This is a genomic window from Streptomyces sp. NPDC004732, assembly GCF_040609235.1.
Lineage (GTDB): Bacteria > Actinomycetota > Actinomycetes > Streptomycetales > Streptomycetaceae > Streptomyces.
In genome coordinates, this window is record NZ_JBEXJR010000007.1 from 341,478 (window position 1) to 456,820 (window position 115,343).

Sequence of the window (115,343 nt, forward strand, 5' to 3'; positions counted from 1 at the left end):
GCCGCGATCCCGAGGCCCACGACGAGCGCGAGCAGGGCGACGAAGACGAGCAGGGCTCTGGGTGCGCCTCTCGGCGCTCTCCTCGGAGCCGCGGAACTCGCGGAACTCATGGAACTCATGGCGCTCCCTGGGCTGGCTTGGCTGATGGCCGGCTGCCGGTCGCCGGGTGTGCGGTGAGTTGCGTGTGTGCCGTGCGGAGGAAGCGCCGATTAGAAAGCGCTTTCACAGCGCGGGACTTAGGGTAGGTTCCGGTTCCGTAAAGGGTCAATGGGTCGGAAGAACCGGAAGAACCGCAAGGATCGGGCGAGCCGAAAGGATCAGGCGAGCCGAAAGGACCGGGCGGGCCGAAAGGGGCGGATGAGCCGCATGACGTCCCGCGCGCGGGGGAAGCTGCCCGGCAGACCGCCGACCGTACCCACCAGGGAGCCCGCGCGATGCCCGACCGATCCGATGACACCGCCGCCACCGCCTCCGCCCCCGCGTACACCGCGGGAGTGCTCAACGCGGCGGACGGCGTGCCCGTCGCCACGTACACCTGGCTGCCCGCCGACGGCAGGCCCCGCGCGTACGTGCAGATCGCGCACGGAGCCGCCGAACACGCCCTGCGCTACGACCGCTTCGCCCGCCACCTGACCGGGCAGGGCTACGGAGTGGTCGCCTCCGACCACCGCGGCCACGGCGCCACCGCCCAGGCAACCGGTGGCTACGGAGTGACGTCCGGTACGGCAGGCCCCGAGGACGCCGACAGTTGGCGGGCGATCGTCGACGACCTCAAGGCCATCGGCGACCAGGTGCGCACGCTGCACCCCGGCGCCCCGTTCTTCCTCCTGGGGCACAGCCTCGGCTCGATGCTCGCGCGGGACTACGCCCAGGAGTACGCCGACGGACTCGCCGGAGTGATCCTCTCCGGTACGTTCCGCTCGTTGCCCGGCGCCGAGATCGAGGGGTCGATCGCCCGGCTGGAACGCGAGGTGGCCGAACGCGGACGAGCCGCCCTCTCCTCGTACGTCCCCGACCTCTTCGCCTCGTTCAACGATCCGTACGAGCACCGCACCGGCTTCGAATGGCTCTCGCGGGACGAGTCCGAGGTCGACGCCTACGCCGCCGACGAACGCTGCGGCTTCGCCTTCTCGGCGGGCCTCTCCCTGGACTGGGTGCGCGCCGTACGGAAGGTCAACGACCCGCGCAACATCGCCCGCACCCCCGCCGACCTGCCGATCCACATCGCCGTCGGCGAGCAGGACCCCTGCAACCAGCGCATGACCCTCGTCAACGAGCTCCTGGAGGACTTCCGGTACGCGGGCGCCGAGGACCTCACCTGGAAGGGCTACCCGGGCGCCCGCCACGAGATCCTCAACGAGACCAACCGCGACGAGGTCCAGGAGGACCTGACGGCGTGGCTGGACAAGCGGGTGCTGTAACGGGTGCTGTCAGTGGCGTTGTAAGTGGCGTTGTCAGTGCCGTTGGCTACGGTTCGTGACATGTCGAAGTCCAGATCCCGTGCCCGTGTCACCTCGGACGACGTGCGCCGCATCGCGCTCGCCCTGCCGGAGACGGTGGAGAAGATCGCGTGGAGCATGCCCACGTTCCGGGTCGCCGGGAAGATGTTCGTGACGGTTCCGGACGACGAGACGTCGTTCGCCGTGCGCTGTCCGAAGGTCGAGCGCGACGAGCTGGTCCTCGCGGAGCCGGACAAGTTCTGGGTCGCCGCCCATGAGGCGGGCTCGGCCTGGGTGCGGGTGCGGCTCGCCGCCCTGGACGCCGCCGAGCTCACGGACATCTTGGCCGACTCCTGGCGCCAGGCGGCGCCGCCCCGACTCCTGGAGGAGCACCCTGAGTTGGGAGTGGCGCCCGCGGATCACTGACCGCTGTCATTGCTGCCCATATTTATAGAGAGCGCTGTCTGCGCTCCGTGGCATGATCCCACCGTTGCCATAGGGGAGGGGTGGGGGAGCGTGCCGACGGGTTCGGGGGCACAAGGGAAACCGGGAACACCGGGAACACCGGGAACATCAGGGGGTCTGGGGGCACCAGGGACACTCGACGAGGCTGCCCGACCCATCTGGTCGCGCGACTTCGGACTGTTCTTCGCGGCCCGTACGGTGGCCAAGCTCGGCGACACGATGCTGCCGGTCGCTCTCGCCGCCGGACTGCTGAAGCAGGGGCACGGCGCCGGAGCGGTCGGGCTCGCGATGGCGGCCACGACCGTCTGCTTCGCGGGCCTGGTGATCTTCGGCGGAGTCTTCGCCGACCGCTTCAGCACGCGCCTGCTCATGATCGGCGCCGACCTGGTCCGGCTCGGCACCCAATCGCTCGCGGCGGTGTTCTTCTTCACCGGCAACGTCGTCCTCTGGCAGATCTGCGCGATCGGCGCGGTCAACGGCGCGGCGGCCGCACTCTTCCAGCCGGGCGTCGCCAGCACGGTCCCGCGCCTCGCCGACGACGTACAGAAGGCGAACGGTGCGATCCGCGTGGCCGAGTCGACCGCGTCCCTCGCGGGTCCGGCCGCCGCCGGTGTCCTGGTCGGCCTCGCCTCGCCCGGCGCCGTCTTCGCCGCGCACGCGGCCACGTACGGACTCAGCGCCCTGTGCCTCCTCCTGCTCCGGCTGCCGCCCGCCCGCCCGGGCTCGCAGCCGCACAGCAACGGCTTCCGGGCGGACCTCGTGCAGGGCTGGCGGGAGTTCAGGTCCCGCACCTGGCTGTGGAGCGTCATCGCCGTCTTCAGCGTGCTGATGATCACGACCACGGGGCCGACCGTGCCGCTGGTGGCGACCCTCGTCGTCCAGGAGCACGGCTCGGGCGCGTACGGCCTGGTGAACTCCGCCCTGGGGGCGGGCACCGTCCTCGGCGGTCTCCTGGCCCTGCGGCTGCGCCCCCGCCGCATGCTCCGGGCCGGGGCGGTGGCCCTGGTCGCCTACGCCGCCTTCCCCACGGCCGTCGGCGCCCAGCTGAGTGTCCCGCTGATGTCGGCGGGCGCGGCGGTCGCGGGTGCGGGCGTCTCCTTCTGGGGAGTGATGTGGGCGACGAGCGTCCAGACCCAGGTCCCGCCGGACGTCCTCAACCGGATCCACGCCTATGACGTCGCAGGCTCCCTCGCCATGCTGCCGGTGGGCCAGGCCCTGGCGGGTCCCGCGGCGGCCGCCTTCGGCGCGGAGGCGGTGCTGCTCACGGGCGGCGTCATGACGGTGACGGTCTGTGCCGCCCTGTTCGCCATACCGGCGATCAGCGGCCTGGTCAGGGCGGACGCCCCCGCCCTGTCCGGCCCGACGCTCTCGGCGGGGCGCGCGAGGGCGGGGTACGGCGGCGGCCGGTGAGCACGGCAGCGGCCGGTGATCTGGGTCACGCGAGCCACCCCCGCCGCCCCGGCGCCGGGCCCGGGAGCCGGGGCCGGGCGGCTTGTTCCGATCCGTGCCCGGCGCCCGACCGGGAAAGGCGTGAGCGATCACGGGTCGGAGTGCGGTATTGTTTCGGTGCGCGTTCAGCCAGGGGAAACCCCAGGTCAGACGGGCATCGGGACGTGGCGCAGCTTGGTAGCGCACTTGACTGGGGGTCAAGGGGTCGCAGGTTCAAATCCTGTCGTCCCGACTCGTAAGAGTCGCAGATCAGGGCCGGTTTCGGAGTCATCCGAAACCGGCCCTTGATCGTTTTTGGGGACCAGTTGGGGACCAGCGAGGGACAAGGGCCCTTGACCTGGGTCAGCGGGTTTGGATGATCGGGCTCGGCAGCGAGCGGGGTGCGCGCAGCACGCTGAGGTGCGCGGAGAGCGCTGCCCCGGCGGCCGTGATCTTGTGTACGTCGGGGTGCAGGTAGCGCTGAGTGGTGGTCAGGGATCCGTGGCCGGCGATGCGTCGCAGGACGTGGACCGGCACGCCTGCGTCGGCGAACCAGGTTAGGCCGGTGTGTCGCAGGTCGTGGCGGCGCAGGTGCTGGGCCGGTGAACAGGATGCGCTGGGCGACCAGGGGGCGGATCTCCTCGATGATGGGGACCTTGCGGGCTCGTTTGCCCTTGGTGCCCTTGTCGGTGAGCCTGCCCCCGGGAGCCTTGACGCTGCTATCACGGTCGTTCTGATGGGGCGTCAAGTGTGCTGTCGCGTCATTGCCTAATGAATGCTGGGCAGTTCCCAAACGCCGTGCACTGATAGGCCGAGCAGCACGCGGTGCTGCTCATCGGTGATCACGACACTGGCTCTGCAGCCGGAGGCCGGAGCACCAGTACGGCCAGATCCTCGGCGTCGAATCGCTGGGGCGTGGTCCCTCCGGCTGAGGGCAGAGCGAGTTCGTCTTCGGCGGGGGTGATGTCGCGGCGGTGGGCGGGCACGGTGTCCGAGTGCGGCGTGATGGTGCAGATGGCGCCGTCGGGGCGCAGATAGTCGCGCAGACGGTGGAGGATCCGGGGGGGGGGCAGGAAGGCGTGGCTGAGGCGGATGGTGTCACCTGCGCCGCCCTCTGCGTCCTTCCGCCCCCTGGCTCACCGGTGTCTTCTGCGTCCACGGACCGGTAAAGGATCATCCGTGGCCAGTCCCGCACTCGGTCGAGCTCAGTGAAGCGCAGCACTTCCTGACAGGCCGGGGGCCCAGCCGCCCTGCTCCTCCATGACGGTGTCCGGGCTGCCCGCACGGGAGGCTGCGGGCCAACGCCGGCTGATCGAGCGACCCCGCTTCCCAGCTCGGGCCCGACCGGGAAGGAAGGAAGCATGTCCTGGACGTTGCCGGATTCCACGCTCGCGGCCGCCGTGCCCACTTCCGTCCTGCCCCGGTCCAGCGCAGCCTCGCCCCGGCGTCTGCCGGTCCCGGTTGAGCATCGGGCATCTGCCTGAGGACCTGCCGGGCGGCGACACGCTCCGGGCGGCCCTTGAACTGAGTCCAGAACTCGTCGGTGTGTACGCGCAGACTCGTCTGTCGGCAGGCTTCCCACAGCCGCTCGTACTCCTACGCCTGCTCGTCGGCCCACCCCTGCGTGGCCGGGCGCGACGACTGGTAGCCATGCAGGGCGCCGCCGTGCGCCGGGGCCGGCGCTTCCCACCCCTCGTGCTCTCCCAGGAGGAGGCGGCTCAGCTGATGATGCAGCGGACCATCGGAGCCCTGACTGCTCTCACCGCCGTTGCTAGGCGGCACAGCGACACCAGTCGAACGCACGTCGCCGAGACGCAGGTCATCCCGCCGACGGCAAGCCCGGGTCCGACCTCAGCAGCGGCACTCGCAGGCCGCGGGCGGCAAGTACGGCTTCAGCGCTGCTGCCTCGGGGGAGAACTGGCCTTGGTCGACGGCGGGTTGGGGTGAGGTATGGCGCGTGGGGATGCGGCGAGGGACGGTACTCTGACCGAGGAGGATCGGGAGAACTTCGGCGGCATGTCGATCGAGGACGCCGACGATGAGGGCTCGGAGAACGGCAGCGAGCCGGCAGCCCCACGATCCCCGCGTGCACGACAGCTCGGTCGGTGGGCCGCGCCTGTGGCCCGCCGACAAGCCCTGGCCCCCACGTTGCGGGGCCGCACGTATGGGACGGGGCAACGCGGAAGAGTGCGGTGACGTCGAACGGCCGCGGTGGGGTCGTGAGGCTCACGTCGGCTCGCGTGGGCGTGCCCTGGGTGTGATCAGTTACCGAGGTTGTGCAACCCGGTGTTGGTATAGGTGTTGGTGACATAGACGTTAGGGAACAGTTCCTCGGTCGTCCCGTTCGCGCGTTGGATCGTCGCTCTCATCGTGACACCCGTCGGGACGGTGCTCTTCGCGTCCTTGTAGACGGGCGTCACCTCGTAGAAGATCGCGTCGTTCGGACCGAACAAGGCGATATCGCCCTTGACCAGGTTCTCCGCATCGGTCTCATACGTCCGCATGCTGGGCGTGCCGGTGTTCATACCGCTCTGCCAGCAGGGGACGAGATTGAGCCGGGTGAGTTTGCTCGTGCCCTTTCCGCCGAGGACGCTGGGGATGAGATGGCACCGGGACTGGTCGTAGGGGAGGCTGTTCGCCGCCTTGTACGCCTCCGCGTCCTTCATGCCGGTCACGGGATTGCTGGTGCCGGTTCCCTTACCGCGCTTGCGCGCTATGCATCCGGTCGCCTTGGCCGCCCGCTCTCCGGGCCCGGCCGTCGAGTCGGTCTGGTTGACGAGCGGAACGTCGTCGGTCTCGTTCCTGAACCAGCCGTCGCCGTTGGGCAGCCAACCGGCCTGCGGCGAGTTGGCCAGGCAGGGGGCCTGCCCCGTTGTGTCCGGCGTCGAGATCGGCAGCTCGAACTTGTCGGCGTCGATCACCCGCTGGTCCTTGAAGCCGTCGGCGAGCTGAGTGTCCGCGAACTGCTTTTCGGCGGGCGTGACATGGGCCTGCACGCAGGGCGCGGCGCGGTCGTGCTCATGGCCGTTGTTCAGGATGTAGGTGTCCCATTCTCCGTTGCCCAGGTTGGGGATCACCTCGGCGCACTGGGCGCCGGCGGCACCGCCTTCCTTCGCCTCGCCGAACGGGAAGTCGCCGCAGCTGTCGGCGTCGACGAGTTCCGTCTGCGCCGTGAAGCCGCCGCACGTGGCCGCGGTGCGGGCGGCCACGCCGCTCGTCGACCTGGTCATCGGGCTGCCCTGCTTGCCCCAGGCGCCGTTGAGGTTCTTCTGAGCCCAGCCGTAGGCGGCTACGGCACCTCCTGGGTCCGACGCCGTGGCGCTCATCGGCACCACGGCCATGATCGAGGGAACTGCGCACCCGGTTGTGGAGTCGCCTCCGACCGCGTCATCACAGCGAATCTTGCGGGGGTTGTCCCACGAGGCGTTCGGATCGACGGGCGTGGCGCCTGAGCTGGTTACGTACATCTTGTACGAGGTGGTGAATTGCACGTGCGTGTTCGGTACGGGGTTCGAGGAGTAGGTGACGGTGCCGTTGAGGGACTGGCCCGGGGTTACGTTGCCGCCGTACCAGGGTGCGGTCTTCGTCGTCGTGCAGCCGGTCGTACAGGAGGCGCGTAACTTGGCGTTGAGGGCGGTGACGGCGCCGCTCGCGCTGGTCATCGTCGCGGTGATCTGCTCGCTCCAGTCCGTGCCCGTCGCGGGAAGGGTCGCCGTGGTGGAGACGGTCAGGGTGCCGCGTCCGAGCTCTTTACCGGTGCTGTCACGCAGGGTGTAGAGAACGTTCACTCCGCTGAGGCAGTACGCGAAGCGTTCGTAGCTGTAGGTGCCGGGGCCAGCGACTGCGCAGCTTCCGGCGTTCGCGGCCGAGGCGGGGTTACGCTCCGGTGTCGCTGTGCGCCTGGCCGGGGCAGGGCTCATGCGCACACATGCCGCGGCGGCGCCCGCCCGGCGTTCCTTGGAGCCTGGCCGCGTGGGCTCGCAGTGCTCGGCGAGGTCCGCCGGGAAGCTACTGGCTTCGGTGCGGAGTGCGGCGGTCGGCTGCTCCGTCGCGTGGATCCAGCCCTCACGTCCCTGCTCTCCCGTCGACCTCTGCTGTGCCCAACTGGTACCGGACGTGGTAAGCCCCAACACCACCACGGTCAGCAGGGTCACGATGGCTGAGCTGGTACGTATTCGTGCGGATCGCGCAGGTCTTGTGGCGCGCATGGTTGTCCCACCTCTCTTTGGCACGGTGCTGCCGCGCGGGCGCCGACCGCCCGGGAGGTCGGCGCCCGCGCACGGCCCGGACCGGTCAAGTCGGCTCTGGGGCCGTCCGGTTCGCCCTCAGCGGATCGTGCTACCGAAGGCTTTGCCGCCTGCCGGGATTCCGTTGCTGCCGGGCTGATAGGTGGCCACCGGCAGGTCGGGGCCGGTCGAGGAGTGCGCGGTGGAGTTCTGCCATGGCACCGCGTGGACGGCGCCCGGGCCGGTGGGCATGCCGACGTAGACGCGGGTGGGGCTGACGCCGATGGCCTGGCCCACACGCTGGCCGGCTCCGGGAGCACCGGGGATGAGGTTCGTACCCGGGAGCAGGACGTCGTTGTGGAGCCCGGGGGCGCCGTACAGCGTGACGACGTGCACTGCGCCCGCGCCCGCCGCACTCCCCTGGGACTCGCCGGGCGCTCCGGCCACGAGTTGGAGGGATTCCCAGGTCGGCTCGGTGAGCGGGGAGAGGTTGATGGCCTGGAGGGTCTCGCCGAAGCGGTCGCCCGCCTCGATGCGGTCGGCGATGCCCGCCGAGTCCTGGGTGAACGTCCGTCGTTCGCTCCAGGTGCCGGTGGCCGGGATGTTGAACGTCGCCACTCCCCCGGCGTTGTTGGCCACGGCGCCGTTGTCGGCGGTGAGGGATTCGCCGGGAACACCGGCGGCGAGTACGGACTGGCCGCCGGGGCCGTTCTCCACCAGGGCCACGGCGGCTCCGAACGCGTCGCCGGCCTCGGATCCGCCGGAGACGGTGTCGAGATTCTGGTTGATGTTGGCACGCTCGACCGGTCGGGCACCGGCCTGGGCGGGGTGTGCGAAGACCCAGGCCGCGCCACCGTCCGCTACGGCGTCGATGTCCTCACCGGGCGCGCCGATCGCGATGTGGTCGGCGTCCCCGGCCACCGAAGCACCCACCTTGTCACCCGGCTCGGGGCCGCCCGACATACCGGCCCCCTGCGCGATCGACACGCAGGTGGCGCCCCGCAGGTAGAACACGGTCCCGGCGTTCGCCTGGCCGCCCACCGTGTCTCCGGCCGACCCGATGACGAGGTAGGGGGAGCCGTCGCGGGTGTGCCCCGCGGCCAAGGAGGAGCCGAGCAGGTCACCTTTCTGCTTGACCGCGTCCCTCATCACGCCGTCGCCCTGAACGTAGGTGTCGCTGACGCGGCCCTTGCCCAGACCCGCGGCGGAGCCGTAGACGACGGCGACCGTGCCGACATCGGTGACGGTGGCGGTGGTGTCCTCATACGGGGCCCCCACCACCAGGTCGGTGAAGCCGTCCCTGTTGTAGTCCACGGTGGCCAACGTGTGGCCGAACCGGTCACCGGGCTCGGCGCCCGCGGGGATGTAGGAGGCGCTCTGGTCGACCTGGGCGGTGCCCCGCCCACCGCCGTAGACGACGTGCACGGCGCCCGCCTCGGCGTACCCGGCGACCGTGGCCTTGGGGTCACCGATAGCGGTGTCCTCGAAGCCGTCGCCGTTGAAGTCCGCCACCGGCACCCGGCGCTGGGCGACATCGACGGCGTCCTTGACCCATTCCGCGAGGCCATCGGTGCGGGCGCCGACGGCGGCGGTGGAGGTCTGGGCGGCATCACTGCCGAAACAACCGCCCTGGTCGGAGCCGGTGGCCACGGCCACGATCTGGGCCGCGCCCTGCACCGGGCGAAACAGCGGGGCCCCCGCGTCACCGGCGCACACAGCGCTGCCGTCGCCGTTCAGCCCCACGTCCAGGCCCTCGGAGCCGGTGACGGTGAAGGTGCCGTGGTGGGCCTTGACCGGGGCCCATTCGTCCGCGGTGCGGCCGTAGCCGGTCAGGGTCAGCTTCTCGTCGACGGCCGCGGGTGCGGTGGCCAGGGTTGCGGGCTGTATGTCGGTCACCGGTGCGGAGAGCCGGGCCAGGACCACGTCCCGGTCTTCGCGCGGGAGCAGTTGTACGACGGTGCGCTCGGCTCCGAGGGCGGTGGTCAGGTCGGTGCGGCCGATGACGGCCTTGGTGGACTGCCGCGGCGCCCCGGCTGGGACGCCGGTCGGCGCGGCGGGGTCGTCGGCGAAGCAGGACGCCGCGGTGAGCAGCCACTGCGGGTGGACGAGGGCGGCGGTGCAGGCCCTGGCGCCGTTGCCGATGTCGAGACGGGCGGTGAAGCCGCGGGTGGCGTCGGTCTCGGCGGGGCCGGTGACGGCCTGCGCCGTCACCATGGGCGACAGCAGGACGGCGGCGGCCAGCAGTGCCGCGCCCGTGCGCATGGCCGTACGCGTGGTCGTTCGCTCTCTGTTCATCTGTTGGTCCGGATCTCGAGGAGGGCGAATTCGCGTGACTGCGGATCGGCGGACTCGCCCACCGGGGTCCAGCTCTCCTTCGGGACGTCGATCTCCTGCCGGGTGTCGTCCGCGGCGGTGAGGACCACGTCGGCGTCGTGGGTGACGGCGCCCTTGACGGCGTACACCGAGGGGATCTCCACGGCGAGGTAACCGGTGGTGCCGGTGGTGCGGAAGCAGAGTTGGCCCTTGCCACGCGCCCAGACGGCCAGCAGGCCGGTGCCGGAGTCGCAGTCGGTCAGGACGATGTGTCCGTCGCCGCGCTTGAGGAGGATGCCCTTCTCCTGCTGGATCTTGTCGGCTCCCGGGTAGGCGAAAGTCTCGACGACATGACCGGGCCGGGTGTCCGCCACCGCGGCGGCGGGCGGTTCGTCGGTGTGGGATACGACGGTGAGCAGTGCTGCCGTGCAGGCGGCCGCGGCCGCGCCGGTGGCGATGATCCGCCGGAGCAACTTCATGGGAATCGGTGTCCTTCGCAGGTGTGGGCGCGCGACGACATGGCGCGGTGGCACGCGGGGCGGGGAGGTGTCCGGCCGCCGGGGCGGCGGGTTGGGCGCGGTGGCCGCGGGGCCGGGCGCGCGAGAGGATTCGACAGCCCGGCGCGCGCCGGGCAGGTGATCAGGCCGCCAGCACCCACTCGTCCTTGAAGAGCTTGCCGACCTTGCTGAGGCCGCGGGTGGCGGTGGAGGCGGCGAACCAGCCCGCGGCCCGGGCGAACCTGCCGCTGGTGAAGCCGTTTTCCATGCCGATGAGCCCCACGCGGGCGCCACCGGAGATCATGCCCACTCCGCTGCCGACACCGGCCACGACCCCGGCGACGGGAGCGGAGGGGGGAAAGGCGACCGCGGTCCCCATGGCCCCCGCGGTGACCACGGCAGCGCCGGTCTCGACCCAGCCGAGCCCCTTGATCCAGGCGTCACGGTCCTCCCACCAGTGCTCCTTGTCCGGCACCCGGTCGTTGTCGGGGGAGTCCGCGGGGTTGACCCCGTTCTGCCGGTCCCGCTTGGCCTTCTCCTGCGCTGCCAGCGCCTGCCTGCGCTGCTCGTCCGCACGGGCCTGGGTCCCGATGCGGTGCGCGTCCCGTGCCGCCTGGTCGGCTTCCTCGGCGCTCTTGCCCGCGTCGATCTCCGCCTGCCGGGCCCGCTGGGCGGAGGCGCGGGCCTGGCTGGCGGAGTTCGCGGCGTTCTCGGCAGCCGCGAGGGCGCGGTTGGCGGCGTAGTTGGCATTGCGCGCGGCGGCCCGCGCCACCGTGGCGGCGGATTTGGCCTTCTCCGCCGACGCCTTGGCATCGGCCGCGGCCCGGTCCGCGATATCCGCGTTGTTACGGGCCTCCACCGCGGAGTCGGCGGCGCTCTTGGCGGCGGCCTGTGCGGCGGCGGCCCACCGGGCCGCTTCCTCGGCGGCCTTGCGTGCCTCGGCCGCGACTTTGGACGCCAGCGCCGCGTCCTGCTGGGCCTCGTGCGCGATCCGTGCGGCGGCGGCGATCAAGCCCTTCATGGCGGAGACATGGGCGTGGGTGTCCAGGTCGAGCTGGACCGCGAGGTGCCGTACCTTCTCCAGGAACTGCCGCCGCATCCAGGCGGGCCCTTCCAACGCGACCTCCGCCAGTGCCCGCATGTACCGGTCGGCTTCGTGCAGCAGAGCGGTGATCGCGGCCCGGTCGTCCTCCTCGATCGCCGCGGGCAGCTTCTCGGTGAGGAATTCGTGCAGCGCTTCCGGAGTGCCCTTCTCCAGCGCCTCCTCGGCCGCCTTCTTCACCGCCGGACCCGGGTGCTCACCGATGATTTTCAAGATGGCCCGGCGGTTGTCCTCCTCCGAGGCCTTGATCCGCCCGGAGGTGTTGAAGTCGCCTACGGCCGTACTGGTGTTGCTGCCCAGGGCCTGCACGGCGGCCTCGGCGACGGCAGGGCCGCTGACCTGCGCGATGTACAGGGCGGTCTCGCGGTCGTCCTGTTGCTGCGCGAGAGCACGATCGAGATCCACCCAGGCGAGCACGTCGTCGTCGCTGCCGGCGAGCGCGTACTGGGCGGCCTCCCGGGTCCACGTCCCGCTCGCCCGCAGCAGTCCGACGGCGGCCTTGCGGCCCAGACCCGCGGCCAGCGGCAGGTCGTCGGCGTTCAGCGCCCGGCCGGCCTGCGCGAGAAGGTCCAGGATGTCCTGGTTGATCTGCTGGACCTGGTTGAGTCTGCCCGCGTGGGCGGTCAGCGCCTCCTTCTCGGCGCGGGCGAGCTCTCGGGCCCGCTCGATCCCTTGCTGCCGCTCCATGTCCAGCTGTGCGTCCTCGGCTTCGCGGGCCTTCGCCTCGACCGCGGTGGCGTCCTGTACCGCCTGGGTGGCGGTGTCCGCCGCCTTGATCGCCTCGGCCGCGTGGGCGGTGGACTTGTTCGCGAAATCCCGCGCCTGGCCGGCGTATTTCACCGCCTCCTCGGCGGCCGCCGCGGCCTTCTCCGCGTGACCCGCCGCCGAGTTCGCCGCGGCCCGCGCGCTCTGCGCCGCGCGGGCCGCGGCATCGGAGTGCGCGTCGGCGGCGGCTGCTGCAGCGGTTGCCTGCCGGGCCGCCTCCGCGGCGATGGCGGCCTGCCGGCGGGCCTCCTCGGCCTGGGCCCGCGCCTCTCCGGCGGCGGCACCTGCCTGGTTGGCGGCGGCGTCCGAGGCAGTGGCGGCGGCCGAGGCGCCCCGGGCGGCCGCCGCGGCCCGGCCACCGGCGGCCTTGGCCCGAGCGACCTCGGCCAGGATGCGGTCGAGACCCGCCACCATCTCACGGGCTTTGGCGGCGGCGTTCCGTGCGGCCACGGCCGCGTTCTTGGCCACCCCCGCCATGTCGGCGTTCTTCGAGGCGTCGATCGCGGCCTTGTAGGCGCGGGAGGCCGCGGCCGCCGCCTTGGCGGCCGCGTTCTGCGCGGCGGTGGCGGCCTGCGAGGCGAGCCGCGAGGCGCGGGTCGCCACCTGGGAGGCCTGGATCGCGGTACGCGCGCAGTCCGCCGCGCTCCGGGCGGAGGTGATGGCCCGCCGGGCGGCCGCCGCCGACTTGCGCACGTCCTGCTGCGCGGCCCGGGCCTCGGCCAGGGCCTTCTGCGCGGCCTCCTTGGCCTTGTCCGAGGCTGCGACGGCCTGCTCAGAGGCCTCGACGGCCAGATCGGTCTGCGTCTGCGCCCTGCGGCCCGCCCGTGCCACGACCGCGGCCAGCTCTTCGACCCTGGTCGCTTCCTGGTCCCGGGCCTGCGCGATGTGCTGCCCGACTTCGAGGAACCACTCCACGTCCTCGTCGCTGCCGCTGAGGGCGCGCGAGGCGTACTTCTGCGCCTCGGGCCCCGCGTTGGTGAGGCTGCGCGAGACCGCCACCCGCGAGTCCTCGGCCCGGGCCGTGTACTGCCCCTCGACCAAGAACGCGTGCAGGACCTCAGGGGCGCCGTCGTCGAGCGCCGCGGTCGCAGCCCGGGTCAGCGCCTGGCCCCCCTCGCTCATGACCGTGGTGGCGGCCACCCGGTAGTCCTCCAGGACGGCCGGTTTGAAGCCGTTCGTCACGAAGTCTGCGATCGCGCTGTCGCCTTGGTTGAGCGCCGCCACGGCTTCCCGCTGCAGGCCCCTGCCCGCCCCGGCCAGGAAGGTCATGACCGCGACCCGGTTGTCCTCCGCCTCCACCCCGGGAAGGGTCTCCGACAAGAACAGAGCGACGTCGGAGTCGGTGCCGGCGAGCGCGTATCCGGCGGCCGCCTTCGTGGCCTTCCCGCCGGACATCCACGCTTGTACCGCGCGTGCCCGCTGGGTGGCGGGCAGGTCGGCGCGCGTCGCGCCCGTGCGGGAGGCGGCGGCCCGGGCAGGAACCGTCGGCAAGGCCGCACCGGTGACCCCCGCGAATAACGCGGCCACAACCCGCCGCCGGCTCCAGAATGTCGCTTCCATGCATCCCCCGCTGCTTCAGGCAGTACGGCGTGCCGTACGACGGCTGTGCAGGCATTCCGCACATGAACCAGAAACTAGGTACCGGGGCGGGGGACCGCCATACCGCCGAAGTTGTAACTTCCTCTCAACCCACCGCAGTACAACCAAGCCCTCAGCAACCACAGACGTATACGACCGCGCTGTTGCCCACGAAGTGGGTGTGCCAATTGCGAAGTGGTGTGCCAATTGGGCGACTGATCCCGGTTGTTGCGGTGGCAGTGGCTGGTGGGGGTGAGCCAGTCTTCGCAGGCGATCCGGCTGATCAACGTGCGTCTCCTGCGGGCGGCCGCGATGCGGGGCACGGCGTCAGGGGCGACCGCGTAGGTGAGGCCGGTGACTTGGAGGGCGATCTGCTCGTAATCGCCGGGTGCGAGGTCTGGGTCGGTCCACGCGAGGACGGCGTTGACGAGTGCCTCGTGCGGGGCGCGGTTCGAGGAGAACTCGGTCTCGATCAGGCCGTGCAGGTCGTGGAGCACGACGTAGGCATAGGTCATCGGGCGCCCGCCGATTCGTCGTCCTGGTCGTGGTCGGCGGTGTCGGCGGCCGAGGCCCGGACAACGAGTAAGCGGGCATGGCTGCGGTCGGCGCAGGTCAGGAGCGCCGGGGTGTCGCCGGACCGGCACGGCTCGCTCAGCGTGTTGGTTCACTGGCTCAACTCTGCAATCGGCAGGGTCGTAGGGGTCGCGCTCTTCGGGCGTCCTTGGGATGCTGTCGTGGCACAGTTGCCGGTTGCTCGTTGTCGGCGGATGGGCAGCCGCGCCCCTGCCGGAGGAGGACACGGTGGGCCGTACCAGCGACCAAAATCCGACACCAAGTCACGAGGGCGACGTCGCCTCCGGGAAGCCGGACGATGGCGCTTCGGTTGCCGTGACTTCCGCCCGAAGCGCGGATAAGCACCGTGACGTCGCACGCATCTTCCGGGACATCGACACCTTCGCCCCGGACGCGTTCGTCGCCCACCTCACCGAGGATGTGGTGTTCCGCTTCGCCAACAGCCCCGAACTGGTTGGCCGCCACGAGGTACGGCAGGGCGTCGCCGCCTCCGCTTCTGCTCGGTGACCTGCCAGAACCGGGCTCGTGCGGCGGCCTTCCGGAGCCGCAGGGCGGCTGCTGCGGACTGAGCGGCGGGCGTGGAGCTCAACAGCTCACCTTCGGTCCTGCGGGACCTCCTGCGGGGCCTGTGACGGGACCTCCGATGGCACCTCCCGCGGCACCTCCGGCGGGACGAGCCCCTGCTCCCGCGCCATCTCACGCGCCACCCGGGGCGCCGTCCACAGCGTCGGCAGCATGATGAAGCCCACCGGCACCGCTGTGACCACGATGAACGACTGGAGTGCGGTGATGCCTCCGTCGCCGACCAGGATCAGCACCGCGGCCGCCGCGCCCATCAGCAGGGCCCAGAACGCCCGTACCGCACGCGTCGGTTCACCGGCCCTCGTGCCCGCGGAGGCGATGCTGTACGACATCGAGTCGGTGGTCGTCACCACGAACGTGATCGTCAGCAGCAGCAGCGCGACCGCGACCACCGCACCCATCGGGAGCCGCTGCGCCATGGAGATGACGGCGGCGTCCATGCCGACCGATTTCAGCGGGCCCGAGATCGCGCCGGGGTCGCGCTGCTCCAGGAAGATGCCGGTGCCGCCGAACACCGTGAACCAGAACATGGTGGCCAGCGGAGGGACGATCGCGGTGGAGACCACGAGGTCGCGCAGGGTGCGGCCCCGGGAGATGCGGGCCACGAAGATGGACATCAGCGGCCCGTAGCCGAGGAACCAGCCGAAGAAGAAGACCGTCCAGGAGCCGAGCCACGCGTGGTCGCCCCGGTTCAGCGCCAGCGGCACGAAGTCCCGTGCGTACTGGCCGAAGCCGCCCAGGAACGAGTCGAGCACGAAGCCGAGGGAGCCGAGGACCAGGAAGACGGCCATCAGGGCGACCGCGAGCCAGATGTTGGCCTTGCTGAAGAACTGGATGCCGCGGTCGACACCGCTGGCGACGGAGAGCACCGCGACGACGGTCAGCAGGACGATGACGCCGAGCTGCACGGGGTAGCCGCCGGAGATGCCGAACACCTCGGAGAGCCCGTAGGAGACCTGGAGGCCGAGGAAGCCGATCGGGCCGACGGTGCCGGCCACCACGGCGATGACGCAGACGATGTCGACGGCGGCCCCGAGACGGGAGTGCCGGACGCGCTCACCGAGGAACGGGTGCAGCAGGGTGCGCGGGCGCAGCGGCATGCCGCGCTCCTGGCCCCGGATCATCACGATCGAGGCGAGCGTGCCGAGGACGGCCCAGGCGAGGAAGCCCCAGTGCGCGAAGCTCTGGGAGAGCGCGGCGTCGGCCGCCTCCTGGGTGCCGCTCTTGACGCCGTCGTAGAAGGGGGGCGTGTTGATGTAGTGCTCCACGGGCTCGCCCGCCGCGAAGAACACGCCGCCGCCCGCGAGCAGTGTCGACATGATCATCGCGATCCACTGGAACCTGCCGTACTCCGGCCGCGCCCCGGCGCCCCCGAGCCGCACCTTCCCGTACCGGGAGAAGCCCAGCCACAGCGCGACGCCGAACGTCGCGAGCAGCAGCACCTGCCACAGCGGACCGAACCACCGCGCGACGAAGGTGAACACGGCGTTCACGGCGTCGCCCGTGGCCGTGGGCGCGATCAGCGCGGCCAGGACGAACGCGGTGAGCAGCCCGCCGCTGACGGCCAATACGGGGAGGTCGGTGCGTCCACGGCCACCGGGGGCCGCGGCGTCCGCCGTGTGGCCCTCTTCCTCCGTATGGCCGCCTTCGTCGTCGTCCGCGACGGACTCGCCGTCGGCGGGCGCGACGGTACGGGCGGGGGAAGTCGACATGAGGTTCCTTGCTGAGGGGGGATTCGCACACGAGGGCACGGCGCGCGGCACGTCACGGTGCGCGAGCCCGTATGCGCGCATACGGAGTGCCGGGCGGCCGGACCGCTCGGTGCGAAGGTCAGCAGGGAAGGGTGCTACCTGAAGGGCGTTGTCGTCAAATTCCGGACAATGTCCGGTGGTGCGGCGGCCGCGTTCGCGCTGGAGCGCCGGCGGCGGCTGCGCCTTCTCCGGCCCCGTCCGGTCAGTGGGCGAAGCCCCAGTCGAGCATCTTGGCGGCGTCCTCGAAGCGGTCCTTGTCGGCCCCCACGATCGCACCGACCAGGGTGCGGTTGTCGCGCTCGGCGGCGAAGACGACGGCGTAGCCGGCCTCCGCGCCGCTGCCGGTCTTGATGCCCAGCGCGCCGTCGTAGGTGCTCAGCAGTACGTTGGTGTTGTTCCAGGTGTAGTAGCGGGTACGGCCGTTGGCCGCGGGGGCCTCGGTCTTGAACTGCTTCCTCTTCACGATGTCAGCGAACACCGGCTTCAGCATGGCGCGTTGGCCGAGCTTGGCGAGATCGCGGGCGGTGCTGCGGTTGTCGCCGTGCGATATGCCGTCGAAGGAGTCGAAGTGCGTGCCCGTCAGGCCCAGTTGCTGTGCCTCGGCGTTCATCTGGCTCTCGAAGTCGGCGATCCGCGCGTCCGTGGTGTCCCCGGACCCGAAGTTGTCGGCCAGCGCCATCGCGGCGTCCGCCCCCGAGGGGAGCAGCATGGCGTGCAGCAGCTGCCTGGCGGTCAGCTTGTCGCCGGTCTGAAGGTCGGCCGTGCTGGAACCGGCCTTCGTGACGTAGTCCCGGTACTCCTGCTTCACCGTGAACTGCTGGTCCAGCCGCTCCGGGTACTTGAGCACGACGAGGGCGGTCATGATTTTGGTCGTACTGGCCATCGCCACGCTCTCGTCGGCCTTGGTCCCGGCCCACATCTCCCGCTCCTGGCTGCCGTCGCGGGCGTCCAGGAGAAAGGCGTGGTCGGCCTTGATGACGGGGGCGTCCTGGCCCGTCGCGTCGGGCGCGCCCTGCTCCCGGCCCTGCCCCTGCCCGACGGTCCCGGCGGCCTGGCCGCTCGTCCGCTCATTCTCGTCGACGGAGTGGGTGGCACTGGGGGTGGCCGCTTCGGCGAGACCGCCGGCGGTGATCGGGAGCACGGCCCCGACCAGGGCGACGGTCGCGATCCGGGCCCCGGTCCGGTGCAGCCGGTTGGGGCGAGCGTGGGAACCCATGAGGCATCTCTTCTCCCGGCGCCGGGCGCCGGCTGATGGGGGGGGAATCGGTGCGTAGTGAACCTACTTGGGTGATGACGGCCATTTCAAGATCGCTGTGTCATAAGCGGGTAACAGGGCTGGGGGTGGTGGAGGACGTGCAGGAGGTCGAGTTGACCCAGTACCGGGGAGGTGGAGGTGAGCTGAGAGGTTCTCGTGACTGCTCGCGCCAGGCCTCGGCGACAAGATCGTCGCCAACCAGCAGTCGTATGTACATGACGGCGGCCCCGGCCAGATATCTGGCCGGGGCCGCCGTCTGTCCGGGTCAGTGGTCGGCGAGCAGGTGTTCCTGCCGGGCCTGGACCAGGTGGCGCCATGCGGTGCGGATGTCGTCCTCGCTGGTGACCCAGCGGGTGATGAAGGGCTGTGGCAGGGGCAGGCCGGCCATGAAGTGGGCGATGTCGGTGAAGTAGGCAAAGTCGCCGCCGGCGGTGAGCGCGCGGAGCCGCGCGATGGTAGTGGCCAGCTGCGGGCTGTCGCTGCGGACGGCGTGGTGGAAGGCGCGGGCGAGTTCCACGAAGCGGTGGAGGAAGGGGAGTCCGGCGGATTCGATGTCGGTGTTCAGGCTGTGGGCGCGGGCGGTGATGCTGTCGGTTCCGGCGTCCTTGATCAGAGCGACGACCTGGGCCAGGAGGGTGTTGGAGCGCTGGTCGAGGCCGTCGAGGTGCTCGTGGGCGAGCGTGAGCTCGTCGTCGGCCCGGGCGGGGTCGGCGAATGAGAGGGCCAGGGCGAGGCGGACCTGCATCATGGCGCGCTCGCCCGCGGCAGCGTGCTGTTCGGCTTCGGTGCGGCCGGCTTCGAAGGCGGCGACGGCCTGGGCGGTGTGGGCGTGGGACCAGTGGATGTCGCCCAGGACGCGGTGGTGGCGGCCTTGCAGCGACGAAGCTGAGGTGGGCACTCACCGCTGACAAGACCGAGGTTGCGGCGCTGCGCGAGCTCGCCGAGGGATGCGGCCGCCAGGAGATCGAGTACGTGCTGGCACTGGAGGACACCACGGTGGCGTAGAGCACGGGAAGGGGGTGGGCTACGCCGCTTCGTAGCGGTGCGCCCGCCCGCCCCGCCACAACACCCGCGTCTGGTCGTCGAGCAACTCCTCCGCGTCCGGCAGTCCCGCTCGGCGTAGGAACTCCAAGAGGTCGGCTTCATTGTGCGCGAGGCCGAGGATTTGCCCGCGCACCGTCCCCCGCCGGCCGCCCGTGCGGGACGGCGGGTGGACGACTATCTGAGCGCTGGCCATGCCTACAGGGTGCGCCGCGCCGGTCACTCCAGCACGCCGAGCCCTAGGTGAATTCGCAGGCCTGCGGGGCGACCGGACCTCCAGCTCTACAGGAGCATCAGGGCGCAAGGTACGCAGAAGGGCTGGTGGTTCAGTTCCTTGAGGTGCTGGTCGATCAGGTGCCAGGAGGTACCGGTGAAGGGCGGGCGGCCGGTGACCGCTTCGAAGAGCACGCAGCCGAGCGAATACAGGTCGGAGCGGTAGTCGTAGACGTCGGCGGAGAGCGCTTCGGTTGCCATGTAGGCCGGGCGCTCGGCTTGTTCACATGTCCTGGCCGTGGTGGTGCACAAGGACAGCGAGGAGTCGGGCCAACTGCTCGCGTTCCGGCGGCGTAAGTGGCGCGAGCACCTCGCTCTCTGCTTCGGTCAGCAGTTTGTCCAGCTTCAGCAGTTGCCGGTGGCCCTGCCGAGTGAGGGTAATGACGTTCTGGCGGCGGTCGGCGGGGTTGGGCGAGCGTTCCACCAGTCCGCGATCGGCCAACTCGTTGATGACCGTGACCATGTCACTGCGGTAGATCCCGGTGCGGGAGCCCAGCTCTGCCTGGCTTGCGGGTCCGAACTCGTCCAGTGTGGCGAGTACCGCGTAATGCCACTTGCGGGCGCCCGCCCGCACCAGCTTCTCGTTCACCAGACGATCCGACTGGATCGCGGCCAGTGACAGGAGCCGGGTCCGCAGATTCCACAGCCGCGCGGCAGTGGTCTGCCGGTCGGCCGAGCGAGCCGTGTCGGGCACGTAGCTGCTCATGCCCACATCCCTTGCGCTAGTCACACTAACAAAATACTCTGCCCGGCGATGGAACGTTAGTGTGACGAACCAATTGGAGGACGTCATGCCGGTGGCGAACGTGCTGGACTCGACGATGTTCTACGAGGAGGCTGGCAGCGGTACCCCCTTCGTCTTTCTGCACGGCAACCCCAGCTCATCCCACCTGTGGCGCAAGGTGCTGCCCGAAATCGACCTGCCCGCCCGCCTGCTCGCCCCGGACTTGATCGGCATGGGCCGCTCCGGCAAGCCCAACGTGCTGTACCGGTTCGCCGACCACGCCCGCTACCTGGACGACTGGTTCGACCAGCTGGGCCTGGACGGGGTGGTGCTCGTCGGCCACGACTGGGGCGGCGCACTCGCCTTCGACTGGGCAACTCGCCACCCTGACCGGATCCGCGGTATGGCCTTCTTTGAAACTATTGTTCGGTCGATGTCCTGGAACGAGCTGGGCGACGGACCGCGCTCGCGCGGCCAGGCCATGCGCGGACCCCAGGGCGAGACGCTGGTGCTGGATCAAAACGTCTTCCTGGAGTCGGCCTTCACCGGAGGCGTGCTGAACCCAGTCAGCGAGGCGGACATGCAGGCCTACCGGGCGCCGTACCCCACTCGGGAAAGCCGTCGCCCGGTGCTGGAGTGGGCACGCTCGCTACCGTTGGACGGGCAGCCGACCGATGTCGCCGAACGGGTCGAGCAGTACGTCAAATGGCTGGCCGATAGCGACAAGGTCCCCAAGTTGCTGCTCACCTTCGACTCCTCGCCCACCCTGCTGATCGGCAAAGAGGTGGCCACATGGTGTGCGGAGAACATTGCCGCGCTGGAAACCCGGCACTGCGGAGCGGCCGGCCACCACGCACCCGAGGACCAACCCCAGGCCATCGCCGACGCGATTGGCGCATGGGCTCAGCGGCACACTCTGGCCGGCGATCGGCGACGCTGATCACACACGCGGACCTGTCGATGGAGGTGATGCGGTTGTCAAGGCAGCCACCGGGACCCTTGATCGCGACGGCGTCGCAGTGGTGCTGCCCGCCATCTCGGCGAGAAGAACTTCGTGAGGGAATAGTGCACGGTCGGAATAACCCCCTCCCGTAGTCCTCAATCTCCGCCGGGGATGCTGTGATACCGACGAAGCGGCAGGTGAGCTCCTGGTCCACGGCTTCCGCGGCAAGGGCTTCGACCGCGTTCCCGACCAGCCAGACGTTTCTGAACCCCTGCGCCCGTGGGCCGTCGTGGACGTGGTTCACGCGACCATCGGCCTCCTGGAAGACCTGCACAATCTGTCGTTGTTTCCCTCGATCCTGACCAACGCCCACGACGAGCGTCCCGCAACGGTCAACGCCCGCACAGGCCGCGCCATGAACGACGACACCCAGGATCTGATCTTCTGGATCAACTCCATATACCGCAGGGCGGATAGCGGCGCCCCCATCCCGGCCGATCCTGCCGGTCGCATCAACGCCGCCCGCTACCGCCGCACCCTCGCGCGCTATATCGTCCGCAAGCCGCGTGGACTGATCGCAGCCGCACTGCAATACGGGCATGTCCATACAAAACAGTTAGAGTCTTGCCGCTGGTGAGCACGTCAGTGGTCCCTCTGCCGACGAGTACCGGGCCCGTGTGGAGAGCACCGTGTCGTTCGCGGGTCGAGTAGTGACGAGCGTCGGCAGCGCAGAGCGCCTCCTGGAGCAGATGGATCCCGCGATCCATCACGGGCAGGGCATGACCTGCGTATGGCGCGCCGCCACGGCCGCCTGCCGCAAGGCCAAGCTCGCACTTGGGCTGCCGGACGATGACACACCGGACGAGTCGGAGTGCCGCTCCTCGTGCGCCAACCTCGCCTACACCGACCGCGACATCGAAGATGTGCAGCGCCGACGCGAGCGGCGTCGGGCCGACGCGGCCGACCCACTGGCCCCCAAGTCCCGGCGTGACCGCGCGGCGGCGCAGGCCGCTCAACTGTCAGGGATCATCGACTGCCACCAATTGCACGGTGCCCCTGACGCCGAGGAAGGGACCGCATGGCCAGCCGTCGTGCCCGGGATCTGGAAGCCGAACGCGCCGCGCTTCGTGCCGCAGCCGACCGTCTTTTGGCCGGCACACCCCTGCGCTCAACCTCCGGGAAACTCACCGCCTCCGAGCTGCTGCGCGAGTCCACACTGAGACGATACGTCGCATACGGCGACCACAAGGACCTCGTCGAGGAGTTCCAGGCGCGTGTCAGGGCACAGAACGCCACCCCAACCTGGAACTCCAGCAGGCCCGGGAAGAAATCGAGCAGTCCGGGAACGGCACCCGTCTTCCTGCCCCGCGCCGGCGGACGTCTCGTCGTTGACCATCCCCTAGCGGGATGGGCGCCGCCACCGGTCCACGCTCAGCCCTCCAGGCTGCCGATGGCTTCGGCCAGCCACTTCTTCTCCTCGGTGCCGGTGGCGCGAGCGATGCGCAGCATGCCCTGCCGGAAGAGGCCGGGCGCCTCCTCGGCTCGCACGGGCTTGCCATCGCGGTAGAAGAAGCTCGCCGGGACGTCGAGGAAGGTCTGTCGACGACGCAGCACCGCAGCCTGCTCGGCACGGTCCGGGAGATGATGCAGGAAGGCAAGCAGAGTGAAGAAGCGCTGCCCATCGGTGATTTCGGCCTCCTTGGGGTGCCGCAATCGGGACAGCAGTTCGGTGCGGCCCGTCTCGGTGAGGGACAGGATCCGACGGGGTGCGGCACCGCTTCCAGGTTCGGTGCGCTGCTCGACCAGACCCGCTTTCACGAGCCGGGAGATGGCCGGATAGAGCGCCCCGTCACTTACCGGGCGGATGTGGCCACTGAGGCCTTGGATGCGGGCTTTCAGCTCGTATCCGTGCAGGGGCTCCTCGAAGAGGAAACCCAGAATCGACAGCTCCAGCATGCCCCAAGCTCCTTCCTGCGCCTGTCGGCGCGCTTGCCCGTCTCGTCCCGCCATGCTATCTCTTTTCGCTGTACCTCGATTAGAGGTATAACGAAAAGAGGGGTGTAGTCATGGGGGCAGCAGAACACCGGCACAGGCTGGTGTCGCTCGCGTATCCGGTCTACTTCGAGCTTCTAGCGGGGGTCACGGCCGGGATCATCAACATGGTCTGGGTGGCGCGGCTCGGTGGTGACGCCGTCGCCGCGGTGGCTGTCGCCACGAATGTCGAGAACCTGCTGCTCGGCATCATCCTCGTCGCCGGCTCGGGCACGACTGTGCTCGTCGCACGAGCCAGAGGAGCGGAGGATCCGGCAGCGATGCGCTCCGCCGTGCGCGGCGGATGGGTCCTGTGGGCGCTCGTCACACCCTTGGTCGCTATCGGTGGATACCTGTGCCGCGAACCGCTCGCCCACCTCGTACTCGGCGGCAGCGGCGGCGACTCGCTGCCCCTCACCACTGGCTATTTCTCGATCGCACTGCCAGGGATCGCGGTGTTCTTCGCTACCAATGTCGTCGACGGCATCCTCAAAGGTGCGGGCGATACCCGCGCCCCGATGAAGCTCGCGATCCTCGCGAACGGACTGATTCTCGGGCTGGATCCCTTGTTCATCCTGGGATTCGACCTCGGGGTGCGTGGGGCGGCGATCGCCACAGTGTTGGGCCGGACGATCGCGCTCATTTGCGGTTTCGTGGCGCTGCACCGCAACGGCGTACTGCGACAGGCGGCCCGGGCGGCCCCGAACCGGGCCGGTTCGCTCAGTTCAGATGCGCGCAGGACGGCTGCGACCGGGCTTCCCATGTCCGCCGACTTCGTCGTACGGATGGCCGGGGCGCTTGCACTCGTCGCGATCGTCGCCCGGATCGGCGTCAGCGAGGTCGCCGCGTATGGGACCGCGACAAAGGCGATGTACATCGCGACCATGGGCTTCTACGCGATACGCCAGGCTGCCGCCATCCACACCGCCCATCTGCTCGGTGCCGGACGCGACGAACGGCGGGCCATCGGACGACAGGTGTTGCTCCTCGCCGGATCGCTAGGGTTCACGGCTCTCCTGACACTGCTCGCCGCCGGGCCGTGGATCATGCGGGCCTTCGGTAGTGAGGGAGAGGTGGCCGAGGCGGGGGCACTCTATCTGCGCTTCCTGGGGCCGTACTTGGTGCTTCTCGCTTGCTTCATCGCGCTGGGCGGGGTGTTCGAGGGCAGCGGCGGCAGCCCGGCCCTCGCGCGGATCACCTCATGCGGCGTGGCACTCCAACTCACGCTTGCATACAACCTGTCGGGTTCGGGGCTGCCCGGCATCTGCCTGGCCATGGCGCTGTCCATGGCACTTCAGTGCGCAGCCATCGCCAGGATGTATCGGCGCACGGGATATCCGACAGCCGCTGACTGCGACAACAGTCGGCTGAAGATCTCCGTCGCAGAGCCCGACAGCCCTTCACCCGACAATCGACTTGCCTAATGAACGGCCAGAAGGTGCCAGGTCGAGGGGGCGAAGGCGCTGTCCGGGTGGCGTTTGCCCAACAGGACGGAGCCGTCGCGGATGAGGACCAGGTGGGCGCCGACGATGCTGCGGCTGCGCTGGTCACGCGGCTCGCGGACTTCCACCACGGGAAGCGCCGCGTCCCGGTGGCCTGCGGGCGGCAGCGTGTTGCGGTGGGCGTGCAGGACCGCGACGGCGCCTGGGTCCATGGCCATTTCGTCGATTTCGTCGATGCGGGTCCAGCGGAGCTGGATGCCCTCGCGGAGGTTGATCTCGTGCGCGGGGGTGTTCAGCGTGCCGTGGTAGACACGCACGCGATTCATGAAGGCCCCGCGCGCATCCAGGGTGTCCAGGGTGACGAAGCCGGTCAGATCCGGGACGGCGAGCCCGATCTCCTCGTGGAGTTCCCGGGCGATGGCCGCCTCGCAGGACTCGCCCTTCTCGGTGTTGCCACCGAGCAGCGCCCACTGCCCCGGACGCCAGATCGGTTTGTTCGCCGAGCGCAGGTGGAGCAGGTACCGGCCGTCATCGTTGGTGAGCAGGGCCGCGGTGGAGGGGACGACCGGCCAGTCGATTGCGATGCGGGTGTGCTTCTTGACGAACACGTGTGAAGCGTCGGCTGCGGCCGCAGACCTGTTGTCGTCCAGTCGGTGGATAGTGATGCGCGGGCAGAGGGCGGCAGACCGCTAGCCCGAGGAAGGCTTCGTGGATGTCGTCGCGTCGTTCCCAGCGGATGCGCAGGTGGCGAAAGCCGTGCAGCCAGGCGATGGTGCGCTCGACGACGTAGCGGAAGATGCCCAGGCCGGTGCCGTGCGGCTCACCTCGTTTCGCGATCACGGGTCGGATTCCGCGCTGCCAGAGCAGACGGCGGTACGTGTCGTGGTCGTAGCCGCGGTCGGCCAGCAGCGCGTCGGGGCGCTGGCGCGGTCTGCCGACCCGGCCCGCGATGGCCGGGATCTTGTCGAGCAGGGGCAGCAGTTGGGTGACATCGTTGCGGTTCCCGCCGGTCAGCGTGATGGCGAGGGGGATGCCCTGGCCGTCGGTGACGAGGTAGTGCTTGCTGCCCGGCCGTGCGCGGTCGACCGGGCTGGGGCCGCTTTTGGGCCCAGTCGGGCGGCCCGGACGTGCGAGGTGTCGATCACCGCCCGCGACCAGTCGAGCTGGTTCTTCGCGTGCAGCTTCTCCAGCAGGACGACGTGCAGTTGGTCCCAGACACCGGCCTCGTTCCAGGCGGCCAGCCGCCGCCAGCAGGTCATGCCCGAGCCGAAGCCCAGCGCCTTCGCCTGATCTTCGTCGTCGCTGGTTGTCTGCGCGATCACAATCTCGTGGGCCATGCAATTGCCTCTCCAGCTCGGCCACTGCGACCCTATCCAGCTGTCCAATGCACGCTGACAGTCGGTCCCATCGCGGTCGGCCTTGTCTGCCTTGCGTGTGCCATCGCTTGGGGACCACACCTGGGGACCAGTGCCACGTGCACGCATTTCCGTGCTGTTTGGGCGTCTGTGGAGGAAGCGAGTTGAGTGCCAACGGCTCTGACCTCGGTGGCGAGAGACCCGAGTTCCGGGTATGCAGCGAGGTGTGTCAGTCCTCGGCTCTAAGCTGGCGAAGCGGAGGATTGGGGGAGGTTCATGCAGGAATACTTGTTGGCTGATGTGCCGCTCGGACCGTTTGAGGGTACGCCGATCACGGTGTACTCGGCCCGAGGGAAAAACGCCAGGCTGCACGTTGCCAGAGCATGTGGGCAGCTTCGTGCGTCTGACGTGAAGACCGCACAGGTCGGTTTGGACGCGGCGGTAATGGGGCGGCTGTGCTCTCGCTGTACGGAGTGGGGATCATGGGTACGGCCGACGACCGCGTTGGGGATGTTCCTCCGGGCGCTCGGGGGAGTGGGCCTGCTCCATCAGCTGCAGTCCTACACCGAACCTGACGAGGACGAGTGCTGGACACAGGAAGAGGTAGAAGCTGCCGCTGAAGTCCTGCGTTCGGATTCGGCCGCGACGGATGACGACGGGGAGGACGTGCGCGAGGACGCGGAGCGTCTGCAGGGGCTGGTCTTCTCCTACTGGCACGGCGCGGCGGAGAGCCTGCACCAGGCTCAGTCCATCCTCGCTTCCTTCCCTTGGCTTGAGGACTGGTCGCAGCGGGCGTTGGGAGCGAAGGCGGAGTTCCTGGAGACCTTGCGCGCTCAGGTGGCCCTGTTCGTCGAGTCGGCGGGACTGCTCGTGGCTGCGGCGGCGGCAACGATGGAGCCGCCCCGGCTTTCCGGAGAGGATCCGGCCTTCGCCGTATTGGGCAGTAGCGAGAAGGTGTCCACGGCGCTGAACGCACTGTGGCGTCGGTGGCAGCGCGCGGCCGAGAGTAGCTGGGTGGGGCCTCCGGCTCGCTCGTACATGTCTCACTATCTTGTGCAGGACATCCGCAGCAACCGGAAGGGTCATGACGAAGCGCTGGCCGGGGCGGCACGTCTGATCGACTCCTGGGAGGCCCAGGCTCGAGCTCTGGCTGCATCGGCTGACGGCAAGTCGACGCAGCAGGTCTCCGCGCGCCTGCCCGAGGCCACTGAGGAGACGGCACGAGGGGGGCGGGGAGGACTGCTCGAAGGGCTGGATTCGTGGACGCAGGGTGTCGTGGCCACGTGGGTCGTGGGCGCGGACTGGGGGCGCCGTACGCTCACGCTTGACGTTCCTGCGCTCATCGCGGAAAGGCTGCACGCCCCGTCCAGCGACGTGGCGTGCGAACCGCCCCGCGAAGAGGCCGATGCAATCGAACCTAGTCGTACCCCAGCTGATCGGCCGAGTGCAATCCGCCCCGGGGTCTTCGACGACACCCCGGTCTTCGACCGGCAACCTGTCACTGCCGAACACATCCGCGCACTGCGGACCTTCACTCGCAGTTCTGACGAGCTCTACATCGTCATCTCGGTGAGCGGCGGAGTCGAAGTCCTGCCTCTTGACGTGGTGGAGAGGAGGCTTGGGCAGGGGTGGAGCGGAGTTCTCGTCGCGGGTGCATCCGATCTTCCGGAGAGCCTGATCGGAACGTGGGCTCAGACCGCCAGGTCCGAGCCCGAGGCGAGCGGAAGCCACTGGACGGGTGGTTGCAGTGACGCTCATGATCTGCACTTCGGCGAAGAGTTCGGGGGCACCGACGGCGCGCGTCAGACCCTTCGCCGCACCTACTTCGACGCCCATCGGGCACGCAACCTACGCCTGCTCGCCTTGACGCGAGGGGTGCACGATCTGCGAACCCTCGACGCAGGCAGAGAGCGGATGCTGCCCTTGGCCGTATGGGAGGGGACGCTCGCGAGCGACCGGCTGGACCTCGCGCCCTTCAAGCAACCCGGTGGTGACAGGTGGCACCGAGGTAGCGGTCTTCCGCTGGGGCCTTTGGCAGTAGCCCAGATCTACACTACGAACGCGGACCCGCAGACCGAAGGAAAGGGCCACTCACCCCTGTGCCGTCACGCCAGGGAACGCGGTGTCGCTGCCAACGACGATCTATTGACCGTCACTGAACTGCTTGCGAGAGACGACTTCGACTGGTGCGGCAAGTGTGGGGGTTACGCCGTACGCAGGCTGACCGACACCCAGGTCTCGTTCTACCGTGCCGCCCACCGACTCCACGCCATCACAGGTCAACTTGACCGGGGTAGGCGTCACGGCGATGCCGACACGGTGGTCTCACAGTTGGAGGAACTGGCGGACTGGCAGCCGATCGACGAAGAAGGCTGGTACACCAGCGATTCCTGGCGTTGGCACGAGGCCATCAGAGACCTTAAACGCAGGGTCGAGAGGGCCCGTCGGGACGAGATCTCCTGAGACGTCGGGCTGGTATCGGGATCCTCCCCGAGAGGTTGAGCCCTCTGGTCTGCGTCATTGCCTTGGGGACCCGTTGGGGACCACACGGTGCTCGCGCACCTGCACAGCACGCGCGGGGACGCACGTTCTGCATCCTAGTTCTGCCTGATATGTGCAGGTAATTCCTATGGTCCTCACTCCTGGGGGTCAAGGGGTCGCAGGTTCAAATCCTGTCGTCCCGACTCGTAAGAGTCGCAGATCAGAGGGCCGCATCAGAGAAATCTGATGCGGCCCTTCGGTCGTCCGGGGCTCAGGTGCCGCAGTTGCCGGAGGTGGGCCGGCCCGCGAAGCGTTGGCCGAGCCACTCCAGTGCCGGGCTGTTGCCCTGGATCGCCGTCCCGACGTGGGACTGCCCGGCGAAGGTCGTCCACTCCACGGCGTTGCCCTTCGCGCACCAGTCGGCCCGTAGCTTCTGCCCGACCGCGTAGGGGATCGTCTCGTCGGCGTCCCCGTGGTAGAGGAATGTCGGCGCCGATGGCCGCACGGTCCCGATCAGCTGTCCGGCGATGGCCCGTTGCCAGTCCGGCCGCTCCAGCGGGTTGGACGTGGTCACGTCCTCGATCTTCTTGCCGCGCCCGGCTTCCAGGACCGTCCCGATGCACTCGCTGCGGACCACGGCGGCGAGCTTGCGACCCTCGGCGTTGAGGTACTTGTCGAGGTGGAGGGCCGGGTTGGCGGCGTTCTGTCCGACGGCGGACATCAGCAGATAGCCGGCGCTGTCCCCGCCCTCGAGCGAGTCGGCGACCTTGGCGAGATCGGCGGGCACGCCACCGCTCGCCGTGCCCTTGACCTTCAGCTCAGGGGCGTACGTCGCGGCCATCTCGGCGGCCTTCGCGCTGGCGCCGCCGCCCTGTGAATAGCCCATGATGCCGACGGGTGCCTTGGCCGAGACTCCGTACTTCGCTGCTTCGGGGTGCCGTTGGGCCGCGCGCGCCGCGTCGAGTACCGCGGTGCCCTGCGCTTTGGCGACCATGTAGGTGTGGTCGCCGGGCGTGCCGAGTCCCTCGTAGTCCGTGACGACGACCGCGTAGCCGCGTACGAGTGCGGCATTGACGAGCGGCGCCTCGGTGGTCGTACCGCCCGGGAAACCGGCGGACGGAGCGCACTTGTCGCCGAGGCCGACCGTGCCGACGGCATAGGTGATCAGCGGGCGCGGCGCGGTCTTGCCGTCGTCGGGGACGATCACGGTGCCGGAGACGGCGTTGGGCCGCCCGTTCGCCGAGGTCGACCGGTAGGTGATCTTCCAGGCTTTGGTGGGGGTGGGCTGGCCCGGGGTGTACTGGAACGAGGACGGCTGCGAGCTGAGGATCTTGCCGGGGGCGGTCTTCTTCCCTGGTTTCTTCCCCGGCTTTCTCCGGTCCGGCGCGCGGTGCTCGTCCTTCTGGTGCTTCCCGGCGCCGGGGGTCTTCTCGGCGGTCAGCGGTGCGGGCGGGGCCGAGGGGCGCGCGTCCGGAGTGCCGACCGACGCGTTCGCGCTCTGCGCGGCGGCGGATCCGGGCAGCCCGAGCACTGCCACCGCGAGGACGGCACCGGCGGCTACTGGTCGTCTGCGTAGCGCTGACATCATGCGGCTCTCCCAACTCTCCTGTGGGCAAGGGGGGTTGCGCAGCACCGTACTGACCCGTCAGTAGGACAGCCATAGGCGTGCAGTGGTCCGTCCGTGGCGGCACCGGCTCGGACGGACGTCACTGGGCCCCCGCGGCCACCAGCGCCGCGGCGATGGGTTCGAGCTCGGTGGCCAGCTCGTCGAGCTCGGTGGGAGAGAGTGCCTCGTACGGCGCGGCGGCGAGCTCGTCGGTCAAGGTTTCGATGCGTTGCTTGGTCTCACGGCCTGCCTCGGTGAACCGGCCTTCGGCGTCGACGAGGCCGCGCTCGCGCAAGCCGTCCATGACCGCGGCCAGCCGTTCCTTCGGCAGGTGGTGGATGCGGCCGAACGACTCCGGCGGGTGGATGCCGAGATCCAGTGCGCTGAGCACGTGGGCCTCCGTGCCGCCGATGCGCGCGCCGACGAGAGCGGCGATGTGCCCGTCACCGCGGTGCTCGCGCAGCATGGTCGCGGAATGCCACAGCCGGGCGACCGGGTCGCTCGGCACGGGAAGGGTGCGCATCCCGGCGTACATCACGCGGCCTTCCGTGGGCGCGCTCGTCGCGGCTTTGGTGGTCAGGTCCGCGGCGCGCACCAAGCCGGGGGAGTCCGCCAGCCCGGCGCCGAGGATCCGCCGTACGGAGGCGGCGCTGCCCCGCTCCCGTGCGGCGACGGACGCCTCGGGCGGGATCGTCTCCCACGCGCTCGGGATGTGCCGCGCGGCCTCCCCGTCGGCGAAGTTGTAGAAGGCCGCGTGCACGACCTGCGCAGGGACCCGCCCCAGCGGCGCGGCGCGGCTGGCGAAGTAGCCGTCCCAGTAGGTGCGGTGGCCCAGGGCCGCCAGCTCCTCGTTGCACTCGTCGGCGAAGAAGGTGACGAGGCAGATCGGCTCCAAGAGCTCGAACATGCGACGAGGGGCGGTGAGCGTCATGGTCGCCATCATGGCAGCGGGCACCACCCTGTGGAGCGGTACGGGCGGGGCGCCTCGCGTGTGAAGTCGGAGCCGCGGCAGCTCTGTCAGTGCCGACTGGCACGATCGGGGCATGACCAGCCGCACCGACGCTCCCGTCCCGCTCCCGGCCAATCACCGCATCTCCGAGACGTATGCCGACTGGGCGCGCACCCGTGCTCCGGGCGCCGAGGCCACCGCGCGCGCCGTGCTCGACGAGGCCGACCGGAAGCGGGGGCGTGCCTGGGAGAAGCCCGGCCGGTTCGTGGACGACATGGAGCGGCTGGCCCGAGGTCTGCCGACGGACCAGTTGCCCTGGTTCTGGGACACCGTCGGCCACTGGCTGTTGGAGACGCACCGCCGCTCGGCCGCTCGCGCCTACGGCCAGGCGCGTGCTGCCGAACGCGACCACGGGCTGCACGTCGATGCCGACTGGCGGCGGGCGAACGTGCTGCTGTTCGCCCGGTTCGGCGCCCTGCCCGCCACCGAACTCAGCGGGCACCGCATCTGGTTGGCCGGAATTCTCGAACCCGGTGCGGCGCACCGTGAGTTCGGCCGGCTGCTGGCCGTCTGGGCGGCGTCGCCGGGCGAGCTTCCCGCCGACCTGGCCCGCCGGGTCCGCGACTCGGCCCGCGCCGCAGGCCTCGGCGCCGAGGAGGAGGCCCGGGTGCTGGGCGAGCTGCTGGCCGCGGCCCGGGGCAAGGCTGTGCCCGACCGGCTGCTCGACGCCGCCGCCGGACCGCTCGCCGCGCACCCGCCGACGGACGATCAGGCCACCGCGCTGCTCGACCTGTTCCCGGAGTCGAAGAACCACGCGGCCGCCTGGTTGCGGCTGCTCATCCGCTGCGGCGCCGCCGACGCCGCGGCGACCGGCCGGATCGCCCCCGAGGGCGGCCTCGGCGACTGGCTGCGCCGCTATTCCGCCGAGTACTCGCACCGCCGTGTCGCCGGTGGCGGGGTGACGGGCCAGCCCATGCCGACCGAACTCCTCGACCTGGTGGGCCGGTTCGCGCCGCTGCTGCGGGCCGCGGGCACCCCGGTCCGGCTGCACGAGGACCGCTACCGGTGGCAGCACCTGGACGCGGACCTGCTCGACCTCTGCCTCGCCGAGGGCATCTCCGTAGAGGACCCCGGCATCGCCGTCCCCCTGCAGTTCTGGGACGGGCGCTCGCAGCGGGACCTCAAGGCGCTCGCCGCCGACCCGGTGTTCGGGCCCCGTCTGGAGGGCACCGTGCACGCCGGGCCCCGCTCCGGCTCCGGGGCCCGCACCGGCACCGCCATCAGCCGACTCCCGCACAATCCGGGCGTCGCCGCCGAGGTGCACACCCGGATCGAGAAGCTGCTCGACGCCCTGCGGGGCGGTGGCCTCGCCGCCGCCGACGAAGCCGTCGACGAACTGCGCGACCTCCTCGACAGGCCCACCGCCATCGCCCTGGACGGCATCGAGGAAGCCCTCGACGCCCTCGACCTCATGGGCCCGCTGACCCGCACGCTGCGCGCGGGACTGCCCGAGGAGTTGGGCTGGCCCGCGCTGGAGCAGGCCCTTGCCGAGTTCCGTCCGGACGAGACCGTGCACGTCACCTGCACCTGGCCGGTGCTCACCGTGTACGGGGAAGCGCGTGCCATAGCGGTCGACCACACAGGTCGGCGTGGCGATCACACCCTGGAGCTGCCCGACGCCTCCCGCTCCCACACCGTGCACTGGGTGGGCGGGCGGTTCCTCGTCGCGTGGGTCGAGGCCGAGGCCGAGGCCGACCGGCCGCTCCACAGCGCCTACTGGTCCGACCGTCCCGGCGAGACCTTCGAACCGGAGGAGACGTTCGGCCTTTCCCCCTACGGCGGCAGCATCCAGGGCGGTCTCGGCTATCAGTTCGAAACCCCTGACGGCGGTGGGCGCTTCGACGGCGAGCGGGTCCTGCGCCCCGGTGGCCGCGAGGGCGTCGGCCACCGCGACTTCCAGATGTACGACGGCCACGCGCTGTGGAGCTCCGAGGTGTTCGGCGAACGCCGGAACGGCTGGGCCCGCTTCGACCGGGACGCGGGTACTCCCACCGACGACCGCAGCCTGCCCGCATTCCACCGGCCCTCCGAAACTCCGCCCGGCACCCGGCCCTACGCCGACCACCGGATCCTCGCCGCGCTGCCGCCGGGCGCCCCGCCCTCACCGCTGGGCCAGGACGGGCGACTCACCGGCTGCCGGGTCCACTACCGCACGCCGTACGACGGGCCTTCGCCCCGCGCATTCGTGCTGGAAACCATCGACGGCCGCACCGCCTCCTACCGCAGCAGCCGCTGGGGCCGCCGCCCCTGGGGCATCCTCGCCCTGCCGCTCGGCGGGGAGGACGCCGTCATGACCGGCGAGACCACCGTCCGCAGCCACGCCGCCGCGGACAACTCCCTGCTCTGGCAGGTCCGGGGCTTCCCCGGCAGCCGGGACCGCGCCCCGAAGCGCGCCACCCTCGGCGAGCAGGCCGGGCCGATGCCGCCGCCCGCCTATTGGCACTTCCTCGTCCCCCGCGACGAGGCATCGTCCAAAGCCCTGCGGGCCGTTGCCGACCCCGACCTGCGCCAGCTACTGCACCCCGGGAGCGGCGAGGGCGCGCTCCACCGCCTGCCCGGCGTGACCAACCCGCGGATCCGGGACGGCGTCGACCGCGCCGCCCGGCTCGCCGCTGACGTACTGCGCCGCCGCAGGGAACTGTCCCACCGGGTCGCCGTCATGCGGTCCGGGCCGGTCGTCGACCTGCCCGACCCGGCACCCGACACCCGTCTCGCCCCTGCCCTGCGCGGCCTGCTGCCCGAAGTGCGTTCCTACGATGCGCAGCCGCCGCAGCCCCAGCCCGCGCTCCTCACCGCGGTCGCCGCCGACGGCAGGTATCTGCGCGGCGAGATCGAGGACGAGGTCCGGGTGCTGGCCCTGCCCGCCATCCCGCCCGAGTGGGCGGTGCTGACCGGCCGGATCGACGCGGTGGCCTGGCGCGTTGCCACCGCCGCCACCCCCGACGCGGAGCGGCAGGCACTCACCGCCCTGCTCGGGGTGTGGAGCCGACAGCCGTTCGCTGAGGCCGGGAGCGGCTGGCGTACCGGCCGCGCCCCCGAGCGGGGGATCGCCGAACTCCGCGCAGGCGGCGCCCTGATCGCTTCCGGCCGGGTCCGCAGCGGCCTCGCCCCCTTCCTCCACCGCGCCGCCGACCCGGCGCCCGCCGACGCCGAGGAGTGCGAGACCCACACCATCACCGGCGACGACACCACCCGGCTGTCCCGCCTGCTGGCCCTGCTCGCCGAGCACGGACCGCTGCCGGTGCCGGCGGAGGCCGTGGACCTGTTCCGCTGGCGCACCGGAGTGCCGCGCCCGGTCGCCGCCCTGGTCCTCGACGGATTCCCCGGCAGAGACGACTACGACGAGCACCGCAAGCTGCTCCGCACCAAGCCGTACAAGGCGGACCAGGACACCGTGTGGGCGTACGAAAGGCTTCAGGGGCGGCTCGGCCCGGTCGGCCGGTGCGCCGTGCTCGCGGCAGCCCTGCCCTCGGACCCGGCCGAACTGTGGGCACCCGGCGGCATGACCGCCGCCGCGGACCGGATGGCGGCCGCCTGGGCCGGACTCCTCGATTCCGGCTCGTACGCCGACGACGGCAGCCATGCCGCAGCCCTCGCCGCGGACCGCGGCCTCCCCGAGAGCTGGGCCACCGCCCTGCTCACCGGCCGCGCCCCGGAGCCCCTGGACGCCGACGGGGTACGGGCCGCCGCGACCGCCGTCACGTGGGCGCTCACGGAACGCCCGGTCGGCGACCCGGCCACGGCAGGCGCCCGCGCCCTCGTCGACCGGCTCACGGACGACGCCCCCGCCGGTCTCCGTACCGCCCTGCGCCGACTGGCGGACCGGTCCGCCGCCACCCCGGTCCCGCCGGGCCAGTACGAGACCAACCCGCTGTTCAGCGTCCCGGCCCTGGTGGAAGAGGCCGCGGCGGCGCTCGGCGTGGGCCGCGACGCGGCGGCCCTCCACCTCCAGCTGCACGCCCTCGACCGCCCGGCCGACCGCACGATCCGCCGCTGGAACACCTGGACCCTCGACCACCACCGCGCCGTCCGCAAGGAGCTCATTGCCGCCAAGGCTCCCCGCCCCGCGCCGCCCGCCCCGGCGGACGACGCCACAGACGCCGCAGCGGTCGCCGTCCCGACCCCCGTTCACGAACGGTTCGCCCGAGCCTGGGCGGAACAAGCGCAGTCGGCTCAGTGAGCGGGGTTCATGCGGAGGTGGGCGGCGCCGGAACGCACCGCCCACCCGAAGACCGCGAAGGCGACGACGCCCACCACGACCGAGTCGTACGGCGCGGGCAGATGCCCGGAGCCACCGAACGTGCCGAGCCACGACAACAGGGCGAGCGCCGCCAGATGGAACACGAGCCAGGCACCCTGACGCAGTTCCTCGGCCGGGGGACTGCCTGCCGTCCTGCGCCGCTGCAGCAGGAACAGCGGGACACCGGCAAGGACGAGAGGCAGGGCGAGCCGCAGGTCGTCCCAGCCCGACCAGTAGATGAACTCGGTCGCCACGGCGAAACTGACCGGCGCGATCCAGTGCACCCCCGGCATGCGGCCGTCCGCCGGCGGCACGCCACGCTCCCGGTCGTGGGCCCGGAAGGACGCCACGGCCACCGCTGAGGCGGCGTAGATGATCAGGTACATGTCCCCCATCACGCTCACGATGTCCTGCCAGCCGCCGAACGGCAGCATGAACACGATGATGACCGCGAGGTTGAGGACCAGGGCGCGGCGCGCGATGCCGGAGCGGGGATCGATGCGCATGAAGAACCGGGGCAGCAGGCCGTTCTTCGAGAGGGCGTAGGTGTGGCGGGCATCGATCGCGACGCCCACGTAGGCGGAGCCGCCCGGGGACACCACCGCGTCGGCGTAGAGCAGTGTGGCGAGCCAGTGCAGGTTGAGGACCAGGGCGAGCTGACCGAACGGCGACTCGAAGTTGACGCCCTGCCAGCCGTGCGCGAGCAGTGAGTCGGGCACCGTGTAGAGGAAGGCGAGTTGGAGCCCGAGGTAGACGAGCACCGCGAGGCCGATTCCCGTGAGGACGGCGGCGGGTACGTTGCGGCGTGGATTGCGGGCTTCTCCGGAGAAGTCCAGTGGGGCCTGGAACCCGTTCACGGAGTACACGATGCCGCCGCCCGCGAGTGCGGTGAGGCAGGCCGCATAGCCGTACGGGGCGAAGCCGCCGTGGTCCGTGAGGCGGCCCGAGTGGGTGCCGGAAAGGAACAGGGCGACCACGGTGAGCACCGGGACGACGACCTTGAACACCGTCACGAGGTTGTTCATACGTGCGAACATCCGCACCGCGAACCAGTTCAGTGCGGTGAGCAGCACGCTCAGTGCGGTGGCGACGCCCAGACCCGACGCGGTGAGGCTGCCGTCGTCGTAGAGGCCCGGCACGTAGTGGGCGGCGTACTGCATGATCGCGCTGATCTCGGCCGCGGTGCCGCCCACGGAGAGCATGACGGACCAGCCGACGACCGTACCGACAAGGCGGCCGTTCGCATACAGCGGCCAGCGGACCGTGCCGCCGCCTTCCGGCCTGGTGGCGCCGAGTTCGACCATGACCAGGGCCACAAGCGCGCAGAGCAGACCGGCCGCGATCCAGGAGAGCAGCGCGGCGGGTCCTGCGGTCTGGGCGGCGTACATGGCGGCGAAGAGCCAGCCCGAGCCGAGGATGTTGGAGAAGCCGATCGCGGTCAGACCCCAGAATCCGAGGTCCTTGCGCAGCCGGTTCTCCTCGGCGCGGATGTCCGGGGCACCGGCAGTCTCCGCCGGTTGTTGCTGCGCCACGTGGTCAACCTCCTCGACGATCACGGATCCACGGGGGTCAGCGTGCCACGCGGCGCGGCGTGTGTGTCGAGGCGCGGCGCGTCCCCGCGGCGGCATTGCGTGAGCCGAGGGGACGCGCCGCACTTCTACCGCGGTCGTATCAGGTGCAGGTCCTCACCCCACGCATCCAGTACCGCTCCGTGCCCGGCCCGCCGGGCCACTGACTCGACCTTGGCGAAGAGACGACGCTGGGTGGATACGTCGCCCGTACATGAGACGTGTTCCGCGGCGTCGAGCAGTTGCCCGGTGTCCCAGTCGGGCAGCGGGAATCGGGCGAGTTCCCATTCCAGATATTTGTTGTACGGGCGGGGGCGGCGGTCCAGGGCGAAGAGCAGCTCCAGCAGGAACCGGATGCTGTCGGCAGCGTCGAGCCGGGCCGCGCGTGCATGCCCGTCGCGGTCGTTCTTGACCGAGCGGTAGAGGGAGTTGACGTAGGCGTCGAGCCATTCGGCTGCCGCCTTGAAGGCTTCGCCTGCGTCCATTCGGGCTTTGTCGGCCAAGATCTGGGCGATGACTCCGTCGAGCCGGTCGAGAACGATCCGGGCGCGGGCGAGGGCGTAGCGCTCGAAGCCGGGCATTCCGGCGGCGCGGAATTCGTCGAGGGAGAGGATGACGAGGTCGAGTTGTGGAGTGCGGTGACCCGTGAACCGGGTGAGGGACGTCGTTGCGGCATCGGCGAGGACGACGTACAGGTCGTGGTCGGAATGCTCGGTGGTCATGCCCTCGTGGGCCCGGGAACCCTTGAGGACCAGGCCGACGACAGCCGGATCGGCGGCCGCGAGCTCGATGAACGCGTCGTAGGTCAGGGGTTTCTGAGCGGTCATTGCGTGATCTCCGGTGGTGTGATGACGGGCATGGAAACCGGGCGGCCCCGACTCGTCGGGGTCGCCCGCACCGTCTGCGGGGCGCTTGGCCGCCGCCCGGAAGATCAACGCACGTAAGGACTCTAGGGGCTGACGCGCTGAGCGGTCTCGCTTTCGGCCGCCAGGGCTACGTCGATGGCTGTCCAGGCCATGCCGGTCGCCCCGTCGAGCACGGCACGGTCCGCGGCCCGGGTGACGCATGCCGCGGTGAATTCCGGTTGGTGGTTGACTGCGGGGGCGCAATCGAGGCCGAGCATGGGGTGGATGGTGGGTACGACGTGGGAGACGTTTCCCATGTCGGTGGCGGCGCCCGCGACGCTGCTCGGCAGGTCGGGGAAGCGGCGGCCCAGTGCCGTCGCGTTGGTGACCCACAGGTCGAGGAGGCCGCGGTCCGGCCGCAGGTCGGCGTAGTCGGGGCCGACCGGGGTGGTGGACAGGTCGCAGCCGGTTGCCAGGGCGCCCGCCTCGAAGCAGCGGTGCACCCGCGCGGACAGGGGCTGCAGCGTGTCGAGGCTGTTGCTGCGCACGATCCAGTGGCCGCGGCTGGTCTCGGGGATGACGTTGGCGGCGGAACCGGCCTGGGTGACGATGCCGTGGATGCGGTCGGACGCCGTGGTCTGTTGGCGCAGCAGGCCGATGCCCACCTGGGCGAGGGTCATGGCGTCCGCCGCGTTGATGCCCAGCTCGGGGTAGGCGCCCGCGTGGGCCGCCTTGCCTTCGTAGGTCACGTCGAACTGGGTGACGGCCAGGCCGGGCATCGCCGCCATCTCGACCGCGGCCGGGTGCACCATCATGGCCGCGTGCACGCCGTCGAAGGCGCCCTTCTCCAGCATCAGCACCTTCCCGCCGCTGCCCTCCTCGGCGGGCGTGCCCAATACCCTCACCGTCAGGCCGAGTTCGTCCGCCCAGGGTGCGAGCGCGATACCGGCGCCGACCGCCGCGGCGGCGATGATGTTGTGGCCGCAGGCGTGGCCGATGTCGGGCAGGGCGTCGTACTCCGCGCAGATCGCGATGTGGGTCGGCCCGGTGCCGATCGTCGCTTCCACGGCGGTCGGCAGGCCGCAGTATCCGTGCCGGACCTCGAACCCCGCCTCGCTCAGGGCCTCGGCGACCCATCGGCTGGCGAGGTGCTCCTCGAAGGCGAGCTCGGGGTGGGCGTGGATCCGGTGGGACAGGGCGATCAGGTCGTCCGCCGCGGCATGGACGCGCCGTGCCGCGGCCTCCTTGGCGGCGGTCACCGGCTGACCGCCGGGGCGGTGGCGGCGATGTGCACGGCGGCGGGCCGGGTCGCCGCGTCGTATGCGGCACGGGCCCCGGTGGCTCCCATGCCGCTGTCGCGGGCGGGCTCGTACAGCCGCTCGGGGCCGCCGCCCTGCCACTGGTTGACCCAGACGACACCCACGGGCAGGCGTGCGGCTGCCGCGATGTGGTCGGGGTCGTCGGTGTAGACGGTGGCGGCCAGGCCGAAGCGGGAGGCCGTCGCGCGGGTGAGGCCCTCTTCGAAGTCGGAGACGACGGTCACGGGCGCGATCGGGCCGAACGTCTCCTCGGTCATCACGAGCATGGTGTCGTCGACTCCGGTGAGCACGGTCGCCGGGTAGAAGTAGCCGGGACGTTCCGGTACGGCTCCGCCCGCGCGCACGGTGGCGCCCTTGTCGACGGCGTCCTCGACATGGCGTCGTACGGTGTCGCGTTGCCGCGCGTCCACGAGGGGACCGAGCACCGTGGCGGGGTCCGTACCGTCGCCGATGGTGAAGGTCCCGGCCGCGGCGATCAGTGCCTCGATGAACTCGTCCGCGATCCGCTCATGGACGTAGATCCGTTCCATGGAGGTGCAGATCTGGCCGGTGTTGATGAACGCGCCGAACGCCACGGCCTGCGCGGTGGCCACCGGGTCGACCCCGGCGTCGATCACGACGGGATCCTTTCCGCCGAGTTCGAGCACGCTGCGGGTGAGGCGCTTCCCGGTCGCCGTTCCCACGGCGCGGCCGGCCCCGACCGAGCCGGTGAAGTGGACGAGCCGTACCTCGTCGTGTTCCGTCAGCGCCGCGCCGGTGCGGCCTTCGCCGAGGACCAGGTTCAGTACGCCCGGCGGCAGGCCGGAGGAGGCGGCCAGCTCGAACAGCCGGGCCGTGGAGACGGGGGAGCGCTCGGAGGGTTTGACCACGACGGTGTTCCCGGCGGCGAGCAGCGGGCCGAGGGCGCCGAGGACCATGACGACGGGAAAGTTCCAGGGAGTGATGACGGCGGTGACGCCGAGGGGGTGGCGGACGATGTGGGTCTGCTGCCCTCCCGACGGGTCGGTGTCCGGGGCCGAGTCCGGGTCAGGTGCCGGGCCTGTGCCTGGACCGGTCACCCTTTCGCTGAACGGGTAGGTGAGCGCGTGGTCCGCGGCGGCCTTCAGACCGGCCACGGCTCCTGCTATGAAGGTGCGCCCGACGGCGACCGGCTTGCCCATCTCCCGGCATTCCAGTTCGGCAAGTTCCGCGGCGTGCGCGGTGATCAAGTCGGCCCAGGCGTGCAGGTGTTCCACGCGGCGCGCCACGCTGAGCGCGGCCCATTCGGGCTGTGCGGCGCCCGCCGCTGCGACGGCGTGGTCGACGTCGGCGGCGCCGCTCGCGCGGAAGCGTGCGAAGGCCTCCTCGGTGGCGGGGTCGACCACGGCGACCACGTCCTCGCCGAGCGGTTCTTCCCACGTGCCGCCGATGAAGTTCCGGAGGGTTTCCATGGTCATGGGGCATGGCCGTTTCTGTTCGGTACGGAGCGGGGTCAGGCGTCGAGCCGGTCGGCCATGAGTTCGCCGGTCATGATGGCGGCGAGATTGGTGTTGGCCCGGGGCACGGAAGGGAAGACCGAGGCGTCCACGACCCGCAGGCCCCGGACCCCCTGCACCCTGCACGCCGGGTCGACGACCGTCTCCGCGGCGCCGGGCGCGCCCATCCGGCAGGTGCTCGTGCCGTGCTGGGCGTCGACGACCGTGGACAGCAGGTGGTCGTCGAGGTCGCCGTCGTCCGCCAGGGCCGCGAACAACGGACGGTTCGCCTCCGCGACCGATCCGCCGAGGACGGCGGCCGTCCCGGCGCTGCCGCTCAACTCGACCAGGGTGCGCACGCCTTCCCGCATCGGGGCGAGGTCGCGTTCGTCGGAGAGCATCCGCTGGGCGACGTACGGATGCACCGAGGGGTCGGTGGAGACCAGGGTGAGCTCACCGCGCGACTGGGTCCGGTTCAGCCAGACGCCGAACGCACCGGCCTGCGCCTGCGTGTTCGCCGCGGCCATGGCCAGCACGTTCTGGTTGAGCGAGACGAACATGAGGTCGTCGGAGTGCGTACCCGCCCCGCTGGACCAGCGCACGCAGACGTTGGTGTGCCGGTCGTGCGGCGATGTGCTGGCGGCTTCGGCCCGCAACGGCAGCGAGAGCACCGCCATCGCGTGGTCCTGCATGCCGAGACCGACCGGCAGGTCCTGGCGGACCTCGATCCCCAGCGCGCGCAGCCGACCGGCGGGGCCGATGCCCGAGCGCAGCAGGATCGCCGGGGAGTGGATCACTCCCGCGCTGAGGATCACCTCGTCCGCGTACTCGGTGACGACCGACCCGTCGATCACCGCACGGACACCGATCGCGCGGTCGTGGTCGAAGATGACGGTGTCCACCAGCGCGTCGCCGCGGACGGTGAGGCCGGGCAGCTCGCGTGCGGGTTCGAGGTAGGCGTCGTTGACGCTGACGCGGCGGGAGGCACGGGAGTTGATCGGGTACGGCGAGACGCCGGTGGCGCCGGGGGCGTTGACGTCGGGCGCCCAGCCGAACCCCGCCGCCAGGGCCGAGTCGGCCAGGGCCCGGTCGATGCTTCCCCAGCTGCCCTCCGGGGTCCGGTGGATCGGGGTCGGTCCGCCGACGCCGTGGTAGGGCCGGTCGCCGAATGCGGTGTCGTCCTCCAGCCTGACGAAGTAGGGCAGTACGTCCTCGGGTGTCCATCCCGTGCAGCCGAGCCGGGTCCACTCCTCGAAGTCCTCCATCGGCGGCCTGATCGCGATCTGCCCGTTGACGGAGGAACTGCCGCCCACGCCCCGGCCGCGCCAGTACGGGGCCTGCGGCTGCTTCTCGGTGCGTGCGGAGTTCAGGCCGGTCCACACGAGGTGTTCCGAGGCCGCGGGGTCCATGAGGGCCACCACGGGATTGGGCGAGCGCCACGCCTCCGGCATGTGCGCCGAGCGGTAGTCGGGGCCCGCCTCCAGGAGGAGGACCCGTCGGCCGCGGGCGGCGGCGCGGGCGGCGAGCACCGCGCCCGCGGAGCCTGCGCCGACGACGATCAGGTCGCGATCGTGCTGTGCCATCTCTACTCCTTGCTGCGGGAGCGGCCCGCGCCAGGTGACTCCTGCGGGATGCTGGTAATCTGACGCACCGGGAAAGTTCAGTCAAGAATGAATATTCATTTTTTTCCGTACAGGGGGATGAGTGCCGCCAGTCGCCGACAACAGCTCAGCCATGGGTGACGGGCCGCTGATCGAGGACTTCGGCCAGCGGATCGGGCGCGCGATGGGCTGGCCTCCCATGGCCGGACGGCTCGCGGGCGTCCTGATGTTCAGCCCGGCCCCCATGACGCTGTCGGAACTGCAGACGACGCTCGGGGCGAGCAAGGGGTCGACGTCCGAGACGACCCGCCTGCTCATCGCGAACGGCACGGTCGAACGGGTCAAGGTGCCGGGCGTGCGCCAGGCCGGATACATGTGGCGCGACGATGCATGGAGCGGCTGCCTCCGGCATCAGCTCGACCAGACCGAGCAGTTGCTGGAGCTCGCACGGATCGCACAGGAACAGGGGCGGGGCATGCCGGAGGCCCAGCAGGCGCGGCTGCGTGACATGCACACCTACTACGACTTCATGGTGCGGCAGCTGCGACGTCTGCTCGACGAGTACCAGGGGCTGCACGCGGGATAGCCGAACGCCAGGGAAGGGGGGGCGGGTTGGACAGCTCGATCAGTCAGATCGTGATCACGGTGCTGGGCATCGGCGGCACCCTCGCCGCCACCGTGGTCACGCAGCGCAGCGCCGACCGGACGAGGGTCCGCGAACTGGATCACGTCAGGCAGCTGCAACAGGACGAGCGCGAGTACGCCACCCGGCAGGCCCGGCTGGAGGCGCGCCGCACCTGCTACGCCACGCTCAGCGCCGGGACCCGCGACTTGGCCAACGTGATGACGAACGTCTTCCACGCCTTGGAGAAGGGTGAGGTGACCGAGGAACTGCGGGCGGATCTGGCGCGGGCACGCCGTGAGCAGCGCATGCGGAACGCGGAGGCCCAGATGGTGCTGCCCGACGGGGTGGCCGAGGCGGCCAGCACGGCGAACCGTCATCTTGGCGATGCGTACGGCGTGTTGATGCGTCTTGACGTGGGCACGGCCCAGCCGGGGGAGACCCTGGAGACCGCCCGGGAGGCCTTGGAGCAGTTGTGGGGTCCCCTGTGGAGGATGCGCCGCGTCATGCGTGTCGACCTCGGGATCACGGACCCCGACGAGGTCCCGTAGCGGCCGACACGGACGACCGGGGGAGACCGCCTCAGGCTCAGCTCAAGGGACGCGCCACGCCTCCTCGTTGCTGCCCAAGGCTGTGTTTGTGCCCCCGGGGAGCCGCGCGCGTCCGGGGGCGGGGTGTTCGGGGTGGCCGGGGAGCCTACGCGGTGGTGTGGGCGAGTTCCTGGCCGAGGTGGTGGGCGAGCTGCGCGGGGGTGGGGTTCTCGACGATGGCGACCATGGCGATCTCCATCCCGGTCAGGGTCATCAGCGTCTTGGTGAGTTCGAGGGCGGTGAGGGAGTTGAGGCCGTTCTCGAGGAAGTTGCTGTCGTCGCTCAGGGTGGTGTTGAGGAGGGTGGCGGCCTGCGTGCGGATGGTGTCGGTGAGGAGCCGCTCGCGCTCCTCGGGGGTGGCCGCGGCGAGCTGCTGCTCCAGCTCGGTGGCGTCCTGGCCGGGCGTGTTGTCGGTGCTGGTCATGAATGCTCCTGTGTGAGTGGGGTGTTGACGTGTCACACCGTGTGTCACACCGCGGTGTGCGTGGTGTGGTCGTGCAGCCAGTAACGCGTGGCCTGGAAGGGGTACGTCGGGAGGTCGAGGGTCCGCGGGTGCGGCGTCCGCCGGGTGAGGGGCGCCCAGTCGACCGTGCCGCCCGAGGTGTGGAGCCGCGCGAGCGCCGTCAGGACGGTGCGCACGGCGGAGGCGTCCGGCGAGCAGGTGCCCAGGTCGAGGAGGGTGTGGGTCTCGGGGGCGTGGCCGGGGGAGGGGGCGGTGGAGGTGAGGTGGTGGTGCCAGTAGCCGGGGGAGGCGACGGGCGCGTCGGCCGGGGCGGTGCTGGTGAGCGCGAGCGTCGCGGGCCGGAACGTCAGCTCCTTGAGGGCGGGTTCGTACGCCTCGGGGGTGGGCGGTGCCCCGCCCTCGGCGCTGGCCGTGGTGTGGGCCGCGGCCAGGCGGCACGCGTCGTCGAGGCTGAGGACGCCCGCCGCGTACGCGGCCGCGATGTGGCCGACGCCGGTGCCGGTGAGTGTGTGGGCGTGGACCCCGGCCGCCAGCAGCAGGTTGGCGAGCGCCGTGTGGACCGCGAAGTGCAGGGACTCCGACGGGTCGGCGGCGAGGGGCGTGAGGGGCGTGGCGAGGTGGGTGCCCAGGAGAGCCAGGGCCTCGTCGAGAGCCGTCGAGAAGAGCGGGAAGGCCGCGCGGAGGTCGGCGACCGCTGACGCCGCCGACGTGGCGTCGGCGGGAGGAAGGCCGTCGAAGTGCCAGGCGGTCTTCTTCGGGGCGGAGTCGAGGGGAGTCCGGGTCAGGTCGGGATGGTCGTCCCCGGCGGCCACGGCGCGGGCGACGGCGAGGAGATCGGCGCTGTCCGTGGCGGTGAGGACGGCGCGGTGCTCCAGAGGGCTGCGGGTGGCGGCCAGCGCATGGGCGACCTCGGCGGGGGAGGGCGTGGGGTCGGCGGACGTCAGGTGCGCGACGAGCGCCTTCGCCTGCTCCCGGAGGGCCTCGGGGGTACGTGCGGACAGGGTCCAGGCCACCGGGAGGGCGGGCGAGGCGGCGTCGGCGGGGGCGTCGGTGGCGGTGTCGGGCGCCGGAGGCTCTTCGAGGATGAGGTGGGCGTTGGTGCCGGAGGTGGCGAAGGCGGAGATGCCGACCCGGCGGGGCTCGTCGCGGCGCGGCCAGTCGACCGCCTCGGTGAGCAGCCGGACCGCGCCCTTCTTCCAGGCGGCGAGGGGGGTGGGCCGGTCGATGTGGAGCGTCGGGGGCAGGGTGTCGTGCTGGAGCGCCTGCACCATCTTGATGAGCGCCGCGGTACCGGCGGCCCCTTGCGTGTGACCGGTGTTGGACTTGACGGAGCCGAGCCACAGGGGCCGGTCGGGGGAGCGGTTGGCGCCGTACGTGGCGAGGAGGGCCTGCACCTCGATGGCGTCGCCGATGGGCGTGCCCGTCCCGTGCGCCTCCACGGCGTCGACCTGGTCGGGGGTGAGCCCGGCGTCGGCGAGCGCGGCGCGGATCACGTGCTGCTGGGAGGGGCCGTTGGGGGCCGCGAGGCCGTAGCCCGCACCGTCCTGGTTCACCGCGGAGCCCCGGATCACGGCGAGCACGGGGTGGCCGTTGCGCCGTGCGTCGCTGAGCCGCTCAAGCAGGACGAGGCCGACCCCCTCGCCCAGCCCCATGCCGTCCGCTGCGGCGGCGAACGGCTTGCAACGGCCGTCCTGCGCAAGGGACTTCTGATGGGCGAAGGCGTGGAAGGTGTGCGGCGTCGACATGACCGTGCCGCCGCCCGCGAGGGCGAGTCCGCACTCCCCGCGGCGCAGCGCCTGGCAGGCCAGGTGCAGGGCGACCAGGGAGGACGAACAGGCGGTGTCCACGCTGATGGCCGGGCCTTCGAGGCCCAGCGCGTAGGCGATGCGGCCGGAGACGAGGCTGCCGGACGTGCCGCCGCCCAGATAGGGCAGCAGCTCGTCGGGCGCGGTCTCCAGGCGCGTCGCGTAGTCGTGCCCGGTGGCGCCCACGTAGACGCCGGTGAGCGTGGAGCGCAGGGTGTGCGGGGCGATGCGGCCGCGCTCGACGGTCTCCCAGGCGAGATGGAGCATCAGGCGCTGCAGGGGCTCGGTGGCCACGGCCTCGGTCGCGCCGATGTCGAAGAAGCCCGCGTCGAAACCGGCCGCGTCGTCGAGGAAGCCGCCGAGTTGCGCGTACGGAGGGTCCTCGGGGAGCTCCCAGGTGCGGTCGTCGGGGAATCCCGTGACGGCGTCGCGCCCCTCGGACACCAGGTCCCACAGGTCGTCCGGGGTGCGGGTGCTGCCGGGCAGGCGGCAGGCCATGGAGACGACGGCGACCGGCTCGTGCTGTGCGGCCTTGAGCTCGCGCAGCTGCTGCTGGGCCTGGTGCAGCTCGGCGGTCGTCCACTTGAGGTATTCGACGAGCTTCTCTTCGTTCGCCACGGGAATGGTCAGCCTTCCTGTTCTCGCGCGTGAAGCCTCAGGTGGGACGAGGTGGGCAGGCGTGAGCCGCACGCTGTCGTTGTCAGGGTTGCCGCGGCTGCTTAAGCGGGTCTAACTCCTGCCTTGCCGCTGGGACGCGGCGCTCTCGCGGGCGCCGGAAGACCGCGTGCCAGCAGCAGGAGGTCGGCGGCGATCTCGTCGGGGGCACCGGCGTGCAGATCGTGGTCGGAGCCCGGGTACCAGCGCACGCTGACCTGGTCGAGGGCCGCCTCCGCGGCGGCCACCCATGCGCGTACCTGGTCGGACAGTTGGGGGATGGCCGGGATGATGGGCAGCAGCCGCACCGGCACGGTGATCTTCGGGTACCAGTCGGCGGGCGCCTCGCGCTGCAGGCTCTCGACGATCGACATGACCTGTTCCGAGGTGAGGCGCGGGACGAGCAGGCCGTCGGGGCCGACGCGATAGTCCGCGAGGCGCGCCTCGATGGAGGTGGACGACCACTCGGGGTGCGTGGCCCTGAGGTAGGCGCGCATGTCGGCGGCGCTGGTGGTGCCCTCCTGGGCGCGCCGCACCACGTCGGCGGTGCGCTCCCAGAAGGCGCGCATCACCGGCCCGTCGAACTCGTACCAGCCACCGTCGATCAGGGCCAGACCGGCCACCAGGTCGGGGCGTTCGGCCGCCAGGCGCAGCGCGAGGTGCGCGCCCCAGGAGTGCCCGGCCACCAGGGCGCCGGGCAGGTCCAGGGCGGTGACCGCCTCGACCAGGTCCGTGACGACGGCCGCGTTCTCGTAGCCGTCCGGTGGCGCGTCGGAGTCGCCGTGGCCGCGGTGGTCGACGGCGTACACCGGGTGCCCGGCGGCGGCGAGCCGGCCGGCGACCTCGTCCCACATCCGGGCGTTCGAGAGCATGCCGTGCAGCAGCAGGAACGGGCGGCCCGCGGCTCCCGGTCCGCCTGCGGGCCGGTGCCTGACGTTGAGGGAGACGGTCTGCGACACGGGGATGCGGAGGTTCTTCACGGGCGGGCCCTTGGGGTGGAGGAGCGGAGCCGGGTGACGTGGTGTCAGGGGCGCTGCGCGGTGGCGAAGATGTACCCGAGTTCGGGCATCTTGCCGAGGGCGGCCTGGTTGTGCAGGAAGAGCTCGTACCCCTCGACGCCGATGATGTCGACGTACTCGTCACGGTGGGCGCGGATCCACTCGACGTAGCCGTCGTACGTCTTGGCGGTCTCGCTGGTGATGTCGGTCAGTTCGAGGACCGTCCAGCCGGCCGCGCGGAAGATGCCGGGGTAGTCCCCGATGTCGGTGAGCGCGGCGTAGATGGTGGTGTCGCTGACCGTGGCGGTGCGCGGGCGGCTCGGGTCGGGGTTGAGGTAGACCATGTCGGCGATCGGCATCCGCGCGCCGGGCTTCACCGCGCGCAGGGCCTCGGTGAGGACCTGCTGCTTGTCGGGCATGTGGAGCATGGACTCCAGGGCCCAGCAGTGGTCGAACGACGCGTCGTCGAACGGCAGGTTCATGGCGTCGACCTGCTCGAACCGGACCCGGTCGGCGAGGCCCGCCTCCCGCGCCCTGCGGTTGCCGCGCTCGACCTGGCGGGCGCTCACGGAGATGCCGACCACCTCGACGTCACGGGCGCGGGCCAGCTGCATGGCGGGGGTGCCGTTGCCGCAGCCGATGTCGAGGACGCGGTCGCCGGGGGCGGGGTCGAGGCGCCGGATCATCTCGTCCGTCATCTGGACCATGGCCTGGTCGAACGTGACCTCCTGCCTGCCGCTGTCGAACCAGTAGCCGTAGTGCAGATTGCCGTCTCCGAGCTGAGTCATCAGATCGAAGACCTTGTGGTCGTAGTAGTGGCCGATGTCGCTGGGCTCGGGGGCGACGGTCTTGTTCACCGTCGGGGGCTTCTTGGTCGTCGCGTTCTCCGTCACGACCTCAGCGTCACGGCGCGGCACAGGGGGTCACAACCCCACCCCTGCCCCTCAAGAGCCCCTAAGGGCACCCCTCGGCCACCCCTAGTAGGGGGTCTTGACGCCTTCCATACGGAACCGGTGGTACCGCGACATAAAAAATGAGAGTACGCTCCGACTAGATATTGAGCTCTCTTTAGGAGGTCGACTCTCGTGTCAGCAGATCTGGGTGCACGGCGGTGGTGGGCCGTCGGGGCTCTCGTACTCGCCTCGATGGTCGTGGGCTTCGATGTGACGATCCTGAGCCTGGCGCTGCCGGCCATGGCCGACGATCTCGGTGCGAACAACGTCGAGCTGCAGTGGTTCGTGACCTCGTACACGCTCGTGTTCGCGGCCGGAATGATCCCCGCGGGCATGCTCGGTGACCGGTTCGGGCGCAAGAAGGTGCTGCTCGTCGCTCTGGTGATCTTCGGCATCAGCTCGCTGGCCTGTGCCTACGCCACGACCTCCGGCGCGTTCATCGGCGCGCGTGCGGTGCTCGGTCTGGGTGCCGCACTGATCATGCCGACGACACTGTCGCTGCTGCCGGTGATGTTCTCCGACGAGGAGCGGCCCAAGGCCATCGGGGCGGTGGCCGGTGCGGCGATGCTCGCGTATCCGCTCGGCCCGATCCTCGGCGGCTACCTGCTCAACCACTTCTGGTGGGGCTCCGTCTTCCTGATCAACGTGCCGGTGGTGATCCTCGCCTTCCTCGCGGTGTCCGCCTGGCTGCCCGAGTCCAAGGCCAAGGAGGCCAAGCCGTTCGACGTGGGCGGGCTCGTCTTCTCCAGCGTGGGTCTCGCCGCGATGACGTACGGCGTGATCCAGGGCGGCGAGAAGGGCTGGACCGACGTCACCACGCTCGTGCCGACGCTCGGCGGAATCCTCGCCATCGTGATCTTCGTGTTCTGGGAGAAGAGGGTGGCCGACCCGCTGGTCGACCTCTCGCTGTTCCGCTCGGCCCGGTTCACCTCCGGCACCATGCTCGGCACGGTCATCAACTTCACGATGTTCGGCGTGCTCTTCACGATGCCGCAGTACTACCAAGCGGTCCTCGGCACCGACGCGATGGGCAGCGGCTTCCGGCTCCTGCCGATGGTCGGCGGTCTCCTCGTCGGCGTCACCGTCGCCAACAAGGTCGCCAAGGCCCTCGGCCCGAAGACCGCGGTCGGCATCGGCTTCGCACTCCTGGCCGCCGCCCTCTTCTACGGCGCCACCACCGACATCAACAGCGGCACCGGCCTGGCAGCCGCATGGACGGCGGCGTACGGCCTCGGCCTCGGCATCGCCCTGCCCACCGCCATGGACGCGGCACTCGGAGCGCTCTCCGAGGACACCGCGGGCGTCGGCTCCGGCGTCAACCAGTCCATCCGTACCCTCGGCGGCAGCTTCGGCGCGGCCATCCTCGGCTCCGTCCTCAACTCCGGCTACCGCGGCAAGCTCGACCTCGACGGAGTGCCCGAGCAGGCACAGGGCGCCGTCAAGGACTCCGTCTTCGGCGGTCTTGCCGTGGCCCGGGCGATCAAGTCCAACGGGCTGACCGAATCGGTGCGCTCCGCGTACGTCCACGCCCTGGACGTGGTCCTTGTCGTCTCCGGAGGCCTGGGACTGCTCGGCGTGGTGCTGGCGGTGGTGTGGCTGCCCCGCCATGTTGGTCAGAGCACCGCCAAGACCGCAGAATCTGAGCATGAAGCCGCAGACGCAGTCTGATCAGGGCAAAACAGTGCCTGGTCTGAGAGAACGCAAGAAAGCCAGAACAAAGGCCGCGATTCAGCGGGAGGCGGTGCGCTTGTTCAGGGAACAGGGCTACTCCGCCACGACCATCGAGCAGATCGCCGAAGCTGCCGAGGTCGCTCCCAGCACCGTCTTCCGCTACTTCGCGACCAAGCAGGACCTGGTCTTCTCGCACGACTACGACCTGCCCTTCGCCATGATGTTCCAGGCCCAGTCGCCCGACCTGACGCCGATTCAGGCCGAGCGGCAGGCCATCAGGTCGATGCTGAAGGACATCACCGAGCAGGAACTGGCCCTGCAGCGCGAGCGCTTCGTGCTCATCCTCTCCGAGCCGGAGCTCTGGGGGGCCAGCCTGGGCAACATCAGCCAGACCATGCAGCTCCTCGGCGAACAGGTGGCCAAGCGATCCGGACGCGACCCGGGTGACCCCGCGGTCCGCGCCTACACCGGGGCCCTGTTCGGCGTGATGCTGCAGGTCTCCCTGGATTGGGCGAACGACCCGGAGATGGACTTCGCGGCCACTCTGGACGAGGCGCTCTACTGCCTGGAAGACCTGCGGCCCTGACCGAGGGGGGCGGGCCTCGCGTCCGCCTTCCGACCAGACACCGTACGCGGCAGTCCCCCGCTGTCGCGTACGGGCAGAACGACCGCGCGCGGCCTCCGTCCCCCGGCTGCCGCGTCCGGTCCAACCTGGCGTGCTCCGGCTTCCCTCGACGGAGCACGCCAGGGGCTTGTCCGGGCCCGTCCCGAAGCATTGGCCGTACGCGTACGCGTCAGCCGCCGCTGTCCGCCGTCAGCGCCGCGGTCACCACGGCAGCCACCTGCTCCTGACAGTCGTCGATGTAGAAGTGGCCGCCGGGCAGCACCCGGAGATCGAACGCCGCACCGGTGCGCTCCCGCCACGTGGCGGCCTGCTCGGGCGAGGTCCGCTCGTCGGAATCCCCGATCAGCGCCGTGATCGGGCAGTCGAGACGCTCCGGCCCCGGTGCCTCGTACGAAGCCACGGCCCGGTAGTCGGCCCGCAGCGAGGGCAGGATCAGCTCCTGTAGCTCCGGGCTGCTGAAGAACCGCTCGTCGGTGCCGCCCATCGCCCGCAGATGCGCCATGATGTCCGCGTCCCCAAGGGCCCCCGACCGCCCGGCAGGACGATAGGGCCTGGCCAGCCCGCCGGAGGCGAACAGGTGCACCGGCAGCCCGGGACCTCCAGGACCCCGCAGCCGCCGCGCCACCTCGAACGCCACGATGGCGCCCAGACTGTGTCCGAACAGCGCGAACGGCACGCCGTCGGACGGCAGTTGGGCCACGACACCGTCGGCGAGCCCGGCCACCGACTCCAGACACGGCTCCGTGTGCCGGTCCTGCCGCCCCGGATACTGCACGGCCAGCACCTCGATGCCGGGCGAGAGCAGCCCGGAGAGGCCGAACCAGTAGCTCGCCGAGCCGCCCGCGAACGGGAAACAGACCAGCCGCACCGGTGCCGACGAGGAATCGTGGTACCGCCGCAACCACACCCCGGCCCCCCTGTTCCGCGGCGCCTGCGCCGTGCCCCTGTCCATGGCTCTCCTTCTCGGTCCGCCGCCGCGCGGGCACTCCGCCGGTGCCCGCGGCGCCCCCGATGCTGGCCGCAGCCCATAGCGCCCGTCTAAAGCGGCGGACGGCTAGCCGGGGTTTGGTTCGCCTTTAGAGAGCCCGCTCACGATGAGCCCGGTACGCGAAGCGATCTCCGATTTCGGACCGGGAGCGCCGTTGATGTTTTCTGGCAGCCAGTTGTTCCGCGTTCGAACGCAGCTGACGTGATGGCCACGCCCTCGTCCGGCGCGAGCGCGGGACCCGAGCCGATCGCGGGGGCCGGGCCCCTTGCGGGCCCCGAGCCCGTTGCGGTCGTCGGGATGGCCTGCCGTCTGCCCGGAGCAGCCGACCCGGCGGCGTTCTGGCAGCTGTTGAGCGAGGGCAGGAGCGCCGTGCGCGACGCCCCGCCCGAACAACGGCAAGCCGATTCGGGCCTGCGCGGACCCGGCGGTTTCCTGGACCGGATCGACGGCTTCGACGCGCCCTTCTTCCACATCAGCCCGCGCGAGGCCGTGGCGATGGACCCGCAGCAGCGGCTCCTCCTCGAACTGAGCTGGGAAGCGCTGGAGGACGCGGGCATCAGGCCGCCCACCCTGGCCCGCAGCCGCACCGGAGTCTTCGTCGGCGCGCTCTGGGACGACTACGCCGACGTCCTGAACCGCACCGGGCAGGACGCCGTCACCCGCCACACCATGACCGGCGTCCACCGCAGCATTCTGGCCAACCGCATCTCGTACGCGTACCACCTGGCAGGACCGAGCCTGACCGTCGACACCGCCCAGTCCTCGTCGCTCGTCGCCGTGCACCTGGCCTGCGAGAGCATCAAGCGCGGCGAGTGCGAGGTCGCGTTCGCGGGCGGCGTCAACCTCATCTGCTCGCCCCGGTCCACCGAGCTGGCCGAGGCCCGCTTCGGCGGCCTCTCGGCCACGGGCCGCTGTCACACCTTCGACGCCAGGGCCGACGGTTTCGTCCGCGGCGAGGGCGGCGGACTCGTGGTGCTCAAGCCGCTCGCGGCGGCGCGGCGCGACGGCGACACGGTGTACTGCGTGATCAGCGGAAGCGCCGTCAACAGCGACGGAGCGACCGACGGACTCACCCTGCCCAGCGGCCAGGCGCAACGCGACGTGGTGCGCCTGGCCTGCAGCCAGGCCCGGGTGACGCCCGACCAGGTCCAGTACGTCGAACTGCACGGCACCGGCACCCCCGTCGGGGACCCGATCGAGGCCGCCGCGCTCGGCGCCGCGCTCGGACAGGACGAGGCGCGCACCACGCCGCTCGCCGTCGGCTCCGCCAAGACGAACGTCGGCCACCTCGAAGCCGCCGCGGGCATCGTCGGACTCCTCAAGACGGCGCTGAGCATCCACCACCGGCAACTCCCACCGAGCCTCAACTTCACCACCCCCAATCCGGCCATCCCGCTGACCGACCTCGGCCTGGCCGTCCAGCAGGAGACGGCCGACTGGCCGCGCCCCGAACAGCCGCTGATCGCCGGGGTGTCCTCGTTCGGGATGGGTGGTACGAACGGTCACCTTGTCGTGGCCGCGGAGCCTGTTTCCGCGGAGCCCATCAGGGGCTGCTCGGTCGGGGAGGCCGCCGCACGTCCCGGGGTCAGGCCGTCGTCGACGCCGTGGCCGGTCAGCGCCCACAGCGCCCCCGCGCTGACCGCCCAGGCCGAACGGCTGCGCACACACTTCGCCGCCCGCCCCACCCCCACCCCCGACGCCGCCCAGGTCGGCCACGCCCTGGCCACCACCCGCGCCCCCCTCGCCCACCGGGCGGTCCTGCTCGGCGGCGACACCGGCGAACTCCTGGGTTCCCTGGACGCGCTGGCCGCGGGCGAGGAGACCGCAGGCGTGGTGCGCGGCGAGGCGGACGCCGACGGCAGGCTGGCCTTCCTCTTCAGCGGCCAGGGCGCACAACGCCCCGGTATGGGGCGTGAGTTGTACGCCGCGTACCCCGCCTTCGCCGACGCGCTCGACGAGGCGTTCGCGGCCCTGGACGTCCATCTGGACCGCCCGCTGCGCGAGATCGTCCTCGGCGAGGACGCCGAGTGCCAGGCGCTCCTCGACGAGACCGCGTACACCCAGCCCGCCCTCTTCGCGATCGAGACGGGCCTGTACCGGCTCGCTGCCACCTTCGGCCTGACCCCCGACTACGTCCTCGGCCACTCGGTCGGCGAGATCACCGCGGCGCACGTGGCCGGTGTCCTCTCCCTGGCGGACGCCAGCGCCCTGGTGACCGCCCGCGGACGGCTCATGCAGGCGGTATGGGCGCCCGGCGCGATGGCCGCCTGGCAGGCGACCGCGGACGAGGCGGCGGAGCTGCTTGCGGGGCACGAGGCGCGCGTGGCGGTGGCCGCCGTCAACGGCCCCGACTCCGTCGTGGTCTCCGGCGACCGCGACACCGTCGAGGAACTGACCGCCGCCTGGCAGGCGCGCGGCCGCAAGGTCCGTCGCCTGAAGGTCAGCCACGCCTTCCACTCACCGCACATGGACTCCGTGCTCGACGAGCTGCGCTCGGTCGCCGCGGGATTGACCTTCCACGCGCCGGTCATCCCTCTCGTCTCCAACGTCACCGGCGGGCCCGTGGCCGAGGACGGGGCCGAGCAGGCCGCTCCCGAGTACTGGGCGCGGCATGCGCGCGAACCCGTGCGGTTCCTGGACGGGGTGCGGGGGCTGTGCGAGCGCGGGGTGACCACTTTCGTCGAACTCGGTCCGGACGCGCCGCTGTCGGCGATGGCCCGTGAGTGCTTCCCCGTCGCTGCGGATCCGGGCGGCGCCCCGAGCCGTCCGCGTCCCGTGGCGGTGGCCGCGTGCCGCCGCGGGCGCGCTGAGGCGGTCACGTTCATGACGGCTCTGGCACAGGTGTATGTGCGGGGCGCTGACGTGGACTTCACGGGCGCGTACGAGGTGCGTGGTGGCGCGAGCCGATGGGGTCTGCCGACCTATGCCTTTCAGCGTGAGCGGTACTGGCCGGATGTGGCGGCGGTGCCTGCGTCCGGCGCTGCAGCGGCCGCAGCTCCTGTTCCTGCTCCTGTTCCTGCTCCTGTCTCGGCCGCGGCGGAGCCTGATGCGCGGAGCGAACTCGGCGGGCGGCTTGCCGCGCTTTCCGCCGCCGATCAGGAGCGCACCCTCCTTGGCCTGGTCGCCAAGCAGGTGGCCCTCGTGCTCGGCGCCACCTCGGCGACGGTCGAAAGCGCCCGCACCTTCAAGCAGCTGGGCTTCGACTCCATGGCCGCCGCCGAGCTGAGCGAACGGCTCGGCACGGTGACGGGACTGGCGCTCCCTGCCACCCTCACCTTCGACCACCCGACTCCTGTGGCCGTCGTGACGCACCTGCGTGCGCAGCTCACGGGGGCGGCGCCGTCGGACGAGGGCCGGAACGTGGCACCGGTCGGGGATTCGGCCGAGGACCCCATCGCCATCGTCGCCATGAGCTGCCGCTACCCGGGCGGTGCCGGTACGCCGGAGGACCTGTGGCGGCTGGTCGAGGGCGGCGCCGACGCGATGGGCGCATTTCCCACCGACCGCGGCTGGGACCTGGCACGGCTCTTCCACCCCGACGCGGACCGGTCGGGCACGAGCTGCACCCGGCAGGGCGGATTCCTGTACGAGGCCGCCGACTTCGACGCCGAGTTCTTCGACATCAGCCCGCGGGAGGCGCTGGCCGTCGACCCGCAGCAGCGGCTGCTCCTCGAATGCGCCTGGGAGGCCTTCGAGCGGGCGGGACTGGACCCGCGGGCCCTCAAGGGCAGTCCCACCGGCGTGTTCGTCGGCATGACGGGTCAGGACTACGGCCCCCGGCTGCACGAACCGTCCCAGTCCACCGACGGCTACCTGCTGACCGGCAGCACTCCCAGCGTGGCCTCGGGCCGTCTCTCGTTCAGCTTCGGCCTCGAAGGGCCCGCGCTGACGGTGGACACGGCCTGCTCCTCGTCGCTGGTCACGCTCCATCTGGCGGCGCAGGCGCTGCGGCGCGGCGAGTGCGACCTGGCGCTGGCCGGGGGCGCGACCGTCCTGGCCACGCCGGGCATGTTCACCGAGTTCTCGCGCCAGCGCGGCCTGGCCCCCGACGGGCGTTGCAAGCCGTTCGCGGAGGGCGCCGACGGCACGGGCTGGGCCGAGGGAGTGGGCCTCGTCCTTCTCGAACGCCTCTCCGCGGCGCGGCGCAAGGGCCATGAAGTCCTCGCGGTGATCCGGGGCTCCGCGGTCAACCAGGACGGCGCGAGCAACGGCCTGACCGCGCCCAACGGCCCCTCGCAGCAGCGCGTCATCCGCGCCGCACTCGCGGACGCCCGGCTCGCGGCCGACGAGGTCGACGCCGTGGAGGCACACGGCACCGGGACCACGCTGGGTGATCCGATCGAGGCGCAGGCGCTGCTGGCGACGTACGGGCAGGGGCGGGCTGCGGAGCGTCCGTTGTGGCTGGGTTCGGTGAAGTCGAACATCGGTCATACGCAGGCGGCCGCGGGTGTTGCGGGTGTCATCAAGATGGTGCTGGCGCTGCGGCACGAGCGGCTCCCCGCCACCCTCCACGTCGACGAGCCGAGCGGGCACGTGGACTGGTCGACGGGTGCGGTACGCCTGCTCACCGAGCCGGTCGGCTGGCCGCGCGGCGACCGTCCGCGCCGCGCCGCGGTGTCGTCCTTCGGTATCTCGGGGACCAATGCGCATCTGGTGCTCGAAGAGGGACCCGGAGAGCCGTCCGGGGGCACGGAGCGCGATACGCCCGAGGTGGGCTCGGGTACGGGTGCGTCGGGCGTGGTGGTGCCGTGGGTGGTCTCCGGGCGTACTGGCGCCGCGCTACGTGAACAGGCGCGCCGATTGGGGGAGTTCGTGGCGGGTGGCGCCGCCGCGTCCGCGTCCGCCACGGCCGTGGGCCGGTCGCTGGTCACGACGCGGTCGGTGTTCGAGCACCGGGCCGTCGTGGTGGGCCGGGACCGGAAGGCCCTGACCGTGGGTCTGGAGGCACTGGCCGCGGGGGAGGCCTCGCCGGACGTGGTGTCGGGGGTCGCCGGTGACACGGGACCCGGACCGGTACTGGTCTTTCCGGGGCAGGGGTCGCAGTGGGTCGGCATGGGCTCGCAACTCCTTGAGGAATCGGTGGTGTTCGGGGCGCGCATCGCCGAGTGCGAGCAGGCGCTCTCCGCGTACGTCGACTGGTCGCTGGGTGACGTGCTGCGCGGGGACGGCAGCGAACTGTCCCGGGTCGAGGTCGTCCAGCCCGTTTTGTGGGCGGTCATGGTCTCGCTGGCTGCCGTCTGGGCCGACCAGGGCGTCACCCCGGCCGCCGTCGTCGGCCACTCCCAGGGCGAGATCGCCGCGGCGGTCGTGGCCGGGGCGCTCACCCTGGAGGACGGCGCCAAGATCGTGGCGCTGCGCAGCCGGGCGCTGCGACAGCTCTCGGGCGCGGGTGCCATGGCCTCCCTCGGCGTGGGCCAGGAGCAGGCCGCCGAACTCATCGACGGCCACCCCGGTGTGGGTGTCGCCGCCGTCAACGGGCCTTCGTCGACCGTGATTTCGGGGCCGCCCGAGCAGGTCGCCGCCGTCGTCGCGGACGCCGAGGCGCGCGAGCTGCGGGGGCGCGTCATCGACGTGGACTACGCCTCGCACAGCCCGCAGGTCGACAGCATCACCGACGAGCTGACCCGGATCCTGGCGGGCATCCGCCCCGTCCAGGCCCCCGTGGCGTTCTACTCGGCCGTCACCGGAACCCGCGTCGACACCACGGCTCTGGACACCGACTACTGGGTCACGAACCTGCGCCGCCCGGTCCGGTTCGCCGACGCCGTCACCGCGCTCCTCGCCGACGGACACCGGATCTTCATCGAAGCCAGCAGCCACCCGGTCCTCACCCTCGGGCTGCAGGAAACCTTCGAGGAGGCCGGGGCCGAGGCCGTCACAATCCCCACGCTGCGGCGCGAGGACGGTGGCCTCTCCCGCTTCGCCCGCTCGCTGGCCCAGGCCTTCGGTGCCGGGTGCGCGGTCAGGTGGGAGAACTGGTTCCCCGCGGGTGGCGCGTCCGGGCCGGAGTCGTCCTCGTACGCCTTGCAACTGCCCACGTACGCCTTCCAGCGGCGCCGCTACTGGCTGGGGGCCGCCGCAGGGAGCCAGGACGCGGCGGGCCTCGGCCTCGCCGCGGCCGGACATCCGCTGCTCGGCGCGGCCACCGAACTCGCCGACGGCGACGTCCACCTGCTCACCGGCCGCATCAGCAGGCACAGCCATCCCTGGCTCGCCCAGCACACCCTCTTCGGCACCGCTGTCGTGCCCGCCTCCGTGCTCACGGAATGGGCGCTGCGCGCCGCCGACGAGGCCGGATGCGCGGGCGTCGAGGACCTCACGCTCCAGGCGCCCCTGGTGCTGCCCGACGCGGCGGGCGTGCAGGTGCAGATCGTGGTGGGTCCGGCCGACTCGCGGGGCGAGCAGGACGGGGAGAGCGGACAGGGCGGGCAGGGCGGGCGTCGCGATGTCCACGTCTATGCCCGACCCGATGATGAGGATGCCCCCGACGGGGGCGGTGCGGCATGGACGTGCCATGCGGCGGGACAGCTCGTCGCCGAGCCCACGGGCCTCGTCGACGCGGATGCTTCGGACGGCGTGTGGCCGCCTGCCGGTGCCGAGCCCGTCGACCTGGGCGACTTCTACGAGCGGGCCGCCGCGACCGGCGTCGGTTACGGGCCTGCCTTCACGGGGCTGCGTGCCCTGTGGCGGCGGGGCGCGGAGCTGTTCGCCGAGGCGGTACTTCCCCAGGGGGCTCCGGAGGGTGCTGGGTTCGGCATCCACCCGGCTCTCCTCGACGCCGCGCTGCACCCCGCGCTTCTCGGCGATCCGCCGACCGGGGACGACCAGGTGTGGCTGCCGTTCAGTCTGACCGGGGTGTCCCTGTGGGCGACCGGCGCGACGTCCGTACGTGTCCGCCTCTCGCCCCTGGACGACGACGGGCCGCTGCCCGAACGGGCCGGACGGACCTGGCAGGTCGCCGTGAGCGATCCGACGGGGGCGGAGGTGCTGACCTGCGAGGGCCTGGTCGTGGTCGCGGCAGGGGCGCGGGAGCTGCGGGAGGCCGGGCGGCGTGCGGCGTCCGACCTGTATGCGTTGCGGTGGGTGCCGGTATCAGTGTCGGGATCCGCTCCTGTTCCTGTCTGTGTGTGGTCGACGGAGGAGAAGGCTGTCCCCGATGAGGGGGCTCCGATTCCGTCTGTCGTCCTCGTCGACCTCGCCGACGTCGACATGGGCACCTCGGGCACCGCCCCGGGAGCGGACGAAGCAGCCGTGGCGCTGGCCGCCGCGCAGCGCACCGCCGCGCTCATCGACCGGTGGCTCGCCGACGCACGGCTCACCGACACCCGTCTGGTGCTGCTCACGCACGGCGCCGTCGCCACGGGTGACGACCCCCTGCCCGCACCTGCGGCCGCCGCGGTGCGCGGGCTGGTCCACCAGGCGCAGGTCGCGCACCCGGGCCGCTTCTTCCTCATCGACACGAATGCCGACGTCGTGGCTGGGGACGCTGCCTCGGAACAGGCCGTGGCCACGGCGCTGGCCGCGGACGAGCCCCAACTGGCCCTGCGCGACGGCCGCCTCCTGGCGCCCCGACTCACCGCGTCGTCAAAGGCGGCGTCCACCACGGACGAAGCGCCGCCGCTCGACCCGGACGGCACCGTGCTGCTCGTCGGTTCGGCAGGCGCGCCGGTCGTTGCCTTCGCCGAGCACTTGGTACGCACCGAGCAGTGCAGGCATCTCCTGATTCTCTCCGAGGGGTACGTCTCCGGGGCTGGTGAAGGTGAACTGGACCTGGAAGTAGTTGAGTTGCGAGAGCTGGGTGCCATCGTGCGCCTGGGTGCCATCGACCCCGCGCATCCGACGACGACCCTGACCGATGCCGTCGCGGCGGTCGACGGGGACCATCCCGTCACGGCGGTCGTCCACGCCGCCGGAACCTCCGCGCCCGGGTCGTTCGCCGACGGCTGGGCGGCGAGGGCCGGTGTCACCGCCGCCCTGCACGCCGCGACGGCCCACCTCCCGCTCGCCCTGTTCGCCGTGCTGTCCCCGGCAGGCGCGGACCTGGGCATCCCGCGGCCGACGGCCGACGCCGGAGCCGACGCCTTCCGCGAGGCACTCGCCCTGCGCCGACACACCGCCGACACGACAGGCGTGTCCCTCACCTACGGCCCACCCCCCGAGCCGAGCCCCGACACCCCCGGCATCAAGGGAACCGAGCCCACACGACTGCCCGCCCTCCTCGACGCCGCACGCGCACACGGCGGCACCCCGCTCACCGGCGTGCGCCTTGCCCTCCGCGCCCTGGCCTCCGCAGGCGCCGACGCCCTGCCCGCGCCCCTGCGCGCGCTGGCCGCACCGCAGGCCCCCGCCCGGCGCGCCGCCGCAGACCGCAGGCCCCCCACGGACTGGTCGGCCCGCCTGGCCTCCCTGTCCACCACCGAACAACTCCGTCTGCTCACCGATGCCGTACGCGCCCACGCCGCCGCGGTCCTCGGCCGCACCGACCCGGAGGCGCTGCGCGGCGACGCCACGTTCAAACAGCTTGGCCTGGACTCGCTGACCGCCGTCGAACTGCGCAACCGGCTCGTGGAGGACACCGGCCTGCGCCTGCCCACCGCCCTCGTCTTCCGCCACCCCACCCCCGCGGCCGTCGCCGGACACCTGCGCGAGCGGCTGACCGGCGGCCAGGGCGAGCAGCCCGCCGGAGGCGGGGCGGCCGCCGCGGTGCCGTCCGGACCACCCGCCACGGGCACCGTGCTGAGCGACCTCACCCGCATGGAGAGCAGCCTGGCCGCGCTAGCCGCCCAGCTGTCCCACGGGGAGACGGGCGAGATCACCACCCGGCTCGAAACGCTGCTCGCCCGCTGGAAGACCACGAACGTCACGGCGGGCGACGACGACAGCGCCGCCGACCGGCTCAAGGCCGCGTCCGCCGACCAGATCTTCGACTTCATCGACAACGAGCTGGGTGTCGGGCCCGACACCTCGCGCGCGACCCCCACTCCGAAGGCCGGGTGACCCCACATGGCGAGTGAAGAGCAACTGGTCGAGTATCTGCGCAGGGTGACCACCGAGCTCCACGACACGCGTCGGCGCCTGGTGCAGGAGGAGGACCGCAGGCACGAGCCGGTGGCGCTGGTCGGGATGGCCTGCCGCTTCCCCGGCGGCGTGGCCTCGCCGGAGGACCTCTGGGACCTGGTGGCCGCGGGCAAGGACGCCATCGAGGACTTCCCCACCGACCGGGGCTGGGACCTGGCGGCGCTCTACCACCCGGACCCGGCCAACTACGCCACCAGCTATGTGCGCCACGGCGGTTTCGTGGACGACGCGGGCTCCTTCGACGCCGACTTCTTCGGCATCAGCCCGCGCGAGGCGCTCGCGATGGACCCGCAGCAGCGCCTGATGCTGGAGACGTCCTGGGAGCTGTTCGAGCGCTCCGGGATCGACCCCGTCTCCCTCAAGGGAAGTCGCACCGGCGTCTACGCGGGAGTGTCGAGCGAGGACTACATGTCCCAACTCCCGCGCATCCCGGAGGGGTTCGAGGGGCACGCCACCACAGGTAGCCTCACCAGCGTCATCTCCGGCCGGGTGGCGTACAACTACGGTCTCGAAGGCCCCGCCGTCACCGTCGACACGGCCTGCTCCGCCTCCCTCGTCGCCATCCACCTGGCGAGCCAGGCGCTGCGTCAGCGCGAGTGCGACCTGGCAGTCGCGGGCGGTGTGCTCGTGCTGTCGAGTCCGCTGATGTTCACCGAGTTCTGCCGCCAGCGGGGTCTGGCGCCGGACGGCCGCTGCAAACCGTTCGCCGCCGCGGCCGACGGCACCGGCTTCTCCGAAGGCATCGGCCTGATCCTCCTGGAGCGCCTGTCGGACGCCCGTCGCAACGGCCACAACGTCCTCGCCGTCATCCGCGGCTCAGCAGTGAACCAGGACGGCGCGAGCAACGGACTGACCGCCCCCAACGACGCCGCACAGGAACAGGTAATCCGCGCCGCCCTCGACAGCGCCCGGCTCACCCCCGCCGAGGTGGACGCGGTCGAGGCGCACGGCACCGGCACGAAGCTGGGCGACCCCATAGAGGCCGGAGCGCTGCTCGCCACCTACGGCCGACACCGTGAGCGGCCCCTCCTGCTCGGCTCCCTCAAGTCCAACATCGGCCACACGCACGCCACCGCCGGTGTTGCCGGTGTCATCAAGACCGTCATGGCGATCCGCAACGGCGTGCTGCCCGCCACCCTCCACGTCGAGGAACTCAGCCCGCACGTCGACTGGGACGCGGGCGCGGTCGAGGTCGTCACGGAGCCCACCCTCTGGCCCGAGACCGGCCATCCGCGTCGCGCCGGGGTGTCCGCGTTCGGGATCTCGGGGACCAATGCGCATTTGATTTTGGAGGAGGCGCCTGAGGACGAGGTGCCGGGCGAGGTGGCTGGTCCTGTCTCGTCTGGGGCCGGGGTTGCTCCTGTGGTGGTGCCGTGGGTGGTTTCTGGGCGGACGCCTGATGCGTTGCGGGAGCAGGCGCGGCGGTTGGGTGCGTTCGTGGCGGGTGATACGGAGGCGTTGCCGGGGGAGGTTGGCTGGTCGTTGGCTACTACGCGGTCGGTGTTCGAGCACCGGGCCGTGGTGGTCGGCCGGGACCGGGACGCGTTGACGGACGGTCTTGAGGCGTTGGCTGTTGGTGCGGCGTCTGCGGATGTGGTGTCCGGGGTTGCGGCTGGTGATGTGGGTCCGGGGCCGGTGTTGGTTTTCCCGGGGCAGGGGTCGCAGTGGGTCGGGATGGGGGCTCAACTGCTGGATGAGTCGCCGGTGTTCGCGGCCCGGATTGCTGAGTGCGAGCGGGCGCTGTCCGTTCATGTGGGCTGGTCGCTGCGTGAGGTGTTGCGCGGGGACGGCAGCGAGCTGGCCCGCGTCGAGGTCGTGCAGCCGGTGCTGTGGGCCGTCATGGTCTCGCTCGCCGCGGTCTGGGCGGACCAGGGAATCACCCCGGCCGCCGTGATCGGGCACTCGCAGGGCGAGATGGCCGCCGCGTGTGTCGCGGGGGCGTTGTCCCTGGAGGATGCGGCGCGGATTGTGGCGGTACGCAGTGACGCGCTGCGGCAGCTTCAGGGGCACGGTGACATGGCTTCCCTGGGCACCAGTGCCGAGCAGGCCGCCGAGCTGATCGGGGACGACCGGCCCGGTGTCAGTATCGCCGCGGTCAACGGGCCGTCCTCGACGGTCATTTCGGGTCCGCCGGAGCAGGTGGCTGCCGTGGTCGCCGAGGCAGAGGAGCGTGGCCTCCGCGCCCGGGTCATCGACGTCGGCTACGCCTCCCACAACCCCCAGATCGACCAGCTCCACGACCTGTTGACGGAACGCCTGGCCGACATCCGGCCCGTGCCGACCGACGTGGCCTTCTACTCCACGGTCACGGCCGAGCGGCTTGCGGACACCACTGCCCTGGACACCGGCTACTGGGTCACCAACCTCCGCCAGCCGGTCCGCTTCGCCGACACCATCGCAGCCCTCCTCGCCGACGGCTACCGCCTCTTCATCGAAGCCAGCCCCCACCCCGTCCTCAACCTCGGCATGGAAGAGACCATCGAAGAGGCGGACGCCACCGCCACGGTGATCCCCACCCTCCGCCGCGACCACGGCGACACCACCCAACTCACCCGCGCCGCCGCCCAAGCCTTCACCGCAGGCGCCGACATCGACTGGCAGCGCTGGTTCCCGACCGAGCCCACCCCTCGTACCGTCGACCTCCCCACCTACGCCTTCCAACGCCGCCGCTACTGGCTGGCCGACACCGTGAAGCGTGCCGTCGGGGAACAGGGGCCGAGCGGGTCGGGGCACGCGCAGTTGCCGACCGCGGTCGCGCTCGCCGACGGGGGAGTGGTGCTGAACGGCCGGGTCTCCGCCGAGCGTGGCGGCTGGCTGGGCGGGCACGTCGTCGCCGGGACCGTTCTGGTGCCGGGCGCCGCGCTGGTCGAGTGGGTGTTGCGGGCCGCCGACGAGGTGGGCGCCGCCATGCTGGAGGAACTGACGCTCCAGGCGCCCTTGGTGCTGCCCGGAACCGGCGGCCTCCAGGTCCAGGTCGTCGTGGGTGTTGCCGACGAGCAGGGCAGGAGCGACGTACGCGTGTACTCGCGTTCTGAGCCCGAGCAGGACGGCGCTGCCGCGTGGGTGTGCCATGCGGTCGGCGAGCTCGGGCGGGAATCGGGGGCGCGGCCGCCGCGGCAGGCCGGGCAGTGGCCCCCGGCGGGGGCCGAACCGGTGGATGTGGGCGAGTTCTACGAAGGCGTCGCCGCCGCCGGATACGAGTACGGCCCGGCGTTCCGCGGACTTCGCGCGATGTGGCGGCAGGGCGAGGACCTGCTGGCGGAGGTGGAGCTGCCCGAGCAGGCCGGTCCGCCTGCCGGGTTCGGCATCCACCCCGCGCTGCTGGACGCCGCCCTGCACCCGCTGCTCGCCCAACGAGGGCTGGCCGGGGCCTCGGGGGCCGGGGCCGCGAGTGGGCAGGTGCTGCTGCCCTTCACCTGGAGCGGTGTCGCGCTGTGGGCCACCGACGCCACGGCCGTGCGGGTGAGGATCAACGGGCTGAGTGGGAGCGGTGAGGAGACGGTGTCGCTGGCGGTGACCGATCCCGCCGGTGCGCCCGTGCTGGACGTGGCGGAGCTGCGGCTGCGGTCGACCAGCGCCCGGCAGGTGCGGGCGGCGGTCGGGTCAGGCGCCGACGGACTGTACGAACTGCGGTGGACGCCGCTTTCCGTCCCGGCGGCCGTGGAGGGCCCCGGCGCGACGGATGCCGCAGATTGCGTGACGCTCGGCGGGCTGAGTGCCGAAGGTGTACGGGGACTCGCCGACGCGACCACCCCGCCCTCCGTGGTCCTGGCCCCCGTGGACACTTCACATGCCGTGACGCATGAAGACACACTCGCCCTGACCGGGCGTGTGCTGGGCGTAGTCCAGGAGTTCCTGGCCGTGCCCGGCCTGGCCCAGGCTCAGCTGGTCTTCGTGACCAGGGGCGCGGCTGGTCCCGACGACGCATCCGGCGTGCCGGGCGGCGCCCCGGACCCGGCGGGTGCGGCCCTGTGGGGCCTGGTGCGCAGTGCGCAGTCGGAGCACCCGGGCCGGTTCGTCCTGCTCGACTCCGAAAGTCCGCTCGACCGCACGGCGAGTGCGGAGATCCTGGACGCCGTGCGGTGCGCGGTGGACGCCGACGAGCCCCAACTCGCCCTGCGCGGAGGGCGCGTGCTCGTGCCCAGGTGGGCGCGGGCCGACGCGTCGGCCGAGTTGGCCGGGCCGCCCGGGGCGCGGGCGTGGCGGCTCGTGGGCGGAGAGTCCGGGACGCTGGACGCCGTCGAGGCGGTGGCCTGCGACGAGGTGCTGCGTCCGTTGGAGCCGGGGCAGGTCCGGGTCGCCGTGCACGCGGCCGGGGTGAATTTCCGGGACGTGCTGATCGCTCTGGGCATGTATCCGGACGCCGACGCGCTGCCCGGCACCGAGGCGGCCGGTGTGGTGACCGAGGTCGGGCCGGGCGTCACCCGGCTTTCGGCGGGCGACCGTGTGATGGGCATGCTGAAGGAGGGCGCCTTCGGCCCGTGGGCCGTCGCCGACGCACGCATGCTGGCCCCTGTGCCCGCCGACTGGGACACGCGCCAGGCGGCCGCCGCCCCGGCCGCGTTCCTCACGGCTTGGTACGGGTTGGTGGAGCTGGCCGGGTTGAAGGCGGGCGAGCGGGTGTTGATCCATGCCGCTACGGGTGGTGTGGGGATGGCGGCGGTGCAGATCGCCCGGCATGTGGGTGCGGAGGTGTTCGCCACCGCGAGTCCGGCCAAGCATGCCGTGCTGGAGGAGATGGGCATCGATGCCGCCCACCGTGCCTCCTCCCGGGACGCGGCGTTCGAGGACACCGTCCGCCGGGCTTCCGGCGGTCGTGGCGTGGACGTCGTACTCAACAGCCTCACCGGTGAACTCCTGGACGCCTCCCTGCGGTTGCTCGGTGAGGGCGGGCGGTTCGTCGAGATGGGCAAGAGCGATCCGCGGGAACCCGAACTGGTCGCGCTGGAGCACCCCGGGGTGTCGTACGAGGCGTTCGACCTGGTCGCCGACGCCGGGCCCGAGCGGCTCGGGCGGATGCTCGACCTGCTCGGCGGGCTCTTCGCCGCCGGGACGCTGGTCCCGCTGCCCGTCTCCGCACGGCCTTTGGGGCGGGCGCCCGAGGCGTTCCGGTTCATGAGCCAGGCGAAGCACACCGGCAAGCTCGTGCTCGACGTACCGGCACCGCTCGACCCCGACGGCACCGTCCTCGTCACCGGAGGCACCGGCACCATCGGCGCCGCCGTGGCCGAACACCTGGCACGCACCGGCGAGAGCAGGCATCTGCTCATCGTCAGCCGCAGCGGAGGTGCTGCCGAAGGCGCGGAGGAACTCCGGTCACGTATGGAGGAGTTGGGTGTCGAAGTCACCTTCGCCGCCGTCGATCTGAGTGAGCCGGGAGCCGTCGCCGCGCTGATCGCCGGAATCGATCCTGCGCACCCGCTCACCGGAGTCGTCCACGCCGCCGGTGTGCTCGACAACGCCATGATCGGCACGCAGAGCCCCGAAAGCCTCGCCCGAGTGTGGGCGGCCAAGGCTGCCGCCGCGCACCAACTGGACGTGGCCACGCGGAGGATGAGGCTCGGCCTGTTCGTCATGTTCTCCTCCTTCGCCTCCACCATGGGCACCCCGGGGCAGGCCAATTACGCCTCCGCCAACGCCTACTGCGACGCACTGGCCGCGCGCCGCCGTGCGGAGGGGCTGGCCGGTCTCTCCGTGGCGTGGGGGCTGTGGGAGGCCACCAGCGGCCTCACCGGCACGCTGTCCGCCGCCGACCGGGCCCGCATCGACCGCTACGGCATCAAGCCGACCACCGCGGCCCGCGGCTGCGCCCTGCTGGCGGCCGCACGCACCCACGGGCGCCCCGACCTGCTCGCCCTGGACCTGGACACCCGCGTCCCTGCCGCCTCCGACGCCCCGCTCCCCGCCGTACTGCGCACGCTGGCGGCCGCGGGATCACCCGCCGCCGCCCGCCCCACCGCGGCCGCCGCCGGGGAGGCGACGGACTGGGCAGGCAGGCTCGACGGCCTCAGCGCCGAGGAGCAACTGGACCTCCTCACCTCGCTGGTGCGCACCCAGGCGGCCGGGGTCCTCGGACACGCCGACCCGGACGCGGTGCAGGTGGACACGCCGTTCAAGGAGCTCGGATTCGACTCGCTCACCGCCGTCGAACTGCGCAACAGGCTCGCGGCGGCGACCGGCCTGAAGCTGCCCGCGGCCCTGGTCTTCGACTACCCGCAGGCCCACGTGCTCGCCGCCCACCTGGCCGAACGGCTCGCCCCCGACGGGACACGGGCCACCAACAGTGACATGACCGCCCAGGTCCTTCAGGAGGTGGCCCGGGTCGAGCACGCCCTGTCCGCCGCCGTCGCGCAGGGCCTGGACCAGGCGGCCGTCGCGGCCCGCCTGGAGGCACTCCTCGCCCGCTTCGCGGCGACCACGGCTGCCGCGGCCGCGGCGGACGGCGAGGACGCGGTGGACCAGCTGGAGACGGCCACCGCCGAGCAGGTACTGGACTTCATCGACAACGAACTCGGGGTGTGAGCCGCATGCCGCGGCCGCACACCCCGCGATCACGGGCGGGGAGCTAAAGCGCACATGGTGAGCGAAGAGAAACTGGTCGACTACCTCAAGCGTGTCTCCGCGGACCTGCACGCCACCCGGCAGCGGCTGCGCGAGGCGGAGGAGCGCGACCAGGAACCGGTGGCCGTCGTGGAGATGGCCTGCCGCTACCCCGGCGGCGTCCGCACCCCCGAAGACCTGTGGGACCTGGTCGCCGCGGGCGGCAACGCCCTGGGCGCCTTCCCCGACAACCGCGGCTGGGACCTGGAGCGGCTCTTCCACCCCGACCCCGACCACCCGGGGACGAGTTACGCCCGCGAGGGCGGGTTCATCCACGACGTCGACCGGTTCGACCCCGAGTTCTTCGGCATCAGCCCGCGCGAGGCCGCGGTCCTCGACCCGCAGCAGCGACTGCTCCTGGAGTGCGCATGGGAAGCGCTGGAGCGCGCGGGCATCGACCCGCAGTCACTCCAGGGCAGCAGCACGGGCGTGTATGCGGGTGCGGCGCTGCCCGGCTTCGGCACCCCGCACATCGACGCGGCCGCCGAGGGACACCTCGTCACCGGCAGCGCCCCGAGCGTCCTCTCGGGGCGCCTCGCCTACACCTTCGGCCTCGAAGGGCCCGCGGTGACGATCGACACCGCCTGCTCGTCGTCGCTGGTCGCCGTGCACCTCGCCGCGCACGCCCTGCGGCGGCGCGAGTGCGACCTGGCGCTCGCGGGCGGCGTCACCGTGATGCCCACCCCGTACGTGTTCACCGAGTTCTCCCGCCAGCGCGGCCTGGCCGCCGACGGCCGCTGCAAGCCCTTCGCCGCCGACGCCGACGGCACCGCGTTCTCCGAGGGCGCCGGACTCCTCGTCCTGGAACGCCTCTCCGACGCCCGGCGGGCCGGTCACCGGGTGCTCGCCGTCATCCGCGGCTCGGCCGTCAACCAGGACGGCGCCAGCAACGGACTCACCGCCCCCAACGGTCCTGCCCAGCAGCGCGTGATCCGCGCCGCCCTCGCGGGGGCGCGGCTCTCCCCCGCGGAGGTGGACGCGGTCGAGGCGCACGGCACCGGCACCCGGCTCGGCGACCCCATCGAGGCCGACGCGCTCCTTGCCACGTACGGGCAGGAGCGGCACGCGGACCGGCCGCTGTGGCTCGGCTCGGTGAAGTCCAACATCGGCCACACCCAGGGCGCGGCCGGCGCGGCGGGGCTCATCAAGATGATCCAGGCGCTGCGGCACCGGACGTTGCCCGCGACGCTGTACGCCGACGAGCCCACTCCGCACGCCGACTGGGAGTCGGGCGCGGTGCGCCTGCTCACCGAGCCGGTGGCCTGGCCGCAGGGCGACCGGATCCGCCGGGCGGGCATCTCCTCGTTCGGCATCTCGGGCACGAACGCCCACCTCATCCTTGAGGAGGCGCCCCCGGCCGACGCCGACGCCGACACTGGTTCCGGGTCCGATTCCGATGCGGGTTCAGGGGGAGCCGTCGGCGCCGCGGGGTCCCGTGAGGAGCGGCGGACGCCGGTGCCGTGGCTGCTGTCGGCCCGCACGCCCGACGCGCTGCGCGCGCAGGCGGACGCGCTGGGGGGCCATGTCGCCGCCCCTGTGGACGAGGCAGACCATGCCGACGGCTCCACGGCCGTCACTGACATCGCCGCCACCCTGCTGCGCCGCACCCTGTTCGAGCACCGCGCGGTGGTGCTCGGTACCGGTCACGACGAGCGCGTCGCCGCACTCGACGCCCTCGCGGCCGGACGTACCCACCCCGCCCTCGTCCGCGCCGCGGGCCCCGCCAGGAGCGGTGGCACCGCCTTCCTCTTCACCGGTCAGGGCAGCCAACGCCCCGGCATGGGCGCCCAGCTGTACGCCACCTTCGACGCCTTCGGGCAGTCCCTGGACGAGACCTGCGCCCAGCTGGACCCGCTGCTCGAACAGCCCTTGCGAGACGTCCTGTTCGCCCCCGCCGATACCGCGCAGGCAGCCGTACTGCACGGAACCGGAGTGACCCAGGCCGCCCTGTTCGCCCTCGAAGTCGCCCTGTACCGCCTGGTCACCTCTTTCGGGGTCGCCCCGAGCCATCTGACGGGACATTCCGTCGGCGAGATCGCCGCCGCGCACGTCGCCGGGGTGCTCACCCTGCCGGACGCCTGCACGCTGGTCGCGGCCCGCGGACGCCTCATGCAGGCCCTGCCCATGGGCGGCGCGATGCTCGCCGTGCAGGCCGCCGAGGGCGACGTACTGCCGCTGCTCGCCGGACGGGAGGAGAGCCTCTCGCTCGCCGCCGTCAACGGCCCCGCCGCCGTCGTCGTGTCCGGCGCCGCCACCGCCGTCGCGGACCTCCAGCAGACCCTGCGTGGGCGCGGACTCAAGACCAAGCGCCTCAACGTCAGCCACGCCTTCCACTCACCGCTCATCGAGCCGATGCTCGACGACTTCCGTGCCGTGGCCCGCACCCTGACCTTCCACGCGCCGACGCTGCCCGTCGTCTCCAACCTCACCGGCCGTCTCGCCGACGCGGAGCTGCTCGCCGACCCCGAGTACTGGGTGCGGCACGTGCGCCGCCCCGTGCGGTTCCACGACGGACTGCGCACCCTGGGCGACCAGGGCGTCGTGCGCTACCTGGAGCTGGGACCCGATCCCGTCCTCGCCACCATGGTCCAGGACTGCCTCCCTGCCCGCACGGGCGAGGAGGCCGGGGAGGGCGCGGGCGAGCCGGTCGTCGTGGCCGCTCTGCGCTCCGGGCACGACGAGGCCCGCACGCTGCTCGGGGCCGTCGCCGCGCTCCACACCGACGGGCAACCCGCCGACCTCGGCACCCTCGTCCCCACCGACGCGGAGCAACTGCCGCTGCCCACCTACCGGTTCCAGCGGCGCAGGTACTGGCGCGCCACCCCCGACGCCGCGGCCCCCGCCCGCGCCGCGGGCCTCCAGGAGACCGGCCACCCCCTCCTGCCCGCCGTCATCCGGCAGGCCGACGGCGGCCTCCTGCTCGCGGGGCGCCTGTCCCTGCGTACGCAACCGTGGCTCGCCGACCACTCGATCGCGGGCGGCGTACCGCTGCCCGCCACCGCATTCGTCGAACTCGCCCTGCTCGCGGGGCGGCACGCCGACTGCGACACCATCGACGACCTGACGCTGGAATCGCCGCTGCTGCTCGATGACTCCGGCGAGGGTGCTGGAGCCGGGGAGGGGGCGGGCGCCGACGCCGTCAAGGTTCAGGTCGCCCTCGGCGCCCCCGACGACTCCGGCCGCCGCACCCTCACCATCCACTCCCGGCCCGCCGACGCGCAGTACGACGACGAGACGGGCGAGACGGGCGGGACGGGCGGGACCGGGGACCCGCACGGCTGGCGCCGCCACGCCACCGGCATCCTCACCACGGGCCGTACTGCCGAATCGCCCGCCCCCGCCCCTGTCCTCGGTGCCACGGCCTGGCCACCCGCCGACGCCACCGCCCTCGACGTGGACGCGCTGTACGCCCGCCTCGACGCCCAGGGCTACAGCTACGGGCCCGCCTTCCGCGTCGTGCACGCCGCCTGGCGACTCGGCGACGAGCTGTACGCCGACGTACGCCTCGCCGACGAACAGCGCGCCGACGCGGCCGCGTTCGCCCTCCACCCGGCCCTCTTCGACGCCGCGCTGCACGCCGTCGACGAGCTCTACCACGACAGCGGAAGCGGCACGGACGCCCCGGTGCGGCTGCCGTTCTCCTTCAGCGACATACGCCACCACGCCACGGGCGCCACCCGGCTTCGAGTCCGTCTCAGCCCTCAGGGTGACGACCGGCTGCGCCTGACGCTGGCCGACACCGACGGCGCCCCCGTTGCCACGATCGACGCCCTCCAGCTGCGGATCGTCCCCGCCGACCGCTGGCGCGCCGCCCACCCCGCCGCGGCGCCCCCGCTGCACCACCTGGACTGGCAGCAACTGCCGCTCCCCGACACCGCGCCCGCCGCCACCTTGGCCGTGCTCGGATCTGACGACTCGGGCCTGGCCCCTGCCGCGCACCACCACCCGGACCTGGCCGCCCTGACAGCCGCCGTCGAGAACGGCCAACCCGTACCGGACATCGTCTTCGCACCCATGCCCCCCGACGGCGGCCTGGAGTACACCACCGGCCAGGGCAGCACCGCGGCCGACCTTCCCGCCCAAGTACGCGCGCACGCCCAGCACACCCTCGACCTCCTGCGCGCATGGCTCACCGCGGACACCCTCACCGCCGCCCGCCTCGTCGTCCTCACCACGGGCGCCGTCACCGCCCGCGCCGACGACGCCCCCGCCGACCTGGCCACCGCCCCCCTCTGGGGCCTGGTCAGGGCCGCGCAGGCCGAACAGCCCGACCGCGTCCTGCTCGTCGACCTCGACCAGGACCCCGCCTCACGCCATGTCCTGCCCGCCGCCCTGGCCGCCGCGACCACCCACGCCGAGACACAGCTCGCCCTGCGAGCGGGCACCGCACTCGTACCGCGCCTCGCCGTGACCCCGCCCCCGACGGACACCGCCGAGCCCCACATCGCTCCGGACGGCACCGTCCTCATCACCGGCGGCACCGGCGGCCTCGGCCGGGCCGTCGCCCGTCACCTGGCCACCGCGCACGGCGCCCGGCACCTGCTCCTCGTGAGCCGCAGCGGCGAGGCGGCGGAAGGCATCGCGGAGCTGCGCGCCGACCTGACGGACCAGGGCGTGGAAGACGGCGCGAACGACGGCGTGGAAGACGGCGTGGACGACGGCGTGGACGACGGCGTGGATGTACGCGTCGCCGCCTGCGACATCACCGACCCCGCAGCCCTCGCCGCACTCCTGTCGGACATCCCCGCCGCACACCCGCTCACCGCCGTCGTCCACACCGCGGGCGTCATCGACGACAGCCTCATCGCGTCGATGACCCCCGACCGGCTCGACGCCGTCCTGGCGCCCAAGGCCGACGCGGCCTGGAGCCTGCACGAACTCACCCGCGACCTGGACCTGGCGGCCTTCGTCCTCTTCTCCTCCGGCGCCTCCGTCCTCGGCAACGGCGGCCAGTCCAACTACGCCGCCGCCAACGCGTTCCTCAACACCCTCGCCGAGCACCGCCGCGCCCAAGGCCTCGCCGCCACCTCGCTGGCCTGGGGCCTGTGGGAATCCGCGTCCGGCGGCATGGCCGCCCGGCTCGGCGACGCCGACCGCGCCCGCATCCGTCGCACCGGCGTCGCGGGCCTCACCGACGAGCAGGCCCTGGCCCTCTTCGACGCGGCCCTGACCGCCGCGCACCCCACGGTCCTCGCCACCCGCTTCGACCGTGCCGTCCTGCGCGGCCAGGCCGCCGCCCGCACCCTCCAGCCCGCACTGCGCGGCCTGGTCCGCACGCCCCGCACCGCCGCGGCCGCAACCGAAGAGAACGCGGCGGCCTCCACTTCGTGGAGCGCCCGCCTGGCACGGATGTCCGCCGCCGACCGGGACCGCGCCCTGCGCGACCTCGTCCGCGAGCAGATCGCGACCGTCCTGGCCCACCCCGCACCGGAGACCCTCGAACTGGGCCGTGCCTTCCAGGAGCTGGGCTTCGACTCGCTCACCGCCCTGGAGCTGCGCAACCGCCTCTCCACCGCCACGGGCATCCGCCTGCCCGCCACCCTCATCTTCGACCACCCCAGCCCCACCGCCCTCGTACGCCACCTCCGTGGCCATCTCCCCGACGCCGACCAGCACACTTCCCCGGCCGCACCCGTATCCTCGGCGCGCGCCACCGCCACCGACGACGACCCCATCGCCATCGTCGGCATGGCCTGCCACTACCCGGGCGGCGTGACCTCGCCCGAGCAGCTGTGGCGCCTCGTGGCCACCGGCACCGACGCCATCGGACCGTTCCCCGAGGACCGCGGCTGGGACACGGCAGGGCTCTTCGACCCCGACCCCGACCAGGTCGGCCACAGCTACACCCGAGAGGGCGGCTTCCTCTACGACGCCGCCCGGTTCGACGCGGGCTTCTTCGGCATCAGCCCGCGCGAGGCCGCCGCCACCGACCCACAGCAGCGGCTCCTCCTGGAAACCGCCTGGCAGGCCTTCGAGAACGCGGGCATCGACCCGGCGACCCTGCGCGGCACCCCGTGCGGCGTCATCACCGGGATCATGTACGACGACTACGGTTCCCGCTTCCTCGCCCGCAAGCCGGACGGCTTCGAGGGGCGCATCATGACCGGCAGCACCCCGAGCGTCGCCTCCGGCCGGGTCGCGTACACCTTCGGCCTGGAGGGCCCCGCCATCACGGTGGACACGGCTTGCTCCTCCTCGCTCGTCGCGATGCACCTGGCGTCCCAGGCCCTGCGCCAGGGCGAGTGCTCGCTCGCCCTCGCCGGAGGCGTGACCGTGATGGCCACGCCGAACACCTTCGTCGAATTCTCACGCCAGCGCGGCCTGGCCCCCGACGGCCGCTGCAAACCGTTCGCCGCGGCGGCCGACGGCACGGGCTGGGGAGAGGGCGCCGGACTCGTCGTCCTGGAACGCCTCTCCGACGCCCGTCGCAACGGCCACAAGGTCCTTGCGGTGATCCGCGGCTCAGCAGTGAACCAGGACGGCGCGAGCAACGGCATGACAGCCCCCAACGGCCCTTCGCAGGAGCGTGTCATTCGCGCCGCCCTGGCGGGCGCGGGTCGCAGCCCCGACGACGTGGACGTCGTAGAGGCCCACGGCACCGGCACGACGCTCGGCGACCCCATCGAGGCACAGGCCCTGCTGGCCACATACGGCCAAGGGCGCCCGGAGGAACGGCCGCTGTGGCTGGGCTCGGTGAAGTCCAACATCGGTCACACGCAGGCCGCCGCGGGTGCGGCGGGCGTCATCAAGATGGTGATGGCCCTGCGCCACGAACAACTCCCCGCGACACTCCACGCCGACGAACCGACTCCCCATGTGGAGTGGGACGGCGGCGGTGTACGCCTGCTGACCGAGCCGGTCCCGTGGACGCGTGGTGAGCGGGCGCGGCGGGCGGGGGTGTCTTCGTTCGGCATATCGGGGACCAATGCGCATTTGATTTTGGAGGAGGCGCCTGAGGACGAGGTGCCGGAGGACGTGGTGCCGGAGGACGTGGTGCGGGGTGAGGTGGCTGGTCCTGTTGCGTCTGGGGCCGGTGGTGTGGGTGTGGTGGTGCCGTGGGTGGTTTCTGGGCGGACGCCTGATGCGTTGCGGGAGCAGGCGCGGCGGTTGGGTGCGTTCGTGGCGGGTGATACGGAGGCGTTGCCGGGGGAGGTGGGGTGGTCGTTGGCGACGACGCGGTCGGTGTTCGAGCATCGGGCCGTGGTGGTCGGCCGGGACCGGGATGCGTTGACGGCTGGTCTTGAGGCGTTGGCTGCGGGTGAGGTGTCCGCGGATGTGGTGTCCGGGGCGGCGGCTTCCGCGGGTGCGGGGCCGGTGTTGGTCTTTCCGGGGCAGGGGTCGCAGTGGGTCGGGATGGGGGCCCAACTGCTTGATGAATCGCCGGTTTTCGCGGCGCGGATTGCTGAGTGTGAGCAGGCTTTGTCCGCTCACGTGGACTGGTCGTTGCGTGAGGTGTTGCGCGGGGACGGGAGTGAGCTGGCCCGGGTGGAGGTTGTGCAGCCGGTGCTGTGGGCCGTGATGGTGTCGCTGGCCGCGGTGTGGGCGGATCAGGGGATCGTCCCGGCCGCGGTGATCGGGCATTCGCAGGGTGAGATGGCTGCCGCCTGTGTCGCGGGCGCTCTCTCGCTGGAGGATGCGGCACGGATCGTGGCAGTACGCAGCGACGCCCTCCGCCAGCTTCAGGGCCACGGCGACATGGCCTCCCTGGGCACCAGCGCCGAGCAGGCCGCCGAGCTGATCGGGGACGACCGCCCGGGTGTCAGCATCGCCGCGGTCAACGGGCCGTCCTCTACGGTGATTTCGGGTCCGCCGGAGGAAGTCGCTGCCGTCGTCGCCGAGGCCGAGGAACGTGGCCTCCGTGCCCGGGTCATCGACGTCGGCTACGCCTCCCACAACCCCCAGATCGACCAGCTCCACGACCTGCTCACCGAGCGCCTGGCGGACATTCAGCCTGTGCCGACCGACGTGGCGTTCTACTCGACGGTCACGGCCGAACGCCTCGACGACACGACAACCCTGGACACCGCGTACTGGGTTACCAACCTCCGCCAGCCGGTCCGCTTCGCCGACACCATCAAGGCACTGCTGGCCGACGGCTACCGCCTGTTCATCGAGGCGAGCCCCCACCCCGTCCTCAACCTCGGCATGGAAGAGACCATCGAGCAGGCGGACGCCACCGCCACGGTGATCCCCACCCTGCGCCGCGACCACGGCGACGCCACCCAGCTCACCCGCGCCGCCGCCCAGGCCTTCACCGCAGGCGCGGAGGTCGACTGGCGGCGCTGGTTCCCGACGGAACCCACCCCTCGTACCGTCGACCTCCCCACCTACGCCTTCCAACACCAGCACTACTGGCTGGAGGAGCCCACCGGGCTCACCGGGGATGCCGCCGATCTCGGCATGGCTTCCGCGGGGCACCCGCTGCTCGGTGCCTGCGTGGAACTCGCCGAGGCCGACTCGTACTTGCTCACCGGACGGCTCTCCCGCAAGGCCCCGTCCTGGCTGGCCGAGCACGTCGTGGCGGGAACCGCGCTGGTGCCGGGGGCCGCGCTGGTCGAGTGGGTGCTGCGGGCCGCCGACGAGGCGGGCTGCGCGACGCTCGACGAGCTCATGCTGCAGGCGCCGCTCGTGCTGCCTGAGAAGGGCGGTCTGCAGGTCCAGGTGGCCGTGGGGGCGCTCGACGAGCAGAGCGGACGGCGTGACGTACGCGTGTACGCGCGCCCTGATCAGGAGGGCGGCGCCGACTGGCTGTGCCATGCGTCCGGTGTGGTGAGTGCCGAACTCGCCACACAGGCCGAAGGGTTGAGCGGGCAGTGGCCGCCGCTTGGTGCTGAAGCCGTGGACGTCGAGGACTTCTATGCGCGGGCCGCGGAGGCAGGGTACGAGTACGGGCCCGCGTTCCAAGGGCTGCGGGCGCTGTGGCGGCACGGGACCGAGCTGCTCGCCGAGGTGGAGCTGCCCGAACAGGCAGGTTCCCACGACGGGTTCGGGATTCATCCGGCGTTGCTCGATGCCGCCCTGCATCCACTGATGCTCCTCGACCGGCCCGAGGACGGGCAGATGTGGCTGCCGTTCGCGTGGAACGGAGTGTCGCTGAGCGCGGACGGGGCGACCCGCCTCCGTGTCCGGCTCTCCCCGCAGGGGGAGTCGGCCGAGCGTGACCTGAGGGTCGTGATCGCCGACGGCACCGGCGCGCCCGTCCTGGGCGTGGACGCGCTGACCCTTCGCGCGGCCGACCTCGGCCAGCTGGTGGCGGCGGCCCGTGGTGGTGTCGACGGGCTCTACACCGTGGACTGGACGCCCCTTCCCGTACCGCCGCCCTCCGAAGCGGTGGAGGGCGGCGACTGGGTCACGCTCCCGGACGGTGCCGGACCGGCCGATGTGGTGGTGTCGACCGCCGATGGTGACGTGCCGTGGGCGGTGCTGGCTCCCGTCGAGGCCGCTGCGGACGGCGACGGCCTGCGGGTCGCCGAGCGTGTGCTCGCGCAGGTCCAGGAGTTCCTGGCAGCACCGGAGTCGGCCGAGTCCCGTCTCCTCGTGGTGACGCGCGGGGCGGTGGCCACCGACGGTGACGACGACGTGGACGCATCCGCGGCGGCCGCGTGGGGGCTGGTGCGCAGCGCCCAGTCGGAGAACCCCGGGCGCTTCGTCCTGCTCGACGTGGACGTAGACGTTGACGTTGACGGGCGGAACGCGAACGGCAGCGGCAACCCTCTGGACCACCCGATTCCGCAGCCCGCCCTGCGCCACGCCGTTTCCGTCCTCGAAGAGCCGCAACTCGCGCTCCGCGACGGCGTCTTGTACGTCCCCCGCATGAACCCCGCACGCGCCCCCGAGGAACTCGTCCCGCCGGTCGGGTCGTCCGCCTGGCGTCTCGGCACGTCCGGCACGGCCACCCTCGAAAACCTGTCGGTGATCGATGCCCCGGAGGCGCTCGCGCCGCTGGAGCCGGGTCAGGTGCGGGTCTCCGTGCGGGCGGCGGGCATGAACTTCCGTGACGTGCTGATCGCGTTGGGCATGTATCCCGACAAGGGCACCTTCGCGGGAAGCGAAGGCGCGGGGCATGTGATGGAGGTCGGTCCTGGCGTCACCCGGCTCGCTGTCGGCGACCGCGTGATGGGTCTGTTCGAGGGGGCCTTCGCCCCGCTGGCGGTCGCGGACGCCCGGATGGTCGTGCCGGTGCCGGACGGCTGGAGCATGGCGGAGGCCGCGGCGGTGCCCGTGGTGTTCCTGACGGCCTGGTACGGGCTCGTGGACCTCGGTCGGCTTCGGGCGGGCGAATCCCTGCTCATCCACGCGGGAACCGGCGGCGTGGGCATGGCCGCCACCCAGATCGCCCGCCACCTCGGCGCCGAGGTGTACGCCACCGCCAGCCCCGCCAAGCACGGTGTGCTCGACGGCATGGGCATCGACGCGGACCATCGCGCCTCGTCCCGCGACCTCGACTTCGAGGGAGTGTTGCGGGAGGCGACGGGCGGGCGCGGCATGGATGTCGTACTCAACAGCCTGGCCGGGGAGTTCACCGATGCCTCGCTGCGTCTGCTCGCGGAGGGCGGGCGCATGGTCGACATGGGCAAGACCGACAAGCGCGACCCCGACCGAGTGGCGGCCGACCATGCGGGTGCGTGGTACCGGGCCTTCGACCTGGTGCCGCACGCGGGACCCGACCGGATCGGGGAAATGCTGGCGGAGATGGGCGAGTTGTTCGCGTCCGGGGTGCTGGCGCCGCTGCCGGTCAGGACGTGGCCGCTCGGCCGGGCGCGGCAGGCGTTCCGGTTCATGAGCCAGGCGAAGCACACCGGCAAGCTGGTCCTCGAGATCCCGCCCGCCCTCGATCCGGACGGCACGGTGCTCATCACCGGCGGGACCGGGGTGCTGGCCGGAGCGGTGGCCGAGCACCTGGTCAAGGAGTGGGGCGTACGACACCTGCTGCTGGCGGGCAGGCGTGGTCCCGAGGCACCCGGGAGTATTGAACTCGCCGCCCGACTCTCCCAGTTGGGCGCCGAGGTGACCGTCGTCGCGGCCGATGTCGGCGATCCGGACGCCGTGGCGGAACTCGTGGGCAAGACGGACCCGGCGCACCCGTTGACCGGTGTGATCCACGCGGCCGGTGTCCTGGACGACGCCGTGGTCACCGCGCAGACGCCCGAGAGCCTCGGGCGGGTGTGGGCGGCGAAGGCGACCGCGGCACGTCATCTGCACGAGGCCACGCGGGAGATGAGGCTCGGTCTGTTCGTGGTCTTCTCCTCGGGGGCGGCGACGCTCGGCAGCCCGGGGCAGGCCAACTACGCCGCGGCGAACGCCTACTGCGACGCCCTCGTCCAGCACCGCCGGGCCGGGGGACTGACCGGCCTCTCGGTCGGCTGGGGCCTGTGGCGGACGGCGAGCGGCATGACCGGGCACCTCGGCGAGACGGACCTCGCGCGCATGAAGCGCACCGGATTCACCCCGCTGACCACCGAGAAGGGCCTTGCCCTCCTGGACGCGGCCCGCGCCCACGGCCGCCCCTGCGTCGTCGCGGTGGACCTCGACGCGCGCGCCGTCGCCGCGCAGCCCGCCGCGTCCCGGCCCGCACTCCTGCGCGCCCTGGCCGGTACGGCCCCGGGAGCCAGGAGCGTCCGCCGCACCGCGGCCACGGGCGCCGCGGCCGCGGCGGACGGGCTCGCCGCGCGCCTCGCCGGGCTGCCGCCCGCCGAACAGCGCCGTCTGCTGCTCGACCTCGTCCGGGGCAATGTCGCGGGCGTCCTCGGGCACGCCGACCACGAGGCCGTCCGCCCGGACACGTCGTTCAAGGAGCTCGGCTTCGACTCCCTCACCGCCGTGGAACTGCGCAACCGGCTGGCGGCGGCCACCGGCCTCAAACTGCCCGCCGCACTCGTCTTCGACTACCCCGAGTCGGCCACCCTCGTCGACCACCTCCGGGAGCGGCTTTCGCCCGAGGGCGCACCACAGCCCCTGAAGGACGCCGCGGACCCGGTGCTCAACGAACTCGGCAGGATCGAGTCCTCCTTGGTGGCGCTCGCCCTCGACGACGACGCGCGCGGACGGGTCGCCAGGCGTCTCAACGCCCTGCTGTCGAAGCTGAACGGCTCGGGCCCCGGGACCGGGACCGGCGGCGGTGCCACGTCGGGCGCGGCGGGCGTGACGAGTGCGGCGGGCCTGGACGCGCTCGACGACGTGTCCGACGACGAAATGTTCGCGTTCATCGACCGAGAGCTGTGACCTGCTGCCCTTCCCGATCCCTGCCCTGATCCCTCTCCCAAGCCCTCTCCCGAGCCCTCTCTGTTCCCCTGTGCCCTTCGCTGATGGAGAAGTGACGTTCGATGTCGAGTACTGAAGTGTCGAGTACCGGAGTGTCGAGTACGGAAGCGAAGCTCCGTCAGTACCTGAAGCGGGTCACAGTGGACCTCGGCCAGGCCCGCCAGCGCCTGCGCGAGGTGGAGGAGCGCGCCCAGGAGCCCATCGCCATCGTCTCCATGGCGTGCCGCTTCCCCGGCGACACCCGCACGCCCGAAGCCCTGTGGGACCTGGTCGCGGCGGGCGGCGACGCCGTCGGCGACTTCCCCACCAACCGCGGCTGGGACCTGGAGGGCCTCTACCACCCGGATCCCGAGCACCCCGGAACGAGCTATGTGCGCCGCGGCGGCTTCCTCCACGACGCCCCCGGTTTCGACGCCTCGTTCTTCGGGATAAGCCCGCGCGAGGCGCTGGCGATGGACCCGCAGCAGCGGGTGCTGATGGAGACGGCCTGGCAGCTCCTGGAGCGGGCCGGTATCGGCCCGGCGACGCTGAAGCTGACGCCCACCGGCGTCTACATCGGCGCGGGCGTGCTCGGCTTCGGCGGCGCGCAGCCCGACAAGGCGGTCGAGGGGCACCTCCTCATCGGCAACGCGCTGAGCGTCCTCTCCGGGCGCATCTCCTTCACCCTCGGCCTGGAGGGCCCGTCGGTCAGCGTCGACACCGCGTGCTCCTCCTCGCTGGTCTCGATGCACCTGGCGGCCCAGGCGCTGCGGCAGGGCGAGTGCGACCTGGCCATGGCGGGCGGCGTGACCATCATGTCGACGCCAGGCGCGTTCACGGAGTTCTCCCGCCAGGGCGCACTCTCGCCCGACGGGCGCTCCAAGGCGTTCGCCGCCTCGGCCGACGGCACGGGCTTCTCCGAGGGCGCGGGGCTCATCCTCCTGGAGCGTCTCTCCGACGCGCGCCGCAACGGCCACGAGGTGCTCGCGGTGATCCGCGGCTCTGCCGTGAACCAGGACGGCGCGAGCAACGGCCTGACCGCACCCAACGGCCCCTCGCAGGAACGCGTCATCCGCGCGGCCCTCGCCAACGCGGGCCTGGGCGCCGCCGAGGTCGACGCGGTCGAGGCCCACGGCACCGGCACCAGGCTCGGCGACCCCATCGAGGCCGGGGCGCTGCACGCCACCTACGGGCGCGAACGCGACGACGACCACCCGCTGTGGCTCGGCTCGGTCAAGTCGAACATCGGTCACCCGCAGGGCGCCGCGGGCGTCGCGGGCGTGATCAAGATGGTGATGGCCCTGCAGCGCGAACTGCTGCCCGCCACGCTGTACGTCGACGAGCCCACCTCGCACGTCGACTGGTCCTCCGGGACGGTCAGGCTGCTGACCGAGCCGGTCGCGTGGACGCGCGGTGAACGCCCGCGCCGCGCAGGCGTGTCCGCCTTCGGCATGTCCGGGACGAACGCCCACGTCATCCTGGAGGAGGCACCCGAGGAACCCGAGGTACTTGAGGCGCCTGAGGTACCTGAGGCACCCGAGCCCGCCGTGGTGCCGTGGGTGGTCTCCGCGCGCGGCGAGGAGGCGCTGCGGGCGCAGGCCGCGCTGCTGGCCGAGCACGTGGACGACGACGCACAGCGGCAGGCGTCGCCCGCGGACATCGGGTGGTCGCTCGCCACGACACGGTCCGTGTTCGAGAACCGGGCCGTGGTCGTCGGCGCGGACCGCGCGGCACTCCTCGACGGACTGCGGTCACTGGCCGACGGCGAGGCCTCGCCCGACGTGGTGTCCGCGGCGGTCGGCGCCACGGGGCCGGGGCCGGTCATGGTCTTCCCCGGACAGGGCGGCCAGTGGGTGGGCATGGGCGCCCGGCTCCTTGAGGAGTCCCCGGTGTTCGCGGCCCGCATCGCCGAGTGCGAGCAGGCCCTGGACGCGTACGTCGACTGGTCCCTGACGGACGTGCTGCGCGGGGACGGGTCCGAACTGTCCCGCATCGACATCGTCCAGCCCGTGCTGTGGGCCGTCATGGTCGCCCTCGCCGCCGTCTGGGCCGACCAGGGAATCGAACCCGCCGCGGTCGTCGGCCACTCGCAGGGCGAGATAGCCGCGGCGTGCGTCGTGGGCGCCATCTCCCTGGAGGAGGCGGCGCGCATCGTGTCAGTCCGCAGCGTCCTGCTGCGGCAGCTGTCCGGGCGCGGCGGCATGGCGTCCCTGGGCATGAGCCAGGAGCAGGCCGCCGACCTGATCGACGGTCACCCGGGGGTGGTCGTCGCCGCCGTCAACGGGCCATCCTCCACGGTCATTTCGGGCCCGCCCGAGGGCATCGAAGCCGTCGTGGCCGACGCCAAGGAGCGCGGACTGCGGGCCCGCGCCGTCGCCTCCGACGTCGCGGGGCACGGACCGCAGCTGGACGCGATCCTGGATCAGCTCACCGAGGGCCTGGGCGGGATCAGGCCCGCCGCCACCGACGTCGCGTTCTACTCCACCGTCACCGCGGGGCACCTCACCGACACCACGGCCCTGGACTCCGCCTACTGGGTGCAGAACGTGCGCCGCACGGTGCGCTTCGCCGACACCATCGACGCCCTCCTCGCCGACGGCTACCGCCTGTTCATCGAGGCCAGCCCGCACCCCGTCCTCAACCTGGCGCTGGAAAGCATCATCGAGCAGGCGGAAGTGCCCGCCTCGGTGGTCACGACCCTGCGCCGGGACAACGGCGACACCGCCCAACTCGCCCGCGCCGCGGCCCAGGCGTTCACGGCGGGCGCGGAGGTCGACTGGCGGCGCTGGTTCCCGACGGAGCCGACCCCTCGTACCGTCGACCTGCCCACCTACGCCTTCCAGCGCCAGGACTTCTGGATCGCACCCACCGCCGGAGGCTCCGGCGACCCCGCGGGGCTCGGCCTCGCCGCGTCCGGACACCCGCTCCTGGGCGCCTCCGTGGGCCTCGCCAGCGGCGACGTACACCTGCTGAGCGGCCGGGTGTCGCGGCAGTCGGCGGCGTGGCTGGACGACCACGTCGTGGCAGGTCACGCGCTGGTGCCGGGCGCCGCCCAGGTGGAGTGGGTGCTGCGGGCCGCCGACGAGGCGGGCTGCCCCGCCCTGGAGGAACTGACGCTGCAGACCCCGCTCGTCCTGCCCGACACCGGCGGCCTGCAGATCCAGGTCGTCGTGGACGCGGCCGACACCGAAGGCCGACGCGACGTACGGCTGTTCTCCCGCCCCGATGACGACGACGCCTTCGCGTCGACACGGCCCTGGACCTGCCACGCGACGGGTCTCGTCGGCCCGGAGCTGCCTCAGGGCGAGCCCGGTTCCGCGACCGGGGGCGAGACTGAGACCCTGGACGGCGCATGGCCCCCGCCGGGCGCGGAGCCCGCGGACCCCGATGAGCTCTACGCACAGGCCGACCGCACCGGATACGGCTACGGGCCCGCTTTCCGCGGCGTACGGGCGTTGTGGCGCCACGGCAGGGACGTCCTGGCCGAGGTGACGCTGCCCAAGGAGGCGGGCGACCCGGACGGCTTCGGCATCCACCCGGCCCTCCTCGACGCGGTCCTGCAGCCCGCTGCCCTGCTGCTGCCGCCCACCGAAGCCGCCGAGGTCTGGCTGCCGTTCGCGTGGAACGACGTGGCGCTGCACGCCGTACGGGCCACCACGGTCCGGGTGCGCCTCACCCTGCTCGGCGAGCGCATCGACCAAGGCCTGCGGATCACCGTGGCCGACGCCGTGGGCGCCCCGGTGCTCACCGTCCGCGACCTGCGCTCGCGCCCGACCGACACGGGTCGGCTCGCCACGGCGGGCACCAGGGAACGCCACGGGCTGTTCGACCTGAAGTGGCTTGCGTCTCCGCAGGGCGCGGGCGGTCCCGTCGAGGCGGCCCCCGAAGGCTGGGTGACTCTTGGTGAGAACGCCGCGGACCTCGCGAGCCTCACTGACCTCATGAGCCTCACGGACCTCTTGGCGTCCGTCGAGGCCGGTGCCCCTGCGCCGCAGCTGGTCGCCGCCCCCGTCGAGCCCGACCCGTCCGACGACGGCCTGACCCTCGCCACCCACGTCCTCGACCTCGTACAGACCTGGCTGGCCGCACCGCTGCACGACTCCCGCCTGGTCCTGGTGACGCGAGGCGCGGTGGCATACGACGAAGACGGGACCCCCAGGGGCGGCGACGTGGATGTCGCGGCCGCCGCCGTATGGGGTCTGGTCCGCAGCGCACAGTCGGAGAACCCCGACCGCTTCACGCTGATCGACCTCGGCCCCGACGACACGCTTGCCGCGGCCATGGACGCGGCACAACTGGACGAGCCCCAACTCGCCCTGCATGGCGGCGAGATACGTGTACCCAGGCTGACGCGCGCCGAGGATGCGCAGGGCGGAGGAGCGCCCGGCCCGCAGGAGGCACCTGGCACCGAGGAGATCGACCCCGACGGCACGGTCCTCATCACGGGCGGATCCGGCGTACTCGGCCGACTGGTGGCCGAACACCTCGTCAGGGAGTGGGGCGTACGCCACCTCCTTCTGGCGAGCCGACGCGGAGACCGGACACCGGGCAGCGACGAACTCCGCGACCGCTTGGCGGAGTTGGGTGCGACCGTGCGGATCGCCTCCGCCGATGTCGGAGACGCGGAAGCGGTCGCCGCCCTGGTCGCGTCGGTCGACCCGGCGCACCCGTTGACCGGTGTGATCCACGCGGCCGGTGTCCTGGACGACGCCGTGGTCACCGCGCAGACCCCCGAGAGCCTCGCGCGGGTGTGGGCGGCGAAGGCGACCGCGGCACGTCATCTGCACGAGGCCACGCGGGAGATGAGGCTCGGCCTCTTTGTGGTGTTCTCCTCCGCGGCCGCCTCGCTCGGCAGCCCCGGACAGGCCAACTACGCCGCAGCCAACGCCTATTGCGACGCCCTCATCCAGCACCGCCGCACCCAGGGACTCGCGGGCCTCTCCATCGCCTGGGGCCTGTGGCAGGCGACCAGCGGCATGACCGGGCAACTCAGCGACACGGACCTGGCGCGCATGAAGCGCACCGGTTTCGCCGCGCTGACCGACGCGGGCGGCCTGGCCCTGCTCGACGCCGCCCGCACCCACGACCACGCCTACGTGGTCGCCGCCGACCTCGACCCGCGCGCCGTGACCGACGGCCTGTCCCCGCTGCTGCGCACGCTCACCGCCCCCGCCACCCGGCGCCGGGTCGCCTCCGAGGGCCTCGCCGACGGAGCGCTCGCGGCACGCCTCACGGGCCTCGACGCGGACGGGCGTCTGCAACTGCTCACCGATGTCGTACGCGAGTACGTCGCGGCCGTACTCGGCCACGGCTCCGCCGCCCGGGTGAGCGTCGACATCGCCTTCAAGGACCTGGGCTTCGACTCGCTGACCGCGGTGGAGCTCCGCAACCGGCTCTCGGCCGCCTGCGACATACGGCTCCCCGCCACCCTCATCTTCGACCACCCCACCCCCCAGGCCCTCGCCACCCACCTCGTCCACCGCCTGGCAGGCACGGCGGCGCCCGCACCGGCGCCAGTGGCCCCGCGCCAGCGCCCCGGGACGACCGGCACCGACACGGACGACCCAGTGGCGATCGTCGCCATGACCTGCCGCTTCCCGGGCGGCATCAGCTCCGCCGAAGAGCTGTGGGACCTCCTCGACTCCCGCACGGACGCGATGGGCGGATTCCCCACCGACCGCGGCTGGGACCTGGGACGCCTCTTCCACCCGGACCCCGAACACACGGGCACCACCTACGCCGACCAAGGCGGATTCCTCCCCGACGCGGGTGATTTCGACGCGGCGTTCTTCGGCATCAATCCGCGTGAGGCGTTGGCGATGGACCCGCAGCAGCGGTTGCTGCTTGAGGCGTCGTGGGAGGTATTCGAGCGTGCGGGCATCGACCCGACCACGCTCAAGGGCAGCCTGACCGGCACCTACGTCGGCCTGATGAACCACGACTACGCCAAGTCGTTCCCCGAGGCCGACGCCCAACTGGAGGGCTACGCCTACCTCGCGAGCACCGGCAGCATGGTGTCCGGCCGGGTCGCCTACACCTTCGGCCTGGAGGGCCCGGCGGTGACGGTCGACACGGCGTGTTCGTCGTCGCTGGTGTCCATTCACCTCGCTGCCCAGGCGCTGCGCCAGGGTGAGTGCAACCTCGCCCTGGCGGGTGGCGTGACGGTCATGGCGGACCCGGACATGTTCGCGGGCTTCGCACGCCAGCGGGGCCTCTCACCCGACGGCCGCTGCAAGCCGTACGCCGCCGCGGCCGACGGAGTCGGCTTCTCCGAGGGTGTGGGCGTGCTCCTGTTGGAGCGGTTGTCGGATGCGCGTCGCCATGGTCATGAGGTTTTGGCGGTGGTGCGGGGTTCGGCGGTCAATCAGGACGGGGCGAGCAATGGCCTGACGGCGCCGAATGGACCGTCGCAGGAGCGGGTGATCCGGCAGGCGCTGGCCAGTGGTGGGTTGGTGTCGGCTGATGTTGATGTGGTGGAGGGGCACGGTACCGGGACGACGCTGGGTGACCCCATCGAGGCGCAGGCGCTGCTGGCGACGTATGGGCAGGGACGGGCGGTGGAGCGTCCGTTGTGGCTGGGTTCGGTGAAGTCGAACATCGGTCATACGCAGGCGGCTGCGGGTGTTGCGGGTGTCATCAAGATGGTGATGGCGATGCGGCGTGGTGTGGTTCCCGCGAGTTTGCATGTGGATGAGCCGTCGCCGCATGTGGATTGGGAGGCGGGCGCGGTTCAGCTGGCGGCGCGGTCGGTGCCGTGGCCGGAGGCTGGGGTGGAGGGGCGTCCGCGTCGTGCGGGTGTCTCTTCGTTCGGTGCGTCGGGGACGAACGCGCATCTGATTGTTGAGTCTGTTCCTGAGCTTGCGGGTGTGGTGTCGGAGGTTGGTTCGGAGGCCAGCCCGGAGGTCAGCCCGGAGGGTGCGGGTGTGCTGGTGCCGTGGGTGGTGTCTGCGCGGAGTCCGCAGGCGCTGCGTGATCAGGCACGGCGTCTGAGGGACGCGGTGGCGGGTGACGAGGCTGTGTCAGTGTCGGTGCCTGACGTGGGCTGGTCGCTGCTGAGTACGCGTGCGCTGCACGAGCGCCGGGCCGTGGTCGTGGGCGCGGAGCACGCCGATCTCGTGGCCGGTCTTGAGGCGCTGGCGGCGGGTGAGCCACATTCGGCGCTGATCGGGCCGCCTTCCTCGGAGGCCCGGGTGGGCGATGACGTGGTCTGGCTGTTCAGTGGGCAGGGCAGTCAGGTGGTGGGGATGGGGGCCGGGTTGTATGAGCGGTTCCCTGTGTTTGCTGCCGCCTTCGATGAGGTGTGCGGGCTGCTTGAAGGGGAGTTGGGGGTTGGCTCGGGTGAGCTTCGGGAGGTTGCGTTCCGGGGTTCGCGGGAGCGGTTGGATCACACGATGTGGGCGCAGGCGGGGTTGTTTGCGCTGCAGGTGAGTCTGGCCAGGCTCTGGGAGTCGGTGGGTGTGCGGCCGGGTGTGGTGGTCGGGCATTCGATCGGTGAGATCGCGGCGGCGCATGTGGCGGGCGTCTTCAGTCTGGCGGATGCGTGCCGGGTGGTGGGGGCGCGGGCCCGGCTGATGGGTGCGCTGCCCGAGGGTGGGGCGATGTGTGCGGTGCAGGCCACGCCCGGAGAGTTGGCGCCGGGTCTGGAGGGTTCGGGTGTGAGTGTCGCGGCGGTCAACACCCCCGATTCCACGGTCATTTCGGGCCCTGCGGATGAGGTGGAGAAGGTTGCCGCGCTCTGGCGGGAGCAGGGGCGTAAGACCAAGGCGTTGTCGGTCAGTCATGCCTTCCATTCGGTGTTGATGGAGCCGATGCTGGCGGAGTTCACCGAGGCGATACGCGGGGTGGAGTTCGCGGCGCCGAAGGTCCCGTTGATCAGCAATGTCTCGGGCGTGGAGGCGGGGGAGGAGATCGCTGCTCCGGAGTACTGGGCGCAGCACGTGCGGCAGGCCGTCCTCTTCCAGCCCGCCATCGCCGAAGTCGCGGCTCGTGCGGGCGTGTTCGTGGAGCTTGGTCCGGCTTCGGTGCTGATCACGGCTGCTCAGCGGACCCTGGACGACGTCGCCGATGCGCAAAGGGCTGAGCCTGTCGTCACCGCCTCCCTCAACCCGGGGCAGCCGGACGACGTGGCCTTTGTGCAGGCCATGGCACGCCTGCACACGGCCGGAGTCGCCGTGGACTGGTCCCTGTACTTCCCGGCTGACCCGCCGCCCCGCACCGTCGGCCTGCCCACCTATCCCTTCCAGCGGGAGCGGTTCTGGTTGTCGGGTCGTGTGGGGGGTGGGGATGCGGCGGGTCTGGGTCTGGTGGCTGCGGGGCATCCGTTGCTTGGTGCGGCGGTGGAGTTCGCGGATCGGGGTGGGTGTCTGCTGACGGGGCGGTTGTCGCGTTCGGGGGTTTCGTGGCTGGCTGATCATGAGGTGGCTGGGGCGGTGTTGGTGCCGGGTGCTGCGTTGGTGGAGTGGGCGTTGCGGGCCGGTGATGAGGTTGGTTGTGGGGTGGTGGAGGAGTTGATGTTGCAGGCGCCTGTGGTGGTGCCTGAGGCGTCGGGGTTGCGGGTGCAAGTCGTGGTTGATGAGGCCGCTGATGACGGGCGGCGTGGCATTCAGGTCTACAGCCGTCCTGATGCCGATTCGGATGGTGTGGGCGGTGACGACTCGTGGGTCTGCCACGCAACCGGCGTACTCGCTCCCGAAATCCCCCTTGCTGCGAACGAGATGACCGGAGCCTGGCCACCGGCCGGTGCCGAGCCGTTGGGCGTGGCGGACTTCTACGCGCGGGCCGCGGAGGACGGATACGGGTACGGTCCGGCCTTCCAAGGGCTGCAGGCAGTGTGGCGGCGCGGTCAGGATTTGCTGGCCGAGGTCGTACTCCCCGAGGCCGCCGGCGCGCACGACGGCTACGGCATCCACCCCGCCCTCCTCGACGCCGCTCTGCACCCTCTCCTCGCGTCGCGCTTCGAGGAAGGCGCCGGGGACGATCAGCTCTACGTGCCGTTCGCGTGGACCGGAGTGTCCCTACGGGCCGTAGGTGCCACGACGGTCCGTGTGCGCCTCCGTCCGGTGGGGGAGAACGCCGAGCACGGGGTGAGTGTGACGGTCACGGACACGACCGGCGGGGTCGTCCTGAGCGCCGACGCCTTGCAGACGCGTCCCGTGAAGCCGGGGCAACTCGCCCCCGCACAACAGCGTGCCGTACGCGGCCTGTTCGCCGTGGAGTGGACGCCGCTTCCGCTTCCGTCGTCCCTGGGTGATGCGGGGGAGGGCGGGGACTGGGTCATGCTCTCGGGCGGTGCCGTTCTCGCTGATGTGGTGTCAGCGGTGAGCGATCAGGTGCCGTGGGCGGTGCTGGCTCCCGTTGATGTCTCTGCCGGTGGTGGGCTGCCGGTGGCTGAGCGGGTGCTGTCGTTGGTGCAGGAGTTCCTGGCCGTGCCGGAGCTGGTCGAGTCCCGTCTTGTCGTGGTGACGCGGGGGGCGGTGGCTACGCAGGCTGATGACGGTGACGTGGATGCGTCCTCGGCTGCCGTGTGGGGCCTGGTGCGCAGTGCGCAGTCGGAGAACCCGGGACGCTTCGTCCTGCTCGACGTAGATCTGCTCGACTTTGACGACGACGTGCTGCCGCAGTCCGTACTGCGCCATGCCGTCCAGGACCTGGACGAGCCTCAACTCGCCCTCCGCAAGGGACAGTTCTCCATCCCGCGCCTCACCCAGGCGCACCGCTCCGCCGACATCGTCGCGCCGCCCGGCGAGGCGGCCTGGCGCCTGCGGATGGTGAACGACGGGTCGCTGGACGACCTGGCGGCAGCGGCCTGTCCGGAGGTGCTCGAACCCCTGGCGCCCGGACAGGTCCGCGTCTCGGTGCACGCCGCGGGGATCAACTTCCGAGATGTCCTTGTTGCGTTGGGCATGGTTCCCGCATACGGAGCCATGGGTGGTGAGGGTGCCGGTGTCGTGACGGAGGTCGGCCCCGACGTCACGCACCTGTCGGTCGGCGACCGGGTGATGGGCGTGTTCGAGGGCGCGTACGGTCCCGTGGTGATCGCCGACGCGCGGATGGTCGCGCCGGTCCCGCAGGGCTGGGACATGCGCCAGGCGGCCGGTATGCCCGCGGCCTTCCTGACGGCTTGGTACGGGTTGGTCGAGCTCGCCGGGGTGAAGGCGGGCGAACGGGTCCTGATCCATGCTGCTACTGGTGGTGTGGGGATGGCGGCGGTGCAGATCGCCCGGCATCTGGGGGCGGAGGTGTTCGCCACCGCGAGTCCGGCCAAGCATGCCGTGCTGGAGGAGATGGGTATCGATGCTGACCATCGTGCCTCCTCCCGGGACCTCGACTTCGAGGACGCGTTCCGCCGGGCCACAGGCGGCCGTGGCATGGACGTCGTGCTCAACAGCCTCACCGGCGAGTTCATCGATGCCTCCCTGCGGTTGCTGGGGGAGGGCGGCCGGTTCCTGGAGATGGGCAAGACCGACGTACGCGCTCCTGAAGAGGTGGGTGCGGAGTACCCGGGTGTCACGTACAGCGTGTACGACCTGGTTGCCGATGCCGGGCCCGAACGCATCGGCCGGATGCTGGACCAGCTCGGCGAGTTGTTCGCCTCAGATCGGCTTAAGGCGCTCCCGGTACGTTCCTGGCCGCTGGGCAAGGCGCAGGAGGCGTTCCGGTTCATGAGTCAGGCGAAGCACACGGGCAAGCTGGTGCTTGAGATCCCGCCTGCCCTCGACCCCGAGGGCACGGTGCTGATCACTGGTGGCACGGGTGTGCTGGGGCAGGTCGTGGCCGAGCACCTGGTGCGGGAGTGGGGCGTGCGGCATCTGCTGCTGGCCAGCCGCCGCGGCCCCGATGCTCCGGGAAGCCGGGAACTGGTGGAAAGGCTGGCGGGGTTGGGCGCCGTTGTGACCGTTGCCGCGGCCGATGTCGGCGATCCGGCCTCGGTGGTGGAGCTGGTCGGCAAGACGGACCCCTCGCATCCGCTCACCGGTGTCGTGCATGCGGCGGGTGTGCTGGAGGACGCAGTGGTGACGGCGCAGACGCCGGAGGGTCTGGCGCGGGTGTGGGCAGCCAAGGCTGCTGCCGCGGCCAACCTGCACGAGGCGACGCGCGGGATGCGGCTGGGACTGTTCGTCGTCTTCTCCAGCGCGGCCGCGACGCTTGGCAGCCCGGGGCAGGCCAACTATGCGGCGGCCAATGCCTATTGCGACGCGCTGATGCAGCACCGCCGGGCGCGGGGCCAGGCAGGACTCTCGGTCGGATGGGGCCTCTGGGAAGCCTCCAACGACACGGGAGCAAGCAAGGGAGACAGTACGACGGGTGCCGAGACCGGCGCCGGGTCGGGCGGCATGACAGGCGGCCTCAGCACCACCGACGTGGCCCGCATGGCACGTATCGGCGTCAAGGGCATGAGCAACGCCCACGGCCTCGCCCTGCTCGACGCCGCGTACCAACACGGCCGCCCCCACCTGGTGGGCTTCAACCTCGACCTGCGCACCCTGGCCACGCACCCCGTCGACACCAGGCCCGCCCTGCTGCGGGCCCTCGCCGCCCCCACCAAGGGCGGGGCGAGCAGGCCCACCGCGACGGCAGGCGGGCAGCCCGCCGACCTGGCGGGCCGACTCGCCGCCCTGCCGCCGTCCGACCGGCATCACACGCTGGTGCGGCTCATCAGGGAGCAGGCCGCCACCGTCCTCGGGCACCACACGGACAGCCTCACACCGGGCAGCACCTTCAAGGAGCTCGGATTCGACTCGCTCACCGCGGTCGAACTGCGCAACAGGCTGTCCGCCGCCACCGGCCTCCGGCTGCCCTCCGGCCTCGTCTTCGACCACCCGGACGCGGACAATCTCGCCGAACACCTCGGCGCGCAACTCGCTCCCGACGGCGGGACGCCCGCCGGGCAGGAGGCCACCGACCCGCTCCTCCGTGACCTCGCGAAACTCGAGAACGCCCTGTCCTCCGCCCTCGTCGAACACCTCGACGCCGACGCGGTCACGTCCCGGCTCGAGTCGCTCCTGTCGAAGTGGAAGGCGGCCAGTGCGGTGCCCGGCTCGGGCAGTACGAAGGAGCAGCTCCAGGTTGCCACGACCGACCAGGTCCTCGACTTCATCGACAAAGAACTGGGTGTGTGAACCGACCGTGCACGGCGCGACAACCACGCTGAAGGCTGGGTGAACTCTCATGGCGAGTGAAGAGGAACTGGTCGACTACCTCAAGCGGGTCGCCGCCGAACTGCACGACACCCGGCAGCGTCTGCGTGAGGTGGAGGACCGTCGGCAGGAGCCGGTGGCCGTCGTCGGCATGGCCTGCCGTTTTCCCGGCGGCATCGAGACCCCCGAAGGCCTGTGGGACCTGGTCGCCGCCGGTGACGACGCCATCGAGCCCTTCCCCACCGACCGCGGCTGGGACCTGGAAGGCATCTACCACCCGGACCCCGACCACCCGGGAACCTGCTACGTCCGCGAGGGCGGCTTCCTCAGCGCCGCCGACCGGTTCGACTCCGACTTCTTCGGCTTCAGCCCGCGCGAGGCCCTGGCCAGCAGTCCGCAACTGCGCCTGCTCCTGGAGACGTCCTGGGAGGCCCTCGAACGCGCGGGCATCGACCCCGCCTCGCTCAAGGGCAGCCCCACCGGTGTCTACGTCGGCGCCGCGACCACCGGTAACCAGACCCAGGGTGACGCGGGCGGCAAGGCGACGGAGGGGTACGCGGGCACCGCGCCCAGCGTCCTGTCGGGCCGGGTTTCGTTCACGCTCGGCCTGGAGGGCCCGGCGGTGACCGTCGAGACCGCGTGCTCGTCCTCGCTGGTGGCGATGCACCTGGCGGCCAACGCCCTGCGCCAGGGCGAGTGCGAGCTCGCCCTGGCGGGCGGCGTCACCATCATGTCCACGCCCGAGGTGTTCACCGGCTTCTCGCGCCAGCGCGGCCTGGCCCCCAACGGCCGCTGCAAGCCGTTCGCCGCGGCGGCCGACGGCACGGGCTGGGGAGAAGGCGCAGGCCTGATCCTCCTCGAGCGCCTCTCCGACGCCCGACGCAACGGCCACAACATCCTTGCCGTGATCCGTGGTTCCGCCATCAACCAGGACGGCGCAAGCAACGGCTTCACCGCGCCCAACGGCCCCTCGCAGCGCCGCGTCATCCGCCAGGCACTCGCCGGCGCCCACCTCTCCACGTCCGAGATCGACGTGGTCGAGGCGCACGGCACCGGCACGAAGCTCGGCGACCCCATCGAGGCCGAGGCGCTCATCGCCACGTACGGCAAGGAGCGTGCGGACGACCGCCCGCTGTGGCTCGGCTCGGTCAAATCGAACATCGGTCACACGCAGGCAGCGGCGGGCGTCGCGGGCGTCATCAAAATGGTGATGGCGCTGCAACGCGAGCTGCTGCCCGCCACCCTGAACGTCGACGAGCCGACCCCGCACGTCCAGTGGGACGGCGGAGGCGTACGTCTCCTCACCGAGCCGGTCCCGTGGTCGCGCGGCGAACGCCCACGCCGGGCCGGAGTCTCCTCCTTCGGCATCTCGGGCACGAACGCCCACGTGATCCTGGAAGAAGCACCTGAAGACACGCCCAAGGAAGCCGACGCGGCGAGGCCTGAAGCGGCGCCGGGTGCGGTGGTGCCCGGTGCGGTGGTGCCGGGTGCGGTGGTGCCGGGTGCGGTGGTGCCGTGGGTGGTCTCCGGGCGGTCCGAGGACGCGTTGCGGGAGCAGGCGCGGCGGTTGGGCGCGTTCGTGGCGGGCGACACGGAGGCGCTGCCCACGGAGGTCGGCTGGTCGCTGGCCACGGGGCGCACGGCCCTCGAGCACCGGGCTGTGGTGGTGGGTTCCGACCGCGCTGCCCTGACCGACGGACTTGAGGCACTGGCCGCGGGCGAGGCTTCCGCGGATGTGGTGTCCGGGGTCGTGGCGGGTGATGTGGGGCCGGGGCCGGTGTTGGTGTTTCCGGGGCAGGGGTCGCAGTGGGTGGGCATGGGTTCCCAACTGCTGGATGAGTCGCCGGTGTTCGCGGCGCGGATTGCTGAGTGTGAGCGGGCGCTGTCGGCGTATGTGGACTGGTCGTTGCGTGAGGTGTTGCGCGGGGACGGGGCCGAGCTGGCTCGGGTTGAGGTCGTGCAGCCGGTGTTGTGGGCCGTGATGGTCTCGCTAGCCGCGGTGTGGGCGGATCAGGGAATCACCCCGGCTGCCGTGATCGGGCACTCGCAGGGCGAGATGGCTGCCGCCTGTGTCGCGGGGGCGTTGTCGCTGGAGGATGCGGCGCGGATCGTGGCGGTACGCAGCGACGCGCTCCGCCAGCTTCAGGGGCACGGCGACATGGCCTCCCTGGGCACCAGTGCCGAACAGGCCGCCGAGCTCATCGGGGACGACCGGCCCGGCGTCAGCATCGCCGCCGTCAACGGGCCTTCCTCGACCGTGATTTCGGGTCCGCCGGAGGATGTGGCGGCCGTCGTCGCTGACGCGGAGAAGGCCGGGCTGCGTGCCCGGGTCATCGACGTCGGCTACGCCTCCCACAACCCCCAGATCGACCAGCTCCACGACCTGCTCACCGAACGCCTGGCCGACATCCGGCCTGTGTCGACCGACGTGGCCTTCTACTCGACGGTCACCGCCGAACGCCTTACGGACACCACCGCCCTGGACACCGCCTACTGGGTCACCAACCTCCGCCAGCCGGTCCGCTTCGCCGACACCATCGACGCGCTACTGGCCGACGGCTACCGCCTGTTCATCGAGGCGAGCGCGCACCCCGTGCTGAGTCTCGGCATGGAGGAGACCATCGAGCAGGCGGACGTCTCCGCCACGGTGATCCCCACCCTGCGCCGAGACCACGGCGACGCCGCCCAGCTCACCCGCGCCGCCGCCCAGGCCTTCGCAGCGGGCGCGGAGGTCGACTGGCGGCGCTGGTTCCCGACGGACCCCACCCCTCGTACCGTCGACCTCCCCACCTACGCCTTCCAACGCCGCAGCTACTGGCTGCCGGTGGACGGCGTCGGGGACGTGCGTTCCGCGGGGCTGCGGCGGCTGGAGCACACGCTGTTGCCCGCCGCGCTCGGTCTGGCCGACGGTGCGCTCGTACTGACGGGTCGGCTGTCGGCCTCCGGTGGCGGCGACTGGCTCGCCGACCATGCGGTGGCGGGTACGACGCTCGTGCCGGGCGCCGCACTGGTCGAGTGGGCGCTGCAGGCCGCCGACGAGGCAGGCTGCCCCACGCTCGAGGAACTGACGCTCCAGGCGCCCTTGGTGCTGCCCGGAACCGGCGGCCTCCAGGTCCAAGTGGTCGTGGGTGCGGCCGACGAGCAGGGCGGCCGACGCGAGGTGCGTGTCTTCTCGCGCAGCGAATCCGAGGCCGCGTCCGAGTCCGACCAGGGGCTGGGCCGGGACGAGGACTGGTTGTGCCATGCGACCGGTGTGCTGAGCCCCGAGACCGGCGACGTACCCGACGGGCTGGGCGGGCAGTGGCCGCCGACGGGCGCCGAGCCGGTACAGATCGGCGATCTCTACGAGCGGGCCGCGTCGGCAGGGTACGAATACGGTCCGTCGTTCCAGGGCCTGCGTGCCGTGTGGCGGCAGGGTCAGGACCTGTTCGCCGAGGTGGAGCTGCCGGAGCAGGCGGGAGCCGAGGACGGTTTCGGGATCCACCCCGTACTGCTGGACGCCGCGCTCCACCCGGCACTGCTCCTCGACGGGGAGGGAGGGGGCGACGCCTCCGCCGGAGAGGCCGGAACAGGCCTCCGCCTCCCGTTCGCATGGAACGGAGTGTCCCTGTGGGCCACGGGGGCGGCCACCGTCCGAGTGCGGCTGGCCCCGTACGAGGGCGAGGGCGGCGGTGCGCTGCGCGTGACGGTCGCCGATGCCACGGGTGCGCCCGTGCTCAGCGTCGACTCCCTGGCCATGCGCCCCGCCGACCCCGAACTGCTGCGCTCGGCCGGTCGGACGGGTGGCGTCACCCCCAACTTGTTCACCGTGGAGTGGACGACCGTGCCTCTGGCGTCGGCCGTGGGAGAGAGCGGCGACGACTGGGTGGTGCTCGGTGACGAGGCACCTGGCTGGGCAGCTCCGAACACCCTCCGCTACCGGGACATGGCAGCCCTGTTGGCCGCCCTGGACGAGCTGGGTGAGGGGGAGACGGCCGCCAAGACCGTCATGGTCGAGCCCATCGCTCCTACCTCCGACTCCGGCTCCGACTCTGGCTCCGGGACGGTCGACGCGCGTGGTCGGGCCCTCGCCGAGCGCGTCTTGGACCTGCTGCGGGAATGGCTCGCCGAACCGCGTCTCGCCGAGACCCGGCTCGTACTGCTCACTCATGGCGCGGTGGCGGTACCGGCGGACGCCGAGGAAAGCCCGACCACCGCCACCTCGGCCATCGACGTACCCGCGGCCGCCCTGTGGGGTCTGATACGCGCCGCGCAGGCCGAACACCCGGACCGATTCGTCCTGTTGGACATAGCGGACGAGGATGAGGGCGAGGACGAGGGCGCGCACGCGGACCCCGCCGCCGTCGCCGGTGCCCTGGCGACCGGCGAGCCCCAACTGGCCATCCGCGGGGGAGTGGCGCTTGCCCCCCGCCTGGCCCGCGCCGCCGCCACCGAAAAGAACGACTCCGTGCCCGCGTCCACGTCCGGCGCGCCGGAGACCGCGACCCTCACCCCCGACGGCACCGTCCTCATCGCGGGCGGCACCGGCATGATGGGCGGCCTCGTCGCCGAACACCTGGTCAGCGCCTGGTCTGCGCGGCACCTCCTGCTCGTCAGCCGACAAGGCCCCGACGCACCAGGCGCCCGCGAACTCGCCGACCGGCTCACCGGCCTCGGCGCCGCAGTCCGTGTCGTCGCGGCCGACCTGACGGACGCGGCAGCCGCGGCAGAGCTGGTCGCGTCGGTCGACCCGGCGCACCCGTTGACGGGTGTGATCCATGCCGCCGGTGTCCTGGACGACGCCGTGGTCACCGCGCAGACCGCCGACCAACTGGCCAGGGTGTGGGCCGCCAAGGCCTCCGTCGCCGCCAACCTGGACGCCGCGACCGCGGACCTTCCGCTGGATCTGTTCATCATGTTCTCCTCTGCGGCCGGTGTCCTCGGCAACGCGGGCCAGGCGGGCTACGCGGCCGCCAACGCCTTCGTGGACGCTCTGGTCGCCCGCCGCCGCGCGGCAGGCCTGCCCGGCCTGTCGATCGCCTGGGGTCTGTGGGCGCGCGGCAGCGCCATGACCCGCCACCTGGACGACGCCGACCTGGCGCGCCTGCGCGCAGGCGGCGTGAAGCCGCTGCTGGACGACCAGGGCCTCGCCCTCCTCGACGCGGCGCGCACCGCCGCGTCCCACACGCCGCTCGTGGTCGCGGCGGGCATCGACGTGGGCGGACTGTCGGCGGACGACGTACCGGCGATCCTGCGGAACCTCACGGGCCGGACCCGCCGGAAGGCGGCGGCCGACGCCGCCGTGGACAAGGGCGCGCTGGAGCGGCGCCTCGCGGGTCTGGACGAGGCGGAGCGCCGGGCCGTCGTCACCGATGTCGTACGCGAGTGCGTGGCGGCGGTGCTCGGCCACCGCTCGCTGTCCGACGTACGCACCGAGGCCAACTTCAAGGACCTGGGCTTCGACTCGCTCACGGCGGTCCAGCTGCGCAACCGCCTCTCGGCGGCCAGCGGCCTCCGCCTGCCCGCCACCCTGGCCTTCGACCACCCCACCCCCCAGGCGCTCGCGGCCTACCTCGGCACCCGCCTGGGCGGCGCGGCCACCACACCGGCCGTGCCCGTCGCGCTCCCTGCCGCCACGACGGACGACCCGGTGGCGATCGTCGCCATGGCCTGCAAGTACCCGGGCGGAGTGGCGTCGCCCGAAGGACTGTGGGACCTGGTCGCGGCAGGCGTGGACACGGTCGGCGAGTTCCCGACCGGCCGCGGCTGGGACCTCGACCGCCTCTTCCACCCCGACCCGGACCACCCCGGCACCAGCTACGCCGACGAGGGAGCCTTCCTCCCGGACGCGGGTGATTTCGACGCGGCGTTCTTCGGCATCAATCCGCGTGAGGCGTTGGCGATGGACCCGCAGCAGCGGTTGCTGCTTGAGGCGTCGTGGGAGGTGTTCGAGCGTGCGGGCATCGACCCGACCACGCTCAAGGGCAGCCTGACCGGCACCTACGTCGGCGTCATGTACCACGATTACGCCGCAGGCCTGGCCCAGGACGCCCAGCTGGAGGGCTACTCCATGCTGGCCGGTTCCGGCAGCGTCGTCTCCGGCCGGGTGTCCTACACCCTGGGCCTGGAGGGCCCGGCGGTGACGGTCGACACGGCGTGTTCGTCGTCGCTGGTCTCCCTCCACCTGGCCGCCCAGGCGCTGCGCCAGGGCGAGTGCAACCTCGCTCTCGCGGGCGGCGTGACGGTCATGGCGACCCCTGAGGTCTTCACCGGCTTCTCGCGCCAGCGCGGTCTGGCCCCCGACGGCCGCTGCAAGCCGTTCGCCGCGGCGGCCGACGGCACGGGCTGGGGCGAAGGTGTGGGCGTGCTCCTGTTGGAGCGGTTGTCTGATGCGCGTCGCCATGGTCATGAGGTTCTGGCGGTGGTGCGGGGTTCGGCGGTCAATCAGGACGGGGCGAGCAATGGTCTGACGGCGCCGAATGGTCCGTCGCAGGAGCGGGTGATCCGGCAGGCGCTGGCGAGCGGTCGACTGAAGTCGGCTGATGTTGATGTGGTGGAGGGACACGGCACCGGCACGACGCTGGGTGACCCCATCGAGGCGCAGGCGCTGCTGGCGACGTACGGCCAGGATCGCGCCGAGGGCCGTCCGCTGTTGCTGGGTTCGGTGAAGTCGAACATTGGTCATACGCAGGCGGCTGCTGGTGTTGCGGGTGTCATCAAGATGGTGATGGCGATGCGGCGTGGTGTGGTTCCGGCGAGTTTGCATGTGGATGAGCCGTCGCCGCATGTGGATTGGGCGGCGGGTGCGGTTCAGCTGGCGGCGCGGTCGGTGCCGTGGCCGGAGGCGGGTGTGGAGGGGCGTCCGCGTCGGGCGGGCATCTCGTCCTTCGGTGCGTCGGGCACAAATGCGCACGTGATCGTCGAGCACGTTCCTGAGCCTGCGGGTGTGGTGTCGGAGGCGGAGGTCAGCCCGGAGGGTGCGGGTGTGCTGGTGCCGTGGGTGGTGTCTGCGCGGAGTCCGCAGGCGCTGCGTGATCAGGCACGGCGTCTGCGGGACGCGGTGGCGGGTGACGAGGCTGTGTCGGTGCCTGACGTGGGCTGGTCGCTGCTGCGCTCGCGCTCAGTGTTCGAGCAGCGCGCAGTGGTGGCTGGACACGAGCGAGCCGAACTGCTGGAGGGCCTCGATGCGTTGGTCGCGGGTGAGGCGCATCCGACCTTGACGGAGTCCCGCGAGGGCGCGGTGGCCGTGGGCGGGGATGTGGTCTGGCTGTTCAGTGGTCAGGGCAGTCAGGTGGTGGGGATGGGGGCCGGGTTGTATGAGCGGTTCCCTGTGTTTGCTGAAGCCTTTGATGAGGTGTGTGGGCTGCTGGATGTGGAGTTGGGGGGATCGGTCCGGGAGATTGTGTTTCGGGGTTCGCGGGAGCGGTTGGATCACACGATGTGGGCGCAGGCGGGGTTGTTTGCGCTGCAGGTGAGTCTGGCCAGGCTGTGGGAGTCGGTGGGTGTGCGGCCGGGTGTGGTGGTCGGGCATTCGATCGGCGAGATCGCGGCCGCGCATTTAGCGGGTGTCTTCAGTCTGGAAGATGCGTGCCGGGTGGTGGGGGCGCGGGCCCGTCTGATGGGTGCGCTGCCCGAGGGCGGGGCGATGTGTGCCGTGCAGGCCACGCCCGGAGAGCTGGCGGCGGGCCTGGAGGGTTCGGGTGTGAGTGTCGCGGCGGTCAACACCCCCGATTCCACGGTCATTTCGGGCCCTGTGGATGGGGTGGAGAAGGTCGCCGCGCTCTGGCGCGGGCAGGGTCGTAAGACGAAGGCGCTGTCGGTCAGTCATGCCTTCCACTCCGTGTTGATGGAGCCGATGCTGACGGAGTTCACCGAGGCGATACGCGGGGTGGAGTTCGCGGCGCCGAGGGTCCCGTTGATCAGCAATGTCTCGGGTGTGGAGGCGGGGGAGGAGATTGCCGCCCCGGAGTACTGGGCGCAGCACGTGCGGCAGGCTGTCCTCTTCCAGCCCGCCATCGCCGAAGTAGCCCACCGGGCGGGCGTGTTCGTGGAGCTTGGTCCGGCTCCGGTGCTGATCACAGCCGCCCAGCACACCCTGGACGACATCACCGATCCTCAGGGCCCCGAGCCGGTCCTGGTTTCCTCGCTCGCTGGTGAACGCCCCGACGAGCAGGCGTTCGTGGGCGCGATGGCCCGTCTTCACACCGCCGGTGTGGACGTGGACTGGTCGGTGTTGTTCTCGGCTGACCCGCCGCCCCGCACCGTCGGCCTGCCCACCTACCCCTTCCAGCGGGAGCGGTTCTGGCTCACGAGCCGTGTCGGGGGTGGGGATGCGGCGGGTCTGGGTCTGGTGGCTGCGGGGCATCCGTTGCTTGGTGCGGCGGTGGAGTTTGCGGACCGGGGTGGGTGTCTGCTGACGGGGCGGTTGTCGCGCTCGGGGGCTTCGTGGCTGGCTGATCACGAGGTGGCCGGGGCGGTGTTGGTGCCGGGTGCTGCGTTGGTGGAGTGGGCGCTGCGGGCCGGTGATGAGGTTGGTTGTGGGGTGGTGGAGGAGTTGATGTTGCAGGCGCCTGTGCTGGTGCCTGAGGCATCGGGTCTGCGGGTGCAAGTCGTGGTCGATGAGGCCGCTGATGACGGGCGGCGTGGCATCCAGGTCTACAGCCGTCCCGACGCCGATTCGGATGGCGTGGGCGGGGACGACCCGTGGGTCTGCCACGCAACCGGCGTACTCGCCCCGGAACCCGAGCCTGAGACGGACGGCGGGCTGGTCGGTACGTGGCCCGGAGCGGGCTCCGTGCCGGTGGACCTGGAGGGCTTCTACGAGCGCGTGGCCGACGCGGGCTATGCGTACGGCCCCGCCTTCCAAGGGCTGCAGGCAGTGTGGCGGCACGGTCAGGATCTGCTGGCCGAAGTCGTACTCCCCGAGGCCGCCGGCGCGCACGACGGCTACGGCATCCACCCCGCCCTCCTCGACGCCACCCTCCACCCGGCCCTGCTGCTCGACTGGTCCGAGCAGCAGCCGCAGGACGACGGCAAGGTCTGGCTACCGTTCACCTGGAACCAGGTCTCCCTGTGGGCCGCGGGAGCGGGCACCGTACGCGTGCGGCTGTCGCCCGGCGAGCACGACGAGACCGAGCGGGAAGTACGGGTACTTGTCACCGACGCCACCGGGGCGAACGTCCTGAGCGTGGGATCGGTGACGTTGCGCCCCGCCGACATCGGGCAGCTGCAGTCCGCGCAGGCGCAGGCGCAGGACGAGGGCCTGTTCGTCGTGGACTGGACACCGCTTCCGGCTCCGCAGGCAGACGTGTCCGACGGCGGCGGCTGGGTCACGCTCTCGGATGGCGTCGGGCTGGCCGACGTGGCGTCGGAGTCGGCTGATGAGGTGCCGTGGGCGGTGCTGGCGCCCCTCGAATCTTCCGTGGGTGACGGTCTGGCGGCCGCGGATCGGGTGCTGGCGTTGGTGCAGGAGTTCCTGGCCGTGCCGGAGCTGGTCGAGTCCCGTCTCGTCGTGGTGACGCGGGGGGCGGTGGTTACGCAGGTTAATGACGGTGACGTGGACGCGTCCTCGGCTGCCGTGTGGGGCCTGGTTCGGAGCGCGCAGTCGGAGAACCCGGGCCGCTTCGTCCTGCTCGACACGGATATAGCCATCGACGCGCTGCCGCAGCCCCTCCTGCGCCAAGCCGTCGAAGATCTCGACGAGCCCCAACTCGCCCTGCGCGAGGGCGTACTGCTGATCCCGCGATTGGTCCGCGCAACGGGTGGCGCCCTCATCGCCGCGCCCGCAGAACGCGCCTGGCGGCTGGACAAGGGAGCCGCCGAGACGCTGGAGAGCGTCGCGCCGGTCGCCTACCCCGAGGTGCTGGAGTCCCTGGCACCGGGTCAGGTGCGGCTCGGTATCCACGCCGCTGGCATCAACTTCCGCGACGTCCTGGTCAGCCTCGGCATGGTGCCTGGCCAGATCGGCCTGGGCGGCGAGGGTGCCGGTGTCGTGACGGAGGTCGGCCCCGACGTCACGCACCTGTCGGTCGGCGATCGCGTGATGGGCGTACTCCATGGTTCCTTCGGCCCGACGGCTGTGGCGGACACACGGATGGTCGCGCCGGTCCCGCAGGGCTGGGACATGCGCCAGGCGGCCGCCATGCCAGTCGCGTACCTGACGGCTTGGTACGGGTTGGTCGAGCTCGCCGGGTTGAAGGCGGGCGAACGGGTCCTGATCCATGCCGCTACGGGTGGTGTGGGGATGGCTGCGGTGCAGATCGCCCGGCATGTGGGTGCGGAGGTGTTCGCCACCGCGAGTCCGGCCAAGCACGCCGTGCTGGAGGAGATGGGCATCGACGCCGCCCACCGCGCCTCCTCCCGGGACCTCGACTTCGAGGACGCGTTCCGCCGGGCCACAGGCGGCCGTGGCGTGGACGTCGTACTCAACAGCCTCACCGGCGAGTTCATCGATGCCTCCCTGCGGTTGCTGGGGGAGGGCGGCCGGTTCCTGGAGATGGGCAAGACCGACCTCAGGACTCCCGACGGTGTGGCCGCGGAGTACCCGGGCGTCACGTACACCGTGTACGACCTGGTCACCGACGCCGGACCGGACCGCATCGACGTCATGATGCGAGAGCTGGGCGAGAAGTTCGCGTCAGGGGCGCTCGCCCCCCTGCCCGTACGCTCCTGGCCGCTGGACAGGGCACGCGAGGCGTTCCGGTTCATGAGCCAGGCGAAGCACACCGGCAAGCTCGTGCTCGACGTACCGGCACCGCTCGACCCCGACGGCACCGTCCTCATCACCGGTGGCACGGGTGCGCTGGGGCAGGTCGTGGCCGAGCACCTGGTGCGGGAGTGGGGGGTACGCCATCTGCTGCTCGCCAGCCGCCGTGGCCCCGACGCCCCCGGGAGCCGCGAACTGGCCGCACGCCTGGCCGAGTTGGGTGCCGAGGTCGGCGTCGTCGCGGCCGATGTCGGCGATCCGGCTTCGGTGGCGGAGCTGGTCGGCAAGACGGACCCCTCCCATCCGCTCACCGGTGTCGTGCATGCGGCGGGTGTGCTGGAGGACGCAGTGGTGACGGCGCAGACGCCGGAGGGTCTGGCGCGGGTGTGGGCGGCGAAGGCTGCTGCCGCGGCGAACCTGCACGAGGCGACGCGCGGGATGCGGCTGGGACTGTTCGTCGTCTTCTCCAGCGCGGCCGCGACGCTTGGCAGCCCCGGGCAGGCCAACTACGCAGCAGCCAACGCCTATTGCGACGCGCTGATGCAGCACCGCCGGGCGCAGGGTCAGGCAGGCCTCTCGGTCGGATGGGGCCTGTGGGAAGCCTCCAACGACACGGGAGCAAGCAAGGGAGACAGCTTCACAGAGTCCAAGACGGGCGGCGAGACCGGCACCGACACAGGCGGCATGACAGGCGGCCTCAGCACCACCGACGTGGCCCGCATGGCACGTATCGGCGTCAAGGGCATGAGCAACGCCCACGGCCTCGCCCTGCTCGACGCCGCGCACCGCCACGGCCGCCCCCACCTGGTCGCCGCCGACCTCAACCCCCGCGTCCTGGCGAGCAAACCAGCCACGGCCCTCCCCGCCCTCCTCCGCGCTTTCGCCGGGGGCCGGGGATCCGCACGGCCGACCGCCGCGACGGCGGCCCGGCAGAACATCGACTGGGCGGGGAAGCTTTCCGCGCTCACCGCCGAAGAACAGCACCGCACCCTGCTCGACCTGGTGCGGACGCACGCGGCGGCCGTCCTCGGGCACGCCGGGACCGACGCGGTGCGCGCCGACGCCCCCTTCCAGGACCTCGGCTTCGACTCCCTCACCGCGGTCGAACTGCGCAACAGGCTGTCCGCCGCCACCGGCCTGCGCCTGCCCGCCACGTTCATCTTCCGGCACCCCACCCCCTCGGCCATCGCCGAAGAGCTGCGTACCCAGCTGTGCCCCGCGGGGGCGGACCCGTCGGCGCCGCTCTTCGGCGAGCTGGACAAGCTGGAGACGGTGATCGTGGGGCACGCGCACGACGAGGACACGCGCGGCCGTCTCGTGGCGCGCCTGCAGAGCCTGCTGTGGCGTCTGGACGACACAGGAAGCGCGACGGGTGCGACAGGCGCGACGGGCGACACCGGTGGGGACGCCGTCGAGAGCGACGACCACGACCTCGAATCCGCTTCGGACGACGAGCTCTTCGAGCTGATCGACCGTGAACTGCCCTCTTGACCAGGAGTGGACTTGACCAGGAGTGGAGAAGACATGCCGGGTGCGAAGGACAATCCGGGTACGGAGGACAAGCTCCGCCACTACCTGAAGCGCGTGACGGCGGATCTCGGGCAGACCCGGCAGCGCCTGCGTGACGTCGAGGAGCGGCAGCGGGAGCCGATCGCCATCGTCTCGATGGCCTGCCGGTACCCGGGCGGCGTGGCCTCACCGGAACAGCTGTGGGACCTGGTGGCCTCGCAGGGCGACGCCATCGAGGAGTTCCCCACCGACCGCGGCTGGGACGTGGGCAACCTCTACCACCCGGACCCGGACCACCCGGGCACGACCTACGTACGGGAAGCCGGATTCCTCCGGGACGCCGCGCGCTTCGACGCCGACTTCTTCGGCGTCAATCCGCGCGAGGCGCTCGCCGCGGACCCGCAGCAGCGCGTACTGCTCGAAGTCTCCTGGGAGCTCTTCGAACGGGCGGGCATCGATCCCGCCACGCTCAGGGACACGCTCACCGGCGTGTACGCGGGCGTGTCCAGCCAGGACCACATGTCCGGCGGGCGGGTGCCGCCGGAGGTCGAGGGTTATGCGACGACAGGCACCCTCTCCAGCGTCATCTCCGGCCGCATCGCCTACACCTTCGGCCTGGAGGGTCCGGCCGTGACGCTGGACACGGCGTGCTCGGCGTCGCTGGTGGCGATCCACCTGGCCTGCCAGGCGCTGCGCCAGGGTGACTGCGGCCTGGCCCTGGCGGGCGGCGTGACCGTACTGTCCACGCCCACGGCGTTCGTGGAGTTCTCCCGCCAGCGGGGGCTGGCCCCGGACGGCCGCTGCAAGCCGTTCGCCGAGGCCGCCGACGGCACGGGATTCTCCGAGGGCGTCGGCCTGATCCTCCTGGAGCGCCTCTCCGACGCCCGCCGCAACGGGCACCAGGTCCTCGGTGTCGTACGCGGATCCGCCGTCAACCAGGACGGCGCGAGCAACGGTCTCACCGCCCCCAACGACGTCGCCCAGGAACGGGTGATCCGCCAGGCCCTCACCAACGCCCGCGTCACCCCGGACGCCGTCGACGCCGTGGAGGCGCACGGCACCGGCACCACCCTCGGCGACCCCATCGAGGGCCACGCGCTCCTCGCGACGTACGGGAAGGACCGCCCGGCGGACCGGCCGCTGTGGCTCGGCTCGGTGAAGTCGAACATCGGTCACACGCAGGCCGCGGCGGGCGTCGCGGGCGTCATCAAAATGGTGATGTCGATGCGCCACGGAGAGCTGCCCGCCTCCCTGCACATCGACCGGCCCACGCCCCACGTGGACTGGGAGGGCGGGGGCGTGCAGCTCCTCACCGCCCCCGTGCCGTGGCCCCGGACCGACCGCCCCCGCCGGGCGGGTGTCTCCTCCTTCGGTATCAGCGGCACCAACGCCCACCTGATCGTGGAGCAGGCCCCCGCGCCGTCCGCCGCTGAAGTTTCTGAGCCCCGGCAGGATCTCGTGGTGCCGTGGGTGGTCTCGGCCCGCAGCCGAGAAGCGCTGCGGGCGCAGGCTCGCGGTCTGGCTCTGGCTCTCGCTTCCGACGGACCGACCCCGGAAGGCGACCGGCCAGGTACTGCGGTGGATGTCGGCTGGTCGCTGCTGAGTACGCGTGCGCTGCATGAGCGCCGGGCCGTGGTCGTGGGCGCGGAGCAGGCCGATCTGGTGGCCGGTCTTGAGGCGCTGGCGGCGGAGGAGCCGCATCCGACACTGGTGGGCCCGCCTCCGGTGCCGGTCGGTGCCGGGAAGGATGTGGTCTGGCTGTTCAGTGGGCAGGGCAGTCAGGTGGTGGGGATGGGGGCTGGTTTGTATGAGCGGTTCCCTGTGTTTGCTGAAGCCTTTGATGAGGTGTGTGGGCTGCTGGATGTGGAGTTGGGGGGATCGGTCCGGGAGGTTGTGTTTCGGGGTTCGCGGGAGCGGTTGGATCACACGATGTGGGCGCAGGCGGGGTTGTTTGCGCTGCAGGTGAGTCTGGCGCGGCTGTGGGAGTCGGTGGGTGTGCGGCCGGGTGTGGTGGTCGGGCATTCGATCGGTGAGATCGCGGCGGCGTATGTGGCGGGCGTCTTCAGTCTGGAAGATGCGTGTCGGGTGGTGGGGGCGCGGGCCCGTTTGATGGGTGCGCTGCCCGAGGGCGGGGCGATGTGTGCGGTGCAGGCCACGCCCGGAGAGCTGGCGGCGGGCCTGGAGGGTTCGGGTGTGAGTGTCGCGGCGGTCAACACCCCCGATTCCACGGTCATTTCGGGCCCTGCGGATGAGGTGGAGAAGGTCGCCGCGCTCTGGCGGGAGCAGGGGCGTAAGACGAAGGCTCTCTCGGTCAGTCATGCCTTCCATTCGGTGTTGATGGAGCCGATGCTGGCGGACTTCACCGAGGCGATACGCGGGGTGGAGTTCGCGGCGCCGAGGGTCCCGTTGATCAGCAATGTCTCGGGCGTGGAGGCGGGGGAGGAGATCGCCGCTCCGGAGTACTGGGCGAAGCACGTGCGGCAGGCCATCCTCTTCCAGCCCGCCATCGCCGAAGTCGCCCACCGGGCAGCCGTGTTCGTGGAGCTGGGCCCATCCCCCGTCCTGGCCACCGCCGCCCAGCACACCCTCGATGCTGTCGCCGACCCGACAGGCGGGTTCGAGCCCCTCGTCACCGCCTCCCTGCACTCGGGCCTGCCGGACGACGTTGCCTTCGCTCAGGCCATGGCCCGCCTGCACACGGCCGGAATCACGGTGAACTGGTCCGGCTTCTTCCCGGCCGACCAGCCGCCCCGCACCGTCGAGTTGCCCACGTACCCCTTCCAGGGGCGGCGGTTCTGGCTGTCCGACGTCGTGGCGCCCGCGGGCCCGTCTCCGGCGGACGGTGAGGAAGCCGGGTTCTGGGCGGCTGTCGAAGGCGCGGACGTCCAGGCCCTCTGCGACACCCTGCACCTGAAGGAAGACGAGCACAGGACCGCCCTGGAGACGGTGTTCCCGGCGCTGTCCGCGTGGCGGCGCGAGCGGCGCGACCGGTCGACCGTCGATGCCTGGCGGTACCGCGTCGACTGGCGGCGCGCCGACCTCCCGGCACCGGTGCCGGGTACCGGGGCCTGGTTGGTCCTGGCCCCCGAGGGCGGGGCAGCGGCCTGGTCACGTACGTGCGTGGGGGCGTTGGAGGGCACGGGTGTGCCGGTGCGTCTCGTCGAGATCGGGTCGGGATCCGGCCGTGCGGAGCTGGCGGACGTGATCCGCTCGTGGCGGTCGACGTGCTCGGACGACGACACACCGCTCGGCGGAGTGCTCTCCCTGTTGGCGCTCGGCGACGGGACAGATCCCGGTACCGGCGCCCGAAGCGGACCCACCAGCACCTCGACCACCTCGACCACTTTGACCCTGCTGCACGGCCTCCTCGACGCCGAAGTCGAGGTGCCCCTCTGGTGTGCCACCCGGGGCGCGGTGTCGTGCGGCGACACCGATCCGGTCGTCTCGCCGGAACAGGCCCCCGTCTGGGGAATCGGCCGCGTGGCGGCCCTGGAGCACCCGGAGCTGTGGGGCGGTCTGGTGGACCTTCCCGCGGACCCGGCCGCGCTCGACCCGGCCGCGCTGTACGCGGTGCTGTGCGGGGACAGCGGCGAGGGCGAGGTGGCGCTGCGCCGCGGCGGGATCCTCGGCCGTCGTCTCGTGCCCGAGGCGCCGGTCGGCGACGAGACCGTCGGAAGCTGGCGGCCGGAGGGCGCCGTCCTGGTCACGGGCGGCGTCGGCCGACTGACGGAACAGGTCGTGCGGTGGCTCGCCGCGTCCGGTGCCGAATATGTCGTACTCCTGGACACGGCCCCCGAGGCCGACCGTGGAAGCCGTCAGGACGGCGAGCTCCATGCCGAACTTGCTGCGCAAGGAGCTCAGTTGACCGTGTTGGCCGCCCCGTACGGCGGCAGTCGAAGCCCAAGCCGCGCACTCGCCGACCTGACCGACGTACAGATCCGAACCGTCATCCACACCTCCCTGCCGGGCGAGCTCGCGCCCCTCACCGAGGTCACGCCCGACGCGCTCGACGCGGCCACGGCCGCGGCCATGGAGCTGGGCGACCTGACCACTACGGGGCCCGGGCGCGAGTCTGGGCCCGGGTCCGTGGAAACCGTGCTGTTCTTCTCCTCCGTCGCGGCCACGCTCGGCAGCAGGGAGCACGGCGCGTACGCCGCCGCCAACGCCTACCTCGACGCGCTGGCGCAGCGGCACGGCGCCGATGGCCCCCGGACGGTCTCCGTGGGGTGGGGCATCTGGGATCTGGAGCTGCCGGACGACGGCGACCCGGCGCGCAGCGCCGCCGGGCTGTCCCGGCGCCAGGGGCTGCCGCCGCTGGAACCCCAGCTGGCGCTCGGCGCGCTGCACGGCGCGCTCGACGGCGGCCGGGGGCACACCCTGGTCGCCGACATCGAATGGGAGCGGTTCGCGCCGCTGTTCACCCTGGCCCGCCCGACCCGCCTGCTCGAAGAGGTGCCCGCGGCCCGGCGGATCCTCGACGCCTCCTCGGAGAGCGCCGAGAGTGCCGAGAACGCGTCGGCCCTGCGCCGTGAGCTGGCCGCGCTGCCCGTACGGGAGCGGACCGGGAAGCTGCTCGACGTGGTCCGCGAACAGGTCGCCGGTGTCCTGCGGTACGAGCCGGGGCAGGAGGTGGAGCCGGAGAAGGCCTTCAAGGACCTGGGTTTCGACTCCCTCGTCGTGGTGGAGCTGCGCAACCGGCTGCGCGCCGCCACGGGGCTCCGGCTGCCCGCCACGCTGGTCTACGACTACCCGACGCCCCGAGCTCTCGCCGAACACCTGCTGGACAGGGTCCTGCCAGACGGCGGCGCGGGCGAGCTTCCGGTGGCCGGGCATCTGGACGACCTGGAGCAGGCCCTCGCCGGACTCGCGGTGGACGACCCCCGCCGAAAGGGCCTGATCCGGCGGCTGCAGACCTTGCTGTGGAAGCAACCGGAGACCGCGGCGGGGGCGGGGCCCGCCGACGAGGACGGGCAGGGCGAGACGGAGGAGGACCTGTCGACGGCGAGCGCCGACGACATGTTCGCGCTGATCGACCGCGAGTGGGGCACGCAGTGACGCGCGCCGCCCGGCACGGAGCGGTCGACCTGGTGGAACGGGCCGAGGAACTGGCGGCCCTGCAGAGCGCGTACGAGGACGCGGCCGATACCCGCGGCAGCCTGGTGGTGCTCGGCGGCGCGGTGGGCACCGGCAAGACCGCGCTGCTGCGGGCGTGGACGGAGCGTGTCGCGCCCGACGCGCCGGTGCTGACCGCCACCGCCTGCCGCGCCGAGCGCGACCTGCCGCTGGGTGTCCTGGAGCAACTGGTGCGGGGCTGTCCGGAACTGCCCGCTGAGACTGTTGAACGTACGCTGGCGTGGTGTGACGAAGCGGCAGCCTCCGCGCTCGTGACGGCTCCGGCCGCGACGGCTCCGCCCATGACGGCCCCGCCCGTTCCGTCCTCGCCCGCGCTGCGCGGGCTGTGCGAGGCGCTGCGTGGCCTGGTCGCCGAGCGGCCCGTCCTGATCGCCGTCGACGACGCCCACCACGCCGACGAGGCTTCACTGCAGTGTCTGCTGTACATCGTGCGCAGGCTGCGCTCGCCGCGGCTCCATGTGCTGTTCACCGAGTACGTCCATCAGAAGGCGGGCAACGCCCTGCTCGGCAGCGAGTTCCTGCACGAGCCCGCGCTGCGGCGGATCGGGCTTGAGCCGCTGTCGAAGGCCGGGGTGGCGGCCGTGCTGGCGCGGCACCTCGACGAGGAGACGGCCCAGGACCTCACGCCCGTCGTCCACGGCATGAGCGCGGGCCACCCGCTCCTCGTACGGGCACTGGCCGACGACCACCGGTCGACGGGCCGCGCGGGCGAGGCGTTCGGGCGGGCGGCGCTCAGCTTCCTCTACCGGCACGAGGCGCCGGTGACCGAAGTCGCCCGTGCGGTTGCCGTGTTGGGGGAGCAGGCCGCCCCGGCCCTGGTCGGTCGGCTCCTCGACGTGGACGCGGCCTCCGTGGCCCGCGCCGTGCACCAGTTGACCGTCGCGGAGGTGCTGCACGAGGGCCGCCTGTGCCATCCGGCGTTCGGAGCGGCGGTCCTGGACGGGATGCCGACGGAGGAGCGTCGCGCGCTGCACGGGCGGGTGGCGGCCCTCCTGCACGAGGAGGGCGCCCCGGCCGACGAGGTCGCCGCCCACCTCGTCGCCGCCGATCGGTCGGACACGCCTTGGGCGGTGCCCGTGTTCGAGGAGGCGGCTCGACTCGCCCTGGAGGACGACCAGGTGGAGACGGGTGTGGGGTATCTGCGTGCCGCGTACCGGCGGTGCGAGGGGCATGCGCAGCGGAACGCGATCGTGGGCGCGCTCGCCGACGCGGAGTGGCGCCTGGACCCCGCGAAGGTCCTGCGCCACCTCCCCGACCCGGCCTCAGTACAAGTCTCCACCCCGGCCCCCACCCTCGATACCCTCACCTCCCCCCTCCCCACCCACCTCCTCTGGCACGGCCGGGTCGACGAAGGCCTGGACGCGATCAGCGCACTCACCGGACCGGGCCCGGCGGGCGCGCCGTCCATGAACGCCGCGGACCTCGACACCCCGTGGCTCTGGGGCGCCTACCTCTACCCCGGCCACGTAAAGGAGCGTCTGGGATCCGGCGTCCTGTCCGCGCAACGCTCGGCCCCGCCCGCCGTCACCCCCGAACTGCAGGGCGCGGGCACCTTGATGAACGACCTCCTGCACGGCGGCGAACGTGACGCGACAGAACCGATAGAACCGATAGAACCGATAGAACCGACAGGACTGACAGAACCGACACAGCCGACTGAGCAGACCGACGCCGCCGAACCGATCGAGGCAGCCGAACGCGCCCTGAACCGCTACCGGCTCGGCCCCCGCACCCTCGCCGTCCAGACCGCCGCCCTCGCCACCCTCACCTACCGCGACCGGCCGCACCGGGCAGCGGCCTGGTGCGACGGGCTCATCGCCCAGGCCAACGAACGCAACAGCCCCACCTGGCAGGCGTGGTTCACCGCGTGGCGTGCCCTCATCCACCTGCGCCAGGGCGACCCGGCCGCGGCGGAGCGGCGCGCCGGAACCGCGCTCGACCTGCTGGGCCCGAAGGGCTGGGGCGCCGCGATCGGCCTGCCGCTCGCAGCCGCCGTACAGGCGAAGGCGGCCCTCGGAGACGTCGACGGCGCGGCGGCCCTCCTCGAACGGCCCGTCCCCCAGGCGGTGTTCCAGACCCGTACCGGACTGCACTACCTGGCGGCGCGGGGCCGCTACCACCTGGCCACTGGCTGCCACTACGCCGCCCTGTGCGACTTCTACGCCTGCGGTACGCGGATGAGCAGCTGGGGCGTCGACCTGCCCGCACTGGAATCGTGGCGGCTCGGAGCCGCCGAGGCGTACCTGGCCCTCGGCGAATCCCTCCTGGCCCGCCAACTCGTCGACGACCAGATGACGTTGCCCGCGCCCGCCGACGGCCGCACCTGGGGCATGACGCTGCGCCTGCGGGCGGCCACTTCTCCCGTCCTCGGCCGGGCCGAGCTGCTCGACGAGGCCGTGGCGGTGCTCGGCGGCGCCGGTGACGCCTTCGAGCTGGCCCGGGCCGTGGCCGAGCAGAGTGCGGCCGCACGGGCGGAGGGCGAGACGGAACGCGCGCGGCTGCTCGCCCGCAAGGCCCAGCTCCTGGCCCGGCGCTGGGGCAGCGTGCCCCCGTCCGCGACCACCCCGGCGTCAGCGCAACGCCCGGGGCACCCCGAACCGGACGCCGAGCCCGACGCCGAACTGACCGGAGCGGAACGCCGCGTGGCCGAGCTGGCCGCCGACGGGTTCACCAACCGGGAGATCTCCCGGCAGCTGTACGTCACGGTCAGTACCGTCGAACAGCATCTGACCAGGATCTACCGGAAGCTCGACGTCAAGCGGCTGGATCTGCAGGCGGTACTGGGATGACCGACGGGTCACCCGTCTTCTTCCTTGCCCGGTACGCGGCGGCCTTGATCTTGTTGCCGCAGGACTCCATGCCGCACCACTGGCGCCGCATGCCGCGGGAGCGGTCGATGTAGACCCGTGTGCACTCGGGGTTGCCGCACTCCTTGAGCAACGGGACGTCCGGGCCGCCGAGCAGTTCGACGGCCTGGCGGGCCACGGTCGCCAGGGCCTGTTCGGGGGTCGCCTCGTTGTGCCGCCCGGCCAAGGAGAGCTGAGGCGTCACGGGGGTCCGGCGGGCGGCGGCGTTGAGCACGGCGAGCGCCTCGGGGTCGAAGCCCTCGCCGAGGCGGCGGTCGGTGAGGAGCCGGTACACCGCCTCGCGTACGGTCGTCGCCGCCCGCACGTCACTCTCCTCGCCGGGCGTGATCGCGTCCACGAGCCCGGACTCCAGGTACCAGGCATTGAGCCGGTCCGGCGTCACGAACATCTCGAACCGGGCGGAGCGTCGCGCGCGGAGCGTGGCCGCGAAGTCGAGGGCCGGGTGTCCGCAGACGAAGACGTGGTCGAGGTTCACGTCACCATCCTGACAGGTGACCTTCGCGAGCCGCAACGAAGGTCACCGCCGCGCCGCTATCCCCTCAACCGGAGCGTGCGGCCCTGCCACCGTTGCCGGAGCCAGCGGTCATGGCTCGCGAGGACGATCGCCCCGGGAGCAGGGCCCGGACCCGGACTGGGGCTCAGCGCTTCCTCCAGCTCGTCGCACAGCCGCGGGGAGAGGTGGTTGGTGGGCTCGTCGAGCAGGAGCAGCTGGGGCGGATGGGCCACCAGAAGGGCCAGCGCCAGCCGTCGACGCTGCCCGACGGACAGGGCACCGACTGGTTTGTGCAGGTCAGCCGTGTGCACCAGACCGAGCGAGGCCAGCGGGACCGCCTCGGCCCGCTCCGCGCCCAGCGCCAGCGCGTAGGTGCCGTGGGCCGTACGGTCGGGCCGCTCGAACACCGTGTCCTGGGCGAGCAGTCCCACCGTGAGGTGGCCCCGTCGGCGTACCTCACCTTCGGCGGCGAGACGTCCGGCGAGCACGGCGAGCAACGTCGACTTGCCCGCCCCGTTCGCGCCCGTGACCAGCAGCCGATCGGTCACCGCCACGTCCAGGACGTCCAGCGCGAGCCGCCCCGGCACCCGCACGTCCCGCAGCGCGACCAGCGGCTGCGGGCCCTCCTCCGTCGGCGCGACAGCCGGTGCCTCGGAAGCCACTGCTCCGGAAGCCACTGCTCCGGAAGCCACTGCTCCGGCAGCCACTACCCCGGCAGTCACTGCTCCGGAAGCCAGCGCCTCCGCAGCGAACCGCAGAGGGCGCGGCGGCGCGGCCACCTGGACGCGCTCCAGCTCATCCAGGCGTCGCGCGGCATTGCGCACCCGGCGGGAGATCTGGCTCTGCACCCGGCCCGCCCGGTGGCCGTAGCCCATCTTCTCGTTGTCGCGCGGTCCCCGGTCGGGGGCCACCCGGTGCGCGGTGACACCCGCCGCGTGCCGCAACTCCGCCAGTTCCGCCTGCTCTTCGGCGTAACGCTGTTCCCAGCGCTCCCGCTCGGCGCGCTTCGCGCTCACGTACGCGGTGTAGTTGCCGCCGTACCGTACCGGGCCGTCGACCGCCGGGTCGAGGTCGATCAGGTCGGTGCAGACGGCGTCGAGGAAGGCACGGTCGTGACTGGCGGCCACCACGGTGCCCGGCAGGTCGCGCAGTTGCTCCTCCAGGAAGGCGGCGGCGCCGTCGTCGAGGTGGTTGGTCGGCTCGTCGAGGAGCAGCGCCGTCGGCCGCCGGACGAGCAGTGCGGCCAGCGCGAGGCGGCCGCGCTGCCCGCCGGACAGTGAGCCGAGCGTGCGGTCGTGCGCGAGTGCGCCCAGACCGAGTCCCTTCAGGACCAGGGCGGCTCGACGGTCGGCGTCCCAGGAGTCGCGGTCCTGGGCCTGTTCGAGTCGTCGGCCGTAGGCGTCGAGGAGTTCCTGATGGCCAGGGGTGTCCTCGGCGGTGTCGGCGATCTCCTCGCTCAGCCGCTGGAGCTCCGCCAGGTCCTCGCGGGCCTCGCGCAGCGCCTCGTCGAGGACCGCGGCGATGGTCGATCCGGTGTCGAAGGGCATCTCCTGGTGCAGGAAGCCGAGGTCGGCGGGGCGCGAGACGCTGCCGCTCTCGGGCTCGTCCGCGCCTGCGAGGACCCGCAGCAGCGTGGACTTGCCGACGCCGTTCTCGCCGATCAGGCCGATGCGGTGGCCGGGGGAGGCGGTCAGGGAGACGCCGTCGATGACACGGCGGCCACCGAGGTTGCGCACGATCTCATGGGCGAGCAGGGCAGGTTGGGGCCGGGTTCGGGGCTGGGGCTGGGGCTGGGGCTGGGAATGGGGCATGGGGAGCCGTTTCCTGTGGTGTCGGTGGTCGGCCCGCCGGGCGCGGCGCCTCGGCACGGGCCAGGTCACTCACCGACGGCTCACACCGCGGGTGCCCCGGTCTCCCTGAGCGTGCCGTCGGCAAGGCGCAGCCAGCGGTTCACCCCGATCTCGGTGAGGAAGCGCTCGTCGTGGCTGATCACGACGAAGGCGCCCTGGTACGAGTCGAGTGCGCTCTCCAGCTGGCCCGCGCTGACCAGGTCGAGGTTGTTGGTCGGCTCGTCGAGCAGCAGCAGTTGCGGGGCCGGTTCGGCGCAGAGCACGCAGGCGAGCGTGGCGCGCAGCCGCTCGCCGCCGGAGAGCACGCCGACGGGCAGGTGGGCTCGCGGGCCCCGGAAGAGGAAGCGGGCGAGCAGGTTCATCCGCTCGGCCTCGGGCCGCTCGGGGGCGGCCGCGGCGAAGTTCTCCGCCACGGTGCGGTCCGGATCGAGCAGGTCGAGGCGCTGAGAGAGGTAGGCGATCCGGCCGTCGTTGCGCTTGATCTCGCCGTCGTCCGGCGCGAGGTCGCCGGTGATCAGGCGCAACAGGGTGGTCTTGCCCGCGCCGTTGGGCCCGGTCAGCGCGATGCGTTCGGGGCCGCGAACGGCCAGGTCGATGCCGCCTTCGGCGAACACGGCCCGGCCCGCGTGCCGGACCTGCATGCCTTCGCCGAGGAAGAGGTTGCGCCCGGCCGGTACCTGGGTGTCGGGCAGTTCGAGGGTGATGCGCTGTTCGTCGCGGAGCGCGCGTCCGGCCTCGTCGAGCCTGGCCTTGGCCTCGCTGACCCGGGTCGCGTGCATCTGCCCCGCCCGGCCCGCGGACTCCTGCGCGCCGCGCTTCATGTTGCCCGCGAAGATGCGCGGCAGACCGGCGCTCTTGAGGTTGCGGGCGGCGTTGCTCTGGCGGCGGTCGGCCCGCTCGCGGGCCTGCTGCAGCTCGCGCTTCTCGCGCTTCAGCTCCTGCTCGGCGTTGCGGATGTTCTTCTCGGCGACCTCCTGCTCGGCGCGCACGGCTTCCTCGTACGCGCTGAAGTTGCCGCCGTAGAAGCGCAGTTCGTCGCCGCCCAGCTCGGCGATGCGTTCCATGCGGTCGAGCAGCGGGCGGTCGTGGCTGACCAGCAGCAGACAGCCGGTGAAGTTCTCCAGGACGGCGTAGAGCTTGTGCCGGGCCGCCAGGTCGAGGTTGTTGGTCGGCTCGTCGAGGAGCAGTACGTCGGGGCGCTTGAGGAGCTGGGCGGCGAGGCCGAGGGAGACGATCTGGCCGCCGCTGAGCGTGCTCAGGCGACGGTCGAGGTCCAGGTCGGCCAGGCCGAGGCGGTCGAGCTGGGCGCGGGTGCGCTCCTCGATGTCCCAGTCGTCGCCGATGGTGGTGAAGTGGGCCTCGCTCACGTCACCCGACTCGACGGCGTTCAGGGCCTGGATGACGGGGGCGACGCCGAGCACCTCGGCGACCGTGAGGGTGCCGGTCAGGGGGAGGCTCTGCGGGAGGTGGCCGAGCG

General features: G+C 71.9%; 50 protein-coding genes, 1 tRNA gene and 2 pseudogenes (2 of these 53 cut by a window edge). 22 read left to right on the forward strand and 31 right to left on the reverse strand.

Annotation, left to right across the window (positions count from 1 at the left end):
- Positions 1 to 119, reverse strand: partial view of a ThuA domain-containing protein gene (locus tag ABZV77_RS22900; protein ID WP_356259742.1) — the start only. Its footprint begins 3,376 nt before the window's first position; the window shows 119 of its 3,495 coding nt (coding positions 1-119); the start codon lies at positions 117 to 119; the stop codon falls past the left edge of the window.
- A 315-nt stretch (positions 120 to 434) separates the two neighbouring features.
- Here ABZV77_RS22900 and ABZV77_RS22905 point away from each other — a divergent pair, with 315 nt between their 5' ends.
- The 4 genes from ABZV77_RS22905 (at position 435) to ABZV77_RS22920 (ending at position 3,585) form a co-directional block, all read left to right on the forward strand.
- The gene (locus ABZV77_RS22905) at positions 435 to 1,421 is read left to right on the forward strand and encodes an alpha/beta hydrolase (RefSeq protein WP_356259745.1); all 987 of its coding nucleotides are present in this window, start codon (positions 435 to 437) and stop codon (positions 1,419 to 1,421) included.
- Between the two features lie 60 nt (positions 1,422 to 1,481).
- Positions 1,482 to 1,865 (forward strand): MmcQ/YjbR family DNA-binding protein, encoded by a 384-nt coding sequence (locus tag ABZV77_RS22910; protein WP_356259747.1) that lies wholly within the window; start codon positions 1,482 to 1,484, stop codon positions 1,863 to 1,865.
- A 156-nt stretch (positions 1,866 to 2,021) separates the two neighbouring features.
- The gene (locus tag ABZV77_RS22915) at positions 2,022 to 3,314 is read left to right on the forward strand and encodes an MFS transporter (RefSeq protein ID WP_356260222.1); all 1,293 of its coding nucleotides are present in this window, start codon (positions 2,022 to 2,024) and stop codon (positions 3,312 to 3,314) included.
- A 197-nt stretch (positions 3,315 to 3,511) separates the two neighbouring features.
- Positions 3,512 to 3,585, forward strand: a tRNA-Pro gene (locus ABZV77_RS22920).
- Positions 3,586 to 3,695: 110 nt separating this feature from the next.
- On the opposite strand, the pseudogene ABZV77_RS22925 reads toward ABZV77_RS22920, so the two are convergent.
- From ABZV77_RS22925 to ABZV77_RS22950, 6 genes and pseudogenes are all read right to left on the reverse strand, one after another.
- Positions 3,696 to 4,041: pseudogene (locus ABZV77_RS22925) on the reverse strand (tyrosine-type recombinase/integrase); the annotation flags it as partial.
- 1,552 nt (positions 4,042 to 5,593) lie between these two features.
- Positions 5,594 to 7,486, reverse strand: a complete 1,893-nt coding sequence (locus ABZV77_RS22930; protein WP_356259751.1) for a DNA/RNA non-specific endonuclease — start codon at positions 7,484 to 7,486, stop codon at positions 5,594 to 5,596.
- A 171-nt stretch (positions 7,487 to 7,657) separates the two neighbouring features.
- On the reverse strand, positions 7,658 to 9,853 hold the full coding sequence (locus tag ABZV77_RS22935) for a trypsin-like serine protease (protein ID WP_356259754.1): 2,196 nt from the start codon (positions 9,851 to 9,853) through the stop codon (positions 7,658 to 7,660).
- The gene (locus tag ABZV77_RS22940; protein ID WP_356259757.1) at positions 9,850 to 10,350 is read right to left on the reverse strand and encodes a hypothetical protein; all 501 of its coding nucleotides are present in this window, start codon (positions 10,348 to 10,350) and stop codon (positions 9,850 to 9,852) included. Before ABZV77_RS22940 ends, ABZV77_RS22935 begins: the two co-directional genes overlap by 4 nt.
- A 160-nt stretch (positions 10,351 to 10,510) precedes the next feature.
- Positions 10,511 to 13,726, reverse strand: a complete 3,216-nt coding sequence (locus ABZV77_RS22945; protein WP_356259760.1) for an ALF repeat-containing protein — start codon at positions 13,724 to 13,726, stop codon at positions 10,511 to 10,513.
- 143 nt (positions 13,727 to 13,869) lie between these two features.
- Complete coding sequence (locus ABZV77_RS22950; RefSeq protein WP_356259763.1) at positions 13,870 to 14,328, reverse strand: hypothetical protein; 459 nt, start codon at positions 14,326 to 14,328, stop codon at positions 13,870 to 13,872.
- A gap of 286 nt (positions 14,329 to 14,614) precedes the next feature.
- Between ABZV77_RS22950 and ABZV77_RS22955 the strand changes: the two genes are divergently transcribed.
- Positions 14,615 to 14,893, forward strand: a complete 279-nt coding sequence (locus ABZV77_RS22955; RefSeq protein WP_356259765.1) for a hypothetical protein — start codon at positions 14,615 to 14,617, stop codon at positions 14,891 to 14,893.
- Between the two features lie 86 nt (positions 14,894 to 14,979).
- On the opposite strand, the gene ABZV77_RS22960 is transcribed toward ABZV77_RS22955, so the two are convergent.
- The 6 genes from ABZV77_RS22960 to ABZV77_RS22985 all read right to left on the reverse strand — a co-directional run bounded on the left by ABZV77_RS22960 (position 14,980) and on the right by ABZV77_RS22985 (position 19,994).
- Complete coding sequence (locus ABZV77_RS22960) at positions 14,980 to 16,680, reverse strand: BCCT family transporter (RefSeq protein WP_356259767.1); 1,701 nt, start codon at positions 16,678 to 16,680, stop codon at positions 14,980 to 14,982.
- Between the two features lie 241 nt (positions 16,681 to 16,921).
- Complete coding sequence (locus tag ABZV77_RS22965) at positions 16,922 to 17,935, reverse strand: serine hydrolase (protein WP_356259770.1); 1,014 nt, start codon at positions 17,933 to 17,935, stop codon at positions 16,922 to 16,924.
- A gap of 304 nt (positions 17,936 to 18,239) precedes the next feature.
- Positions 18,240 to 18,872 carry a hypothetical protein gene (locus tag ABZV77_RS22970; protein WP_356259772.1) on the reverse strand — a complete coding sequence of 211 codons (633 nt, stop codon included), beginning with the start codon at positions 18,870 to 18,872 and terminating at the stop codon, positions 18,240 to 18,242.
- 126 nt (positions 18,873 to 18,998) lie between these two features.
- On the reverse strand, positions 18,999 to 19,211 hold the full coding sequence (locus ABZV77_RS22975) for a hypothetical protein (RefSeq protein ID WP_356259774.1): 213 nt from the start codon (positions 19,209 to 19,211) through the stop codon (positions 18,999 to 19,001).
- Between the two features lie 86 nt (positions 19,212 to 19,297).
- Entirely contained in the window at positions 19,298 to 19,489 is a 192-nt protein-coding gene (locus ABZV77_RS22980; RefSeq protein WP_356259777.1) for a hypothetical protein, read from the reverse strand.
- 22 nt (positions 19,490 to 19,511) lie between these two features.
- Positions 19,512 to 19,994, reverse strand: a complete 483-nt coding sequence (locus ABZV77_RS22985) for a MarR family transcriptional regulator (protein WP_356259779.1) — start codon at positions 19,992 to 19,994, stop codon at positions 19,512 to 19,514.
- A gap of 85 nt (positions 19,995 to 20,079) precedes the next feature.
- On the opposite strand from ABZV77_RS22985, the gene ABZV77_RS22990 reads away from it, so the two are divergent.
- The 3 genes from ABZV77_RS22990 to ABZV77_RS23000 all read left to right on the forward strand — a co-directional run bounded on the left by ABZV77_RS22990 (position 20,080) and on the right by ABZV77_RS23000 (position 22,175).
- Complete coding sequence (locus tag ABZV77_RS22990; protein WP_356260224.1) at positions 20,080 to 20,952, forward strand: haloalkane dehalogenase; 873 nt, start codon at positions 20,080 to 20,082, stop codon at positions 20,950 to 20,952.
- A 292-nt stretch (positions 20,953 to 21,244) separates the two neighbouring features.
- A complete protein-coding gene (locus tag ABZV77_RS22995; RefSeq protein WP_356259781.1) occupies positions 21,245 to 21,592 on the forward strand; it encodes a hypothetical protein in 348 nt (115 codons plus the stop codon).
- Positions 21,593 to 21,632: 40 nt separating this feature from the next.
- A complete protein-coding gene (locus ABZV77_RS23000) occupies positions 21,633 to 22,175 on the forward strand; it encodes a hypothetical protein (RefSeq protein WP_356259784.1) in 543 nt (180 codons plus the stop codon).
- 211 nt (positions 22,176 to 22,386) lie between these two features.
- Here the strand turns inward: ABZV77_RS23000 and ABZV77_RS23005 are convergent, their stop codons facing one another.
- Positions 22,387 to 22,911: a PadR family transcriptional regulator gene (locus ABZV77_RS23005; RefSeq protein ID WP_356259786.1), complete on the reverse strand. Its 525-nt coding sequence runs from the start codon at positions 22,909 to 22,911 to the stop codon at positions 22,387 to 22,389.
- A gap of 110 nt (positions 22,912 to 23,021) precedes the next feature.
- Here ABZV77_RS23005 and ABZV77_RS23010 point away from each other — a divergent pair, with 110 nt between their 5' ends.
- Positions 23,022 to 24,410: an MATE family efflux transporter gene (locus ABZV77_RS23010; RefSeq protein WP_356259789.1), complete on the forward strand. Its 1,389-nt coding sequence runs from the start codon at positions 23,022 to 23,024 to the stop codon at positions 24,408 to 24,410.
- Here the strand turns inward: ABZV77_RS23010 and ABZV77_RS23015 are convergent.
- Complete coding sequence (locus ABZV77_RS23015) at positions 24,407 to 25,036, reverse strand: NUDIX domain-containing protein (RefSeq protein ID WP_356259791.1); 630 nt, start codon at positions 25,034 to 25,036, stop codon at positions 24,407 to 24,409. The two genes, ABZV77_RS23010 and ABZV77_RS23015, sit on opposite strands and share 4 nt — an antisense overlap.
- Before the next feature lie 82 nt (positions 25,037 to 25,118).
- A pseudogene (locus ABZV77_RS23020) lies at positions 25,119 to 25,705 on the reverse strand (IS5 family transposase); the annotation flags it as partial.
- Between the two features lie 354 nt (positions 25,706 to 26,059).
- Here ABZV77_RS23020 and ABZV77_RS23025 point away from each other — a divergent pair.
- The gene (locus ABZV77_RS23025) at positions 26,060 to 28,246 is read left to right on the forward strand and encodes a hypothetical protein (RefSeq protein WP_356259794.1); all 2,187 of its coding nucleotides are present in this window, start codon (positions 26,060 to 26,062) and stop codon (positions 28,244 to 28,246) included.
- Positions 28,247 to 28,535: 289 nt separating this feature from the next.
- On the opposite strand, the gene ABZV77_RS23030 is transcribed toward ABZV77_RS23025, so the two are convergent.
- Together ABZV77_RS23030 and ABZV77_RS23035 are read right to left on the reverse strand one after the other, a co-directional pair.
- Positions 28,536 to 29,852, reverse strand: a complete 1,317-nt coding sequence (locus ABZV77_RS23030) for a lipase family protein (RefSeq protein ID WP_356259797.1) — start codon at positions 29,850 to 29,852, stop codon at positions 28,536 to 28,538.
- A 118-nt stretch (positions 29,853 to 29,970) separates the two neighbouring features.
- On the reverse strand, positions 29,971 to 30,801 hold the full coding sequence (locus ABZV77_RS23035; protein ID WP_356259800.1) for a MarR family transcriptional regulator: 831 nt from the start codon (positions 30,799 to 30,801) through the stop codon (positions 29,971 to 29,973).
- 112 nt (positions 30,802 to 30,913) lie between these two features.
- Here ABZV77_RS23035 and ABZV77_RS23040 point away from each other — a divergent pair, with 112 nt between their 5' ends.
- Positions 30,914 to 35,059 (forward strand): hypothetical protein, encoded by a 4,146-nt coding sequence (locus ABZV77_RS23040; RefSeq protein ID WP_356259803.1) that lies wholly within the window; start codon positions 30,914 to 30,916, stop codon positions 35,057 to 35,059.
- On the opposite strand, the gene ABZV77_RS23045 is transcribed toward ABZV77_RS23040, so the two are convergent.
- The 5 genes from ABZV77_RS23045 to ABZV77_RS23065 form a co-directional block, all read right to left on the reverse strand.
- Positions 35,053 to 36,651, reverse strand: coding sequence for an APC family permease (locus tag ABZV77_RS23045; RefSeq protein WP_356259806.1), 1,599 nt, complete (start codon positions 36,649 to 36,651; stop codon positions 35,053 to 35,055). The two genes, ABZV77_RS23040 and ABZV77_RS23045, sit on opposite strands and share 7 nt — an antisense overlap.
- A 125-nt stretch (positions 36,652 to 36,776) precedes the next feature.
- A complete protein-coding gene (locus ABZV77_RS23050; protein WP_356259809.1) occupies positions 36,777 to 37,514 on the reverse strand; it encodes a hypothetical protein in 738 nt (245 codons plus the stop codon).
- A 122-nt stretch (positions 37,515 to 37,636) separates the two neighbouring features.
- Entirely contained in the window at positions 37,637 to 38,791 is a 1,155-nt protein-coding gene (locus ABZV77_RS23055) for a M20 family metallopeptidase (protein WP_356259812.1), read from the reverse strand.
- Positions 38,788 to 40,287, reverse strand: a complete 1,500-nt coding sequence (locus ABZV77_RS23060; protein ID WP_356259814.1) for an aldehyde dehydrogenase family protein — start codon at positions 40,285 to 40,287, stop codon at positions 38,788 to 38,790. The genes ABZV77_RS23055 and ABZV77_RS23060 overlap by 4 nt, the downstream gene beginning before the upstream one ends.
- A 35-nt stretch (positions 40,288 to 40,322) precedes the next feature.
- Positions 40,323 to 41,888: a GMC oxidoreductase gene (locus ABZV77_RS23065; RefSeq protein WP_356259817.1), complete on the reverse strand. Its 1,566-nt coding sequence runs from the start codon at positions 41,886 to 41,888 to the stop codon at positions 40,323 to 40,325.
- A 151-nt stretch (positions 41,889 to 42,039) separates the two neighbouring features.
- Here ABZV77_RS23065 and ABZV77_RS23070 point away from each other — a divergent pair, with 151 nt between their 5' ends.
- Positions 42,040 to 42,492 (forward strand): hypothetical protein, encoded by a 453-nt coding sequence (locus ABZV77_RS23070; RefSeq protein ID WP_356259820.1) that lies wholly within the window; start codon positions 42,040 to 42,042, stop codon positions 42,490 to 42,492.
- A gap of 26 nt (positions 42,493 to 42,518) precedes the next feature.
- Entirely contained in the window at positions 42,519 to 43,079 is a 561-nt protein-coding gene (locus ABZV77_RS23075) for a hypothetical protein (protein WP_356259822.1), read from the forward strand.
- Between the two features lie 145 nt (positions 43,080 to 43,224).
- On the opposite strand, the gene ABZV77_RS23080 is transcribed toward ABZV77_RS23075, so the two are convergent.
- The 4 genes from ABZV77_RS23080 to ABZV77_RS23095 all read right to left on the reverse strand — a co-directional run bounded on the left by ABZV77_RS23080 (position 43,225) and on the right by ABZV77_RS23095 (position 47,931).
- Entirely contained in the window at positions 43,225 to 43,542 is a 318-nt protein-coding gene (locus tag ABZV77_RS23080) for an acyl carrier protein (protein ID WP_356259824.1), read from the reverse strand.
- A 44-nt stretch (positions 43,543 to 43,586) separates the two neighbouring features.
- A complete protein-coding gene (locus ABZV77_RS23085; RefSeq protein WP_356259827.1) occupies positions 43,587 to 46,004 on the reverse strand; it encodes a type I polyketide synthase in 2,418 nt (805 codons plus the stop codon).
- 101 nt (positions 46,005 to 46,105) lie between these two features.
- The gene (locus ABZV77_RS23090; protein ID WP_356259830.1) at positions 46,106 to 47,020 is read right to left on the reverse strand and encodes an alpha/beta hydrolase; all 915 of its coding nucleotides are present in this window, start codon (positions 47,018 to 47,020) and stop codon (positions 46,106 to 46,108) included.
- A 44-nt stretch (positions 47,021 to 47,064) separates the two neighbouring features.
- On the reverse strand, positions 47,065 to 47,931 hold the full coding sequence (locus ABZV77_RS23095; protein WP_356259833.1) for a methyltransferase domain-containing protein: 867 nt from the start codon (positions 47,929 to 47,931) through the stop codon (positions 47,065 to 47,067).
- Between the two features lie 192 nt (positions 47,932 to 48,123).
- Here ABZV77_RS23095 and ABZV77_RS23100 point away from each other — a divergent pair, with 192 nt between their 5' ends.
- Positions 48,124 to 49,659 carry a DHA2 family efflux MFS transporter permease subunit gene (locus ABZV77_RS23100; RefSeq protein WP_356259836.1) on the forward strand — a complete coding sequence of 512 codons (1,536 nt, stop codon included), beginning with the start codon at positions 48,124 to 48,126 and terminating at the stop codon, positions 49,657 to 49,659.
- Between the two features lie 73 nt (positions 49,660 to 49,732).
- Entirely contained in the window at positions 49,733 to 50,248 is a 516-nt protein-coding gene (locus tag ABZV77_RS23105; RefSeq protein ID WP_356260227.1) for a TetR family transcriptional regulator, read from the forward strand.
- A 208-nt stretch (positions 50,249 to 50,456) separates the two neighbouring features.
- Here ABZV77_RS23105 and ABZV77_RS23110 read toward each other — a convergent pair whose 3' ends face one another.
- Positions 50,457 to 51,239 (reverse strand): alpha/beta fold hydrolase, encoded by a 783-nt coding sequence (locus tag ABZV77_RS23110; RefSeq protein WP_356259839.1) that lies wholly within the window; start codon positions 51,237 to 51,239, stop codon positions 50,457 to 50,459.
- A gap of 240 nt (positions 51,240 to 51,479) precedes the next feature.
- Here ABZV77_RS23110 and ABZV77_RS23115 point away from each other — a divergent pair, with 240 nt between their 5' ends.
- The 7 genes from ABZV77_RS23115 to ABZV77_RS23145 all read left to right on the forward strand — a co-directional run bounded on the left by ABZV77_RS23115 (position 51,480) and on the right by ABZV77_RS23145 (position 111,445).
- Entirely contained in the window at positions 51,480 to 60,272 is an 8,793-nt protein-coding gene (locus tag ABZV77_RS23115; RefSeq protein WP_356260230.1) for a beta-ketoacyl synthase N-terminal-like domain-containing protein, read from the forward strand.
- A gap of 6 nt (positions 60,273 to 60,278) precedes the next feature.
- The gene (locus tag ABZV77_RS23120) at positions 60,279 to 66,875 is read left to right on the forward strand and encodes an SDR family NAD(P)-dependent oxidoreductase (RefSeq protein ID WP_356259841.1); all 6,597 of its coding nucleotides are present in this window, start codon (positions 60,279 to 60,281) and stop codon (positions 66,873 to 66,875) included.
- A gap of 54 nt (positions 66,876 to 66,929) precedes the next feature.
- The gene (locus ABZV77_RS23125; protein WP_356259844.1) at positions 66,930 to 79,175 is read left to right on the forward strand and encodes an SDR family NAD(P)-dependent oxidoreductase; all 12,246 of its coding nucleotides are present in this window, start codon (positions 66,930 to 66,932) and stop codon (positions 79,173 to 79,175) included.
- A gap of 131 nt (positions 79,176 to 79,306) precedes the next feature.
- The gene (locus ABZV77_RS23130; RefSeq protein ID WP_356259847.1) at positions 79,307 to 91,312 is read left to right on the forward strand and encodes an SDR family NAD(P)-dependent oxidoreductase; all 12,006 of its coding nucleotides are present in this window, start codon (positions 79,307 to 79,309) and stop codon (positions 91,310 to 91,312) included.
- Positions 91,313 to 91,361: 49 nt separating this feature from the next.
- Positions 91,362 to 103,505 (forward strand): SDR family NAD(P)-dependent oxidoreductase, encoded by a 12,144-nt coding sequence (locus ABZV77_RS23135; protein ID WP_356259850.1) that lies wholly within the window; start codon positions 91,362 to 91,364, stop codon positions 103,503 to 103,505.
- A 33-nt stretch (positions 103,506 to 103,538) separates the two neighbouring features.
- Positions 103,539 to 108,578, forward strand: coding sequence for a type I polyketide synthase (locus tag ABZV77_RS23140; protein WP_356259853.1), 5,040 nt, complete (start codon positions 103,539 to 103,541; stop codon positions 108,576 to 108,578).
- A complete protein-coding gene (locus ABZV77_RS23145) occupies positions 108,575 to 111,445 on the forward strand; it encodes an AAA family ATPase (protein ID WP_356259856.1) in 2,871 nt (956 codons plus the stop codon). The genes ABZV77_RS23140 and ABZV77_RS23145 overlap by 4 nt, the downstream gene beginning before the upstream one ends.
- Here the strand turns inward: ABZV77_RS23145 and ABZV77_RS23150 are convergent.
- The 3 genes from ABZV77_RS23150 to abc-f all read right to left on the reverse strand — a co-directional run.
- Positions 111,411 to 111,998: a CGNR zinc finger domain-containing protein gene (locus ABZV77_RS23150; RefSeq protein ID WP_356259859.1), complete on the reverse strand. Its 588-nt coding sequence runs from the start codon at positions 111,996 to 111,998 to the stop codon at positions 111,411 to 111,413. The two genes, ABZV77_RS23145 and ABZV77_RS23150, sit on opposite strands and share 35 nt — an antisense overlap.
- A gap of 56 nt (positions 111,999 to 112,054) precedes the next feature.
- Positions 112,055 to 113,827 carry an ABC-F family ATP-binding cassette domain-containing protein gene (locus tag ABZV77_RS23155; protein WP_356259862.1) on the reverse strand — a complete coding sequence of 591 codons (1,773 nt, stop codon included), beginning with the start codon at positions 113,825 to 113,827 and terminating at the stop codon, positions 112,055 to 112,057.
- An 80-nt stretch (positions 113,828 to 113,907) separates the two neighbouring features.
- Positions 113,908 to 115,343: the 3' portion of a ribosomal protection-like ABC-F family protein gene (abc-f, locus tag ABZV77_RS23160; RefSeq protein ID WP_356259865.1), read on the reverse strand. Its footprint extends 199 nt past the window's final position; only the last 1,436 of its 1,635 coding nucleotides appear in the window; its start codon lies off the right edge, out of view; the stop codon is at positions 113,908 to 113,910.

Coding starts and splice junctions, on each gene's coding strand:
- ABZV77_RS23080 (WP_356259824.1), bottom strand. CDS start 43,542: ATGACCAGCACCGACAACACGCCCGGCCAGGACGCCACCGAGCTGGAG.
- ABZV77_RS23050 (WP_356259809.1), bottom strand. CDS start 37,514: ATGACCGCTCAGAAACCCCTGACCTACGACGCGTTCATCGAGCTCGCG.
- ABZV77_RS22910 (WP_356259747.1), top strand. CDS start 1,482: ATGTCGAAGTCCAGATCCCGTGCCCGTGTCACCTCGGACGACGTGCGC.
- ABZV77_RS22950 (WP_356259763.1), bottom strand. CDS start 14,328: ATGACCTATGCCTACGTCGTGCTCCACGACCTGCACGGCCTGATCGAG.
- ABZV77_RS23115 (WP_356260230.1), top strand. CDS start 51,480: ATGGCCACGCCCTCGTCCGGCGCGAGCGCGGGACCCGAGCCGATCGCG.
- ABZV77_RS23005 (WP_356259786.1), bottom strand. CDS start 22,911: ATGCTGGAGCTGTCGATTCTGGGTTTCCTCTTCGAGGAGCCCCTGCAC.
- ABZV77_RS23065 (WP_356259817.1), bottom strand. CDS start 41,888: ATGGCACAGCACGATCGCGACCTGATCGTCGTCGGCGCAGGCTCCGCG.
- ABZV77_RS23155 (WP_356259862.1), bottom strand. CDS start 113,827: ATGCCCCATTCCCAGCCCCAGCCCCAGCCCCAGCCCCGAACCCGGCCC.
- ABZV77_RS22905 (WP_356259745.1), top strand. CDS start 435: ATGCCCGACCGATCCGATGACACCGCCGCCACCGCCTCCGCCCCCGCG.
- ABZV77_RS23030 (WP_356259797.1), bottom strand. CDS start 29,852: ATGATGTCAGCGCTACGCAGACGACCAGTAGCCGCCGGTGCCGTCCTC.
- ABZV77_RS22975 (WP_356259774.1), bottom strand. CDS start 19,211: ATGGCCAGCGCTCAGATAGTCGTCCACCCGCCGTCCCGCACGGGCGGC.
- ABZV77_RS22965 (WP_356259770.1), bottom strand. CDS start 17,935: ATGGGTTCCCACGCTCGCCCCAACCGGCTGCACCGGACCGGGGCCCGG.
- ABZV77_RS23140 (WP_356259853.1), top strand. CDS start 103,539: ATGCCGGGTGCGAAGGACAATCCGGGTACGGAGGACAAGCTCCGCCAC.
- ABZV77_RS22935 (WP_356259754.1), bottom strand. CDS start 9,853: ATGAACAGAGAGCGAACGACCACGCGTACGGCCATGCGCACGGGCGCG.
- ABZV77_RS22985 (WP_356259779.1), bottom strand. CDS start 19,994: ATGAGCAGCTACGTGCCCGACACGGCTCGCTCGGCCGACCGGCAGACC.
- ABZV77_RS23120 (WP_356259841.1), top strand. CDS start 60,279: ATGGCGAGTGAAGAGCAACTGGTCGAGTATCTGCGCAGGGTGACCACC.
- ABZV77_RS23135 (WP_356259850.1), top strand. CDS start 91,362: ATGGCGAGTGAAGAGGAACTGGTCGACTACCTCAAGCGGGTCGCCGCC.
- ABZV77_RS23060 (WP_356259814.1), bottom strand. CDS start 40,287: ATGACCATGGAAACCCTCCGGAACTTCATCGGCGGCACGTGGGAAGAA.
- ABZV77_RS23070 (WP_356259820.1), top strand. CDS start 42,040: ATGGGTGACGGGCCGCTGATCGAGGACTTCGGCCAGCGGATCGGGCGC.
- ABZV77_RS22960 (WP_356259767.1), bottom strand. CDS start 16,680: ATGTCGACTTCCCCCGCCCGTACCGTCGCGCCCGCCGACGGCGAGTCC.
- ABZV77_RS23035 (WP_356259800.1), bottom strand. CDS start 30,801: ATGACGCTCACCGCCCCTCGTCGCATGTTCGAGCTCTTGGAGCCGATC.
- ABZV77_RS22940 (WP_356259757.1), bottom strand. CDS start 10,350: ATGAAGTTGCTCCGGCGGATCATCGCCACCGGCGCGGCCGCGGCCGCC.
- ABZV77_RS23010 (WP_356259789.1), top strand. CDS start 23,022: ATGGGGGCAGCAGAACACCGGCACAGGCTGGTGTCGCTCGCGTATCCG.
- ABZV77_RS22980 (WP_356259777.1), bottom strand. CDS start 19,489: ATGGCAACCGAAGCGCTCTCCGCCGACGTCTACGACTACCGCTCCGAC.
- ABZV77_RS23110 (WP_356259839.1), bottom strand. CDS start 51,239: ATGGACAGGGGCACGGCGCAGGCGCCGCGGAACAGGGGGGCCGGGGTG.
- ABZV77_RS23125 (WP_356259844.1), top strand. CDS start 66,930: ATGGTGAGCGAAGAGAAACTGGTCGACTACCTCAAGCGTGTCTCCGCG.
- ABZV77_RS23040 (WP_356259803.1), top strand. CDS start 30,914: ATGACCAGCCGCACCGACGCTCCCGTCCCGCTCCCGGCCAATCACCGC.
- ABZV77_RS22990 (WP_356260224.1), top strand. CDS start 20,080: ATGCCGGTGGCGAACGTGCTGGACTCGACGATGTTCTACGAGGAGGCT.
- ABZV77_RS23025 (WP_356259794.1), top strand. CDS start 26,060: ATGCAGGAATACTTGTTGGCTGATGTGCCGCTCGGACCGTTTGAGGGT.